101 protein-coding genes and 3 riboswitches (2 of these 104 cut by a window edge) are annotated in these 115343 nt (G+C 70.7%); of the genes, 58 read left to right on the forward strand and 43 right to left on the reverse strand.

The genetic code is table 11. The features are described from left to right. Positions 1 to 315, forward strand: partial view of an FAD-dependent oxidoreductase gene (locus tag HFP48_RS20875; RefSeq protein WP_050035686.1) — the 3' end only. The gene continues 1071 nt to the left of window position 1, outside the view; the window shows 315 of its 1386 coding nt (coding positions 1072-1386); its start codon lies off the left edge, out of view; it ends in the stop codon at positions 313 to 315. A gap of 98 nt (positions 316 to 413) precedes the next feature. On the opposite strand, the gene HFP48_RS20880 is transcribed toward HFP48_RS20875, so the two are convergent. Together HFP48_RS20880 and purT are read right to left on the reverse strand one after the other, a co-directional pair. Then, the gene (locus HFP48_RS20880) at positions 414 to 896 is read right to left on the reverse strand and encodes a DUF456 domain-containing protein (RefSeq protein ID WP_006945492.1); all 483 of its coding nucleotides are present in this window, start codon (positions 894 to 896) and stop codon (positions 414 to 416) included. After that, positions 893 to 2098: a formate-dependent phosphoribosylglycinamide formyltransferase gene (purT, locus tag HFP48_RS20885; protein ID WP_168579953.1), complete on the reverse strand. Its 1206-nt coding sequence runs from the start codon at positions 2096 to 2098 to the stop codon at positions 893 to 895. Before purT ends, HFP48_RS20880 begins: the two co-directional genes overlap by 4 nt. Positions 2099 to 2141: 43 nt before the next feature. Here purT and HFP48_RS20890 point away from each other — a divergent pair, with 43 nt between their 5' ends. Beyond that, entirely contained in the window at positions 2142 to 4781 is a 2640-nt protein-coding gene (locus HFP48_RS20890; protein WP_168579954.1) for a vitamin B12-dependent ribonucleotide reductase, read from the forward strand. A gap of 88 nt (positions 4782 to 4869) precedes the next feature. Here HFP48_RS20890 and HFP48_RS20895 read toward each other — a convergent pair whose 3' ends face one another. Then, positions 4870 to 5250: a VOC family protein gene (locus tag HFP48_RS20895; RefSeq protein WP_029545379.1), complete on the reverse strand. Its 381-nt coding sequence runs from the start codon at positions 5248 to 5250 to the stop codon at positions 4870 to 4872. A gap of 86 nt (positions 5251 to 5336) precedes the next feature. On the opposite strand from HFP48_RS20895, the gene HFP48_RS20900 reads away from it, so the two are divergent. Beyond that, positions 5337 to 5717: a nuclear transport factor 2 family protein gene (locus tag HFP48_RS20900; RefSeq protein WP_006945477.1), complete on the forward strand. Its 381-nt coding sequence runs from the start codon at positions 5337 to 5339 to the stop codon at positions 5715 to 5717. A 92-nt stretch (positions 5718 to 5809) separates the two neighbouring features. Further along, entirely contained in the window at positions 5810 to 6907 is a 1098-nt protein-coding gene (locus HFP48_RS20905) for a CaiB/BaiF CoA-transferase family protein (RefSeq protein ID WP_043802346.1), read from the forward strand. Between the two features lie 70 nt (positions 6908 to 6977). Here the strand turns inward: HFP48_RS20905 and HFP48_RS20910 are convergent, their stop codons facing one another. Together HFP48_RS20910 and HFP48_RS20915 are read right to left on the reverse strand one after the other, a co-directional pair. Then, positions 6978 to 10457, reverse strand: coding sequence for a serine/threonine-protein kinase (locus HFP48_RS20910; protein ID WP_006945466.1), 3480 nt, complete (start codon positions 10455 to 10457; stop codon positions 6978 to 6980). Positions 10458 to 10581: 124 nt separating this feature from the next. Continuing rightward, positions 10582 to 12045 (reverse strand): PLP-dependent aminotransferase family protein, encoded by a 1464-nt coding sequence (locus HFP48_RS20915; protein ID WP_006945460.1) that lies wholly within the window; start codon positions 12043 to 12045, stop codon positions 10582 to 10584. A gap of 66 nt (positions 12046 to 12111) precedes the next feature. Here HFP48_RS20915 and HFP48_RS20920 point away from each other — a divergent pair, with 66 nt between their 5' ends. Further along, entirely contained in the window at positions 12112 to 12651 is a 540-nt protein-coding gene (locus tag HFP48_RS20920; protein ID WP_006945458.1) for a methylated-DNA--[protein]-cysteine S-methyltransferase, read from the forward strand. A 19-nt stretch (positions 12652 to 12670) separates the two neighbouring features. On the opposite strand, the gene HFP48_RS20925 is transcribed toward HFP48_RS20920, so the two are convergent. Next, entirely contained in the window at positions 12671 to 13960 is a 1290-nt protein-coding gene (locus HFP48_RS20925) for an adenylosuccinate synthase (RefSeq protein WP_006945457.1), read from the reverse strand. A 264-nt stretch (positions 13961 to 14224) separates the two neighbouring features. Here HFP48_RS20925 and HFP48_RS20930 point away from each other — a divergent pair, with 264 nt between their 5' ends. Beyond that, a complete protein-coding gene (locus HFP48_RS20930) occupies positions 14225 to 14875 on the forward strand; it encodes a hypothetical protein (RefSeq protein ID WP_029545383.1) in 651 nt (216 codons plus the stop codon). A gap of 68 nt (positions 14876 to 14943) precedes the next feature. On the opposite strand, the gene HFP48_RS20935 is transcribed toward HFP48_RS20930, so the two are convergent. Continuing rightward, positions 14944 to 15894: a YafY family protein gene (locus HFP48_RS20935; protein WP_102800154.1), complete on the reverse strand. Its 951-nt coding sequence runs from the start codon at positions 15892 to 15894 to the stop codon at positions 14944 to 14946. Between the two features lie 63 nt (positions 15895 to 15957). Here HFP48_RS20935 and HFP48_RS20940 point away from each other — a divergent pair, with 63 nt between their 5' ends. Next, positions 15958 to 16425, forward strand: coding sequence for a pyridoxamine 5'-phosphate oxidase family protein (locus HFP48_RS20940; RefSeq protein WP_006945450.1), 468 nt, complete (start codon positions 15958 to 15960; stop codon positions 16423 to 16425). A gap of 423 nt (positions 16426 to 16848) precedes the next feature. Next, positions 16849 to 18993, forward strand: coding sequence for a catalase (locus HFP48_RS20945; RefSeq protein WP_168579955.1), 2145 nt, complete (start codon positions 16849 to 16851; stop codon positions 18991 to 18993). A 116-nt stretch (positions 18994 to 19109) separates the two neighbouring features. Here HFP48_RS20945 and HFP48_RS20950 read toward each other — a convergent pair whose 3' ends face one another. Continuing rightward, a complete protein-coding gene (locus HFP48_RS20950) occupies positions 19110 to 20006 on the reverse strand; it encodes an SDR family oxidoreductase (protein ID WP_168579956.1) in 897 nt (298 codons plus the stop codon). Between the two features lie 297 nt (positions 20007 to 20303). On the opposite strand from HFP48_RS20950, the gene HFP48_RS20955 reads away from it, so the two are divergent. The 4 genes from HFP48_RS20955 to HFP48_RS20970 all read left to right on the forward strand — a co-directional run bounded on the left by HFP48_RS20955 (position 20304) and on the right by HFP48_RS20970 (position 23287). Further along, positions 20304 to 20552, forward strand: coding sequence for a hypothetical protein (locus HFP48_RS20955; protein WP_230304583.1), 249 nt, complete (start codon positions 20304 to 20306; stop codon positions 20550 to 20552). An 88-nt stretch (positions 20553 to 20640) separates the two neighbouring features. After that, positions 20641 to 21165, forward strand: a complete 525-nt coding sequence (locus HFP48_RS20960) for a hypothetical protein (RefSeq protein ID WP_029545392.1) — start codon at positions 20641 to 20643, stop codon at positions 21163 to 21165. A gap of 132 nt (positions 21166 to 21297) precedes the next feature. Beyond that, a complete protein-coding gene (locus tag HFP48_RS20965) occupies positions 21298 to 22740 on the forward strand; it encodes a PepSY-associated TM helix domain-containing protein (protein ID WP_168579957.1) in 1443 nt (480 codons plus the stop codon). Positions 22741 to 22774: 34 nt separating this feature from the next. Next, positions 22775 to 23287: a hypothetical protein gene (locus HFP48_RS20970; RefSeq protein WP_168579958.1), complete on the forward strand. Its 513-nt coding sequence runs from the start codon at positions 22775 to 22777 to the stop codon at positions 23285 to 23287. 132 nt (positions 23288 to 23419) lie between these two features. On the opposite strand, the gene cobF is transcribed toward HFP48_RS20970, so the two are convergent. Next, a complete protein-coding gene (gene cobF, locus HFP48_RS20975; RefSeq protein WP_006945429.1) occupies positions 23420 to 24193 on the reverse strand; it encodes a precorrin-6A synthase (deacetylating) in 774 nt (257 codons plus the stop codon). Further along, positions 24190 to 27798: a cobaltochelatase subunit CobN gene (gene cobN / locus HFP48_RS20980; protein WP_168579959.1), complete on the reverse strand. Its 3609-nt coding sequence runs from the start codon at positions 27796 to 27798 to the stop codon at positions 24190 to 24192. Before cobN ends, cobF begins: the two co-directional genes overlap by 4 nt. Before the next feature lie 72 nt (positions 27799 to 27870). After that, positions 27871 to 28065, reverse strand: a riboswitch (cobalamin riboswitch). 37 nt (positions 28066 to 28102) lie between these two features. On the opposite strand from cobN, the gene HFP48_RS20985 reads away from it, so the two are divergent. The 3 genes from HFP48_RS20985 to HFP48_RS20995 are packed head-to-tail and all read left to right on the forward strand — an operon-like array spanning position 28103 to position 31334. After that, complete coding sequence (locus HFP48_RS20985; RefSeq protein WP_168579960.1) at positions 28103 to 29161, forward strand: cobalamin biosynthesis protein CobG; 1059 nt, start codon at positions 28103 to 28105, stop codon at positions 29159 to 29161. Next, positions 29158 to 29808, forward strand: a complete 651-nt coding sequence (locus HFP48_RS20990; RefSeq protein WP_168579961.1) for a precorrin-8X methylmutase — start codon at positions 29158 to 29160, stop codon at positions 29806 to 29808. The genes HFP48_RS20985 and HFP48_RS20990 overlap by 4 nt, the downstream gene beginning before the upstream one ends. Further along, the gene (locus tag HFP48_RS20995) at positions 29805 to 31334 is read left to right on the forward strand and encodes a precorrin-2 C(20)-methyltransferase (RefSeq protein ID WP_168579962.1); all 1530 of its coding nucleotides are present in this window, start codon (positions 29805 to 29807) and stop codon (positions 31332 to 31334) included. Before HFP48_RS20990 ends, HFP48_RS20995 begins: the two co-directional genes overlap by 4 nt. Positions 31335 to 31388: 54 nt before the next feature. On the opposite strand, the gene HFP48_RS21000 is transcribed toward HFP48_RS20995, so the two are convergent. Further along, positions 31389 to 32153, reverse strand: coding sequence for an SAM-dependent methyltransferase (locus HFP48_RS21000; protein WP_006945407.1), 765 nt, complete (start codon positions 32151 to 32153; stop codon positions 31389 to 31391). Next, the gene (gene cbiE / locus HFP48_RS21005; protein ID WP_168579963.1) at positions 32150 to 33352 is read right to left on the reverse strand and encodes a precorrin-6y C5,15-methyltransferase (decarboxylating) subunit CbiE; all 1203 of its coding nucleotides are present in this window, start codon (positions 33350 to 33352) and stop codon (positions 32150 to 32152) included. The genes HFP48_RS21000 and cbiE overlap by 4 nt, the downstream gene beginning before the upstream one ends. 34 nt (positions 33353 to 33386) lie before the next feature. After that, positions 33387 to 33584, forward strand: a riboswitch (cobalamin riboswitch). 33 nt (positions 33585 to 33617) lie between these two features. Between cbiE and HFP48_RS21010 the strand changes: the two genes are divergently transcribed. The 5 genes from HFP48_RS21010 (at position 33618) to HFP48_RS21030 (ending at position 40185) form a co-directional block, all read left to right on the forward strand. Beyond that, positions 33618 to 35558, forward strand: coding sequence for a magnesium chelatase subunit D family protein (locus tag HFP48_RS21010; protein ID WP_174824770.1), 1941 nt, complete (start codon positions 33618 to 33620; stop codon positions 35556 to 35558). Then, on the forward strand, positions 35558 to 36172 hold the full coding sequence (gene cobO / locus HFP48_RS21015; protein ID WP_006945402.1) for a cob(I)yrinic acid a,c-diamide adenosyltransferase: 615 nt from the start codon (positions 35558 to 35560) through the stop codon (positions 36170 to 36172). The genes HFP48_RS21010 and cobO overlap by 1 nt, the downstream gene beginning before the upstream one ends. 100 nt (positions 36173 to 36272) lie before the next feature. After that, positions 36273 to 38642: a cobyrinate a,c-diamide synthase gene (locus HFP48_RS21020; RefSeq protein ID WP_168579964.1), complete on the forward strand. Its 2370-nt coding sequence runs from the start codon at positions 36273 to 36275 to the stop codon at positions 38640 to 38642. Continuing rightward, positions 38624 to 39574, forward strand: coding sequence for a cobalamin biosynthesis protein (locus tag HFP48_RS21025; RefSeq protein WP_168579965.1), 951 nt, complete (start codon positions 38624 to 38626; stop codon positions 39572 to 39574). Before HFP48_RS21020 ends, HFP48_RS21025 begins: the two co-directional genes overlap by 19 nt. 53 nt (positions 39575 to 39627) lie before the next feature. After that, on the forward strand, positions 39628 to 40185 hold the full coding sequence (locus tag HFP48_RS21030) for a hypothetical protein (protein ID WP_168579966.1): 558 nt from the start codon (positions 39628 to 39630) through the stop codon (positions 40183 to 40185). Between the two features lie 57 nt (positions 40186 to 40242). Here HFP48_RS21030 and HFP48_RS21035 read toward each other — a convergent pair whose 3' ends face one another. The 4 genes from HFP48_RS21035 to HFP48_RS21050 form a co-directional block, all read right to left on the reverse strand. Further along, a complete protein-coding gene (locus HFP48_RS21035) occupies positions 40243 to 40977 on the reverse strand; it encodes a cobalt-precorrin-6A reductase (protein WP_168579967.1) in 735 nt (244 codons plus the stop codon). Next, on the reverse strand, positions 40974 to 42467 hold the full coding sequence (locus HFP48_RS21040) for a cobyric acid synthase (protein WP_168579968.1): 1494 nt from the start codon (positions 42465 to 42467) through the stop codon (positions 40974 to 40976). Before HFP48_RS21040 ends, HFP48_RS21035 begins: the two co-directional genes overlap by 4 nt. A 5-nt stretch (positions 42468 to 42472) precedes the next feature. Next, entirely contained in the window at positions 42473 to 43264 is a 792-nt protein-coding gene (locus tag HFP48_RS21045) for a CbtA family protein (protein ID WP_050035707.1), read from the reverse strand. A gap of 86 nt (positions 43265 to 43350) precedes the next feature. Further along, a complete protein-coding gene (locus tag HFP48_RS21050) occupies positions 43351 to 43545 on the reverse strand; it encodes a CbtB domain-containing protein (protein ID WP_006945393.1) in 195 nt (64 codons plus the stop codon). Positions 43546 to 43596: 51 nt separating this feature from the next. Then, positions 43597 to 43661: riboswitch (cobalamin riboswitch) on the reverse strand. Positions 43662 to 43747: 86 nt separating this feature from the next. Between HFP48_RS21050 and HFP48_RS21055 the strand changes: the two genes are divergently transcribed. After that, complete coding sequence (locus HFP48_RS21055; RefSeq protein WP_168579969.1) at positions 43748 to 44287, forward strand: histidine phosphatase family protein; 540 nt, start codon at positions 43748 to 43750, stop codon at positions 44285 to 44287. A 6-nt stretch (positions 44288 to 44293) separates the two neighbouring features. Here the strand turns inward: HFP48_RS21055 and HFP48_RS21060 are convergent, their stop codons facing one another. From HFP48_RS21060 to HFP48_RS21070, 3 genes are all read right to left on the reverse strand, one after another. Beyond that, entirely contained in the window at positions 44294 to 45226 is a 933-nt protein-coding gene (locus HFP48_RS21060) for a cation diffusion facilitator family transporter (RefSeq protein WP_029545414.1), read from the reverse strand. A gap of 69 nt (positions 45227 to 45295) precedes the next feature. Next, on the reverse strand, positions 45296 to 46441 hold the full coding sequence (locus HFP48_RS21065; RefSeq protein WP_072635885.1) for an FUSC family protein: 1146 nt from the start codon (positions 46439 to 46441) through the stop codon (positions 45296 to 45298). Then, positions 46428 to 46844, reverse strand: coding sequence for a DUF3151 domain-containing protein (locus HFP48_RS21070; RefSeq protein ID WP_029545418.1), 417 nt, complete (start codon positions 46842 to 46844; stop codon positions 46428 to 46430). The genes HFP48_RS21065 and HFP48_RS21070 overlap by 14 nt, the downstream gene beginning before the upstream one ends. A 79-nt stretch (positions 46845 to 46923) precedes the next feature. On the opposite strand from HFP48_RS21070, the gene HFP48_RS21075 reads away from it, so the two are divergent. Continuing rightward, positions 46924 to 47895 (forward strand): hypothetical protein, encoded by a 972-nt coding sequence (locus HFP48_RS21075; protein WP_168579970.1) that lies wholly within the window; start codon positions 46924 to 46926, stop codon positions 47893 to 47895. 69 nt (positions 47896 to 47964) lie between these two features. Here HFP48_RS21075 and fbaA read toward each other — a convergent pair whose 3' ends face one another. Then, the gene (gene fbaA, locus HFP48_RS21080; protein ID WP_006945356.1) at positions 47965 to 49002 is read right to left on the reverse strand and encodes a class II fructose-bisphosphate aldolase; all 1038 of its coding nucleotides are present in this window, start codon (positions 49000 to 49002) and stop codon (positions 47965 to 47967) included. Positions 49003 to 49152: 150 nt separating this feature from the next. Here fbaA and HFP48_RS21085 point away from each other — a divergent pair, with 150 nt between their 5' ends. Then, positions 49153 to 49926: a VTT domain-containing protein gene (locus HFP48_RS21085; RefSeq protein ID WP_006945355.1), complete on the forward strand. Its 774-nt coding sequence runs from the start codon at positions 49153 to 49155 to the stop codon at positions 49924 to 49926. 23 nt (positions 49927 to 49949) lie between these two features. Beyond that, a complete protein-coding gene (locus HFP48_RS21090; RefSeq protein WP_006945353.1) occupies positions 49950 to 50615 on the forward strand; it encodes a DedA family protein in 666 nt (221 codons plus the stop codon). On the opposite strand, the gene HFP48_RS21095 is transcribed toward HFP48_RS21090, so the two are convergent. The 5 genes from HFP48_RS21095 to HFP48_RS21115 form a co-directional block, all read right to left on the reverse strand. Next, positions 50612 to 51676 (reverse strand): GTP-binding protein, encoded by a 1065-nt coding sequence (locus tag HFP48_RS21095; protein WP_161997175.1) that lies wholly within the window; start codon positions 51674 to 51676, stop codon positions 50612 to 50614. The genes HFP48_RS21090 and HFP48_RS21095 overlap by 4 nt on opposite strands. Before the next feature lie 17 nt (positions 51677 to 51693). Then, positions 51694 to 52854 (reverse strand): glycoside hydrolase family 76 protein, encoded by a 1161-nt coding sequence (locus HFP48_RS21100; RefSeq protein ID WP_168579971.1) that lies wholly within the window; start codon positions 52852 to 52854, stop codon positions 51694 to 51696. Positions 52855 to 52930: 76 nt separating this feature from the next. After that, on the reverse strand, positions 52931 to 53596 hold the full coding sequence (locus HFP48_RS21105; RefSeq protein WP_029545427.1) for a TrmH family RNA methyltransferase: 666 nt from the start codon (positions 53594 to 53596) through the stop codon (positions 52931 to 52933). Between the two features lie 2 nt (positions 53597 to 53598). Next, a complete protein-coding gene (locus HFP48_RS21110) occupies positions 53599 to 54219 on the reverse strand; it encodes a hypothetical protein (RefSeq protein ID WP_084648599.1) in 621 nt (206 codons plus the stop codon). 47 nt (positions 54220 to 54266) lie between these two features. Next, positions 54267 to 55034, reverse strand: coding sequence for an SDR family oxidoreductase (locus HFP48_RS21115; RefSeq protein WP_044476450.1), 768 nt, complete (start codon positions 55032 to 55034; stop codon positions 54267 to 54269). Positions 55035 to 55097: 63 nt separating this feature from the next. On the opposite strand from HFP48_RS21115, the gene HFP48_RS21120 reads away from it, so the two are divergent. Next, positions 55098 to 55544, forward strand: a complete 447-nt coding sequence (locus HFP48_RS21120) for a hypothetical protein (protein ID WP_006945336.1) — start codon at positions 55098 to 55100, stop codon at positions 55542 to 55544. 52 nt (positions 55545 to 55596) lie between these two features. Here HFP48_RS21120 and HFP48_RS21125 read toward each other — a convergent pair whose 3' ends face one another. The 9 genes from HFP48_RS21125 to clpB all read right to left on the reverse strand — a co-directional run bounded on the left by HFP48_RS21125 (position 55597) and on the right by clpB (position 65118). After that, the gene (locus tag HFP48_RS21125; RefSeq protein ID WP_043796727.1) at positions 55597 to 56346 is read right to left on the reverse strand and encodes a lysoplasmalogenase; all 750 of its coding nucleotides are present in this window, start codon (positions 56344 to 56346) and stop codon (positions 55597 to 55599) included. A gap of 47 nt (positions 56347 to 56393) precedes the next feature. Continuing rightward, on the reverse strand, positions 56394 to 57536 hold the full coding sequence (gene galK / locus HFP48_RS21130; RefSeq protein WP_168579972.1) for a galactokinase: 1143 nt from the start codon (positions 57534 to 57536) through the stop codon (positions 56394 to 56396). After that, entirely contained in the window at positions 57533 to 58639 is a 1107-nt protein-coding gene (gene galT / locus HFP48_RS21135; RefSeq protein WP_043796725.1) for a galactose-1-phosphate uridylyltransferase, read from the reverse strand. Before galT ends, galK begins: the two co-directional genes overlap by 4 nt. A gap of 19 nt (positions 58640 to 58658) precedes the next feature. Beyond that, on the reverse strand, positions 58659 to 59198 hold the full coding sequence (gene pyrE / locus HFP48_RS21140) for an orotate phosphoribosyltransferase (RefSeq protein WP_006945331.1): 540 nt from the start codon (positions 59196 to 59198) through the stop codon (positions 58659 to 58661). A 78-nt stretch (positions 59199 to 59276) separates the two neighbouring features. Next, positions 59277 to 59930 carry a LemA family protein gene (locus HFP48_RS21145; protein ID WP_051445969.1) on the reverse strand — a complete coding sequence of 218 codons (654 nt, stop codon included), beginning with the start codon at positions 59928 to 59930 and terminating at the stop codon, positions 59277 to 59279. 108 nt (positions 59931 to 60038) lie between these two features. Next, positions 60039 to 60827, reverse strand: a complete 789-nt coding sequence (locus tag HFP48_RS21150; RefSeq protein WP_006931242.1) for an SDR family oxidoreductase — start codon at positions 60825 to 60827, stop codon at positions 60039 to 60041. Positions 60828 to 60877: 50 nt separating this feature from the next. After that, complete coding sequence (locus HFP48_RS21155) at positions 60878 to 61537, reverse strand: hypothetical protein (protein WP_006931240.1); 660 nt, start codon at positions 61535 to 61537, stop codon at positions 60878 to 60880. Positions 61538 to 61567: 30 nt separating this feature from the next. Continuing rightward, positions 61568 to 62485 (reverse strand): DUF5666 domain-containing protein, encoded by a 918-nt coding sequence (locus HFP48_RS21160; protein WP_168579973.1) that lies wholly within the window; start codon positions 62483 to 62485, stop codon positions 61568 to 61570. Positions 62486 to 62562: 77 nt separating this feature from the next. Then, complete coding sequence (gene clpB, locus HFP48_RS21165) at positions 62563 to 65118, reverse strand: ATP-dependent chaperone ClpB (protein ID WP_050035718.1); 2556 nt, start codon at positions 65116 to 65118, stop codon at positions 62563 to 62565. 242 nt (positions 65119 to 65360) lie between these two features. Between clpB and HFP48_RS21170 the strand changes: the two genes are divergently transcribed. The 4 genes from HFP48_RS21170 (at position 65361) to HFP48_RS21185 (ending at position 70161) form a co-directional block, all read left to right on the forward strand. Beyond that, positions 65361 to 66521 carry an FAD-binding oxidoreductase gene (locus HFP48_RS21170; protein ID WP_006931236.1) on the forward strand — a complete coding sequence of 387 codons (1161 nt, stop codon included), beginning with the start codon at positions 65361 to 65363 and terminating at the stop codon, positions 66519 to 66521. Between the two features lie 243 nt (positions 66522 to 66764). Then, on the forward strand, positions 66765 to 67388 hold the full coding sequence (locus HFP48_RS21175) for a response regulator transcription factor (RefSeq protein ID WP_050035720.1): 624 nt from the start codon (positions 66765 to 66767) through the stop codon (positions 67386 to 67388). A gap of 14 nt (positions 67389 to 67402) precedes the next feature. Continuing rightward, the gene (locus tag HFP48_RS21180; RefSeq protein ID WP_072635971.1) at positions 67403 to 68140 is read left to right on the forward strand and encodes a DUF4255 domain-containing protein; all 738 of its coding nucleotides are present in this window, start codon (positions 67403 to 67405) and stop codon (positions 68138 to 68140) included. Beyond that, positions 68137 to 70161 (forward strand): ATP-binding protein, encoded by a 2025-nt coding sequence (locus HFP48_RS21185; protein ID WP_050035722.1) that lies wholly within the window; start codon positions 68137 to 68139, stop codon positions 70159 to 70161. Before HFP48_RS21180 ends, HFP48_RS21185 begins: the two co-directional genes overlap by 4 nt. 8 nt (positions 70162 to 70169) lie before the next feature. Here the strand turns inward: HFP48_RS21185 and HFP48_RS21190 are convergent, their stop codons facing one another. Beyond that, positions 70170 to 72161, reverse strand: coding sequence for a hypothetical protein (locus HFP48_RS21190; RefSeq protein WP_144415038.1), 1992 nt, complete (start codon positions 72159 to 72161; stop codon positions 70170 to 70172). 1849 nt (positions 72162 to 74010) lie between these two features. Here HFP48_RS21190 and HFP48_RS21195 point away from each other — a divergent pair. The 16 genes from HFP48_RS21195 to HFP48_RS21265 all read left to right on the forward strand — a co-directional run bounded on the left by HFP48_RS21195 (position 74011) and on the right by HFP48_RS21265 (position 92847). Then, positions 74011 to 75501: a peptidoglycan DD-metalloendopeptidase family protein gene (locus HFP48_RS21195; RefSeq protein WP_168579974.1), complete on the forward strand. Its 1491-nt coding sequence runs from the start codon at positions 74011 to 74013 to the stop codon at positions 75499 to 75501. Continuing rightward, a complete protein-coding gene (locus HFP48_RS21200) occupies positions 75498 to 75992 on the forward strand; it encodes a hypothetical protein (RefSeq protein ID WP_050035726.1) in 495 nt (164 codons plus the stop codon). The genes HFP48_RS21195 and HFP48_RS21200 overlap by 4 nt, the downstream gene beginning before the upstream one ends. Before the next feature lie 89 nt (positions 75993 to 76081). Continuing rightward, positions 76082 to 76945, forward strand: coding sequence for an RsiV family protein (locus HFP48_RS21205; RefSeq protein ID WP_168579975.1), 864 nt, complete (start codon positions 76082 to 76084; stop codon positions 76943 to 76945). Between the two features lie 327 nt (positions 76946 to 77272). Beyond that, positions 77273 to 77797, forward strand: coding sequence for a DUF4157 domain-containing protein (locus tag HFP48_RS21210; RefSeq protein ID WP_246872444.1), 525 nt, complete (start codon positions 77273 to 77275; stop codon positions 77795 to 77797). Between the two features lie 103 nt (positions 77798 to 77900). Beyond that, positions 77901 to 81260 (forward strand): hypothetical protein, encoded by a 3360-nt coding sequence (locus HFP48_RS21215; protein WP_168579977.1) that lies wholly within the window; start codon positions 77901 to 77903, stop codon positions 81258 to 81260. 172 nt (positions 81261 to 81432) lie between these two features. After that, positions 81433 to 82968, forward strand: coding sequence for a phage tail sheath subtilisin-like domain-containing protein (locus HFP48_RS21220; protein WP_050035729.1), 1536 nt, complete (start codon positions 81433 to 81435; stop codon positions 82966 to 82968). Positions 82969 to 82996: 28 nt separating this feature from the next. Continuing rightward, positions 82997 to 83449, forward strand: coding sequence for a phage tail protein (locus HFP48_RS21225; protein ID WP_050035730.1), 453 nt, complete (start codon positions 82997 to 82999; stop codon positions 83447 to 83449). Next, positions 83442 to 83891 carry a hypothetical protein gene (locus tag HFP48_RS21230; RefSeq protein ID WP_231772565.1) on the forward strand — a complete coding sequence of 150 codons (450 nt, stop codon included), beginning with the start codon at positions 83442 to 83444 and terminating at the stop codon, positions 83889 to 83891. The genes HFP48_RS21225 and HFP48_RS21230 overlap by 8 nt, the downstream gene beginning before the upstream one ends. Next, positions 83888 to 84043 carry a DUF6760 family protein gene (locus HFP48_RS32175; protein WP_327204974.1) on the forward strand — a complete coding sequence of 52 codons (156 nt, stop codon included), beginning with the start codon at positions 83888 to 83890 and terminating at the stop codon, positions 84041 to 84043. Before HFP48_RS21230 ends, HFP48_RS32175 begins: the two co-directional genes overlap by 4 nt. A gap of 2521 nt (positions 84044 to 86564) precedes the next feature. Beyond that, a complete protein-coding gene (locus tag HFP48_RS21235) occupies positions 86565 to 87005 on the forward strand; it encodes a phage tail protein (protein ID WP_050035731.1) in 441 nt (146 codons plus the stop codon). A 10-nt stretch (positions 87006 to 87015) separates the two neighbouring features. Beyond that, positions 87016 to 87810, forward strand: a complete 795-nt coding sequence (locus HFP48_RS21240) for a LysM peptidoglycan-binding domain-containing protein (protein WP_065922222.1) — start codon at positions 87016 to 87018, stop codon at positions 87808 to 87810. Next, positions 87807 to 89618: a VgrG-related protein gene (locus HFP48_RS21245; RefSeq protein ID WP_168579978.1), complete on the forward strand. Its 1812-nt coding sequence runs from the start codon at positions 87807 to 87809 to the stop codon at positions 89616 to 89618. The genes HFP48_RS21240 and HFP48_RS21245 overlap by 4 nt, the downstream gene beginning before the upstream one ends. 10 nt (positions 89619 to 89628) lie before the next feature. Further along, positions 89629 to 89910 (forward strand): PAAR domain-containing protein, encoded by a 282-nt coding sequence (locus HFP48_RS21250; protein ID WP_082120329.1) that lies wholly within the window; start codon positions 89629 to 89631, stop codon positions 89908 to 89910. Positions 89911 to 89913: 3 nt separating this feature from the next. After that, the gene (locus HFP48_RS21255) at positions 89914 to 90351 is read left to right on the forward strand and encodes a GPW/gp25 family protein (protein WP_050035735.1); all 438 of its coding nucleotides are present in this window, start codon (positions 89914 to 89916) and stop codon (positions 90349 to 90351) included. A gap of 4 nt (positions 90352 to 90355) precedes the next feature. Further along, entirely contained in the window at positions 90356 to 92305 is a 1950-nt protein-coding gene (locus HFP48_RS21260; protein ID WP_168579979.1) for a putative baseplate assembly protein, read from the forward strand. After that, on the forward strand, positions 92302 to 92847 hold the full coding sequence (locus HFP48_RS21265; protein WP_168579980.1) for a phage tail protein: 546 nt from the start codon (positions 92302 to 92304) through the stop codon (positions 92845 to 92847). Before HFP48_RS21260 ends, HFP48_RS21265 begins: the two co-directional genes overlap by 4 nt. Here the strand turns inward: HFP48_RS21265 and HFP48_RS21270 are convergent, their stop codons facing one another. The 3 genes from HFP48_RS21270 to HFP48_RS21280 form a co-directional block, all read right to left on the reverse strand. Beyond that, positions 92848 to 95961, reverse strand: a complete 3114-nt coding sequence (locus tag HFP48_RS21270; protein ID WP_348983351.1) for a BTAD domain-containing putative transcriptional regulator — start codon at positions 95959 to 95961, stop codon at positions 92848 to 92850. Continuing rightward, the gene (locus tag HFP48_RS21275) at positions 95897 to 97450 is read right to left on the reverse strand and encodes an AMP-binding protein (RefSeq protein WP_006931227.1); all 1554 of its coding nucleotides are present in this window, start codon (positions 97448 to 97450) and stop codon (positions 95897 to 95899) included. The genes HFP48_RS21270 and HFP48_RS21275 overlap by 65 nt, the downstream gene beginning before the upstream one ends. Positions 97451 to 98003: 553 nt before the next feature. Next, the gene (locus HFP48_RS21280) at positions 98004 to 99050 is read right to left on the reverse strand and encodes a LacI family DNA-binding transcriptional regulator (RefSeq protein WP_168579982.1); all 1047 of its coding nucleotides are present in this window, start codon (positions 99048 to 99050) and stop codon (positions 98004 to 98006) included. A gap of 177 nt (positions 99051 to 99227) precedes the next feature. Between HFP48_RS21280 and HFP48_RS21285 the strand changes: the two genes are divergently transcribed. The 10 genes from HFP48_RS21285 (at position 99228) to HFP48_RS21330 (ending at position 108270) form a co-directional block, all read left to right on the forward strand. Continuing rightward, the gene (locus HFP48_RS21285) at positions 99228 to 100166 is read left to right on the forward strand and encodes a dihydrodipicolinate synthase family protein (RefSeq protein WP_006931219.1); all 939 of its coding nucleotides are present in this window, start codon (positions 99228 to 99230) and stop codon (positions 100164 to 100166) included. Between the two features lie 383 nt (positions 100167 to 100549). After that, entirely contained in the window at positions 100550 to 101725 is a 1176-nt protein-coding gene (locus HFP48_RS21290) for an Nramp family divalent metal transporter (RefSeq protein WP_043796689.1), read from the forward strand. Positions 101726 to 101844: 119 nt separating this feature from the next. Further along, entirely contained in the window at positions 101845 to 102168 is a 324-nt protein-coding gene (locus tag HFP48_RS21295) for a YciI family protein (RefSeq protein WP_168579983.1), read from the forward strand. A 219-nt stretch (positions 102169 to 102387) separates the two neighbouring features. Then, positions 102388 to 103179 carry an FAD-binding oxidoreductase gene (locus HFP48_RS21300; RefSeq protein WP_168579984.1) on the forward strand — a complete coding sequence of 264 codons (792 nt, stop codon included), beginning with the start codon at positions 102388 to 102390 and terminating at the stop codon, positions 103177 to 103179. Positions 103180 to 103300: 121 nt separating this feature from the next. After that, complete coding sequence (locus HFP48_RS21305) at positions 103301 to 104461, forward strand: 4Fe-4S dicluster domain-containing protein (protein WP_006945151.1); 1161 nt, start codon at positions 103301 to 103303, stop codon at positions 104459 to 104461. Further along, the gene (locus HFP48_RS21310) at positions 104458 to 104919 is read left to right on the forward strand and encodes a cyclic nucleotide-binding domain-containing protein (RefSeq protein ID WP_168579985.1); all 462 of its coding nucleotides are present in this window, start codon (positions 104458 to 104460) and stop codon (positions 104917 to 104919) included. Before HFP48_RS21305 ends, HFP48_RS21310 begins: the two co-directional genes overlap by 4 nt. Next, entirely contained in the window at positions 104909 to 105769 is an 861-nt protein-coding gene (locus HFP48_RS21315; RefSeq protein WP_006945147.1) for an FAD/NAD(P)-binding protein, read from the forward strand. The genes HFP48_RS21310 and HFP48_RS21315 overlap by 11 nt, the downstream gene beginning before the upstream one ends. Next, a complete protein-coding gene (locus HFP48_RS21320) occupies positions 105769 to 106542 on the forward strand; it encodes an oxidoreductase (RefSeq protein ID WP_029545468.1) in 774 nt (257 codons plus the stop codon). The genes HFP48_RS21315 and HFP48_RS21320 overlap by 1 nt, the downstream gene beginning before the upstream one ends. Further along, the gene (locus HFP48_RS21325) at positions 106526 to 107818 is read left to right on the forward strand and encodes a Ni/Fe hydrogenase subunit alpha (protein ID WP_006945144.1); all 1293 of its coding nucleotides are present in this window, start codon (positions 106526 to 106528) and stop codon (positions 107816 to 107818) included. Before HFP48_RS21320 ends, HFP48_RS21325 begins: the two co-directional genes overlap by 17 nt. Then, complete coding sequence (locus tag HFP48_RS21330; RefSeq protein ID WP_006945142.1) at positions 107815 to 108270, forward strand: hydrogenase maturation protease; 456 nt, start codon at positions 107815 to 107817, stop codon at positions 108268 to 108270. The genes HFP48_RS21325 and HFP48_RS21330 overlap by 4 nt, the downstream gene beginning before the upstream one ends. 13 nt (positions 108271 to 108283) lie before the next feature. On the opposite strand, the gene HFP48_RS21335 is transcribed toward HFP48_RS21330, so the two are convergent. After that, positions 108284 to 109999: a 3-ketosteroid-delta-1-dehydrogenase gene (locus HFP48_RS21335; protein WP_168579986.1), complete on the reverse strand. Its 1716-nt coding sequence runs from the start codon at positions 109997 to 109999 to the stop codon at positions 108284 to 108286. Positions 110000 to 110292: 293 nt separating this feature from the next. Between HFP48_RS21335 and HFP48_RS21340 the strand changes: the two genes are divergently transcribed. The 3 genes from HFP48_RS21340 to HFP48_RS21350 all read left to right on the forward strand — a co-directional run bounded on the left by HFP48_RS21340 (position 110293) and on the right by HFP48_RS21350 (position 112402). After that, entirely contained in the window at positions 110293 to 110682 is a 390-nt protein-coding gene (locus HFP48_RS21340) for a nuclear transport factor 2 family protein (RefSeq protein ID WP_043796674.1), read from the forward strand. Positions 110683 to 110771: 89 nt separating this feature from the next. Beyond that, on the forward strand, positions 110772 to 111311 hold the full coding sequence (locus HFP48_RS21345; protein ID WP_006945120.1) for a flavin reductase family protein: 540 nt from the start codon (positions 110772 to 110774) through the stop codon (positions 111309 to 111311). 101 nt (positions 111312 to 111412) lie between these two features. Then, complete coding sequence (locus HFP48_RS21350; RefSeq protein ID WP_168579987.1) at positions 111413 to 112402, forward strand: LLM class flavin-dependent oxidoreductase; 990 nt, start codon at positions 111413 to 111415, stop codon at positions 112400 to 112402. Positions 112403 to 112535: 133 nt separating this feature from the next. Here the strand turns inward: HFP48_RS21350 and HFP48_RS21355 are convergent, their stop codons facing one another. The 4 genes in view from HFP48_RS21355 to dnaK are tightly spaced (at most 33 nt apart) and all read right to left on the reverse strand, a layout consistent with a single transcriptional unit that may run on beyond the window. Continuing rightward, positions 112536 to 112943, reverse strand: coding sequence for a helix-turn-helix domain-containing protein (locus HFP48_RS21355; RefSeq protein WP_006945118.1), 408 nt, complete (start codon positions 112941 to 112943; stop codon positions 112536 to 112538). After that, entirely contained in the window at positions 112943 to 114121 is a 1179-nt protein-coding gene (gene dnaJ / locus HFP48_RS21360; protein ID WP_168579988.1) for a molecular chaperone DnaJ, read from the reverse strand. Before dnaJ ends, HFP48_RS21355 begins: the two co-directional genes overlap by 1 nt. A 33-nt stretch (positions 114122 to 114154) precedes the next feature. Further along, a complete protein-coding gene (gene grpE, locus HFP48_RS21365; RefSeq protein ID WP_168579989.1) occupies positions 114155 to 114790 on the reverse strand; it encodes a nucleotide exchange factor GrpE in 636 nt (211 codons plus the stop codon). Then, on the reverse strand, positions 114787 to 115343 hold the 3' end of the coding sequence (dnaK, locus tag HFP48_RS21370; RefSeq protein WP_006945114.1) for a molecular chaperone DnaK. Its footprint extends 1288 nt past the window's final position; 557 of the gene's 1845 nt are visible here — the last part of the coding sequence; its start codon lies beyond the right edge, outside the window — the gene reads right to left on this strand; its stop codon occupies positions 114787 to 114789. Before dnaK ends, grpE begins: the two co-directional genes overlap by 4 nt.

Consider the following 115343-nt stretch of genomic DNA (forward strand, 5'->3'; position numbering starts at 1 on the left):
CAGGCGACCTACGTCACCGGCTGGATCAAGCGCGGCCCCGTCGGCCTGATCGGCCACACCAAGGGCGATGCGAACGAGACCGTCGCGAACCTGCTCGCCGACCGGGCGCAGGGGCTGCTCAATACCCCCGAGGACCCGTCCGAGGACGCGATCGTCGCCTTCCTCGAGGACAAGCAGCTGCCCTACACCACCTGGCAGGGCTGGTACCGCCTCGACGCGCACGAGCGCAGCCTCGGCGAGGCCGAGGGCCGCGAGCGCGTCAAGGTCGTCGAGCGCGAGGACATGTTCCGCGCCTCGGAGCCGCACAAGGCCTGACGCCACCCGCTCCCCCGCCGTGGCCGAATGTCACATCGCCTCGTTTGGATCGACACGATGTGACATTCGGCCACAGCCGTATCCGGAGGCTGCGACGGTCAGGTGAGCAGCACCGCGCCGAGCCACACACCGGCGGCGACGAGACCGCCGAGCAGCTCGACGAGGATCGACAGCGCCACCGCCTTCGTCGCGTGCACGGTCGAGAGCCAGGCGTCGCGGTGGGTGCGGTGCCGCTGCACCTCGGACAGGTACGTGCCGAGCAGAAAACCGAGCAGCAGACCGATCACCGGGACGACGAAGAAGCCGACGATGCCGAGCAGACCGCCGGCGACGATCGAGCGGGTCGGCACCCCGGCGCGGCGCATCCGTCCTCCCGGCCACGTGTACTTCACGATGCCGGTGACCAGCAGGGCCGTCGTCGCGACGGCGAAGACCGTCCACGCGACGGTGCCGCCGGTGAGGACGGCCCACACCGCGATCGCCCCGAAGATCAGCAGGGTGCCCGGCAGGATCGGCACGACGATGCCGACGAGGCCGACGAGGATCGCGAGCCCGACGAGGACCTCCGCGCCGGCGGTCACGGCGCCACCGGCCGCACGCGCGACGCCGCCTCGACCGCGCGGGCCCGCGCGGTCTCGACGTCCGGGCCGGTGGACACCGCCACACCCATGCGACGACGGACGAACGACTCAGGCTTGCCGAACAGCCGCAGGTCGGTTTCGGGCACCGACAGCGCGTCGGCGACGCCCTCGAACGCGATGCCGGCGGCGTCGATGCCGCCGTAGATCACCGCCGACGCCCCGGGCGCGAGGAGCGCGGTGTCGACCGGCAGGCCCAGGATCGCGCGGGCGTGCAGCTCGAATTCGGAGAAGCGCTGCGAGCGCAGGGTTACCAGGCCGGTGTCGTGCGGGCGGGGGCTCACCTCGGAGAAGAACACGTCGTCGCCCGCGACGAACAGTTCGACGCCGAAGACGCCGCGGCCGCCGAGCGCGCCGGTCACCGTCGCCGCAATCTCCCGGGACCGGGCCAGGGCCCGCTCGCTCATCGGCTGGGGCTGCCAGGACTCGACGTAGTCGCCGGCGCGCTGCAGGTGCCCGATCGGTTCGCAGAAGAACGTCTCGACCTCCCCGGCCGGCCCGACGGCGCGGACGGTGAGCTGGGTGATCTCGTACTCGAAGTCGACGAAGCCCTCGACGATGACCCGGCCGAGGTCGACGCGCCCGCCGGCGAGCGCATAGTCCCAGGCGGCGGCGATCTCGTCGGGGGTGCGGACCGTGGACTGGCCCTTGCCGGACGAGGACATCACCGGCTTGATCACGCACGGAAAGCCGACCTCGGCCGCGGCGGCGCGGACCTCGTCGAGGGATTCGGCGAAGCGGTACGGGGAGGTGGGCAACCCGAGCTCCTCGGCGGCGAGGCGGCGGATGCCCTCCCGGTTCATGGTCAGCCGGGTGGCGCGCGCGGTCGGGATCACCTCGGCGAGACCGCGTTCCTCGACGATCGCGAGCGCGTCGGTGGCGATCGCCTCGATCTCGGGCACGACCAGGTGGGGTCGTTCGGCCTCGACGAGCGCGAGCAGGGCCTGCGGGTCGCTCATGTCGACGGTGTGCGCGCGGTGCGCCACCTGGTGCCCCGGCGCGTTCGGGTACCGGTCCACCGCGATCACCTCGACACCGAGCCGTTGCAGCGCGACGACCACCTCCTTGCCGAGCTCACCTGCGCCGAGCAGCATGACGCGCAGGGCGCCGGGAGTGAGCGGGGTGCCGATTCGGGGTGAGACCATGAGGGGACTATATGTGCCCCGCAGGTCGCACCTGGAGGACGCGATGGACGTCGCAGAACCGAACCTCGAGTCGGACACCGGACGGTTCTTCACCACGGCCGGCGTCGACCCGGCCGACGAGGTGGACTGGCAGCGGCGCGACGCCCGCATCGTCCACCACGGCACCGGCGCGGTCGTATTCGAGCAGCGCGACGTCGAGTTTCCCGCCGCCTGGTCGCAGATCGCCACCGACATCGTCACGCAGAAGTACTTCCGCGGCACCCTCGGCACCGAGGCGCGGGAACGCTCGCTGCGCGACGTCGTCGCCCGCATCGTGGACACCGTCACCGCGTGGGGTGCGGCCGACGGTCATCTCGACGACCCGGAGGCGTTCGCCGCCGAGCTGACGTACCTGATCCTCACGCAGCGGGCGTCGTTCAACAGCCCCGTGTGGTTCAACATCGGGGTGCCCGACACCCCGCAGCAGGCCAGCGCGTGCTTCATCCTGTCGGTCGAGGACAGCATCGACTCGATCCTCGAGTGGTACCGCCAGGAGGCGGTGATCTTCAAGGGCGGGTCCGGGGCGGGCGTGAACCTGTCGCGCATCCGGTCGTCGGCCGAACCGCTGGCGGGCGGGGGTACCGCGTCGGGTCCGGTGAGTTTCATGCGCGGCGCGGACGCGTCGGCGGGCACCATCAAGTCCGGCGGCAAGACGCGCCGGGCCGCGAAGATGGTGATCCTCGACGTCGACCATCCCGATATCGAGGAGTTCGTCGACTGCAAGGCGATCGAGGAACGCAAGGCGCGGGTGCTGGCCGCGGCCGGCTTCGACATGGGACTCGACGGTCGCGACATCCATTCGGTGCAGTACCAGAACGCCAACAACTCGGTGCGGGTGACCGACGAGTTCATGCAGGCCGTCGCCGACGGCGCCGAGTGGCCGCTGCGCGCGGTGACCACCGGGGCGACGGTGCGCACGGTGCCGGCCCGCGAACTGCTGCACCGCATCGCGGCCGCCGCGTGGGAGTGCGCCGATCCGGGCCTGCAGTTCGACACCACCATCAACCGCTGGCACACCGCGGCCGCGACGGGCCGGATCAACGGCTCGAATCCGTGCTCGGAGTACATGCATCTGGACGACTCGGCGTGCAACCTGGCGAGCCTGAACCTGCTGACGTTCCTGCGCGACGACGGCACGTTCGACGTCGCCGGGTTCCGGCACGCCGTCGCGGTCGTGCTCACCGGCCAGGAGATCCTCGTCGGCCGCGCCGACTATCCCACCGACCGCATCGCGCGGACCTCGCGCCGGTTCCGGCAACTCGGTCTCGGCTACGCCAATCTCGGGGCGTTGCTGATGGCCCTGGGGCTGCCGTACGACAGCGACGCCGGACGGGCGTACGCCGCGGCGCTCACCGCGCTCATGACCGGGCACGCGTACGCGGTGTCGGCACGGCTCGCGCGCCGGCTCGGGCCGTTCGACGGATTCGCCGAGAACCGGGAGCACACCCTCGCGGTGCTGGCCCGTCATCGCGGTGCCGTCGACGACATCGACGAGCAGGTCGCGCCCGCCGACGTTCTCGCCGCGGCGCGGGAGGACTGGGACACCGCGTGCGCCCTCGCCGCCGAACACGGGGTACGCAACAGCCAGGTGACGGTCCTCGCGCCGACCGGCACGATCGGCCTGGCCATGGACTGCGACACCACCGGTATCGAACCCGATCTGGCCCTGGTGAAGACGAAGAAGCTGGTGGGCGGCGGGACGCTGTCCATCGTCAATCGCACGGTGCCCCGGGCATTGTCGCGGCTCGGTTATCCCCCGGACAAGGTGGCCGAGCTGATCACCCACATCGACACGCACCGCACCGTCGTCGGCGCGCCGCAGTTGCGGCCCGAGCATCTGCCGGTGTTCGCGACGTCGATGGGAGACAACGTGATCGAGCCGCGCGGCCACGTCCTGATGATGGCCGCGGTGCAGCCGTTCCTGTCCGGCGCGATCTCGAAGACGGTCAACCTGCCGGAGTCGGCGACGGCGGCCGACATCGAGGAACTGTTTCTCGACGCGTGGCGGCTCGGGCTCAAGGCGATCGCGGTGTACCGCGACAACTGCAAACTGGGACAACCGTTGTCGGCCACGGCGGCCCCGGCCGCGACGGCCCCGGCGCCGCGGCGGGAACGGCTGCCCCGGCTGCGCCGGTCGCGCACCTTCGAGTTCCGCGTCGCGGACTGCAAGGGCTTCGTCACCGTCGGCCAGTACGACGACGGCCGTCCGGGCGAGATGTTCCTGCGGGTGGCCAAGCAGGGCTCGACCCTGGCCGGAATCATGGACGCGTTCTCGATGGCGGTCAGTTACGGCCTGCAGTACGGGGTTCCGTTGCGCACGTTCGTCAACGCGTTCACCAGCACGCGGTTCGAGCCGGCGGGCATCACCGACGATCCGGACCTCCGGATCGCGACGTCGATCCTGGACTACATCTTCCGGCGCCTGGCGGTGGAGTACCTCGACGCGGACGAGCGGGCCGAACTCGGCATCCGCACCGGTGCCGAGCGCAGCGCGCCCGTCCTCGACGACGCGGTGGCCGACACCCGGCAGGGTCGTGCGCGCCGCAGCGACGCGCCGTACTGCATGCAGTGCGGGGTGCAGATGCAGCGCTCGGGTTCCTGCCACGCCTGTCCGTCGTGCGGCAGCACCAGCGGGTGCAGCTGACGCGGTCGCGGTTGCGCCGAGGGGGACGTGGTCGCGGCATCACGCGAGTGGCGTCGACGAGAACCGCCCCCTCGCGGCCACGTCGGCCCTAGCCGGTGGCCTCCATCAGCGACAGCACGTTTCCGTGGGGGTCGCGGAACCACGCGACCCGCATGCCCTCGGGCGACGTCCACGCGTCGTGTTCGTCCTGGGCCATGCCGTTGTACCGGACGAATTCGACGCCCTTGGCGCGCAGCGCTTCGACGGTCTCGTTCAGGTTCGGTACCCGCCACCCCAGGGCGGTGTAACCGGTATCGGCGCGGGACTGCACCAGCGTCACCCGCACGGGCGAGCCGCCGCCCGCGTCCAGAATCAGCGTGAAGTGGTCCCGGGACAGCTTCTCGAAGCCGAGGGTGTCGACGTAGAACATCTCCGAGATGTCGAGATCGGTACTGGGCAGGAAGCTCACGAGCTGACCGCGGATCGTCATGGGAACCACTGTGCGCCTCACCCCGCGGCCAGGCAAGGTTGCGGCAACCCGTGCGTGGCGGGTCCGGGGTACTAGCATCTGCTCGTATGAGCACCTCCGAGATCGCGACCGTCCTGGCCTGGCACGACGCTGTCAATTCCAACGACATCGAGACCCTGCTGGCGTTGTCGAGCGACGACATCGTGCTCCCCACCGGGGACGACGACGAGGATCAGGGCCTCGACGAGCTGCGGGAGTGGGCGACGACGGCGGGCGTGACGTTCCGGCCCGGCCGGATGTTCGTGCACGAGGGGATCGTCGTGGTCGAGGAGACCGCCACGTGGGCGGCCGATCCGGAGCACCCGCGCAGTGAGGCGATCGCATTCCGGGTGGTGGGCGACCATGTCGTCTCGGTGTACCGGCACGACACCCTCGAGGAGGCGTTCGAGGCCACCCGGCTGAACGAGGGGGATCTCTACGAGGGATAGGCGACGTGCCGTGACCCCCGGCACATTCTAGCGATCGCTAAGGTAGCCTCCTCGTGGAATGGTCCCAACGCACCCCGAGTGAGGTTCGACGAGTGTCCGCTGAAGCTGTTGAGAAGAAGGGTCCGCTCGCGGGTATCCGCGTCGTCGAGTTCGCGGGACTCGGCCCCGGCCCGCACGCCGCCACCCTGCTCGCCGATCTCGGCGCCGACGTCGTGTGCGTGCAGCGGCCGGGCCTGATCCCGCCCGCCGGTCACCGCGACCAGATCCAGCGCGGCCGCCGCGTCGTCGAGGCCAACCTGAAGGATCCCGAGCAGGTCGAGAAGGTCCTCGGGCTGATCGAGCGCGCCGACGTCCTCATCGAGGGCTTCCGCCCGGGCGTGACCGAGCGCATGGGGCTCGGCCCGGACGTCGCGCTGGCCCGCAACCCGCGCCTGGTCTACGGGCGGATGACCGGCTGGGGCCAGGAGGGCCCGCTCGCCCACGCCGCCGGCCACGACATCAACTACATCTCCCTGACGGGCGTGCTGCACGCCATCGGGCGCAAGGGTGAGCGGCCGGTGCCGCCGCTGAACATGGTCGGCGACTTCGGCGGCGGCTCGATGTTCCTGATCTTCGGCATCCTCTCCGCCCTCGTCGAGCGTCAGAGTTCCGGCAAGGGGCAGGTCGTCGACGCCGCGATGGTCGACGGCGCGCTGGCGCTCTCGCACATGATGTGGGCGTTCCGCGGCCGCGGCGTGTGGTCGGACGAGCGCGGCGTGAACCTCCTCGACACCGGCGCGCCGTTCTACGACGTGTACGAGACCGCCGACGGCAGGTACATGGCCGTCGGTTCCATCGAGCCGCAGTTCTACGCGCTGCTGCTGCAGGGCCTCGAGCTCGATCCGGCCGATCTGCCGCAGCAGCTCGACACCTCGGCGTGGCCGCAGATGAAGAAGCTGTTCACCGAGAAGTTCCTGTCCAAGACCCGCGACGAATGGGCCGCGATCTTCGACGGCACCGACGCGTGCGTCTCCCCCGTGCTCACGTTCGGCGAGGCCCCGGCCAACCCGCACATCGCGGCCCGCGGCTCGCTGATCGAGCTCGACGGCGTCACCCAGCACGCCCCCGCGCCCCGGTTCTCCCGTACCCCGGCGGGCCCGCCGGCCCCGCCGGCCGGCGAGGCCACCGACGTCGACTCCGTCTGGCGCTAGGCAGCAGAGCTGCCGGTGTGTCCTTTGGGCTGCCCTGGCGACCCGAAGGACACACCGGCGCCGCAGGCGTCTACAGGAGGTGCACGGCGCCCGTGTCGACCGCGTCCAGCAGGAACGCCGGGGACACGTCCGGGCGACCGGCGCGGCCCCTGCCCGCGGTGAGCTCGTCCGCGAGCCGGCGCGCGACGTCGAGCACGAGCGGGCCGCCGTCGGGCAGGAACCGGAGCAGACCCGCCTGTTCGCACCGCGCGGCGACGGAGGCCAGCAGGGTCGCCGCTTCCTCGTCGTGCCCGGCCGCGGCCAGGCAGGCCACCTCGAGCCGCTCCGCGCGCAGCAGCCTGCGCGCCCGGCGGCTGCCGCGCAGCAGTTGCACCCACTCGCCGGCCCACCGGCACGCCAGCTCGGTGTTCTCCGGCGTCGGATCGGCGAGCAGCCCCCGGATGGCCGTGGCCTCCTCGAGCTGCGCGGTCCACGCCGCCGTGCCGTGGTCGGGGCGCGGCCGCGTCCCGTAGGCGACCGGCTGCTGCCGCGGCGCCGACGGCAGCGGCCCGAGACCGAGCCGGACGCGTTCGTTCTCGACGGCCGCCGCGAGCCGCTCCAGGTTCATGGCGGCGGCCGCACGGGCGCCGTCCGCCAGTCGCGACACCACCGCCTCGCGGTCGCCGCGCACGGCCTTGAGCCGGGCACCGACGACGTACCGCGAGATCTTGAAATCCACGACCCCGCCCTCCGAGCCGAGGGCGAAGCCGTCGTCGAGCAGCCGCTCGGCCTCGTCGAGCTCGCCCCGCTCGTAGAGCAGCTCACCGAGGATCGACCCGGCCAGCACCGCGGCCGACGAGTGCCGGCCGCTGCCGCGCCGCGCCGCGCGCAGTCCCGCGCGGAAATGCTCCTCGGCCCCGGCGACGTCGAGCTGTTCGACCGCGGCCAGCCCCAGCAGGGCGCGGGCGTGCATGGTGTTGTAGGGGCCCTCGTTGAGTTCGTGGTACGGCTGCGCCACCTGCTGCAGCCGAACCACCTCGTCGTAGTCGGCCCGGTAGACCGCGGCGAACGTGGCGACGTTGAGCCCGGACGAGATCACCAGTGGCGGCAGGGTGGCGGCGCGGGCCAGGCAGTGCTCGACGAGATCGTCGGCGCGTTCCAGGCGGTCGCAGCGCAGGGCGACGATGCTGCGCACGACCTCCACCTCGACGGCGATGTCGGCCGCCTCCTCGGCATTCACACCGTCGGCCGCGACCGCCGCCTCGACCACGTCCAGCGCGTGCAGCGCCGGCGCCGAGCGGTGCAGCAGGATGTTCCCCCAGGCGATCGACAGCTGCAGGCGGATCCGGCCCGCCACGGCGCGGCGCGGCAGCTTGGCGACGAGCCCGAGCAGCGTGGTGGCGTGCCCGTGCTCGATCATCCGGCGCCCGTTCTTCTCGACGAGGTCGACGGCGCGGTCCTCGTCGCCCGCGGCGAGGGCGTGGTCGACCGCCTCGCCGACCATCGCATGGCCCTCGTACCACTCGGACGCGGTCCGGTGCAGGGCCGGGACGCGCTCCGGGTGCTCGCGTTCGAGCCGCTGCCGGAGGAACTCGGCGAACAACGGCTGATATCCGAACCAGCGGCCGTCCTCGTCGATCCGGTGCAGGAACAGGTCCCGGTCCTCGAGGTCCTCGAGCAGGGCCTGACCACGTTCGTGCCCGGTGAGCGCGGTGGCGAGGCTGCCGCAGATGCGTTCGGTCACCGCGGTGGTGAGCAGGAACTCGACGTCGTCCGGGGGCAGCGACTCGAGCACGTTCTCGGCGAGGAAGTCGCCGATCGCCCGGTGCCGGCCGGACAGGTGGGAGATCAGTTCCCCGGGGTCCTCGCGTCCGCGCAGCGACACCGCCGCGAGCTGCAACGCGGCCGCCCACCCGTCGGTGGCGGCGGTCAGGTCGGCGACCTCGTCGTCGTCGAGGTCCAGCCCGGCGAGGTCGACGAGGAAGGTCCGCGCCTCGGACTCGTCGAATCGCAATGCCTCGTAGTCTATTTCGACGAGCTCGTCGCGCACCCGCATCCGGCTCGTCGGCAGTCCCGCGCGGGTCCGGCCGACCACCACGAGCTGCATGTGGTGGCAGCCGTTGTCGAGCAGGAAGGCCATCGCGGCGATCGTCGCGGGGTCGTCGACCCGATGCCAGTCGTCGATGATGACGACGAGTCGTTCACCGGCCCTGTGGATCTCGTCGATGAGTGAGGTGAGCACGTAACGTTCGGCCTCGTCGCCGTGTTCGTCGAGCACCTGGCCGAGCTCGCGGGCCAGCGAGGGCCGCACCTGCCGGATCGACTCGACGAGGTGGGCCAGGAACCACACCACGTTGTTGTCGTCGTGGTCGACGTTGAGCCAGGCGACGGGCACGTTCCTCTCGGTGAGCGCGTAGCGCCACTGCAGGGCCAGCATGGTCTTGCCGAATCCCGGCGGGGAGTGGATGACGGTCAGTTTCCGGCGCTGCTCCGTGTCGAGGACGGCGAGCAGGCGCCGTCGCGGCACGAGCCGGCGTGTGGTCGACGGCGGACGGAACCGGGTCGCCGGCACCGGCGGGGTGGTGGCGCGCACGCCGGACCGGTAGGTGCTCCGCCGCTCCGACACGGACGGCGACGGAGGGTGACCGGGCTCCGAGCCCGGCTCGAGTTCCCCGGCTACCGGCAGCTCGTCCACCGGCAGACCCTCGTCGGCCTGCACCTCGCGCAGCAGCTCCCCGAACTCGGCGGCGGTCGCGGGCCGGACCTGCGGGTCCACCGACATGGAACGCTCGATCGCCGAGGACAATCCGTCCGGGACGCCCTGCTCGCGCAGGTCCGGAACGGGCTGGGTGGTCACCCGCACGAACTGCGCCACGACCCGCTCGCCGCTGCGCCGTTCGAATGCCGCGTGCCCGGTCAGCGCGCAGAACAGCGTGGCGCCGAGGCTGTAGACGTCCGATGCGGGGGTGGGCACGCGGCCGCTGAGCACCTCCGGGGCCGTGAACGCCGGCGACCCGGTCACCTCACCCGTCACCGTCTCGAAGCCCCCGCTGATGCGGGCGATCCCGAAGTCCGTGAGCTGCGGCTCGCCGAACTCGGTGAGCAGGATGTTGGCCGGCTTGACGTCGCGGTGCAGGATGCCGACGCGGTGGCCGGTCTCGAGGGCGCCGGCCAGCTTGATGCCGATCCGCACCACCTCGGCCCACGGGATGGGCCCGGAGCGGCGCAGTTGCGCGTCGAGCGAGTCGCGCGGGTGGTACTGCATCACGAGGTACGGGCGCCCGGATTCGGTGGTGCCGACCTGCAGGACGTTGACGATGTTGGGATGCCCGGACAGCCGTCCCATGGCGCGCTGCTCACGCAGGAAACGCTCGAGGTTGTCTGTGTCCATGTGGGAGGTGAGGACCTTCACCGCGACCGGGCGATCGAGTGCGGTCTCGTAGCAGCGGTAGACGACACCGAATCCGCCGCGCCCGATCTCCCGCGCGTCGTCGAACCCGGCGGCGGCGAGTTCGGCAGCGAGGTCGAACCCGATGTCGCGCTGCGTCGCGTACGGATCCTTTTCGGCCACAGTCGTTCTCGCATCCGTCCGAAGTGGCGGCTCGCGGACGGCCACAACGGCGTGACCGCCCGTGCGTACCCCTCGAGCATAACGCCGCGGACCGGTTCCCGGGCCCCGTCCGGCCACCTCCGAATCAGACCACGAGGTGTGGTTCCGCGAGGTCCCGGCCGCGGGCGAGCGCGTCGTACGCCGACGCCACGGACGCCACCGCCCGGCGCACCTCGTCGACCTCCCGCGCGTACGGCAGCCGGAGGAAGCGCTCGAACGCGCCTTCCACGCCGAACCGCGGTCCGGCGGCGAGGACCACACCGTGATTCGGGGCGGTCGCCGCGAGGGCCGTCGACACCGGCGTGGGCATCCGCACCCACAGCGACATCCCGCCCGGCCCCACCGTGTACTTCCAGTCGGGCAGGTGCTCGCCGAGCGCGCCGAGCATCGCCGCCCGGCGGCGGCGCAGCTGTCCACGCCGCCGCTCGAGCAGGTCTTCGACGTCGCCGAGCAGGTGCGCCGCGGCGAGCTGCTCCATCACCGGCGTGCCGAGGTCGACGGCGGAGCGTGCCCCCACGAGCCGCGTGATCAGGGACCGGTCGGCACGGATCCAGCCCACCCGGAGCCCGCCCCACAGGGACTTCCCGGTGGATCCCACCGTCACTACGGACCGGTCCGCGCCGTACGAGGCGACCGCGGGGGGCGGTGGGGTGTCCAGCCACAGGTCCACCATCGTCTCGTCCACGACGAGCGTCATGCGGGTCTCCTGGGCGATCCGGACGAGTTCGGCCCGGCCCTGTGCGCCCATGCACAGCCCGGTGGGGCTGTGGAAGTCCGGGATCAGGAACGCCATTCGCGCCGCCGTCTGCCGCGCGGCGCTGCGCAGGCCCTCGAGGTCCCAGCCGGCGTCGGCGCCGCCCTCGGGCCGCACCGGCACCACGACCGGCCGCGCCCCGTGCCGCCGGATCGCCTCGAGCGCATTGGGATACGTGGGATGGTCGACGATCACGCGGTCGCCGGCGTCGGTGAGCACGCCGAGCAGCAGGCGCAGCGCGTGCTGCGCGCCGGAGGTGACCATGATCTGGTCGGCGTCCGTGGGCAGCCCCCGCTCCCGGTAGCGCCGCGCGATGACCTCCCGCAGCGGGGCCACGCCGATCGGCTCCATGCCGTGCGAGTCGAGGTAGGCCGGCACCGAGCGCAACGCGGCCGCGTAGGCGGACTCGATCTCGGCGGCGGGCGCGGGCATGGACGCGTAGCTCAGATCCACGGTCTCGGGCGCCCGGGCGGGACCGGGACCGCCCGCCCGCGCCGGGGCGGCGGTCCGGCCCGACGGCAGCGCGACGGTGCTGCGCGCGCCCTGCCGGCTGCGCAGGTAGCCGGCCTCGCGCAGCGCCGTGTACGCGGAGGTGATGGTGGTGCGGCTCAGGGCCAGCGCGGCGGCGAGCTCGCGTTCGCTGGGCAGCGCCACCCCCAGGGGGACGCGGCCGTCGTGCACCAGCAGGCGGATTCCGTCCGCGAGGGCCCGGTACGCGGGCCGCCGATCGGCGGTGTCCTGCCAGTTGCCGAGGTCGCGGGCCAGGGAGCCGGCGCCGATCGCACGCGTGATCACCGGTCCAGTATCGCAGTCCAGTCGGTGAAGTGGTCGCCTGTCCCCGGGCCAGTCCATACTGACGACGTGACCACCCTCGGCTACACCCTCTTCGACACCGCCGTCGGCACATGCGGGCTCGTGTGGTCCGCAGCCGGCATCGTCGGCCTGCAACTGCCCGAGACCGCACCCGAGCCGACGCGCGACGAACTGCTCGAGCGGTTCCCGGACGCGGTCGAGCGCCCGGCCCCGGCCGCGGTGCAGCCCGTGATCGAGGCCGTCACCGCGCATCTCGCCGGCGCCCCGGACGACCTGCGCTGGGTTCCGGTCGACTACCAGAACGTGTCCGAATTCGACACCGCGGTCTACGAGTTCGCGCGCACGATCGGCCCCGGGACGGTGGCGACCTACGGCGAGGTCGCCACCCGGATCGGCCGGCCGGCCGGAGCGCAGGCCGTCGGACAGGCCTTGGGACGCAACCCCGTTCCGCTCGTCGTGCCGTGCCACCGGATCCTCGCCGCGGGCGGCGGCATCGGCGGCTTCTCCGCACCCGGAAGCACCGTCACGAAGCGGGAGCTGCTCGCGCTCGAGCACGCCCCCGGCTTCGACGATCCGACCCTGTTCTGACGGGCAGCCGCAGCGGGTTTCAGCCCAGGATGTCGCGCCGCACGATCGTCTGGTCGCGGCCCGGGCCGACGCCGATGCACGACATGCGCGCGCCCGAAAGCTCCTCGAGCCGCAGCACGTAGTTCTGTGCGTTCTTCGGCAGGTCCTCGAAGGTGCGGGCGTCGGAGATGTCCTCCCACCAGCCGGGCATCTCCTCGTAGATCGGCGTGGCGTGGTGGATGTCGGTCTGTGTCATCGGCATTTCGTCGACGCGGACCCCGTCCACCTCGTAGCCGACGCAGATCGGCACGGTCTCGAGGCTCGACAGCACGTCGAGCTTGGTGAGGAAGAAGTCGGTGATGCCGTTGACGCGGGTCGCGTAGCGGGCGATCACGGCGTCGAACCAGCCGCAGCGCCGGGCCCGGCCGGTGGTGACGCCGACCTCGCCGCCGGTCTTGGCCAGGTAGGCGCCGTGCTCGTCGAACAGTTCGGTCGGGAACGGGCCCGAACCGACGCGGGTGGTGTAGGCCTTGAGAATGCCGAGCACCGTACCGATCCGGTTGGGGCCGATGCCCGACCCGACCGCCGCGCCGCCGGCCGTGGGGTTCGACGACGTCACGTACGGGTAGGTGCCGTGGTCGACGTCGAGCAGCGTGCCCTGCGAGCCCTCGAGCAGCACCGTCTCGCCGGCCTCGAGGGCCAGGTTCAGGCGCAGCCGGGTGTCGGCGATGCGATGCTTGAAGCCCTCCGCCTGACCGAGCACCTCGTCGACGACCTGCTGCGGGTCGAGGGCCTTGCGGTTGTAGATCTTCGACAGCACCTGGTTCTTGAACTCCAGGGCGGCCTCGACCTTGTGGGTGAGGATCTTCTCGTCGAGGACGTCGGCGACGCGGACGCCCACGCGGGCGATCTTGTCCTGGTAGCACGGGCCGATGCCGCGGCCGGTGGTGCCGATCTTCTTGGCGCCGAGGAAGCGTTCGGTGACCTTGTCGATGGCCACGTGGTACGGCATGATCAGGTGCGCGTCGGCGCTGAGCAGCAGGTTCGTGGTGTCGACCCCGCGGTTCTCGAGACCGGCCAGCTCGTCGAGCAGCACGCCCGGGTCCACGACCACTCCGTTGCCGATCACGTTGGTGACGCCGGGAGTGAGGATGCCGGAAGGGATCAGGTGCAGCGCGAAATTCTCCCCGTTGGGGAGGACGACGGTATGGCCGGCGTTGTTGCCCCCCTGGTAGCGCACCACCCACTGCACCCGGCCACCGAGCAGATCGGTGGCCTTGCCCTTGCCCTCGTCGCCCCACTGGGCGCCGATCAGGACGATTGCCGGCATTTCGCTGTCTCCTAGGGTGTCGACGTGCGGGCGCCCTCCGCCTGCAGGGTTCTGCCGTCACAGAACAGAAGCCGGGGGGACAGTCTAGCGGACCACGTCCGCGGCGCTGCCTCCGGCGTCCGCCGGTCGCCGCCCCGCCTGTGGCGGGGACCGAGAATCCGCCCGACTCACCGTGCCACGTTCGGGCGCCCGGCGGCGGGGCCCGTCGTGACTAGAGTGAACGGAGCATCGTCGGCCGCGAGAGGAGTGCTCTTGACCCCCGTTGTGCTCAAGTGCGGTGACGCCCCGCTGCCGTTGACATTGACGTCCCTGACCACGTTGACCGCCCCCGTGCTTCCCGGCAAGGACGACTTCGAGGACGTGTTCGCGCATCTCGAGTCGGTCGAGGATCCCCGGCTCGTGGTGGTGGGCGGGGATGCCGCCTTCGCCGCGGCGCTGACCCGGATGATGCGCACGGAGCGGCTCGGCATCGAACTGGCCTACGTGCCCGAGCGGCGCACCCCGGCCGCCGAGGCCTACGGGCTGCGGTTCGGGTCCAAGGCCGCGACCGTCGCCCTGCAGGGCGTGGCCCGGCCGGTGCCGCTCATCCGCGACGACGCCGGCATCGCCCTCGTCGGGCGTGCCCTCGTCGAGGGTGAGGTCGGCGAGCTCGTCGGCGAGGCGTACGTGGACGACACCCGCCTGTTCAGCGGGGTCGCCCCGGGCGTGCGGATCGAGCCGATCCCCGACATGCCGGGACTGCGGGCCGCGATCGACCGGCCGCGCTGGTTCGGCGGCTACCGCTGGGTGACCGGACGCGCCGTCCAGCTCGGCTCGCCCGGCGCCCTGCTCACCCGCGACGGGGTGGCCAATCCCCGGGCGGTGAAGCGGTCCACGTTCTACCGGCACGAGCACAAGTGGAAGCTGGTGCGCTGAGCCGTCCGCTCACACCGCTGCACCACGAGAGCCGTTCGCGCAGAACGACTGTCGCTTTCGATCCGACGTCACGAGTTGCACCGGGCCAGCGTCTCGCCGGCGCCGCGGAGGGCGGCCCGCAACGACCGCGGGGCCACGACCTCGACCCCGCCGCCGAGGGCGAGGAGCTGGTCGAGCGCCACCTCCTCGGCCTCGAGCAGCAGGTCCACCCGAACCCGCCCGTCCGCGTCCGGCGGGCCCGGCTCGACGGCGGCGGCGTCGGCGCCCACCACGCGGGGCAGGCGCCGCCACGCGGCCGGGGTGAGGCGGACCGTGCAGGCGAACGTGCGCAGGGCCCGGTCGAACTCCGCCGCGGACGCCGCCCAGTAGGCGGGCAGGTCGAATCCGCCGGGGCGGTGCGCGGGAGCGTCGAGCACGTCGGCGGACGCGATGCGCCCGACGCGGTAGGTGCGGACGTGACCGGTGTGGGCGGCGACGAGGTACCAGACCCCGGCCTTGGCGACGAGCCCGAGCGGGTCGAGGGTGCGGGCCACGGTCCGGGCACCGCGCCGGTAGCGGATGTGCAGGCGGCGCTCGTCGAACACGGCGGACGCGACCGCCGGCAGGTGCGTGTTGTCGCCCGGTGCGGCGAACCAGCCTGGGACGTCGACGTGTACCCGGTCGCGCCACGCCTGGGCGGCGCTGCGCAGGGTGACCGGCATGGATCCGAGCAGCTTGCCGCGTGCCGCCTCGAGCTCCACCCCGAGGTCGGCGGCGAGGGTGGGCACCCCCAGCAGCATCAGCGCGGCGCTCTCGTCGCTGGTGAGCCCGCTCAGCCGGGACTGCCACCCGTCGAGCAGGCGGATGCCGCCACCCGGTCCGCTCTCGGTCCACACCGGGACCCCCGCGGCGGACAGGGCACCGACGTCGCGGTACACGGTGCGCACCGACACGCCGAGGTCGTCCGCGAGTTGCCGCGCGGTCAGGCCCGCGCTGCCCTGGAGCCGGAGCATCATCGCGAGCAGACGTGCCGATCGCATGTCCGCAGCCTACGCGGAAAACACTGACATCGGATGTCAGTGATACGGGGGCATGCTGGGTCCATGACCACATGGGACGAGTTCTCCGAGCAGGCACCGGATCTGGCGAAGGCGATCGCCGCACGACTGCAGGCGCACAAGCATCACGTCCTGGCGACGGTGCGACGGGACGGGTCGCCCCGCGTCAGCGGGACGGAGGTCGAGATCGTCGGCGGCCGGCTGGTGCTCGGCTCGATGCCCGGCGCGCGGAAAGCGCGCGATCTGCAGCGCGATCCGCGCTACGCCCTGCATTCGAATCCCGGGCACCACTCGATGACAGGGGGCGACGCGAAGGTCGCCGGCCGGGCCCGGGAGCTGCACGACGAGGAGAAGGCAGCCGTGCTCGCCGCCTACCCGGAGGAGGTGCCGCCGGGACCGATGCACGTGTTCGAACTCGGCCTGGCCGAGGCGGTGCTCACGTCGGTGGACGGGGAGCACCTGTACGTGGACCTGTGGCGGCCCGGTGCCGCGGTCGAGCGCTTCACCCGCTGACCGGCCGGAACTGCCGTTCGACCCGCCGGTCGGCCCGGCATGCCGAGGGAGTTCGGCGCCCCGGGCTGTCGAGTTCAACCCGGGGCACCTTGGCCGGCCCGCATCCGGACTACGAGACGGCCCTGAACCGTTGTGCCCACTGACGCGCGGTCGAAACCTCCGGCCCCGAATACGTCCGCCCGCCGGGCATCCGTTCTCGTCGCCCCGTCGGGGGAAGTGTGGGATCCCCGCCGAACGAGTACCCGCCCGTGGTGGTCGGCCACCGCGCGTGGCCGGGCCACAGACGTTGTCACGGGCGGGGCGGGTCGCCACCCCGGCGCACGCCGAGACCCCACGCGCCCCGGCCGATGTTTGGAAACGGGCGTGCGGGGCAACTCGGCCGAGACGTGAACGTCACCCGTCTCGACCGAACGGAGCATCGCAGTGTTCGAGAAGAATCCGCCGGTTCCCGGCTCACCCGCCGGTTTCGAGGTCCCGGTCGAGGAACCCACCACCCCGACGGACCCGCCACCGGCCAAGCCCGACCAGCGTGAACCCATCCCGGTCACTGCCACCGGCACCCCCGAAGACCTGCCCGACGGCGCGCGCGGGCCCCAGGGCCGGTACCTCACCACCGCGCAGGGTGCGCGGCTGACGGACACCGACCACTCCCTCAAGGCCGGTCGTCGCGGCCCCACCCTGCTGCAGGACCACCACTTCCGCGAGAAGATCACCCACTTCGACCACGAGCGCATCCCCGAGCGGGCGGTGCACGCCCGCGGCGCCGCGGCCCACGGCGTCTTCCGGGCCAACGGCGCCGCCTCGAAGATCACCCGTGCCGGGTTCCTGCAGAAGGGCGCCGAGACGCCCGTGTTCGTCCGCTTCTCGACCGTGCTCGGCTCGCGCGGCTCCGCCGACACCGTCCGCGACACGCGTGGCTTCGCGACGAAGTTCTACACCGAGGAGGGCACGTTCGACCTGGTGGGGAACAACATCCCGGTGTTCTTCATCCAGGACGCGATCAAGTTCCCCGACGTCGTCCACGCGGCCAAGCCGCACCCGGACCGGGAGATCCCGCAGGCGCAGAGCGCACACGACACGTTCTGGGACTTCGTCTCGCTCCACACCGAGGCCACCGCCCACACCCTGTGGAACATGTCCGACCGCGGCATCCCCCGCTCCTACCGGATGATGGAGGGCTTCGGCGTCCACACCTTCCGCATGGTCAACGCCGACGGTGAGACGTCGCTGGTGAAGCTCCACTGGAAGCCGCGCCTGGGGGTGCACTCGCTGGTGTGGGAGGAGGCGCAGCTGCTCGGCGGCATCGACCCGGACTTCCACCGCCGCGACCTCGCCGACGCGATCGAGGCCGGGGCCTATCCGGAGTGGGATCTGGGCGTGCAGGTCTTCCCCGACACCCCGGAGCAGACGTTCGAGGGCATCGACCTGCTCGATCCCACCAAGATCGTCCCCGAGGAGCTCGCGCCGGTCCAGCTGATCGGGACGATGCAACTCAACGCCAACCCGACCAACTTCTTCGCCGAGACCGAACAGGTGGCCTTCCACCCCGGGCACCTCGTGCCGGGTATCGACGTCACCGACGACCCGCTGCTGCAGGGCCGGCTGTTCTCCTACCTCGACACCCAGATCAGCCGGCTCGGCGGGCCCAACTTCGGTCAGCTGCCCATCAACCGGCCGCATGCGCCCGTCAACGACATGCTGCGCGACGGCATGCACCAGACCGGTATTCATCCCGGGGCGGCCCCGTACCGGCCCAACTCGCTCGGGGCCGGCTGCCCGTTCCTGGCCGGCGCCGAGGAGGCTGCGTTCATCGACGTGCCGGCACCCATCGCCGCCGGGGTCAAGGAACGCGCACAGCCGAGTTCGTACGACGACCACTTCTCGCAGGCGCGACTGTTCTACACCAGTCTGTCCGAGGTCGAGAAGCAGCACGTGGCCGACGCCTACACCTTCGAACTCGGCAAGTGCTTCGAGCAGGCGATCAAGGAGCGGGCCCTGCGCGTGCTCGCGAACATCGATGCCGGACTGTGCGCCACCGTCGCGGCCGGCCTGGGGCTGCCGGCACCGGAGCCGACGGTGGCCCTCGCCGGTGAGCCGCTGCGCAGCGAGGCGCTGTCCCAGGTCGGTGCGACCTGGCCGATCGAGGGCCGGATGGTCGGCATCGTCGCGGACGACAGCGCCGACGTCGCCGAGGTCGCCAAGGCCGTCGCCGCGGTGGCCGCCGCGAAGGCCGTGCCGCTGGTGATCGGCCCGCACGGCGGCAAGCTCGACGGCGGCCGCAAGGAGGTGCCGATCTCGCGGACCTTCGCCACGGCCCGGTCCGTCGAGTACGACGCGCTGCTGCTCGCGAGCGCCCCGGCCGATCCGCGCGTGCGCGTCCTGGTCGACGAGACGTTCCGGCACTGCAAGGCGATCGGCACGTGGGGCGCCGGCACCGAGGCGCTCGAGCACGCGGCCGTCCACCCCGAGGCCCCGGGTGTGGTCACCGCCGACGATCCGGAAGCGGTGGTCACCGGGATCGTCGACCTGCTCGGCGCCCACCGCGTGTGGGAGCGGGCCCAGGCCTGACCCCCCGCGCGTCCCCCGCCTGGGATGGTGGCCGAATGTCACACCGCTTCGATTGGATTGAGCGCGTGTGACATTCGGCCGCCACCCGCGTGTGACATTCGGCCACCACGGGTGTGTCAGGAGAAGGGCTTGCCGCCGGTGACAGCGATGACCTCGCCGGTGATGTAGCTCGACTCCTGCGAGGCGAGGAAGACGTACGCCGGCGCCAGTTCGGCCGGTTGCCCGGGGCGGCCGAGCGGGACGTCGTCACCGAAGGACTCGAACTTCTCCCGCGGCATGGTGGCCGGGATCAGCGGCGTCCAGATCGGGCCCGGGGCAACGGCATTGACCCGGATTCCCCGCTTCGCGACGGCCGCCGCCAGCCCCTTGGTGAAGTCGACGATGCCGGCCTTGGTCGTGGCATAGTCGAGCAGTTCCGGCGACGGGCTCGTCCCCTGGATCGACGACGTGTTGATGATCGTCGAGCCCGGCTCCATCACCCCGACCCCGAACTTGCACAACCAGAACAACGCGTACAGGTTCGTCTTCAGCACGCGATCGAACTGCTCGGTCGTGATGTCGGCGATCCCGTTCATCTGCACCATCTGGAACGCCGCGTTGTTCACCAGGATGTCCAGGCCGCCGAGTTCGCGCACCGCCGTGTCGACCAGGTGCCGGCAGTGTTCCTCGGCGCGGATGTCACCCGGCACCGCGACGGCGCGCCGGCCCGCGTCCTCGATCCACCGCACGGTGTCGCGGGCGTCGTCCTCCTCGGACTCGAGATAGCTGAGGACGACGTCGGCGCCCTCGCGGGCGAAGGCGATCGCGACGGCCCGGCCGATCCCGGAGTCGGCACCGGTGATCAGCGCCCGCCGTCCCTCGAGCCTGCCGCTGCCGCGATAGGTCTGCTCGCCGTGGTCGGGTGCCGACACCATGTCGGACGTGAGGCCCGGATATTCGAGCTCGGGTTGCCGCTCGCGATCCGGTGCCGGGTACTGCTCGACCGGATTGCGGGGCCGGTGCTGGTCGGTCATGGTTCCTCCCTCGAGGTCTGCGGGCGAGTGCCGGCGCCCCCGGACGGGGACCGCCGGGTCCGGCCGGTGCATACCCGGACCCGGGAGCGGGTACACGGGGGACACGGTCGGCGAATCCGAGCGCCGCAGCGCTCTCCCGGCCCGACTTCTGGAAAGGATGCGGCTGTGACGGAACACGAGAACGAGTTTCGGAGAAGCGACGAGACCCGGGCGGGTGCCGATCCGGTGCACGGCAGGCAGACGTACAACAGGGATCTGACGACCGACAGCGACTTCCCGGCCGACGACGCCCGCACGATGCGCAGCCACGCCGGCGAGGCCCTGACCGACTCCAAGGGCTGGCCCGGCTACTTCTTCCTGGGCCTCGGGCTGCTCCTGCTCGGGCTGACGCTGGTGGCCGCCGGGTACGGATTCGAGGGCTGGGCGTGGATCGCCGGCCCGGCGTGCATCGTGTCCTTCGCGGTGGGCGCCGTGCTGGTCATGCTGGAGCGCAAGCGGGTCCGCGACGTCGAGGGAACGAGCCTGCGCGAGCCGCGCGGTCACTGACGCCCACCGGCCCGCCCGGCCCGGGGTGCTGCGGCTGCGCACCCCGGGCCGGCCCGGTCCGTCGTCACGACGGGTAGTGTGCCCAACCGTGAATCCACGCCCGCAGACGTCCGCGCCGATGCGTGGCGCGTTCGTGGGTTCGACCTCCGCCGCGGTGTCCGTCGCGGCCCACGGCCTGGCGGGCGGCGAAATTCCGTCCCAGTCGTCGGTGGTGCTGCTGATCGCCGCCTGCGCCGCGTTCGGCGCCGCAGTGTCCGCCATCCGGCCGTCCCGGCTGCTGCCCGCCCTGGTGCTCACCCTGGGGGCGGGACAGATCGTCGGTCACACCGTCCTCACCCTCACCGCCGAGCACGCCCACGGCCCCGGGCTCTCGCCCGCGATGCTCGGCGCCCACGCCGCGGCCCTCGTCGTCTCCGCCGCCCTGATCCGGGCGGCCGAGCAGGGCTGTGCCGCGGCGCTCGGCGTGTTGCGGCGCATCGTCGCCGCGGTGCTCACCCCGCCCCCGGCGCATGCGCCGCTGTGGGTGGCCACGCCGTCGCACCGGGCACGTCTCGTGCTGCGGGTGCTCGTTTCCGCGCAGGCCGGCACCCGGGGTCCGCCCCGCACCGCCTGACCCGATCCCGTTCCGCCGTGGCCCGTACGCCGCGGCGGCCTTCCCCGTGTGCCGACGCCCGGCGCGGTGCGCCGCCCCTCGATACGGCGCTGCGCGCTGCCGTCGCCACCGACGATCGAAACGAGCATTCGCATGTCCACGACCGACCTCGGGACGGATCGTCCCGTCCCACCCCGTTCCCGCCCGGACCGTTCCGCGGCGCCCGCGCTGCACCCGCTGATGCTGCGGCTGCACTTCTACGCCGGCATCCTCGTCGCCCCGTTCATCCTGATCGCCGCGGTCAGCGGCGGCCTCTACGCCCTGGCCCCGACGATCGAGCAGCTCGTCTACCGCGACCAGCTGCACACCGACGCCACCGGTCCGGCCGTGCCGGTGGCGGAGCAGATCCGGGTGGCCGCCGGGCAGCGCCCCGATCTCACCGTCACCGCGGTGCGGCCGGCCGCGGCCCCCGGCGAGACCACCCGGGTCCTGTTCGCCGACCCGAGCCTCGGCGAGTCGCAGCGGCGCGCCGTCTTCGTCGACCCGGTCACCGCGCGGCCGCTCGGTGAGCTGACCGTCTACGGCAGCAGCAGCGCGCTGCCGGTCCGGACCTGGATCTCGCAGCTGCACCGGCACCTGCATCTCGGCGAGCCCGGCCGCCTCTACAGCGAGCTGGCCGCGTCCTGGATGTGGGTGATCGCGCTCGGCGGCGTGTACCTGTGGGTGCGCCGCTACCGCACGGTGCGTGCCCGCCACGCCCAGGCACGCCTGCTCACCGTCGACCGCACCGCCACCGGCCGGTCCCGCACCCTCGGCTGGCACGGCGTGGTGGGCGTGTGGATCGCGGTGGGCCTGGTGTTCCTGTCCGCGACCGGCCTGACCTGGTCCCGGTTCGCCGGCGACAACATCGCCGAGCTGCGGGCCGCGCTGCACTGGAAGACGCCGACCGTCGACGCGACCCTGACCGGGGGCGGCGCCGCGGCCGCGACGGGCCACGAGGGGCACGGCGGCCACGCCGGGCACGCCGCCGACCCGGGACTGCTCGACGCGAACATCGCCCGGATCGACTCGGTGCTGGACACGGCCGCCGCCGCGGGACTGACCGGGGTCGTCGAGGCCTCGATCCCGGCGCGCCCCGGCACCGCGTTCACCGTCGCCGAAACCCGCCAGCCCTGGGTGTACGGCATCGACTCGGTCGCCGTCGACGGCGCGACCGGCGAGGTCGTCGACGTGTCGCGGTTCGCGGACTGGCCGCTCGCCGCGCAGCTGACGTGGTGGTCGATCACTCTCCACATGGGCATCATGTTCGGGCTCGTCACGCAGGTCGCCCTGGCGCTGCTGGCGGTGGCGTTGATCACGGTCGTGCTGCGCGGCTACGTGATGTGGTGGCGGCGACGGCCCACGCGAGGGTCGGCGTGGGCCGTCGGCCGGGCCCCGGCACGCGGCGCGCTGCGCCGCATCGGCGCAGGTCCGGCGGTCGCGATCGGTGTCGCGGCCGCGGTCGTGGGCTGGTTCGCCCCGGTGCTCGGGCTGAGCCTGCTGGCGTTCCTCGTCGTCGACACCGCCGTCGGGTGGCGCATGCGGGGGCGCGCATAATGGTCCCTCGTGTGCCGATCGACGAGGAGTGCCGGTGAGCGACGATCTGTCCGCGTACCGTAAGGAGTTCGCCCGCATCGAACGAAAGGTCGCCGGCGAGTTCGACGCCGGCCGGCGGCACCGTGTCCTCGTCGCCTGCATCGTCGCGGTGGTGCTGGGTCTGCTTCTGCCGCAGTCGGATACGGAATGGTCGTGGACGGTGCTCGGCACGTGGTTCGGGCACGACGCCACGACGACGGTGCCGATGCGGATCTTCGTGAGCCTCGCCCTGGTGTTCGGCGTGGTGTCGTCCACCGCGGCGCTGTGCATGCACCGCTGGCGGCTCGCGTCGGCGTCGATGCTCGGCTCCGGACTGGCGTCCCTGTTCGGGCTGCTCGGCTACTGGTCGCAGAACGGCATGCCGGTCGAGACCCCGCACGCCCCCGGCGCCGGGATGGTGCTGTCCTGGCTCGGCATGGTGGCGCTGACCTCGCAGTGGCTGCCCGTTGTGCTCAGCCGCTCCCCCACGGACCGGCACCCGCATCCGGTGACCACGCCCGTGCTCTGACGGGGCATCCGCGCGCCGTTCCTCGGCGCGCGGATGTCCCGTGTGCACGGATCCACTGCGCGCCGGGGGGACGCGGCGTACATTTCCCCGGCGAATCGGCCGCACCGGGTCGGCGCATTCCTCGGCGTGCGGTCAGGAGACGACGCCGTCGCCGTCCGCGCGACGTAGCAGGTAGGTGTCCATCACCCAGCCGCGCGCGGCCTTCGCGCGGGCGCGGGCCCGCTCGATGTCCGGCAGCACCTCCCGCAGCGGGCCGGCGACGAGTTCCTCGTCGGACGTGCCGAGGTCGGCGCCCCACCAGATGCGCCAATCACCTTCGAGCCGGGCGCATTCCAGCGCACCGTCGAGCATGACGACGAGGTTGTCACCGCCGGCCGCCACCTCCTGCGCGAGCCGGCGGCCCGTGGTGACGACGATCGGGCCGCCGATCCGGTTGAGCACCAGCCGGTGCCGCGCCGCGAGCAGCGACACGCTGCTCACCCCGGGGATCACGTCGTAGTCGACGTCGAGCACGCCCCGGTCACGGATGCGCTCGACGACGCGAATCGTGCTGTCGTACAGGCTCGGATCGCCCCACACGAGGAATCCGGCGGTCTCGTGCTCGGCGACCTGCTCGCGCAGCACCGTCTCGTATGCGGCGGCCCGGGCGGCGTGCCAGTCCCGCACCTCGGTGCCGTAGGCGGACGGGGCGCGGTCCCGCGGCGGGTCCGGCACCGGGATCGTCCGGTAGTCGCCGGCGATGTGGCGACGGCAGATCTCCTCCCGCACGGCGACGAGGTCGTCGACGCCGCGCTGCTTGTCGGCGACGAGGAAGACGTCGACGTCGTTCAGCGCCCGGACCGCGGCCACGGTGAGGTCGTCGGGCCCGCCCGGCCCGATCCCGATCAGCCGCAGCCGCCTCCTCACGCGCGGTCCTCGAGGTCGCCCTCCACGTCGAGGTAGGCCTGCTGCAGTTCCGCGAGCGTCGCCGGATCCGGTTCGGCCCACAGGCCGCGGTCGGCGGCCTCGGTGAGCCGTTCGACGATGCCGCGCAGCGCCCACGGGTTGGCCTCGCGCAGGAACCGCTGGTTCTCGGAGTCGAGGGCGTAGGTGCGGGCGAGGGTTTCGTACATCCAGTCGGCGACGACCCCGGCGGTGGCGTCGTAGCCGAACAGGTAGTCGACGGTGGCGGCGAGCTCGAACGCGCCCTTGTAGCCGTGCCGGCGCATCGCCGCGAGCCAGCGCGGGTTGACGACCCGGGCCCGGAACACACGGGCGGTCTCCTCCGCCAGCGAGCGGGTGCGGACCTGGTCGGGGGTGGTCGAGTCGCCGATGTAGGCCTTCGGATCCGCACCGGTGAGCGCCCGGACGGTGGCGACCATGCCGCCGTGGTACTGGAAGTAGTCGTCCGAGTCGGCGATGTCGTGCTCGCGGGTGTCGGTGTTCTTCGCCGCCACCGCGATCCGCCGGTAGTTGGCGCGCATGTCGTCCGCGGCCGGGACGCCGTGCAGGTGCCGCCCGTACGCGAAGCCGCCCCACGCGGTGTACACCTCGGCGAGATCGGCGTCGCTGCGCCAGTTTCCGGAGTCGATGAGCGGCAGGATGCCGGCGCCGTAGGAGCCGGGCCTGGACCCGAAGATGCGGCGCACCGCGCGCTCGGGGTCGCCGTGCTCGGCCTCGTCGCGGCGGGCGTGCGCGCGCACGTAGTTCAGCTCGTCGGGTTCGTCGAGGGCCGCGACGGTGCGGATCGCGTCGTCGAGCATCGCGACGACGTGCGGGAAGGCGTCGCGGAAGAACCCGGAGATGCGGACGGTGACGTCGATGCGCGGCCGGCCGAGCTCGTCGAGCGGGATCACGGTCAGCTCGCGCACCCGCCGGGACTCGGCGTCCCATTCCGGGCGCATGCCGATCAGGGCGAGGACCTCGGCGATGTCGTCGCCGGAGGTGCGCATCGCGGAGGTCCCCCACACCGACAGGCCGACCGAGGGCGGATAGCCGCCGGTGTCGGCGCGGTACCGGTCGAGCAGGTTGTTCGCGAGCGCCACGCCCGTGTCGTAGGCGAGCCGGCTCGGCACCGCCTTCGGGTCGACGGTGTAGAAGTTGCGGCCGGTGGGCAGCACGTTGACCAGGCCGCGCAGCGGCGATCCGGACGGGCCGGCGGGCACGTAGCCGCCGTCGAGGGCGTGCAGCACCGCGTCGAGCTCGTCGGTGGTGCGTGCCAGGCGCGGCACGACCTGCTCGGCGGCGAAGGCAAGCACCCGCTCGACCTCCGGGTCCGCCCCGCCCAGCACGGACTGCACGACCGTGGCGGCGCTGCCGGCCTGCCAGCCGGCGTCCTCCATGCCCTGCACCAGTGCCCGGGCCTGCGCCTCGACCGCGTCGGTCTCGGTGAGCGGCGCGTCCGGCTTCAGGCCGAGGGCGGTGCGCAGACCGGGCACGGCGTGGGCCCGCCCGCCCCACACCTGGGCGGCCCGCAGCACCGACAGCACCAGGTTCACGCGGGCCTCGCCGACGGGTGCCGTGCCGAGCACGTGCAGGCCGTCGCGGATCTGCGCGTCCTTCACCTCGCACAGCCAGCCGTCGACGTGCAGCAGGAAGTCGTCGAACTCGGCGTCGTGCGGGCGGTCCTCGAGCCCGAGGTCGTGGTCGAGCTTGGCGGCCTGGATCAGCGTCCAGATCTGGGCGCGGATCGCCGGCAGCTTGGCCGGGTCCATCGCCGCGATGTTCGAGTACTCGTCGAGCAACTGCTCGAGACGGGCGATGTCGCCGTACGACTCGGCGCGCGCCATCGGCGGGATGAGGTGGTCGACGATGGTGGCGTGGGCGCGGCGCTTCGCCTGGGCCCCCTCCCCCGGGTCGTTGACCAGGAACGGATAGATCAGCGGGAGATTGCCGATGGCGGCGTCGGTCGCGCAGGCCGCGGACAGGCCGGCGTTCTTGCCGGGCAGCCACTCCATCGAGCCGTGCTTGCCGAGGTGGACGACGGCGTCGGCGCCGAAGCCGTTCTCCACCCACCGGTACGCGGCGAGGTAGTGGTGCGACGGCGCCATGTCCGGATCGTGGTAGATCGCCACGGGGTTCTCCCCGAACCCCCGGGGCGGCTGGATCATCAGCACCACGTTGCCGGCCTGCAGGGTGGCCAGGACGATCTCGCCCTCGGGAGCGGACTGCCGGTCCACGAACAGCTCGCCGGGGGCCGCGCCCCACGCCTCGGTCATCGCGTCGGTCAGTTCCGCGGGCAGGTCCGCCGTCCACTCGCGGTACTGCGCCGCGCTCACGCGGACCGGGTTGCCCGCCATCTGCTCGGCGCTGAGCCATTCCTCGTCCTGCCCGCCCGCGGCGATCAGGGCATGGATCAGCGCGTTGCCCGCCTCGGCGTCGTCCACGGTGTCGAGGCCCGGGAAGCCGTCGCCGAGGTCGTAGCCGCGCTCCCGCAGCGCGCGCAGCAGCCGGATCGCGGACACCGGGGTGTCCAGGCCGACGGCGTTGCCGACCCGGGAGTGCTTCGTCGGATACGCCGAGAGCATGATCGCCAGGCGCCGCCGCGCGGGCGGGATGCGCCGCAGGCGGGCGTGCGCGACGGCGATGCCGGCGACGCGGCGGCAGCGTTCGGGGTCGGTGACGTAGCGCGGCAGGCCGTCGGCGCCGAATTCCTTGAACGAGAACGGCACGGTGATGATGCGGCCGTCGAACTCGGGGACGGCGATCTGCGTCGCGGAATCGAGCGGGGAGACACCCTCGTCGGAGTCGGCCCACGCGTCGCGTCCCCAGGTCAGGCACAGCGCCTGCAGGATCGGGACATCCAGGGCGGCGAGCGCTTCGACGTCCCAGGCATCGTCGTCGCCGCCGGCGGAGACGGTGGCGGGGCGGGTGCCGCCGGCGGCGAGGACCGTGACGATCAGGGCGTCGAGGGTGCCGAGCTCGGCCAGCAGGTCCGCGGGGGCACCGCGCAGCGTGGAACAGAAGATCGGCACGGCCACGGCGCGGCCGGTGGCGTCGACCGCCTGCGCGAGATCGCGGACGAAACGGGTGTTTCCGCTGGTCTCGTGGGCGCGGTAGTAGAGGATGCCCACCCGCGGCAGGCCGGGATCGGTCGCGGCGGGCGCGTGGCTGCCCCACGCGGGCAGCGCGGCCGGCGGCTCGAAGCCCTCGCCGGTGAGCAGGACGGTGTCGGACAGGAAGGCATGCAGCTGGGCGAGGTTCGCGGGCCCGCCCTGCGCGAGGTAGGCGTGCGCCTCGGTGGCGATGCCGACGGGGACCGTCGAGTGGCTCATCAGCTCGGCGTCGGGCAGCTGCTCGCCGCCGAGCACGACGACGGGTGCGCCGTGCGCCAGGACCGCGTCGATACCGTTCTGCCAGGACCGGACGGAGCCCAGGATGCGGACGATCACCAGGTCGGCGCCGTCGAGGAGGCGGGGAAGCTCGGTCCCGACGTCGAGGCGCGACGGGTTGCCCAGCGCGTACTCGGCGTCCGAGCTCAGCGCCGACAGCAGGTCGGTGTCCGACGTGGACAGCAGCGCGAGCCGCGTCACGACCGGGCCCCGCGCAGTTCCCGATCGCCCCTGCGCAGCACGAAATCAGCCATGTTCAGTCTCCAAACCCTCGTGGACTTCCCGCGCCGTGGCCGGTCTCCTGGCTGACGGATCATCGCTGCCGCGCCGACCTTCCCGGACTTCCGTCCAGTGGTCTCCGGACCGGCGGACCGGTCCGGACGAGGGCGAGCACCTACCCGCTCACAGTGGCGAGGGCCGCGCCGGTCTCACACCGGCTTCCCGAGCACCACGGCAGGTGGAGCGTAACGCACCGCTTCCTCGTCGTGTGCAACCATGTGCCCCCATGGTCGACCTTCCCCCGGACCGGTGCCCCGGTCTGCTGCGCCCCCACCTCGCCGCCGACGGCGCGCTGGTGCGGCTGCGCGCGCCCGGCGGCAGGCTCCCGGACGGTGGACTGCGGGCGCTGTCGGCGTCGTCGACCGCCTTCGCGGACGGCGATATCCACCTCACCTCGCGCGGAAACCTGCAGGTCAGGGGCGTTACGGTGGACGAGTGCGGCGGTGTGCCGGCCGGCCTCGTCGACGCGGTGGCGGCGGCCGGGTTCCTGCCGGCACCGTCGCACGAACGGGTCCGCAACGTCGTCGCGTCGCCGCTGTCCGGGATCGTCGGAGGACGCGCCGACCTCCGTCCGCTCATCGGCGCGCTCGACACCGCCCTGTGCGCCGAACTCGTACTCGCGCAGCTGCCGGGCCGGTTCCTGTTCGGCCTCGACGACGGTCGCGGCGACGTCGCGGCCCTGCGCTGCGACCTCGCCGCGGTGGCCGCCGACTCGGGGCTGTTCGAGATCGCGATCGGGAGGCTCTCCGGGCCGGTGGTCCCGGCCGACCGGGTCGTCGACACGCTGATCGACCTGGCGCGGCGGTTCGCGGCGGTGCGCGGCACCCGCTGGCACGTGCACCAGCTGCCCGAGGCGGGGGCCGAGCTCGGGGGCGGCGCGCCGCTGCCGCCGGCCGCCCGGTACACGATGCCGTACGGCCCCCTGCCGGGAGCGGTCTCGGCGCTGGTCCCGCTGGGCATCCTCTCGCCGGCGATGGTGGCGGCGCTGCCCGAGTCGGAGGTGATCGTCACGCCGTGGCGCGGCCTCGTCCTCGCCGGCGAACCCGATCCGCAGCCGCTGCGCGACGCCGGGTTCGTGCTCGACGGTGCGTCGCCGTGGACCCGCACCACCGCGTGCGCCGGCGCGCCGGGGTGTAGCCTCGCCGAGGGCGACACCCGTTCCGCGGCCCGGCGTGCCGTCGCCGGCGCGCCCCCGGCCGGGCACCTCCACGTCGTGGGATGCGAACGATCCTGTGGCGCCCCGAATTTCCCACATACCCTCCTGTTCGCGAGGACCCGCCCATGACGCCCACTCCCCCACCCCGGCGCTACGACTACGTCACCGACGGCGCCGACATCTACGTCCGGTCGTTCGCGACGATCCGTGCCGAGACGGACCTGTCCGCGATCCCTGCCGACGCCGAGAAGGTGGCGGTGCGGATGGTGCACGCGTGCGGCCAGACCAACCTGACCCGCGACCTCGCGATCCATCCGGCCCTGGTGTCGGCGGCGCGCGGGGCGCTGCGGGCGGGCGCGCCGATCCTCACCGACGCCCACATGGTCGCGTCCGGGGTGACGCGCACGCGGCTACCCGCGGACAACGAGGTGCTGTGCCTTCTGCGCGACCCGCGGGTGCCGGACCTCGCGGCGGCGTGGGGCACCACCCGCTCGGCCGCGGCGGTCTCGCTGTGGGAGGACCGGCTCGACGGCGCGGTCGTCGCGATCGGCAACGCCCCCACCGCGCTGTTCCACCTGCTCGAGCTGATCGACGCCGGCGGCCCCCGGCCCGCCGCGATCGTCGGGGTGCCGGTCGGGTTCATCGGCGCCGCCGAGTCCAAGGAGGCGCTCGTCACGCATCCGCTGCAGCTCCCCTACCTGGTGGTGCGGGGGCGCCGCGGGGGTTCGGCGATGGCGTCGTCCGCGATCAATGCCCTGGCCCAGGAGGCGGAGTGAACGACACCGGACGGTTCTACGGCGTGGGGCTCGGCCCCGGCGATCCCGAGCTGATCACCCGCAAGGCGGCTCGGCTGATCGAGCAGGCCGACGTGATCGCCTACCACTCGGGCACCCACGGCCGCTCCATCGCGAGGGGCATTGCGGCCGAGCTGATCCGGGAGGGGGTGATCGAGGAGGCGTTGATCTACCCGGTCACCACCGGCACCACCGACCATCCCGGCGGCTACGACGGCGCCATCGCCGACTTCTACGACGAGTGCGCGGCGCGCCTGGCCGCCCACCTCGACGCCGGCCGCACCGTCGTCGTGCTGTGCGAGGGCGATCCGCTGTTCTACGGCTCCTACATGTATCTGCACGACCGGCTCGCGGATCGCTATGCGACCGAGGTGGTTCCGGGCGTGACGTCGGTGTCCGCGGCCGCCGCGGCCGCGGCGGAACCGCTGGTGCGGCGCACCGACGTGCTCACGGTGCTGCCCGGCACGCTGCCCGAGCCGGAGCTGGCCCGCCGTCTCGCCGACACGGACGGCGCCGCGATCATGAAGCTGGGCCGTACCTTCCCCGCGGTCCGCAGCGCGCTCGCCCAGGCGGGCCGGCTCGACGACGCGGTGTACGTCGAGCGCGCGTCGATGGGCGGGCAGCGCATCGTCCCCGTCGCCGAGGTCGACGCCGACGCGGTGCCGTACTTCTCGGTGATCCTCACCCCCGGCGACCGGGCGCCGCGCAACCGGAATATCACCGACCGGTCCCGGCCCGTCGTCGCCGATGCTCCCGAGGCGGTCGCTGCCCGGGAGCTCCTCGTCGTCGGTCTCGGCCCCGCGGATGAGAAGTGGCTCACCCCCGAGGCCGCCGCCGCGCTGGCATCCGCCGACCACATCGTCGGCTACGGGCCCTACGTCGACCGCGTGCCGGTCCGCCCGGGCCAGCGGCGGCACGCGAGCGGGAACACCGTCGAGGTGGACCGGGCCCGGTTCGCGCTCGAGCTGGCGCTGTCCGGGGAACGGGTGGCCGTCGTCTCGGGCGGCGACGCCGGGGTGTTCGGGATGGCGTCGGCCGTGTTCGAGGCCGCGCAGGATCCGCGGTTCGCCGAGCTGCCGGTGCGCGTGCTACCCGGGGTGTCGGCGATCCAGGCGGTGGCCGCGCGGGCGGGCGCCCCGATCGGCGGGGACTTCGCCGTGATGAGCCTGTCCGACCGGCTCAAGCCGTGGGAGGTGATCGAGCGGCGGCTCGCGGCCGTCGCGCAGGCGGACCTGGTGCTGGGTCTGTACAACCCGGCGTCGCGGTCGCGGACCACGCAGGTCGCGCAGGCCCAGGCCGTGCTGCTGCGGCACCGGCCGGCCGACACCGTCGTCGTGGTCGGCCGCGACGCCGGCCGCCCCGGCGAGTCGCTCGAGGTGACCACGCTCGAGAAGCTCGACCCGGCCACGATCGACATGAAGTGCCTGCTCATCGTGGGATCGTCCGGGACCACGGTCACCGACGCCGGCGCGGTGTGGACGGCGCGGTCGGTGCGCTCCGACTCCTGACATCCGTGCGGTACACCGGAATCCGCGCCCACCGCGGCGGGCGCGGATTCCGGGTCAGCGCGTGAATTCCGTGCGATCCCGCGCCGGGTCGTAGAGATGCGAGCACGCGACGTCCGGCTGTGCCCGCACGCCCAGGGCCCGGCCGACGACGATCACCGCGGTGTGCTTCAGTCCCGCCGCCTCGGCCCGGTCGGCGATGTCGGCGAGGGTGCCGCGCAGCACCAGCTCGTTCGGGCGGGACGCGAACGCCACCACCGCGGCCGGGCAGTCGGCGCCGTACTCGCCGCTCAGTTCCTCGGCGAGGGCGCGGATGCGGGTGATCGCCAGGTGCAGCACCAGGCTGGCGCGCAGTCCCGCGACGCGCGCCAGGGACTCGGTGTCGGGCATCGCCGTGGATCGCGCCCGGGTACGGGTGAGGACCACGGTCTGCACCAGTTCGGGCACGGTCAGCTCCGCGCCGAGGGTCGCGGCGGCGGCCGCGTAGGCCGGCACGCCGGGGGTCACGTCCCAGGGCACCCCGGCCGCGTCGAGCCGGCGCGTCTGCTCGGTCAGGGCCGAATACAGCGACGGGTCACCGGAACACAACCGGACGACGTCGAGGCCGCGCCGGTGCGCGTCCACCAGGTGCGCGGTGATCTCGTCGAGGTCCAGGTGCTGGGTGTCGACGAGTTCCGTGTCGGGCCGGCAGTGCGCGAGCACCTCGGCGTCGAGGTAGGTGCCGGCATAGAGCACCACCGGTGCCTCGCTCAGCAGCCGCGCCGCCCGCAGCGTCAGCAGGTCGGCCGCACCCGGCCCGGATCCCACGAAGTGCACTGTCATTTCTCGCCTTTCGTCACCTGCCACTGCACCACCGGGCGCAGCGCCTGCCAGCCGCTGAACCCGCCGAGGGGTGCGGCCTGCTCCACGGTCAGCCGGGTCAGCTCCCCGCCGTGGGTCTTCCACCACTGCACCAGCGTCGCCTCGGTCTCGAGCGTCACCGCGTGCGCGACCAGCCGCCCTCCCGGACGCAGTTCCTCCCAGCACTTTTCGAGCACACCGGGAATCGATCCGCCGCCGCCGACGAAGACGGCGTCGGGGGTGTCGAGGCCGTCGAGCGCCGCCGGGGCGGGGCCGCGCACCACCGCGACCGACGGGACGCCGAGCCGCGCGGCGTTGCGCACGATCCGCTCCGCACGCCCCTCGTCGCGCTCGATCGCGACGGCGCGGCAGCGCGGATCGGTGCGCGCCCATTCGATCCCCACCGAACCGGCGCCGGCGCCGACGTCCCACAGCAACTGCCCCGGCCGGGGCGCGAGCGCGCACACCGCGGCGAGCCGGATCGGGCGCTTGGAGATCTGCCCGTCGTGCTCGAACGCGTCGTCGGGCAGGCCCGGCGCGGTGGAATAGCCCTCCGCGCCCCGGCATTCGACGCAGACCACGTTGAGGGCGGGGGCGTCGCCGGACCACTCGTCGGCGGTGGCGCTGCGGCGGGCCTCGGCGGGGGCTCCGAGGTCGGAGAGCACCGTCAGCACACTCGCCCCGAAGCCGTCGCGGCGCAGCAGGTCCGCGACCTGCGCGGGCGTGCCGCCGTCGGAGGAGAGCACGATCAGCCGCCGGCCCCGCCCGAATGCGCGGCGGACGGCGTGCACGTCGCGGCCCACCAGCGTCACCACGTCCACCGACTCGGCGCTCCACCCCATCCGCGCGCGGGCCAGGGCCACCGACGACACCGCGGGCAGCACCGTCACCGCGGCAGCGCCGAGGTGGGCGATCAGCGTGGAGCCGATGCCGGAGACGAGGGGGTCGCCCGAGGCGACCGCGACGATCCGCCGGTCACGATGGCGCTCGAGCAGCGCGCCGAGCCCGTCGCGCAGCGGGGAGGGCCACGGCTCCCGGACGGCGCCGGTCTCGGGCAGCAGCGCCAGGTGACGGCGCCCGCCCAGCAGGACCTGCGCGCCGAGCACCGCGTCGCGAGCGGGCGGCGGCAGGCCGTCCCAGCCGTCGGCGCCCATGCCGACGACGGTGATCTGTGAACCCATGGCGTCGAACCCTAGCCGGTGCGGTTAGACTCGGCGGCGGCAAGACAATCGAGGTGCCCCTCACGGGGATAATCGGGAAGCCGGTGCGAATCCGGCACAGGCCCGCTGCGGTGACCCGGGAGTCGTCGATCACGCGCAACACGCGCAGCCACTGGACCGGCCGGTCCGGGAAGGCGATCGCACGGCGTTCGACCGGGAAGTCCGAATACCGGCCTCGATTTCAGCTGCCGAGAAGACATCCCAGCGGGAGCCTGTGGAGGTTCGAGTGCACGTGTATCCGTTCAGTGCCGTCGTCGGCTCCGACGACCTGGCGCTGGCCCTGTCCCTGTGCGCGGTCTCGCCGTCGATCGGCGGGGTGCTCGTGCGCGGCGAGAAGGGCACCGCCAAGTCGACCACCGTACGCGCCCAGGCCGCGCTGTTGCCGCAGGTCACCGAGGTCACCGGCTGCCGCTTCGCGTGCGATCCCGCCGCCCCCGACCCGGCGTGCCCCGACGGGCCGCACCCGGGCGGTGCGGCGGCGCAGACCCGTCCGGCGCGGCTGGTGGAACTGCCGGTCGGTGCCACCGAGGACCGCGTCACCGGCTCCCTGCACCTGCAGAAGGCGCTGTCGGCGGGCACCGCCGAGTACGAGCCCGGCCTGCTCGCCCGGGCGCACCGCGGGGTGCTCTACGTCGACGAGGTCAATCTGCTGCACGACCACCTGGTGGACCTGTTGCTCGACGCCGCCGCGATGGGCCGCTGCTCCGTCGAGCGCGACGGGGTGTCGGTCTCGCACGCCGCCCGGTTCGTGCTGGTCGGCACGATGAACCCGGAGGAGGGTGAGCTGCGGCCGCAGCTGCTCGACCGCTTCGGCCTCACCGTCGAGGTGGCCGCGCCCCGCGATCCGCAGGTGCGGGCGGAGATCGTGCGGCGGCGCCTGGCGTTCGACGCCGACCCGGACGCGTTCGTCGCGCGGTGGGCCGACGCCGAGGCGGCGCTGACGCGGCGGTTGGCGCAGGCCCGCGACCGGCTGCCGCAGGTGCGGCTCGGCGACGACGCGCTCGTCGCGATCGCGGAGGTGTGCGCGGCGTTCGACGTCGACGGGATGCGCGCCGACCTGGTCACCGCGAAGACCGCCGTCGCGCATGCGGCGTGGGTGGGCCGCGACGAGGTGACGCGGGCGGACATCGCGGTGGCGGCGCGGCTGGCGTTGCCGCACCGTCGTCGCCGCAACCCGTTCGACGAGCCCGGCATGGACGAGTCGCTGCTCGACGAGCTGCTCGGCGAGCAGCCGCCCGAGCCCGATCCGGACGGCCCCGACGATTCCGGTCCCGACGATTCCGGTCCGGACGGCCCCGGCGCCGGCGAGGCGACGCCGGGCCGGGACGACCGGGGGCAGGGCTCCGGTGCGGCGACGTCCGTCGCGGCCCCCGCCGAGCCCTACCGGACCCGCCTGTTCACGGCCGACCGCACCGGCCGCGGTGCCGCGGGCCGCCGCTCCCGCGCCCGCACCACGGTCGGCCGGACCGTCGGCGAGCGTCGCGGCGACACCGGCCCGATCCATCTGCCCGCCACCATCCGCGCCACCGCCACCCACCCGTGCGTGGTTCCGGTAGCGGGGACTACCGAAACCACGCACGGGTGGCAGGTGCGGCGGAAGGTCGTCGAGGGCCGGGAGGCCAACCTGGTGCTGCTGTGCGTCGACGCGTCCGGCTCGATGGCGGCGCGGCAGCGGATGACGCAGGTGAAGACGGCGATCCTGTCGCTGCTGCTCGACGCCTACCGGCGTCGCGACACGGTGGGCCTGGTGACCTTCCGCGGGGATCGCGCCACGCTCGTGCTGCCGCCGACCAACTCGGTGGACGTGGCCGCGACGCGGCTGCGGGAGCTGCCGGCGGGCGGGCGCACCCCGCTCGCCGAGGGACTGCTCGAGGCGGCCGAGACGATCCGGCGGCACCGGCTGCGCGAACCCGACCGGCGGGCCCTGCTCGTCGTCGTCACCGACGGCCGCGCCACCGCCGGGCCGGACGCGGTGGCCCGGTCCCTCGCTGCCGCCGACCGGCTCGCCGCCGCCGGGATCGACGCGGTCGTCGTGGACTCCGAGACCGGCCGGTTCCGCATGGGCCTCGCGGCCCGGCTCGCCGAGCGGCTCGGCGCCGAACACGTCCCCGTCGGTGAGGTCCACGCCGACGCGCTCACCACCGTCGTGCGAGGAAGGGCCGCCTGATGCCGAAGGGACAACCGACCGCCGTGCCGGACGACGGTCTCACCACCCGCCAGCGCCGCAACCGGCCGCTGCTGATGGTCCACACCGGCGACGGCAAGGGCAAGTCGACCGCCGCGTTCGGTCTCGCGCTGCGCGGCTGGAACCAGGGCTGGTCCGTCGCGGTGTTCCAATTCGTCAAGTCCGCCAAGTGGCGCCTCGGCGAGCAGACCGCCTTCGAGACCCTCGGCGACCTGCACACCGAACGCGGCACCGGGGGCCCGATCGAGTGGCACAAGATGGGCTCCGGGTGGTCGTGGTCGCGCAAGGACGGCACCGAGGAGGACCATGCCGCCGCGGCGCTCGCCGGGTGGCGGGAGATCCAGCGCCGGCTCGCCGCCGAGCAGCACGGGCTGTACGTGCTCGACGAGTTCACCTACCCGATCGGCTGGGGATGGATCGACGCCGACGAGGTGGTGCAGACCCTGCGGACGCGCCCCGGCCACCAGCACGTCGTGATCACCGGCCGCCGGGCGCATCCGGCGCTGATCGAGGCCGCGGATCTCGTCACCGAGATGACGAAGATCAAGCACCCGATGGATGCGGGCCAGAAGGGCCAGAGGGGCATCGAGTGGTGACACTCGCGGGTGACGGCGTGGTGACACTCGCGGGTGACGGCGTGGTGACACTCGCGGGTGACGGCGTGGTGACACTCGCGGGTGACGGCGTGGTGACCGAATGACACCGCTGCCCCGGCTGGTGGTGGCCGCGCCGGCTTCCGGACACGGGAAGACCACGGTCGCGACGGGCCTCATGGCGGCCCTGCGGGCGGCCGGGCACACCGTGTCGGGACACAAGGTCGGCCCGGACTACATCGACCCGGGCTACCACGCCCTCGCGACGGGCCGGCCCGGCCGCAACCTGGACGCCCATCTCGTCGGCACCGACCTGCTCGCACCGCTGCTCGCGCACGGCGCCCGCGGTGCCGACATCGCGATCGTCGAGGGCGTGATGGGCCTGTACGACGGGATGCTCGGCACCGACGGGTTCGCCTCCACCGCCCACACGGCCGCCGTCCTCGGTGCCCCGGTGATCCTCGTCGTGGACGTCTCCCACGCCTCCCGCTCCGTCGCGGCCGTGGTGCACGGGATGGCCACGTTCGACCGCAGCGTCCGCATCGCCGGGGTGATCCTGAACAAGGCCGGCTCGGTGCGGCATTCCGACGAGGTGGTCGAGGCTCTGGCCGCGACGGGCGTCCCGGTGCTCGGCGTCCTGCAGCGCGACGACGGGATCTCGGCGCCGTCGCGACATCTGGGGCTGGTGCCGGCGCAGGAGCGGGCCGAGGCCGCCGCCCAGCTCGATCGCCTGGCCGCACAGATCGCCGCGCGGGTGGATCTCGCCGAGGTGATGCGGATCGCATGCGCCGCACCGGATCTTCCTGCGAGCCCGTGGGATCCGGGGGCGCCGGCCGACGACGGCCCGGTCGTCGCGATCGCCGGCGGCCGCGCCTTCACGTTCCGTTACGCCGAGACCGAGGAGATGCTGCGCGCCGCCGGGTGCCGCACCGTGGTGTTCGATCCGCTGCGCGACGAACGACTGCCCGACGGCACGGCCGGGATCTATCTCGGCGGCGGCTTCCCCGAGGTGCACGCGGCCGATCTGGCCGCGAACACCGCTCTGCGCGAACATCTCCGGGCCGCGATCACGGCCGGCACACCCACCGTCGCCGAGTGCGCCGGACTGTTGTACCTGTGCCGCGAGGTGGACGGGGCGCCGATGATCGGCGCGATCGACGCGGCCGCCCGGATGACGCCGCGCCTGACCCTCGGCTACCGCACGGTCGTCGCGCCGCGCGAGACCCTTCTCGCGCCGGCGGGCACGCGGGTGACCGGACACGAATTCCACCGCACCACGGTCGATTCCACCGACGAGCCGGCGTGGCTGCTGGGCGGGCGGCCCGACGGCTTCGCGTCCGCCACTGTGCACGCCTCCTACCTGCACACCCACTGGGCCGGGCATCCGGCGCTGGCGCAGCGGTTCGCCGACGCGGTGCGGGCCGCGACGCCGGTCCCCCCGCCGCCGCGCACGACCCGGGCCGCCGCACCGGACCTGCAGCACCACGGCGACCGGGAGGCCACGCCGGGACTGGTGGATCTGGCCGTCAACGTCTCGCGCCGGCCGCGCCCGGAGTGGCTCGACGCCGCGCTGGCCGGGTCGCTGGCCGAGCTGGATCGGTATCCGGACCCGCGCGCGGCGCGGGCCGCCCTGGCCGCCCGGCACGTCCGCGACCCGCTCGAGGTGCTGCCCACCGCCGGCGGCGCGGAGGCGTTCACCCTCGTCGCCCGTGCCCGTCGCTGGGCGCGACCGGCGGTGGTGCACCCGCAGTTCACCGAGCCGGAGGCGGCGCTGCGCGCCGCCGGGCACGAGGTGACCCGGGTGCTGCTGCGCCGCGAGGACGGCTTCGTCCTCGACCCGGCGCTGGTGCCCGACGACGCCGACCTCGTGATCGTCGGCAACCCCACGAACCCGACCGGCGCGCTGCACCCGGGTGCCGCGCTGCGGGCCCTGGCGCGGCCCGGCCGGGTGCTGGTGGTGGACGAGGCGTTCATGGATGCGGTACCGGGGGAACCGGAATCGCTTGCCGGCGTGTCGCTTCCGGGTGTCGTGGTGGTCCGCTCGCTCACCAAGACGTGGGCGATACCCGGTATCCGTGCCGGGTACGTGCTCGGCGACGAGTCGATCGTCGCCGAGCTCGCCGCGCACCAGCCACCGTGGTCGGTGTCCACACCGGCGGCGGCGGCGATGATCGCGTGCGCGTCGCCGGCGGCCACGGTCGAGGCGGAGCGCATCGCCGTGCAGGTCGCGGCCGACCGCGCCGTCCTCGTCGACGGCCTGACCGCGCTCGGCATCGAGGTGACCGGCCCGTCGGCGGCACCGTTCGTGCTGGCGCACGTCCCCGTGGGGACGCGGGAGCGCCTGCGGGGCAAGGGCTTCGCGGTGCGTCGCGGGGACAGCTTCCCCGGCCTCGGCGCCGACTGGGTGCGCATCGCGGTGCGCGATGCGCAGACCACCGAGGCGTTGCTCGGGGCATGGCGGGACCTGACGTGAACCCGCGCGCCGCCGGCCTCGTCCTCGGCTACCTCGCCGATCAGGCGTTCGGCGATCCCCGTCGCGGCCACCCGGTGAGCGGCTTCGGCCGGATCGCCCGGACCACCGAGCGCGCGCTGTACGCGGACCACCGGGCGGCCGGGACGCTGTTCACCGCGGTGCTGGTCGGCGGCGCGGCCGGCCTCGGCTACGGCGCGGACCGGCTCACCCGGCGTCGTCCGCTGGTGCGCACGGCGGTGACCGCGGCCGCGACGTGGACCGTGCTCGGCGGCCGGTCGCTGGCGCGGGAGGCGACGACGATCGACGGCCAGCTGCGCCGCGCGGATCTGCCCGCCGCGCGCCGTCAGGTCACCCACCTCGTCGGGCGCGACCCGTCGCGCCTCGACGCCGCCGGCGTCGCCCGCGCCACCCTGGAGTCCCTCGCGGAGAACACCTCCGACGCCGTCGTCGCCCCGCTGCTGTGGGGTGCGGTGGCGGGGCCGGCGGGCCTGCTCGGCTACCGGGCCGCGAACACCCTCGACGCCCGCGTCGGCCACCGCACGCCGCGGCACGAGCGGTTCGGCTGGGCGTCCGCCCGGTTCGACGACCTGCTCAACCTGGCGCCGGCGCGGCTGTCCGCGCTGCTCGCGGCGGGCCTGGGCGAGCGGCCCGGCGCGGCCCTGACGGCCTGGCGCCGCGACGCCCACCGGCATCCGAGCCCGAACGCCGGGCCGGTCGAGGCGGCGTTCGCGGGCGCGCTCGGGGTCACTCTGGGCGGGGTGAACGTCTACCACGGCGTGGTGGAGGACCGCGGCACCCTCGGCGACGGCCCGGCCCCGGAACCCGGGGACATCGCGCGGGGCGTGCGGCTCGCGGCCCGGGTCGGCGCGGGCGCGCTCGCGGTGTCCGCGGTCGTCGCGTCCGCGGGCACCGTTGTGGCGCGAATCACGTAAGCGGTGTAACACTGTAATCAGTGATATTGGCACTTCGTCCCGAGGAGGACGACATGCGACACCATCCGCACATGCACGGACCCCGCTTCGGACGCCCGGGCGGCTGGCAACAGGCCGACGTCCCCGATGCGAGCGACGCCGCCGAGTGGTTCGCCGGACGCCTGCCCGACGACTGGTTCACCGGCCCCGCCGACATCGAGGTCGACCGCGAGGAGATCGTGGTCGTCGGGGAACTGCCCCCGCCCGAGGACACCGGCCCGGCGTCCGTCGACGGGCGCATCGCCCGGTTCCGGGAGACCACCCGGCCGGACCGCATGCGCATCGCCGACGAGGCCGAGGCCCGCTACGGCCGGAAGGTCGCGTGGGGTGTCACGCTCGGCGATCGTCGAGTGCTGTTCACCCACTTGGCCGTTCCGGTGATGACCCGGTTGCGCCAGCCCGAGCGCAAGGTCCTCGACACCCTCGTCGACGCCGGCGTCGCCCGCTCGCGCTCCGACGCGCTCGCCTGGTGCGTCCAGCTCGTGGAGCAGCACAGCGAGCAGTGGCTCGCCGAGCTCCGCGAGGCGATGCGCAAGGTCGACGACCTGCGCACCGAGGGCCCGCAGGTCTGAGATCGCGGACCCGCGCGGTTCCCGGTCGTCTGCACACGACATTGCGTGCACGGACGACTAATTCGCGCAGGAATCCGTCGCCCACGCGACGGCGTCCGCGACCGTCGCCACCGTCGGCACGCCCGCCGGCGAGGGCGGGCGGCGCACGACGACCACCCGCACCCCGAGTTCGGCCGCCGCGTCGAGCTTGGCGCGCGTGAGGTCCCCGCCGGAGTCCTTGGTGACGAGCACGTCCACCCCGTGGCCGGCGAGCAGCGCACGCTCGCCGTCGACGGTGTAGGGGCCGCGGGCCAGCAGCACCGTCCAGGAGTCCGGCACGTCGAGGTCCAGCGGCTCGACCACCCGCACCAGGACGCGGTGCCGCGCGAGCGGCCCGAGGAAGCGATCGAGGGTCTGGCGGCCCGTGCTCAGGAACACGCTCGCCCCCCGGGCGGCCACCGCGGCGGCCGCATCGTGGTCGTCGACCCACGTCCAGTCGCCGGTGCCGGTCCAGCCCGGCCGCGCCAGACGCAGCAGCGGCACCCCGGCCGCCGCGCAGGCGGTCGCGGCGTTACCGCTGATCCGCGCGGCGAACGGGTGCGTGGCATCGACCACCCTGCGGATACCGTTGCCGCGCAGATACTCCCGCAGTCCGTCGATGCCGCCGAAACCGCCGATCCGCACGTCGCCGACCGGCAGGCGCGGGTTGCGCACCCGCCCCGCGAGCGACGACACGTACGCCACCCCCGCGGTGTCCAGGCCGGCGGCGAGCGCCCGCGCCTCGCCGGTGCCGCCGAGGATGAGGACGGTCACGCCAGGCCGCCCGTCAGTGTGGGCAGCACCGGCCGAGCCCCGAGCATCCCGAGCAGGGCGTCGACGTCGAGGTGCTCCTCGACCATGTCCGCGAGCACCTCGAGGCGCGCCTCGCGGGCGGCGTGGAAGCCGACGGTGCCGGTGGCGAGGTCGCGCCCGGTGAGGGCGGCCGCCTCGCGGAGCCACGCCGTGCGCAGGGCGTCGCCCTCGAGGCTGCCGTGCCACATGGTGCCGAACACCGTTCCCGCCCGGGCGCCGCCGAGGAACTCGTCGTCGCCGCCGCGGGAGATGCGGCCGTGGTGGATCTCGTACCCGGAGGCCGGCACCCCGAGCGCCGACCCGGCCGGCAGCCGCAGCACCTTCTCCGGTTCGAAACGGGTGTGCACGTCCAGCAGCCCGAGCCCGTCCACGCACGCCCCGGGGGTGCCCTCGACGCCGTGCGGATCGGAGATCCGCCGGCCGAGCATCTGGAAGCCGCCGCAGATCCCGAGCACCACGCCCCCGCGACGGGCGTGGTCGGCGACGGCGGTGTCGAGGCCACGGCCGCGCAGCCACGCGAGGTCCGCGAGGGTGGCGCGGGTGCCGGGCAGGATCACCACGTCGGCGCCGGAGAGGGCGCGCGGATCGTCGACGAACCGCAGCCGCACGTCCGGTTCGAGGCACAGCGCGTCGACGTCGGTGAAGTTGCTGATCCGCGGCAGCATCACCACCGCGACGGTGAGCGACCCGGCGTCGTCGTGGGCCGGGCGCGACGACAGGGCGAGCGAGTCCTCCGAGTCGAGCCACAGGCCGCGCTGCCAGGGCAGCACGCCGAGCACGGGCCGGCCCGTGAGCTTTTCGAGCGACTCGAGACCGGGACGCAACAGCCCGAGGTCTCCACGGAACTTGTTGATCACGAAGCCGCGGACGAGGGCCTGATCGGACGCATCCAGCAGGGCGAGCGTGCCGTACATGGCGGCGAACACCCCGCCGCGATCGATGTCGCCGACGAGCACGGTCGGCAGGTCGCCGTGCCGGGCCAGGCCCATGTTCACGTAGTCGTGGGCCCGCAGGTTGATCTCGGCGGCGCTGCCGGCACCCTCGCAGACCACCACGTCGAACCGGTCCCGCAGGTCGTCGAGCGCACCGAAGGCGGCCTCGGCGAGGTGCTTTCGGCCGCCGGCGAACTCGCCGGCCTCGAGGTGACCGGCGGGCCGGCCGAGCACCACGACGTGACTGCGGCGGTCGCTGCCGGGTTTGAGCAGCACCGGATTCATCGCGGCCTCGGGTACGGCGCGCGCCGCCATCGCCTGGATCCACTGCGCGCGGCCGATTTCCACGCCGTCGCCGGTGACCGGGTCGACGGCCACCATGGAGTTGTTGGACATGTTCTGCGCCTTGAACGGCGCGACCGACAACCCGCGGCGGGCCAGGGCCCGGCAGATCCCGGTGGTCACCACGGATTTCCCGGCGTCCGAGGTGGTTCCGGCGACGAGCAGGCCCTGTCCCACGACGGCTACGCCACGCGGACGGGCACGCGACGATCGGCGCGTTCGGTGAGGAACGCGAACGCCACGCCCAGGGCGAACCACAGGGTGGTCTGAACGATCACCGACGCAACGCGGAAGTCCCACAGCAGCGTGGCCGGAAAGTCCGTGCCGACCTCGTCGATCGTCGGCAGCACCGCATACCCGAGACCGACCACGACGAGGAACGCCAGGACCGGTCCGGCGAGCCGGACGGTACGCAGCTCCTGACGGGCGAGCGCCTTCGCGGCGGCCACCGCCACCGCGAGCGCGACGAGGCCGAGCACGACCGCCGCGACCCACAGGAGGGTGCGCTGGTCGATGGTGTCCGGGTCCCCCACCGCCGGCGGGTTGGCCGGGTACTTCAGGAACGGCACCGCTTCGATCGCGAGCCATCCCGCTCCGGCGCCGAGCAGTCCGAGAGCGGGACCCGACAGCGTGGTGTGGCGCCGGGCGAAGTGCAGCACCGACGCGAACAGCGCGCCGAGCGCCAGACCGGCGAGGGTGGTGGCGAGGATCAGGCCCACCTTCTGCCCGGTGCGGCTGACGAGGGCGTCCTCGCCGTGGCTGTGACCGGCGGACGCGGCCTCGTGCGTGTGGGAGTGCGCCTCGGTGGCCGCGTGCGTCGCGGCGGCCTCCTCCAGCGCGATCGCGGCCTCGATGTGCGGCTCGCCGACCACGAAGGCGACGGCGCCGGCGAGCAGGCCGGCAATCAGGCCGGCCAGCAGGCCGCGCAGCAGGATCCGGGTGTAGGGGCCGGTCAGCGGGACGCCTGCCGACACGGCAGCGTCCGGGTGCGACGAGACGCCGGCCCCCGGACTCGGTGACACGCCGGCCCCCGGACTCGGTGACACGCCGGCCCCCGGCCTCAGTGGCACGGCAGGCCGAGCAGGTGCCGGCCGTCGTGCATCAGCTCATGCATGAACATGCCGGTGCGCGAGATCGCGCCCTGATCGAAGCCGACCAGGTAGAGGGTGACGAAGGCGAGCAGCACGACGGCGGTGATCGCGGCGGCCAGCGCCGCGGAGCCCATCGTGGACTCGGGGGTGTGGACAGTAGCCATGGCATCCTCCTGGGATAACGCGTCCCGTCGAAAATCCATGCGCCGAGACAGTTTTCTGACTCCCGGGCGGGTCGCCCGGTCACAGTGGCGCGACCGCTCCGGACTTGCACCGGATTGCCTGCACCTCGGCACGTGTGACGCAGGAACAGTCGCACCGTGAGCCCGCCCCTGTCAAGGCGACACCCCCGGCGGTTGTGATTCGATGACCGCCGTGGTTCGCCTCGTCCTTCTGGCCCATGCCTCGACGGAGGCGCAGCGCGCCGTCCGGTTCCCCGCCGACGAGCCGCTGTCGCAACGCGGCCGACGAGAACTGGAGCGGGCGGTCGCGCCGGTGGCCGACCGCGTCGTCGCGGCGCCGGAGCGACGGGCCGTCGAGACCGCGGCCGCGCTGGGCACGACGGCCGCGGTCGATCGGGCGCTGCGGGACCTGGACTACGGCGACTGGGCGGGGCGGGCGATGGACGAGGTGCCGGCCGAGAGCCTGCAGCAGTGGCTCACCGACCCGCACGCGGCGCCGCACGGCGGCGAGTCGATCGCGGAGCTGACCGAACGGGTGGCGCGGTGGCTCGACGGGCTGGCGCCGGGCCGGATCGTCGCGGTGGCCCACCCGGCCGTGATCCGCGCCGCGACGGTGTACGCCCTCGGCGCGCCCCCGGCAGGATTCTGGCGGATCGACGTGCGCCCGCTCGCGCAGGTCCGGCTGCACGGACGCGGGGGCCGGTGGTCGCTGCGGCTGGGTTGAGCCGCCCTACCAGGTGACGTTCTCCTCGCAGCGCCGCCCGTTGACGGTCGTCTCCACCTGGACGGTGGCGTGCTCGAGCCCGTGGGAGGTGAGCACGGCGCGGGCCGACTCGAGCACCCACTGCCCGTCGTGGTCGCTGATCAGGTGCACGGTGGCGACGTCCATGCCGGTGGTCAGGGTCCACACGTGCAGGTCGTGGACGCCGGTGACGCCGGGCAGGGCGGACAGGTCGGCGCGCACCCCGTCGACGTCGAGGTGGGCCGGCGAAGCCTGGGTGAGGATGCGCAGCGACGCCGCGGCCAGGCGCACCGCCCGCGGCACCACCCACAGGGAGATGAGGACGCCGACGACGACGTCGGCGAGGCTCCAGTCGAACAGCAGCACGAGGGCACCGGCGACGAGCACCCCGACGCTGCCGACCGCGTCGGCGAGCACCTCGAGGTAGGCGCCGCGCACGGCGAGGCTGTCCTTGGCGTCGGCCCGCAGGAGCAGCATGACGACGAGGTTGGCGGCCAGGCCGGCCGCCGCGGTGACCACCAGCGCCGTCCCGGGGATCTCCGGGGCGTCACCGATGCGGCGGATCGCCTCGTAGAACACCCACACCGCCACCGCGAGCAGCAGCGCGGCGTTCGCCATGGCGGCGAGTACCTCGGCGCGGTGCCACCCGAAGGTGCGCGCGGCCGCCGTGCTGCCCCGCCGGGCCAGGATCAACGCGACCATGCCCATGGACATGCCCACCACGTCGGTGAGCATGTGGCCGGCGTCGGCGAGCAGGGCCAGCGAGTCGATCCACAGGGCGACCCCCGTCTCGAGGATCAGGAACGCGACCAGGACGACGAGGGCGATCGCCATCCGCCACAGCCGTCCCTTCGACGGGCCGGCCCCGCCGGGAGTGCTCGTCCCGGAATGGCCGTGCGAGTGGCCGTGTCCGACGCCCATGGTCCTCCCTCCGAAGTTTCGGCAATCATATGCAGACATACGCATATGTTCAACGGAGAGGGGAGCCGCTCAGGACTCGGGGGGATACGCCGGATGCTCCACCGTCGGGGGCAGCGTGGCGATCGCCGAGACCCGCTCGAGGCCGGCCACCTGCAGCAGGTCCACGATCAGCGAACGAATCTGCGCGAACACCACCGTCGAGGACAGGCCCGCCCCCGCCACGAGGTCCGGCTTCATCTCCCGGGCCACGCTGCGCAGCACCCGGGCCGCCTCCGCCTGATCGGGCTGCTCCCCCGGCTCGGCGAGGACCATCAGCCGCAGCACGTCCACCGCCCCGGCCAGCTCCTCGATGCGCCGCACCAGCCGCGGGTCGAGGATCTCGTCGTCGCGCACGAGCGAGAGCGACCGGCGCGCCAGCACCCGCGTGTTGCGCATGGCGTTGTCGATCGGGTCCGCCGCGGCCATGAGGCGCTCGAGCCGGGGCCGGCTGTTCCAGTACAGAGGCGAGATGCGGCTCACCTCCTTGCCGCCGGAGATGTTGGCGCGCATCGCGTCGATCGCCGACTGCGTGGCCCGGGCCTCCCTGAGGGCCGCCTCGATGGGTTTCGGGTTGTTCTCGACCAGGCCGGCCTCGACCTTGCGCAGCACGTCCGCCGTGGTGGACAGCACATTCGCCGCCTCCCGCCGCGCCCGGCGCACCGGGTGGGTGGGGATGACGGCGACGACGGCGATGCCGACCAGCCCGCCGATGAGGGCGTCGACCATTCGGTCGATACCCCCGGACCCGCCGGGCGGGATCAGGGTCGCCACCAGCACCGCCGAGTTCCCGGCCTGCATGGAGAAGATCGGGCCGCTGTTGAGCGCGACCGCCGTGCCCATCGCCATCGCGACGACTAGCGCGATCTGCCACGGGCCGCTGCCGATGAACGAGATGATCAGGTCGCCGACACCGATGCCCACGGTGACACCGCAGACGAGTTCGACCGACCGTCGCATCCGCGCACCCAGTGACAGCCCGAGCGACACCACCGCCGCGATGGGCGCGAAGAACGGCTGCTCGTGCCCGACCGGCCCCGTGGCGACCCACCAGGCGATGCCCGCTGCCAGCGCGCACTGCAGGATCGGCAGCGCCGAGGAACGCAGGCGGCGCCCCGACGTGCGCAGCCGCCGGCGCGTGCCCACCCTGGTGGGTAACCGGGGACTAATCGACGCCAAGTGCTTCGGCGGCGCGCGGGTCGCAGTCCTCGAGCAGGTCGAGGCAGCGGGCATGCTCGTCGGCCTCGCCGATCTCCTTCGCCGCGCGGGCCAGCGTCGCGACGCACCGCAGGAAGCCCCGGTTCGGTTCGTGGTCGAACGGCACGGGACCGAAGCCCTTCCAGCCGTTGCGGCGCAACTGGTCGAGACCGCGGTGGTAGCCGGTGCGGGCGTAGGCGTAGGCCGCGATCGTCTCGCCGCGCCCGAGGGCGGCTTCGGCCAGGTAGGCCCAGGCGATCGACGCGGTCGGGTGGTCGGCGGCCACCTTCGCCGGGTCCTCGTGGTTCAGCAGCGCCGACTCCGCCTCGTCGTCGCCGGGCAGCAGGGTGGGTTGGGGTCCGAGAAGGTCACCGAAAGACGTCATGGCCACCATTGTGCCCACCGCCCGAGGACGGTCGATAGGCTGCCCGGAGAACAGCCGTCCGTCCAGCAAGGGGGATCGCGTGCCGGATCCGAAGAACGAAGACACCACCACGTCTCCCCGTCCGGCGACGGACACCCCCCGGTCCTCCGCGGAGCACGACGACGCCGAGGACCCGGCGCCGCGCGCGGGCTCGGAGCGCGACACCCCCGGCGACGACGCGCCGGCCCCGGCCGGTGCCGCGGATCCCGCCGCCGCCCCGGACACGCCGGCCGCACAGCCCGGGCCGGCCGCGGCGAGCGAGGCGGAGACCGTGGCCATCCCGGCCACGCGCCGCGCCGAGCCCGCGCCCTCCCCCGCCGACGCACCCACCGCACGCATCCCCGTCACCACGCACACCCCCAAGCAGGCGCCGCAGCGGATCGAGCCCGATCGGGCGGCCGGACGCGCGGAACCGCAGCGGGTCGCCCCCCAGCGCGCCGAACCGCCGCGCGTCCAGCCGACGCGGGTCCCGCCGCCCCGGCCGGAGGCGCGGCGTGTCGAACCCCAGCGCATCGAACCCCAGCGCGTCCAGCCGGTCCCGGGGCCGCAGCGCATCGACCCGGTGGCACCCGCCCGGCGCAGCCGCCGGGGCTGGGCGATCGCGGCCCTCGTCGCGGGCCTGCTCGTCGTCGCCGCGGTGGCGGCCGCGGCCGTGAAGGTCTACCTGGACGACCGGGCGGCGAACTCGCCGGAGGCTCGGATCCGGACCACCGTCGAGACCTTCGTCCGGGCGCTCGCCGCCGGCGACCTGACGACGCTGCGCACCACGACGTGCGGCGGCCTGCAGGAGTTCTACGCCTCGGTGCCGCCCGAGCAGTTCGCCGACATCCACCGCACCGCCGTCGACCAGGGCACCGTGCCCGTCGTCACGGGCATCGACAAGGTGCAGATCACCGACGGCCAGGCCATCGCGCAGGTGACGGCGCACCCGGCCGGCACCCCGACCGACGTCACCCAGCGCACCTTCGACCTGGCCCGGGAGGGCGAGGACTGGAAGGTCTGCGGGGAGTGAAACGACGCGAGCGGTGACGCGGGCCGGGCCCGCGTCACCGCTCGTGTGGGATGACCGCGCAGGGACGGATCAGCCGGCGGACACCGAGCGGCCCGCGGACTTGAGGTCGTTGCAGGCCTCGACGACCCGAGCGGTCATCGACGCCTCGGCCTTCTTCAGGTAGCTGCGCGGGTCGTAGGTCTTCTTGTTGCCGACCTCGCCGTCGATCTTCAGCACACCGTCGTAGTTGGCGAACATGTGGCCCGCGATCGGGCGGGTGAACGCGTACTGGGTGTCGGTGTCGACGTTCATCTTCACCACGCCGTAGCTCAGCGCCTCGTCGATCTCCGACTTCAGCGAGCCGGAACCGCCGTGGAAGACCAGGTCGAACGGCTTCGAGCCGGCGGGCAGGCCCAGCTTCTTCGAAGCGGCGGCCTGGCCGTCGGCCAGCACGGACGGCTCGAGCTTGACGTTGCCCGGCTTGTAGACGCCGTGGACGTTGCCGAACGTCGCGGCGAGCAGGTACTTGCCCTTCTCACCGGCGCCGAGCGCGTCGACCGTCTTCTCGAAGTCCTCGATCGAGGTGTAGAGCTTCTCGTTGATGGCGTTCTCGACGCCGTCCTCTTCACCGCCGACGACGCCGATCTCGACCTCGAGGATGATGTTCGCGTCCTTCGACAGGGCCAGCAGCTCCTGGGCGATCTGCAGGTTCTCGTCGATCGGGATGGCCGAGCCGTCCCACATGTGCGACTGGAACAGCGGGTTCTCGCCGTTCTTCACCCGCTCCTGCGAGATGGCGAGCAGCGGGCGCACGAAGCCGTCCAGCTTGTCCTTCGGGCAGTGGTCGGTGTGCAGCGCGATGGTGACGTCGTACTTCGCGGCGATGACGTGCGCGAACTCGGCGAGCGCGACGGCGCCGGTCACCATGTCCTTGACACCGAGGCCGGAGCCGAACTCGGCGCCACCCGTCGAGAACTGGATGATGCCGTCGCTGCCGGCGTCCGCGAAGCCCTTGATGGCGGCGTTGATGGTTTCGGACGAGGTGCAGTTGATGGCCGGGAACGCGAAGGAGTGATCCTTGGCGCGGGCGATCATCTCGGCGTAGACCTCGGGAGTCGCGATTGGCACGGCGGCTGTCCTCCAGATGAGAGTCGATGGGTGCCTCCCCGGGGGTGCGGGAGGCGCCAGGGTTGTCCCTGCAGTATGTCAACTGCCGGCGCGGGGACACAGTCGGGTGCCCGCCGTGATTCGGGCCACCGGCATCCCACCGGTACTCTGGTGGCCGTGAGTGTGCTCGGAGGCCTGGAGTCCGTGACCGTCGTCCCGGAGAGCGTGACGAATCTGGCGTTGCTGCCGGGATTCCTGGACCCGGTGAACCTGCTCAACTCCTTCGGCACCTGGGTGCTCATCGGCCTGCTGCTCGTGGTGTTCATCGAGTCGGGTCTGCTGTTCCCCCTGCTGCCGGGCGACTCGCTGCTCTTCACGGCGGGCCTGATCGCCGCCTCGAAGTCCGAGGAGATCCCGCCGTTCGCGCCGCTGTGGGTGCTGATGGTGACGATCCCGATCGCGGCGATCCTGGGCGACCAGGTGGGCTACTGGATCGGCGCCAAGGGCGGCACCCGCCTGTTCAAGAGCTACGACGCGAAGATCCTCAACAAGCAGTACATCGACCAGTCCGAGGACTTCTTCCAGCGGCACGGTCCGATCACGATCGTCCTCGCCCGGTTCGTGCCCATCGTGCGCACCTTCGCGCCGGTCGTCGCGGGCGCCTCCCGCATGCGGTATCCGGTGTTCCTCACCTACAACATCGTCGGTGGCGTGCTGTGGGGCGCGGGCGTGACGCTGCTGGGCTACCTGCTCGGTCAGATCGCCTTCATCCGCGACAACATCGACATCATCTTCCTGCTCATCGTGTTCGTCTCCGTCGTCCCGATCCTGCTCGAGATCGGCAAGCACCTGATCGCCAAGCGCAGGGCCGCGGCCGTCACGGAGGCCGAGGCCACGGCCGACACGGTGCCGGTGCCGACGACCCGTCGCGACACCACGCCCTGAGCACGCGCGCGAACGCGTCCTCCATGATTCTCGCCGCGGAAACCTTCGGTCCTCTCGAAACCGCCGGGCCCGCCCTGGTGTGGCTCGTCGTCGTGACGTTCGTGTTCGTCGAGTGCGCGATCATCCTCGGACTGTTCCTGCCCGGGGACTCCATGCTGCTGACCGCCGGCGTCGTGCTGGCCGCCCACCATTCCGGTGCGGCGCAGGTGTGGGCCCTGGCGGTCGGCGCGATGGTGGCCGCGATCGCCGGGAACCAGGTGGGGTACGTGATCGGCCACCGTCGCGGCCACCACCTCATCGCCCGCCGCAACGGCCGATACCTCAACGCGGCCAACCTGCGGAAGGTCAATGTTCTGCTCGACCGGTACGGGTTCTGGGCGGTGCTGATCGCCCGCTGGATCCCGTGGGTGCGCACGCTGTCGCCGCTGGTGGCCGGGGCCGCCCGGATGAACCACACCCGGTACACGATCGCGTCCACGATCGGCGCGATCCTGTGGGCGCCCGTCCTGCTGCTCGTCGGGTTCTACTTCGGCGAATACCTCGAGCGGGTCTCGTGGCTGCTGCCGACGGTCCTCGCCGTGATGGCCGCCGTCCTCGTGGTGGGCACCGTGCTCGGCGTCCGGCAGTACCGGATCGAGATGGCGCGGCCCGCGGTGGACGTGGAGATCGCGGACGTCGACCCCGACTAGGAGGGCCCGGCCGCGAGAGCCGGATCCAGGAGGCGGCGCGGGGTGTCCGGGTCCAGGCGCACCCCGATGAAGACGATCTCCTGGCCCGGCGTCTCGCCGGTCAGAGACCACGGCTGCGCCGGTTCGAGCATCAGGTTGGGGCCGGCCTGCGACCAGATCGCCGCGGTGTCCGGGTCGTCGGCGAACCAGCAGAAGCCCTTGCTGCGCAGCACCCCGTGCAGGTTCTCCACCGCCGCCTCGAGCCGGGCCCGGTCGAAGGGGCGGTCGGCGCGGTAGACGACGCTGCGGATGCCGTACTCCTCGGTCTCCGGGGTGTGACCGCCGGCGAGTTCCTCGGCCCAGCCCGGGGCGAGCGCGGCCGCCTCCGGGTCGTAGCGGCCGGTGCCGAGGACCTCGTCGATCGGGACGGCGCCGTGGACGGTGCGCAGCAGCCGCGCCGTCGGGTTGAGCCGGCGCAGCGTGGCCTCGACGGCCCCGGCGACGGCGTCGCTCACCAGATCGGTCTTGTTGACCAGCAGCACGTCGGCGAACTCGACCTGCTCGACGAGCAGGTCGGAGATGCTGCGCTCGTCGCCTGCGCCGGCCTCGAGCGCGCGGTCGTCGAGGCGGTCGCCGCGCGCGAGCTCGGCGAGGAATGTGGCGGCGTCGACGACGGTGACCATCGTGTCGAGGCGCGCGAGCCGGCTGAGGCGGAAGCCGTCGTCGAACTCCCAGTCGAACGTCGCGGCGACGGGCATCGGCTCGGAGATGCCGGTCGACTCGATGACGAGATGGTCGAACCGGTTCTCCCGGGCGAGCCGCGCGACCGTCTCGATCAGGTCCTCGCGCAGCGTGCAGCAGATGCAGCCGTTGGTGAGCTCGACGAGCTTCTCGGTGGTGCGGTCGAGGCTGCCCTGGCCGGCGACGAGCGCGGCGTCGATGTTGATCTCGCTCATGTCGTTGACGACGACCGCGACGCGCGCGCCGTCGCGGTTGGCGAGGATGTGGTTGAGCAGTGTGGTCTTGCCCGCGCCGAGGAAGCCGGAGAGCACGGTGACGGGCAGGGGCGTCGCGACGGTCATGCCGTCGACGATAGCCGTTATCGATAACCGTTTTCAAAACGGGTGCCGTCGGGCCGCGCGGCGCTCGGCCCGGGCGCCCGCTCGGCGGCCACGGCGTAGGCCGACTCCATCAGCATCCACCCGCTCAGCTGCACCGACAGATCCCGCTCGGCCACCCCCGAGCTGCGCACCGTGCCGCCGGAGAAGCGCGCGATCCCGGGGGCCGTTCCCGGCAGCCGCGCCTGGACGGACCAGTCCCGCCCGAACAGGGGCAGCCCCTCGATCTGCAGGCGGTTCGCCCACGCGGCCTGCGCGGACGCGAGCACGATCCGCGCCGCGACCCGGCGCGCCCGTTCGTCCTCGGGATCGACCACCGGCAGCGTCGTCGCGACCATCGCCAGGTACCGGACGAGGATGCCGTTGAACAACCCACCGTCCCCACCGCCGCCGCCGGTGATCACCCCCCGTTCGGTCAGCTCGTTGTCGACGGCGTCGACGAGGGCGTGCACCCGCTCCCGGTGCCGCGGATCGCCCATCTGCACCGCCAGCTCCGTCTCCAGGCCGAGCACGACGCCCTGGCAGTACGTGTAGACGGCGCGCTCGACCCGGTCGCGCCGGATCCCGTCGAAGATCAGGCCGGTCTCCGCGTCGCGCAGCGTCTCGTGGATCCAGTCCGCCATCTCCTGGGCCCGCAGCAGCTTTCCGGTGCGGGCGAGCAACAGGCCCGCCGGGCCGTTGGCCGGCGTGTTGTAGAAGTCGTCGCGGCGCCGCCAGGGGATGCCGCCGCCCCGCTCGGGCGCCCACGCCGCGAACAACTCGTTCTCGAGGACGGCGATGGCGTCGCGGCGGTCGACGTAGAGGTGCCGCTGCGCCCGCTCGAGCGCCAGGCCGAGCCAGGCCATATCGTCGAAGTAGTTGTTGGTCCAGCCGGCGAGGTTGCGGATCCGGTGCGAGCGCGTCAGCCGCAGCACCCGGCGCCGGCGCCGCGGCGTCGCCTCCCGCTCGGCGGCGTCGACCGCGAGATCGATCAGGTGGGCCTGCCACCAGTAGTGCCAGGTGAGGAAGAGCCGTTCGCGGCGCACCGCCGGCCAGCCGACGACCCCGAGCGCGGTGCCGGGCAGCGCCCACAGCCGCCGCACGTGCCGCGACATGACTGCAGCCTCCGCGAGATCCGCCCGCTCGGCCCACACATCCGACATGTCGTCGCCAACCTCGTCTCACCGTCGCTACCGATACCAGCTTTCCCCTATCGGCCGCTCCCCGTCGAACGTTTCTTCACCAGGCCCGGTCGAGATCGGCGTGCTGCCGGATCCAGGCGTGCATCGCGATCCCGGCGGCGACGCCGGCGTTGATGCTGCGGGTCGAGCCGAACTGGGCGATGGACACGGTCGTCGCCGCGACCTCCCGCGCCCGCGCCGTGACACCGGGCCCTTCCTGGCCGAACAGCAGCATGCACGCGCGGGGCAGCTGCGCGGTCTCGAGCGGCACCGATCCGGGTGTGTTGTCCACCGCGACGATCGTCAGTCCCCGTCCGGCTGCCCAGTCGATCAGGGAGTCGACGTCGGGGTGGTGCACGAGATGCTGGTACCGGTCGGTCACCATGGCCCCGCGACGGTTCCAGCGCCGACGGCCGACGATGTGCACGGCGGCCGCCGCGAACGCGTTGGCGGTGCGCACCACCGTGCCGATGTTCGCGTCGTGCCCGAAGTTCTCGATCGCCACGTGCAGCGGATGACGGCGGTTGTCGATGTCGGCGACGATCGCCTCGCGCGTCCAGTAGCGGTAGGCGTCGACGACGTTGCGGCGGTCGCCGCGGGCGAGCAGCTCCGGATCGTAGCGCGGATCCTGCGGCGGTTCGGTGCCGAACTCCTCGGCCCACGGGCCGCACCCGTGCGGGTGCTCGCCCCACTCGGTGGGGCCGGGAGCGTCGTCGAGTTGCACGGTCAGAAGGTCGTGTTGGAGCCGGCGGCGATCGTGAAGCCGTGACCGGTGGCGTCGTTGGCGCAGGTGACGTCGGCGTCGGTGGTCTCGCACGTGTAGCCGAGCTTGCTCAGCCGCGATCCGCTCGGCAGCACCGGGTCGTCGCCGCCGGAGGTGTAGACCGAGCCGCCCGAGCACATGAACTCCGCCGGGCCCGCGTCCTGTACGCGAATACCGTTGCCCCAGTTGACCATACAATTCTCGGGACGCGGGGGGACCGGATCGGTGGCACCCTCGCAGCCGGCCTCGGTGCGCGAGGGGAGTCTGACGATGCCGCAGCGGAACCCGCCGTCGGGGCTGGTGAAGTAGTACGACTCGTTGCGCTCGTACTGCACGTCCGCCAGCGTCGTCGGCGCACTGTCGGGGGCCGGTGCCGGCGGCGTGGTCGTCGTGGCCCCGGTGGCCGTCGTGGTCCCGGGGGCCGTCGGCGCGGGTGCCGCGGTCGTGGTGGTGGTCGTGGCGGCCGCGCTCGCCGACGACGCGGCGGCCGGCTGCTCCCCGCCGTCCGCGGTCCCTCCGCAGCCGGCCAGTGCCAGCACCGCCACCGCGGCCGCACCGATCGACGACATCCGACGCACGTTCACCCGACTCCTTCCGTCGCTGATCCGACCGCCACTCTAGCGAGACCGCCTCAGCTGCCGGTCACCCACCGGTTGACCAGGCGATTGAGCCGGGTGGGCGTAACCTGCGCGAGTGCGGCGAACGCCTTGGCCTGCCAGCCCACCGCGTGGTGCACACCCGACGGCCGCCGCCCGGGGCGGGTCAGGTCGTAGAGATCCCGGGCGACGTCGTCGGCGGTGAGCCGGATCCCCAGCCGCCGCGCGGCGCCGACGTTCAGGTCCCGGGTCATCGCCGTCTCGACGAACAGCGGCCACAACGCGATCACCCGGACGCCGTGCGGGGCCCATTCCAGATCGAGCGCCTCGGTCAGCCCGCGCACGGCGAACTTGGTGGCGCTGTAGGTCGCGAGCTCCGGCTGGCCATAGAGCGCCGACGCCGAGCAGAGGTTGACCACCTGGGCGCCGGGCGTGCGGCGCAGGTACTCGAACGCGCTGTGGCAGCCCGTGATCGTGCCGGTGACGTTGACGTCGACCATCTGCCGGTGCCGTTCGAGCGCGGTCGTCTCGAACGGTCCCGACGCCAGGAGGCCGGCGTTGTTGACGAGCAGGTCGAGGGTGCCGTCGGTGCAGAACCCCTTCAGCGCCCGCTCCCAGCCCAGCGCGTCGGTGACGTCGAGAACGCCGGTGACGATGCCGGGCTGCTCCGCGGCGAGCACCTCGAGGCCCGCCGCGTCGACGTCGACGGCCGCGACCCGGTAACCGCGGCGGGCGAAGAGCAGTGCGGTGGCGCGGCCGATCCCCGAGGCGGCGCCGGTGACGAACACACTGGGTGAATTCATGGATGCAGCGTAGCGACGACGGACGTGGCGCAGGTCACGGACTATCCTGGCATCGGAGGAGCAATGAACCACGTTCGAGTCGTTCGTGCCGTCGCATTCGTCACCGCCGGGTACATCGTCGTCCTGGCGCTGTGGCTGGGCCTGTTCGTCGCCAACTCCCCCGAGGGCACCGTCCCCTACCAGATCATGTTCCTGCTGGCCGCGTACGGCTCGGCGCTGGGCATCGCCATGATCCTCGCCGGGCGGCCGCCGCGCGCCGACCGCCGCCTCGCCCGCCGCGGCCTCGAGGGCTGGGCCACCATCACCTCGGCCCGGCAACTCGGCCACACCGTCGACAACGGCGAGCTGACCGAACTGGACCTCGACCTGACGGTGCCGGGCTCCGAGCCGTACCACGGACGGGTGCTCTACGAGGTTGCCCGCGAGGATCTCGCCCGGTTCGAGCCCGGCCGGGTCGTCGGCATCCGGGTCGACCCCCGCGACCGCGACCGGATCGTCCTCTGCCCGTAGGCGACGCGCACGAAAGTGGACGCACGCACGAAAGTGCCTGTCGCGCCCGTCGTTACCCGCGCAGGTAGCCCCGGCGCGCGCGAGTGCCGTCCCGGCCGAGGGCGAGCTTGCCCTCGACGAGGAGCAACTGCGCGAGCGCGTACGTCGCGAGCACGAATCCCTCTGCCGCGGCCCGGGTCCGCTGCGACCGCAGCAGCACCCGCCGCACGACGATGGTGCCGTCGGACAGGGTGAAGACCAGGCCGCCGGCGCCGAGCCAGCTGCGCCGGTCCTCGTTCGGGATCGGCAGTCCGGCCACCCGCCGGGCCCCGGGCGCGAGCGCCGGATCGGCGGCGAGGGTCGCGGTGGTGCCCAGCAGGGCGCCGTACCCGGTCAGCGGCGCCGCCACCTCCGGGGACCGTGCGCCGAGCAGACCGGCGGCCCCGAGCGCCGCGACCGCCCGCGGCACCGCCGCCGACCGCGTCGGACGGGCACCGCGACGCACCAGCAGGGCCGAGTAGCAGGCCTGCATCACGGCGAACGACGACGCACCGCGCAGCAGCCGGGCGTCGTCGTCCGGGTCGATCATGAACACGTCGCCGACGGTCGCGCCGGTCAGCCCGAGCAGCAACAGGGCGGTGTCGAGCCGGTCGGTGTGCGGGGCGTGCCGCAGCACCCGCACCGCCAGCGACGGGCCGATCAGCGGCTTGGCCACCCGCTGCAACCGCTCGTTGCCGAGCACCCCGCCCACGACCGTCGCCGCCGCGGCCGCGGCGAACACCGCATGCTCGGCGTTCCACTTGTCCCGGCTGAACCATCCCATGGCCGGCAGCGTACCGACCCGCACCACGTCACCCGGCCGCCTTTCCCTCAGGAGCAGCGCCGCGCGCCCGCCGCCGCCACCGCACGCAGGAACTTCGGCCGCGGCAGGTCCCGCTCGCGGGCGGCCGCCGTCACAGCCTCCGCCACCGCGGCGACGTCCGTCGCCCGGCACAGCGCGATCGCGGATCCGCCGAATCCGCCGCCGACCATCCGGGCCCCGAGCGCCCCGGCGGCGCGGGCGGCGTCGACGGCGCTGTCGAGTTCGACGGAGCTGACCTCGAAGTCGTCGCGCAGCGACCGGTGCGCGGCGTCGAGCAGCGGCCCGAGCCGGTCCGGGGCGTCGTCCCGCAGCGCGGCGACGGCGGCGCGCACCCGGGCGATCTCCGTGACGACGTGCCCGGCCCGGCGCCGCAGCACCGGATCGGTCAGCGCGTCGAGCGCAGCCACGGTGTCGACCTCGCGCAGACTCGTCACGCCGAGCCGGCGCGCGGCCTCCTCGACGTCGCGGCGCCGCTGCCCGTACGGCCCGTCGACGAGGCGGTGCGGCGCGTCCGTGTCGACGACGAGCAGCGCCAGGCCGTGCGATTCCAGGTCGATCGGGATGTGCTCGACCGCTCCGGTCGCGCAGTCCAGCAGCAGTGCACGACCGGCCCGGCCGCGCAGCGCGATCTGCTGGTCCATGCCGCCGGTGGGGGCGCCGACACAGTCGTTCTCGGCCCGCGTGCAGGCGGCGGCGAGGGCGGCCCGGCCGGCATCGTCGACCGGCAGCCCGTACAGCTCGGCCAGGGCGAGGGCGACGGCCGCCTCGAGTGCCGCCGAGCTGGACAGGCCCGCCCCCACCGGCACGTCGGAGGCGATCGCGACGTCGACGCCCGCGAACCCGGGCGGGTCGAGCGTGTGAATCACCCCGGCGACGTAGGCGGCCCAGCCGCCGGTGCGTCCTTTGGGCGGCTGGAGCAGCCCAAAGGACGCACCGGCGAAGCCCTCGCTGACGAGCCGCACCGTCCCGTCGTCGCGGCGACGCACCGCCGCCGCCGTGACCTGCGGCAGCGCCAGGGGCAGGCACAGCCCGCCGGCGTAGTCGACGTGCTCACCGATCAGGTTGACCCGGCCCGGCGCGCACCACACCCCCTCCGGTACCCCACCGAACTCCCGGGCGAACTCGGCCGCCGCGGCCGCGCACACCTTCATCCGGCGAGCTCCCGCAGTCGCGCCGCGATGCGTTCGGCGGAGGTGTCGCTGATCCATACACCCATCGCGGACTCCGAGCCGGCCAGGTACTTGAGCTTGTCGGCGGCGCGGCGCAGCGAGAAGATCTGGCAGAACAGACGACCGTACGGTCGCTCGTCGCCGACCGGCGCCTGGTGCCAGGCCGCGATGTAGGGGACGCGGTCCACGCCGTCGAAGAACAGGTCCACGCGGCGCAGCAACTCCCGGTAGGCCACCGCCAGCTCGTCGCGCTCGGGGTCGTCGAGGGCGGCGAGGTCCGGCACGTCGCGATGCGGGGCGAGGTGCACCTCGATCGGCCACCGCGCCGCGGCCGGCACGTAGGCGGTCCACCGCCGCCCGGACCACACGATGCGCGTGCCCGCCCGGCGTTCGGCCTCGAGCACGTCGCGTTGCAGCAGCCGGCCCGTCGCGGCGTGGTGCGCGCGGGCCCGCTGCACCAGCCCCTGCGACCGCGCCGGCAGGAACGGGTAAGCATAGATCTGCCCGTGCGGATGTTGAAGCGTCACACCGATTTCCGCGCCCCGGTTCTCGAAGCAGAACACCTGCCGCACGTCGGGGGCGGCCGAGAGTTCGGCGGTGCGGTCGGCCAGCGCATCGAACACCGTGCGGACCCGCGCGACGCTCAGGTCGGCGAACCGGGCGTCGTGGTCGGCGGTGAACGCGACCACCTCGCAGCGGCCCGTCGCGGGTCGTCGCGGCCACAGCGGGTCGCCGTCCACCGGACCGGCGACGGCGCCACCCGGCCCGAGGGCCGGGAAGCGGTTCTCGAACACCACCACGTCGTAGTCGTCGGCGGGGATCTCGGTGGCGGCCCGGCCCGGACGGGTGGGGCACAGCGGGCAGTCCGCGGGGTCCGGCAGGAAGGTGCGGTCCATGCGGTGCGACGCGGAGACCACCCACTCCCCCGTCAGCGGGTCGAAGCGGAGTTCGGACGCGGCCCCGGCCGACGGTAGCCGCCGCGTGTCGTGCCGCTCCCGCACCGCGCCACCACCGACGTACGGCTCGGTGTCGTCGAAATAGAACAGTTCCCGGCCGTCCGCGAGGCGCGTCGCGGTCCGTCGCACCCGCCCGGCCACGGAAAACCTAGGCGTCCTGCAGTCCCAGGTCCTGCAGGCCCAGCAGGTAGCGGTACTCGACGCCCTCCGCGGCGATCACCTCGCCGGCACCGGTGGCCCGGTCGACGACGGTGGCGACACCCACGACCGTCGCGCCGGCGTCGCGCAGGGCCTTGACCGCGGTGAGCGGAGAGTTGCCCGTGGTGGTCGTGTCCTCGACCACCAGGACGCGCTTGCCGAGCACGTCGGGACCCTCGATCTGCCGCTGCATGCCGTGCGCCTTGGCGGCCTTGCGGACGACGAACGCGTCGATCGGGCGGCCGGCGGCGTGCATGACCGCGAGCGCCACCGGATCGGCACCCATGGTGAGGCCGCCCACGGCGTCGAAGTCCCAGTCGGCGACCAGTTCCCGGATGAGCTTGCCGATCAGCGGGCCGGCCCGGTGGTGCAGGGTGGCGCGGCGGAGATCCACGTAGTAGTCGGCCTCTTTGCCGGACGACAAGGTCACCTTGCCGTGCACCACCGCCAGTTCGCGAACCAGCGCAGCCAACTCCTCGCGATCACTCATCGCAACCCCTCACCGTCTCTCGTTCCACGCCGCGCCCCGAGGGCGCCGGCGACGACGAGCCTAGTCGGGGTCCGACGGTCAGGCCGCGACGGTGTCCGATCCGCCGGTCGGCGCGTCCGATCCGCCGGTCGGCGCGTCCGATCCGCCGGTCGGCGCGTCGCCTCCGGGGGCGGAGGCGGGAGCCGTCGCGACGGGCTCAGGCGGGGCCACGGCGGTGGGGGCGGGCGGGGCGGCGACCTCGAACAGCGGGACGGGTCCGACCGCGGCGAGGCGCGCGAACACCGAGGCCGGGAAGGTGGTGGTCGCGGTGTTGATGGCGCGGCCGAGGTCGTTGTGGACGCGGGCGGCCCCGGCGATGCGCTGCTCGCGGGTCTGCAACTCGCGGGCGACGCGGATGAACGGCCAGTGGTTGACGCCGTCGAGGACGCCGATCAGGTCGTGCAGGGCCGCCGACAGGGTGTTCTCGGCCGCGGCCCGCTCGCCCAGGGGCAGCCGCTGGTCGCGCATGGCGATTGCCAGGGAGCGGGCTCCGACGACGGGGCTGAGCCGGCTGCGGTCCATGCCGGCGCCGGCGGAGGCCGCGACGAGGGCGGGCACCTGGTCGTAGCGGTCGTCGAGTTCGTTGGTCAGCAGCCGCAGGCTGTCGCGGTGGCGCATCTTCAGCACCCGGAGGCGGCGGACGGCGGCGCGCGTCCACAGCAGCAGTACCACCACGACCGCAACGACAATCACAAGAGCCACAGACGTCACAGGGCGAAATCTACCGCGGGCCCGCGGGGGCGCCCGAGTCGCGACGCGCCGTGTCGGCGCGCCGTGTCCGGACCGTTACCTGCGCTGGGCCTACGTCCGTCCCCGGCCGCGGCCGACCAGGTTGGTCGCCCTGCGCACCAGGTTCTTCGGGACGAGCCGGCCCACCGTCGTGAGCACCTTGTACTGCAGGCCCGGAATGCTGATCACCTTGCCGGCCTCGAGGTCGGCAAGGGACGTGCGCACCACCGTGTCCACGTCGAGCCACATCAGTTCCGGGATCGAGCTCATCTCGATCCCGGCCCGCTCGTGGAACTCGGTGTGCACGAAGCCGGGGCACAGCGCCTGCACCCGCACCCCGGTGCCGGCGAGGCCGCCGGCCAGTCCCTCGGTGAACGAGACGACGTAGGCCTTGCTCGCCGAGTACGTCGAACCCCGCCCGGAGAGCAACCCGGCGACGCTGGCGACGTTGACGATGCTGCCCCTGCCTGCCGCGATCATCGGCGGCAGCGCGGCCCGGGTCAGCTGCATCACGGCGGTGACGTTGACGTCGAGCTGCGACTGCAGCAGAGCGGGGTCGGCGGTCCAGAATTCGCCGGACGTACCGAACCCGGCGTTGTTGACGAGCATCTCCACGCCCTCGGCGAGGCGCCGCGCGACGGAGGCGCGGCCGTCCTCGGTGGCCAGGTCTGCGGCGAGGATCTCCGAGGTGGTGCCGAAACGCGACGTCAGTTCGTCGGCGAGGGACCGCAGGCTCTCCTCGCGACGGGCGACGAGCACGAGGTCGTACCCCTTGCCGGCGAGCGCGCGCGCGAAGCCTGCGCCGATGCCGGACGTGGGGCCGGTGATCAGGGCGACGGGCCGGGTGGCAGCGGAAGTCATGGGCTAAAGCTAGCGCAGCGCGCCGGACCGCTTCCGGTGACGCGGTGGGCTCAGCGCCGCGCGGAGGGGCGGCCGGGGTCGTGCGCCACCCGGTCGAGTTCCTGCGGCTCCACGATCGGGGGCAGCACGTGCAGGATCCCGGAGAGCCGGGCGACGGTCTCGATGGCCGAGTCCCATTCCCGGCCGGTGCTGCCCACGGGGATCGAGCCGAGGGTCCATTCGCCCTCGCTCCACAGCATCTGCACGTGCGGCGGGATCGACTCGGTGTAGGCGACCATGCGCTGGTCACAGATGCGGCGGGCGATCTCGAGGTCGGTGGCGAACACGATGCGCGGCCCGATGGCGCCCAGCAGGTTCATGTCCGAGTCCTTCGGCGGCGGCGTCGACTTCAGGCGCAGGTCGATGTCGACGTCGGAGCCGACCTTGCGGCGCACCGCGACGATCGTCGCGGTCTCCTCGATGTCGAAGAGGATGAACTCCTCGCCGCGGCGGATGCCGTGGACCACGTCCACCGCGCCGAGATACTCCTGCTTGGCCAGGGCCGCCCGGTGCCAGTGCCCGGGCAGGGTGTCGTCGGCGGCGCTGTACTTGTAGCCCTGGGCGCGCGCCCAGATCTCGCGCACGCGGCCGGACTGTTCGCGGCGCGTGCGGTCGATGTAGAGCAGCACCAGCGCACCCGCGAGTGCGATCGCCGCCAGTCCGAACCACATAACCGTCATCGAGGGTCAGCCTATCGCGTTCTAGTTGCCCGGACCGCCGAAGGACGGCAGGGACGCGCTGACCACAGTGTCGGCGATCATCTCTCCGTTCCGCAACGGCGAGCCCTGCGCGACGACCGAGTCGCCAACCCGCAGCGCCGACGGATCGGAGCCCGCGAGCGACATGATCTGCGTCTCGGGCGTGAGCCGCACGGTGACGCTCGAGCCGCCCATGCCGCTGAGCGTGAGGGAGGTGCCGTCGTTGGCGGTGATCGTGCCGACGACGGTGCCGGCCGCGCCGATGACGTCGCCGAGCCCGCCGGGCAGCTGCTCGAACGGCAGGCCGGGCACGGCCGGGTCGGTGGTGGGCGCGGGCGTCGTGGGCGCGGGCCGGGGCACCGTGGTCGTGGTGGTCGGGGCCGCCGCGCTGCGCTGCTGCGGGTCGTCGCCGCTGCCGCCGCTGAGCAGATAGCCGCCGAAGCCGGCCAGCACGATCAGCGCCACCGCGGCGAGCAGGATCAGGCCCCAACGGCGCCGCCGGGGCGGCTTCGCGTCGAGCGCCGGGTACTCGCCGGTGTGCGGCGGGGTGGGTGGCGCCGCCCCGTACTGCTGGGTGTGCGGGTACTGCTGCGCCGACGTGTACTGCTGGGTCGGCGCGTACTGCTGGGTCGGCGTGTACTGCGGCTGGGGCCCGTAGGAGCCGGGCTGCTCGAACGCCTGCGTCGGGTTGGGTGGCGCCGCCGTCGGATCGAACCGGGGGTCGTACGCCGGGTAGACCAGGGTGGGGTTGGCGGGCGGACGGCCGTACGCCTCGGTCGGGTCGGCGGTGTGCAGGACCCGGGTGTCGTCGGCGTCCGGGTCGGTGCGGCCGGTGCCCGTCGCGCGCGCGTCGTCCGCACGCCCCTCGTCGAGCGAGTAGGCGCGCTCCTGGGGGGTGCGCGGATCGTGCGGGTTCGTCATGGTCCCTCCAGGTTAGGCGCTGCGCGCCGGTGCGTCCTTCGGGCTGGCACAGCAGCCCAAAGGACGCACCGGCGCCGTCAGGCGCCTATCACGAGGTGGTCGCCGTCGTCGCTGACGCCCACCGAGACGGTGTCGCCGTCCTTGATGTCCCCGGCCAGCAGCTTCTTGGCGAGCTGGTCGCCGATCGACTGCTGGATGAGCCGGCGCAGCGGACGCGCACCGTACTGCGGGTCGTAGCCCCGCACGGCGAGCCAGAACCGGGCCGAGGACGACACGTCGAGGGCGAGCCGCCGGGCCGCCAGACGCCCGGCCAGCTGCTCGAGCTGGATGTCGACGATCTGCTCGAGCTGCTCCTCGGTCAGCGAGTGGAAGATCACCACGTCGTCGAGCCGGTTGATGAACTCCGGCTTGAACGCCGCCCGCACCGCCGCCATGATGTGCTCCCGGTCGCCACCCGCACCGAGGTTCGAGGTGAGGATCAGGATCGTGTTGCGGAAGTCGACGGTGCGTCCCTGCCCGTCGGTGAGCCGACCGTCGTCGAGCACCTGCAGCAGCGTGTCGAACACGTCCGGGTGGGCCTTTTCGACCTCGTCGAACAGCACCACCGAGTAGGGGCGGCGACGCACCGCCTCGGTGAGCTGGCCACCCGACTCGTAGCCGACGTAGCCCGGAGGGGCGCCGACGAGCCGCGCGACGGAGTGCTTCTCGCTGTACTCGGACATGTCGATCCGCACCATGGCGCGTTCGTCGTCGAACAGGAAGTCCGCCAGCGCCTTCGCCAGCTCGGTCTTGCCGACGCCGGTGGGGCCGAGGAACAGGAACGAGCCGGTGGGCCGGTTCGGGTCGGCGACGCCCGCCCGCGAGCGGCGCACCGCGTCCGACACGGCCTGTACGGCCTCGTCCTGGCCGACGACCCGCTTGCCGAGCTCGGACTCCATGCGCAGCAGCTTGGCGGTCTCGCCCTCCATCATGCGGCCGGCGGGGATGCCGGTCCAGGCGGCGACGACGTCGGCGACGTCGTCCGGGCCGACCTCCTCCTTGAGCATGACGTCGCCGTCGGAGGCGGCTCCGGACGCGGCGGCGGCCTTCTCCAGTTCCTTCTCCAGCTGCGGGATCCGGCCGTAGCGCAGCTCCGCGGCCTTGCCGAGGTCACCGTCGCGTTCGGCGCGTTCCTCCTCGCCGCGCAGCGCCTCGAGCTGCTCCTTGATCCCCCGCACCGAATCGATGGCGGTCTTTTCGTTCTGCCAGCGGGTGGTGAGCTGGTTCAGCTTCTCGCGTTCGTCGGCGAGTTCGGCGCGCAGCTTCTCGAGCCGGTCCTTGGAGGCCTCGTCGGTCTCCTTCTGCAGCGCCATCTCCTCGATCTCGAGGCGACGGACGATGCGCTCGACCGAGTCGATCTCCTCGGGGCGCGAGTCGATCTCCATGCGCAGCCGGGACGCGGCCTCGTCGACGAGGTCGATGGCCTTGTCCGGCAGGAACCGGGAGGTGATGTACCGGTCGGAGAGGGTGGCGGCGGCGACGAGCGCGGAGTCGGTGATGCGCACGCCGTGGTGCACCTCGTACCGCTCCTTGAGCCCGCGCAGGATGCCGACGGTGTCCTCCACGCTGGGTTCGCCGACGAGCACCTGCTGGAAGCGGCGTTCGAGGGCGGCGTCCTTCTCGATGTACTTGCGGTACTCGTCGAGGGTGGTGGCGCCGACGAGGCGCAGCTCGCCGCGGGCGAGCATGGGCTTGATCATGTTGCCGGCGTCCATCGCCGATTCGCCGGTCGCGCCGGCGCCGACGATGGTGTGCAGCTCGTCGATGAAGGTGATGATCTGCCCGGCCGATTCCTTGATCTCGTCGAGCACGGCCTTGAGGCGTTCCTCGAACTCGCCGCGGTACTTGGCGCCGGCGACCATCGACCCGAGGTCGAGCGCGATGACGGTCTTGCCGCGCAGCGACTCGGGGACGTCGCCGGCGACGATGCGCTGGGCGAGGCCCTCGACGATGGCGGTCTTGCCGACGCCGGGCTCGCCGATGAGCACGGGGTTGTTCTTGGTGCGCCGGCTCAGCACCTGGACGACGCGACGGATCTCGTTGTCGCGGCCGATGACCGGGTCGAGCTTGCCCTCCCGGGCGCGGGCGGTGAGGTCGGTCGAGTACTTCTCGAGCGCCTGGTAGGTGCCCTCGGGGTCCGGGCTGGTCACGCGGGCGCTGCCGCGGACTGTGGTGAACGCGTCGCGCAGCGCGGCGGGGGTGGCGCCGTGCCCGACGAGGAGCTTGGCGACGTCGGAATCGCCGCCGGCCAGGCCGACGAGCACGTGCTCGGTCGAGACGTACTCGTCGTCGAGTTCGGTGGCGAGGTGCTGCGCGGCGGTCAGGGCGGCGACGGCCTCCCGGCCGAGTTGCGGCGTGGTGGTGGCGCCGGTGGCGCTGGGCAGCCGGTCGACGAGTGTCTGCGCCTCCCGGTGCACGACGGTCGGGTCCACGCCGACGGCCTTGAGCAGCGGCGCGGCGATGCCGTCGGTCTGGTCGAGCAGCGCGACGAGCAGGTGGGCCGGACGGATCTCCGGATTGCCCGCAGCGGACGCGGACTGCATGGCAGCCGTCATCGCCGCCTGGGTCTTGGTGGTGGGATTGAACGAGTCCACTGCGAACCCCTTCCCTTCATTGAGCGAGCCGGTATCAATTCTGCACCCGCCAGCCTCCCGCCGCGGGCGTTCGCATGCTTCAACGGCCCCAAAGTTGAGTTTGTTCCGCTCAACTTTATCGAGTCGTGTGACCTGCGGCACATCGCGGGGGTCATCGAGCCGCTCGACGTCGATTGTGGCCGAAACACCGCCGCGGGACTACAGTGGCGGCCGACCAGCAGAGACGGCGAGCGGGAGGGTGCGTGGAGGCCTTCGCCGTCGCCCGTGTCCAGCTCAGCTTCGCATCGATCGTCGCGACTCCCGGCGGCGCCGAGCGCTTCGCCACGGCCTTCTACACCGCCCTGTGGAGCGACACCGTCGGCATCCGCGAGCTGTTCCCCGCGGGAATGGAGACGATGCGGCAGCGATTCGCGACCGCCGTCGGCTGGGCGATCAACCGGCTCGGCGACCCCGACACCGTCACCGCCTTCCTCACCCAGCTCGGCCGCGACCACCGCAAGTACGGCGTCCGGCCCGACCACTTCCATGCCGCCGGCCGGGCCCTGCACACCGCCGTGCGCGAGTGCACCCCGCCCATCCTGTGGACCGACGCCCTCGACCGCACGTGGTCCGGGGTCATCACCCACGTCGTCGACACCATGGCCGCCGCCGCCGCCGAGGACGACCTGCCCGCCGCGTGGGGCGCCACCGTCGTCGGCCACGAACGGGTGCTGCCCGACCTGGCGATCATCCGGCTCGAGACGGACTCGCCCATCCCGTACCACGCCGGGCAGTACATGAGCGTGCAGATCCCGCAGCGGCCGCACATGTGGCGGTACCTGTCGGCGGCAATCCCCCCGAACCCGTACGGCCAGATCGAGTTCCACGTCCGTCGCGTGTCCGGCGGCTGGGTCAGCCCGGCACTGGTCGGCGACACCTCCGTCGGCGACCGCTGGGTGATCGGGCCGCCGCTCGGCGGCCTGCACGTCGACCGCGACAGCGGTGAGGACGTGCTGATGATCGCCTCCGGCACAGGCCTCGCGCCGCTGCGGGCGCAACTGATGGAGATGGGCATGCGGGGCGACAACCCGCGCGTGCACCTGTTCTTCGGCGGCAAGTACCCCTGCGACCTCTACGACCTGCAGACGCTGTGGCAGCTGGCCACCACCAATCCGTGGCTCACGGTCGTGCCCGTCGTGGAGGAGACCGAGAACCCGTGGTGGCACCCGGTTCCCGTGGAAGATCCGCCGCCGGGCCTGCACCGGACCCTGCACGGCAAGCTGGGAAAGGTGGTCTCACAGTTCGGCTCCTGGGCCGATCGGCAGATCCAGATCGCCGGGTCCCCGTCGATGATCAAGACCACCCTCTACGCACTGTCCGCCGGCGGCACGCCGCGGCAGAACATCAGCTTCGACCCGCTGTAGATCCGCATCTGCCGCACATTGTGTGCCGGTGAGCCTACGCACCGCACCGGCGGTGACCGCAATTCGTTCCCCTTCGAGCCGCCCCACGGGTAATTCGACCTCCGAAGCGATTCGTGGGGATCTCGTTCGGTCCGGGCAATGGACGTCCACCGTGTTGAGCGTTCCGATTCGCCCGTTGAGCCGTTGTTGAGCACCGTCCGGACACTTGTTGTTGCCCATTCACACCTCCCCCGGGAGCAAGAGATGCAACCCCGAGTGCCTGTTTACGTATACGCCGACGACTCGATACTCCGGGCCGGAGTAGTCAGTCAGCTGCGCATGCGGAGCGAGGTGGCCGTCGTCGACACCGATCCGGAATCCGCGGAGGTCGCCATCCTCGCCGCTGACGTTCTCGACGACGCCGCCATGCGGACCCTCCACGCCCTCCAGCGCGGCTTCTCGCCGCGAGTGATCCTCGTCCTGCGTGTCATCGACGACTCCACGCTCGTCGCCGCGGCAGAGGGCGGGATCAGCGGCCTGCTCCGCCGTAGTGACGCGACACCCGACCTGCTGGTCCGCACCGTCCAGCGCGTCATCGCCGGGGACGGGGTCGTTCCTCCTGACCTTCTCGGCCGCCTGCTCGGCCAGGTCGGTGCCCTGCAGCGACAGGTACTGACGCCGCGCGGATTGCGATTCTCGGGACTCTCCGAACGCGAGGTCCAGGTTCTGCGTCTGGTGGCCGACGGACACGACACCTCTGAGATCGCGCAGAAGCTCTGCTACAGCCAGCGCACGGTCAAGAACGTCCTGCACGACATCACCACCCGGCTGCAGCTCCGCAACAGATCGCACGCCGTGGCATATGCCGTCCGCGAGGGACTGATCTGAGGCCGGTGGTCGCCGTGATATCCGATGTCGATGCAGCTCTCCGCCAGCTGATCGAGCACGAGGCGATCGATGACGCGGAGGTGGATGTCGTCTTCGACGCACCGACCAAGGACTGGGCGGCCCGCCGCACCGGTCCGACGGTCGACGTCTACCTGTACGACATCAGGGAAGACCTGCGCCGACGCCAGCGTGGCCTCGTGAACGAATACGACAACGGGCTCGTGCGCGCCCGGCATCTACCTCCCCGCTACTTCAAGCTCTCCTATCTCGTGGCCGCCTGGACCCAACGTCCCGAGGACGAACATCACCTGTTGGGTCGGTTGCTGACCTGCTTCCTGCGGCACGATGCACTGCCGGGGAGCCTGTTGTCCGGTTCGCTGGCCGACCTCGGGATGCCTGTTCCGGTCGCCGTCGCGCTGCCACCGCCCGAAGACCGATCGTTCGCGGACGTCTGGACAGCGCTCGGCGGTGAACTCAAACCGTCCCTCGACCTCGTCGTCAGCATGCCCACACCTACCGGTCGTGTGCACCCGGCCGCTCCACCTGCCCTTCGCACTCCGCGCCTGTCCGCTGAAGGGAAACACGGCTCGGTTCCTGGTGAGCAGAAGCGCAGACGCACGCCGGCGCCGGACGGCTCCGATCCCGTCCCGTCCGGCCTCGAGACCTTGCCGGAGGACGCACCTCCGGCGGACGGCGAGAGTCCGTCGATCACCATGCGCAAGGCTCGCCGCAAGCAGGGACGCAACGAATGAACTCGGACGCCAACCTGCGGGATCTGCTCGACCGGTGCGCCCTGATCGAGGCACGCGTCCGCATGGTCGTGACCCATCGGCGCAGTTACGATCCCACCCCCGACGACCCCTTCCGAGGCCTGTATCTGAGCGACGAATCCGCAGTGGCGTTGCTCGACGTGGTTCCACCCCCGCCGGAGTCCGACCGCGTGGCTCGCATCGCACTGGATCGCCGGGCCGACGCGGCAGAAGCGGCGGGCGGCGACCTGCGGCTGCGTCGGCTTGCCCGGTCCGCCGGGCTGTCCGACATCGATGTCGACGCGTTGCTGATGTGCATGCTGCCGGACTTGAATTCGCGGTTCGAACGTCTCTACGGCTACCTCAACGACGACGTCACGCGGCGGAGGGCGACGATCGGCCTGGTCCTCGAACTACTCGAGCTGTCCCCCGTGACGGCCGAGCACCGCGCACGATTGGCGGCAGGGGCGCCGCTGATCGAAACCGGCCTCGTACTGGTGGAGGACGAGGAGCGCCCGTTTCTCACCCGGGGCCTGCGAGTTCCGGATCGTGTGACCCAGCATCTGCTCGGCGACGATCGCTGCGACCCGGAGATCGCCGATCTGCCTTTCGATGCAGGGCATTTCGAGTCTCCCGTGTCCGGCCGGATCGCGCGGACGATACGAACAGGCCAGCACTGCACCTACATCCGGGAGTCCATCGGGTCCGGCGCTCCTGCTGTTGCCGTTGCAGCCCTGGAGGCAGCAGGTCGCTCCGCCCTGTGTGTGGACGCCAACCGGCTGCTCGAGCACCCCGACCCGGCCCGCGCGGTGGTTGGGCTGGGCCGAGAAGCGATGCTACGCGGAGCCGGGATAGTCGTGACACCCATGGACGCGCTGGCCACAGACACGGCGATCATCCGGGCGTTGTGCGAACTGACAGCACCCGTCGTTGCGATCGGAACCGTCACCTGGGATCCGCGCTGGTCGGACAGCGTGCCGCTCCAGGTCGATGCGGAGCGCCTGTCGACGGAGGACCGAGCACACCTCTGGGCCGTCGCAGCCGGGGACAGCGTCGTCGACGGCTCCCTCACCGAGGTCGCGAACCAGTTCGTGCTGGGTCCGGCACAGATCGAACGTGCGGTTCGTTCGGCGCGTATATCGGCGAGCCTGACCGGCAGCACCCTCACCGGACGAGACCTGTGCCAGGGAGCGCGGGCGCAGAACGCGGCTGGGCTGGAGCGACTCGCCCGGCGCATCGAACCCTCGGTCGGCTGGGATGATCTCGTACTCCCCCACCGCGTCGTCGACCAGTTGCACGAGCTCACCGCTCGTGCTCGCTATCGGGAACGAGTCCTCACCGACTGGCGGATGCGGCCCGGTGGCGGACGAGGGCGTGGAGTCACCGCCCTCCTCGCAGGTGAATCGGGCACCGGCAAGACCATGGCCGCCGAGGTCATAGCCGGGGATCTCGGTCTCGACCTGTACTCGGTGGACCTGGCCGCGGTGGTGGACAAGTATGTCGGCGAAACGGAGAAGAACCTCGAACGCATCTTCGCGGAAGCGAGTGGCGTCAATGCCGTGCTGCTGTTCGACGAGGCCGATGCCGTCTTCGGCAAGAGGAGCGAAGTACGCGACGCGCACGATCGCTACGCGAACATCGAGAGTGCTTATCTGCTGCAACGCATGGAGAACTTCGACGGACTCGCCGTTCTCGCAACCAATCTGCGCGCCAACCTCGACGAGGCATTCGTCCGCCGGCTCGACGCCATCGTGGACTTTCCGACGCCCGACGAGGACGCACGGCGGGCGTTGTGGCGGCATTGTTTCGACTCACCGGTACCGTGCAGCGACGATCTCGATATGGACTACTTGGCCCGATCGTTCACGTTGTCGGGCGGCAACATTCGTTCCGCAGCCATCACCGCCGCCTACCTGGCGGCGGCGAGCAACAGCGCGATCGGCATGGAACATGTCATACCCGCGGTGCGTCAGGAATACCGCAAGCTCGGCCGACTCGTGCCGGAATCCGTCGCCGCCGGGTGATCCGATCGTCACGATTCGCTACTTCGGATGCACAATCCGCCGACGCATCCGAGGAGGCACCCCACCACCACGAGCGGCAAACCGGTTCCTCCGGGCGCCGCAGAGAACTGCGCATCCGCGTAGACCGCGAATCCGATCGTGACAGCGATGGCAGCGAGGCCGGCAATGATGGTCATGCCACCCTTCGGACGCAGGATGCCGATCAGCATGAGCGCGATGAGCACGATCACGACCGCCCGAGCGATGGGTTGAGTCACGTAGGTGTAGTCGTCTCCGGTAGCGACGCTCATGATGTCGCCGATACCGGGGAACCGCCGCACGGTCAGCAGCGGAACCTGCTGTGCATCACCCGTCCACGGGAGAAACGCGCCGATCAGCGCGATCAGGCCTCCGAGGAGGGTCGCGGCGATCCGGATCAGCGGAAGCAGGTCGTCCGAGGTCTGGGTGAGCACGGCGCCGGCATCCACGACGATTCCGCCGTCCTCGGCACCCACCTCGAGGTTTCGGACCTTGGCATGCCCCATTCGCGGACGCGGCGCCCGGACGGTGACCTTCGCCCAACCGGCTTGCCCCGGGGGAATGTTCAACGTCGGCGGGTCGAAGGAGAACTGGACGGCGTTTTCGGGGTCGCGGCCCACCAGTCGCGCCCGGAGAGGCAAGGCCCTGCTCCTGTTGTCGACCACGACACGCAGCTGTCCACGCGAACTATTGTGCACGGTGAACTGTTCCGGCTCGAGCCGTATCCGAGCGAGGGTGATCGGCGCCGGGGACGCTGTCTGCACGAAGGCGCCCTGGGTCTTGACGGAACCGTCCTCGTTGCTTGCCACGACCCGGATCTCCCGGGAGACCGTCTCTCCGCCCGGCGGTGGTGGAGCGGAGACCGTCATCGCGACCCGCGACACCTCGCCCGGCGGCACTTCGAGTGCCCACGCCTCGAATTCGAATCCGACGGCGCGTTCCGGATCGGAACCGTTCAGCCGCACTTTCAGTGGTTGCGATCCACGGGTGTTGTCCACCGCTACACGGCAGCGACCGTGTGTGCGGTCCTTGACCGTGATCTGCTCGGGTTCGAGTCGGATTTCGGCTGTGGCGATCGGATTCGGCGAGGTCGTGTGTATCAGGGTTCCGTCTACGGTTGCCTCACTGGTGCCGTCGGTCGCGACGACCGTGAAGGGTTTGCTGGTTTCGGCTTCCTTCCGGGGAGCAACGAGTTGGGCGCGGATGCCGACCCGGCTCTCGGATCCGGCGCGGACATCGATCTTTGCTACATAGAACAAAACCCGGACCGATCCTTCCGGGTCTCGACCGGAGAGCCGGACATGTCGGTCGACGCTACCTTTGCGGTTGTCGATGATCAGCCATCCCTGCCCGTAGGGCGCGTCGGCGGCCTTGAGGGTGCTCGGTTCGAGCCGCAGCTGCAGTGCCGACACCTCTTGTTCGATCGTCAGATGCGTCTCGATCTCGGCCTGATCGTTCGCACCGCGGATCGTGGCGCGATACGACCGTGCCGAACCGGCCTCCGGTGGTGGCACGAGGACGGCGAGTCCGATCGGAACCGTCTCCCCCGGAGGAACTTCGATGACGTCGGCGGAGAACTCGAATTCGAGGAGATCCTCGGCGTCCGAACCGCTCAACTCGAAACGTTGAGGATAGTTGCTGCTTCGATTGTCGACCTTCAGCTCGACCTTCGCCGATGTCCCGTCCCGGAGCCTGACCCGCTCCGGTTCGACGTGGAGCTGAGCGGGGTCGCCGATCGGTGGCACCGTCAACGCCAGAGCGACGTCGATGGCGGCGTCAGGATCCTCGTCCGAATGTACTCGGATCGGCAGCGTGAATCTCTGAGCGGCAGGCCATCTGGGTGCATCGATCACGACGCTGATCGTGGCCGGCTTCTCCTCGTCGGGATAGAGGGCGATCGCGGGATGCGTCAGCTTCAACCAGCCCGGAGCATCGAGCGGCACCGCCCGGAAGCGATCGACGATCGTGGAGGTGTTGTGCACCCGCAGATCGAACGTGCCACCCCCTTCCGGATCGATCGTCAGCTCCGGAGTGACGATCTCGACGCGGGGAGGACGCGCCTCACCGTGACCGCCGGCGGAGCTCCGGCTCGGGGCGGAGGGGGCAGCACTTCGAACGTCCGAACCGGTAGCCCGATCCGGTGGACTCCAGGACGTCACCACCGGGATCTGGGACGTAAGTGTGCGCCCCTCATGGGTGCCCGATCCCGACTCGAACCCGACGAACCGTCCGCAGCGAACACAGAATTCGGCATTCGCCGCGTTGACGGTGCCGCAGTTGCCGCAGATGGGTGCGACATCCGCGTTCGAGATCCGTCCTGAATCGTCCATGTCAGCCGGCTTCTTACTCGACCTACCCGTCCCCCTACACACATCGATCTGCGGCGATCATCTTCGACCTGGTCCGCCTTCGGTCTGGCTTAGGCCGTCTACAGCGTTCCCGATCAATCGTTCCAGGGGGACAAATATAGGAGGAATCATCGTCCTCGGGCGTATAGCAGGTCCCATCAGGCAAGGGAATGCTTCCCAGCGGGCAGTCGGGAGGCTCGTAACATGTTCCGTCCGCTAGGGGATAGCTTCCCGGAGGGCAGTCAGGAGGCTCGTAACACGTCCCATCCGGCAACCGAGGACTACCATCCGGACACGGCTCCGGAGGCTCGTAACACGTCCCATCCGGCAACCGAGGACTACCATCCGGACACGGCTCCGGAGGCTCGTAACACGTCCCATCCGGCAACCGAGGACTACCATCCGGACACGGCTCCGGAGGCTCGTAACACGTCCCATCCGGCAACCGAGGACTACCATCCGGACACGGCTCCGGAGGATCCACAATCGGCGGACAGGTCTGCCCCGCCTGCACCGTAGTTCCATCCGGGCACGTGGTTCCTGTAGTTCCGGGATTCGGTGTTCCCGGTCCGGGGCTTGGTCCGGGGCTTCCCGGCTTGTGAGGCTGAGTCCCCGACCCCGGCGGTACCTGCGGAATCGGGACGCATGGGCCGGTCGGGTGCTGCAGACGCTGCTCTCCCTCAGCGCATTCCGGCGGTGGTGGCGCCTGGGTCGGAATTTCTGGGAAGAAGGAGATGAGGCTGACGCGCCAGTCGTTCCCTTGTTTGACAGCAGCGACACGGTCCACGCGCATGTCGCTCTCCTCGAGAACCGCCCCGTCCGACGCCGTCACCTTCTGGTTCAGCATCACTGCACGCTCGACGGCGTTTTCGGAGTCCTTCGGGTGCTCTCCGAAGATCACCAGGGCATCGGCGATCACCGAAGCATCCGCGGCTTTCCATTCGTCCCACCACACGCTGGTTCCGCGTTCACTGGAGTGATTCGCTGCCGCGAGCTCGGGAGTCAGATACTTCGATGCCCGCTCGTAGGCGTCGCGTGTCGAGGCGTCCGTCGTCGGATACCACGTGAACATGGTTTCGAGGGCACCTTCGATGGCGTTTCGGGCTCCGTCCGGAAGTGAGTCTTCGTCGGTCCCCGTCCATGCCGACTGCGGATCCGGTTCTCCGCCTCCGCACGCCACGACGAACCCCAGCGCTGCGATCAGCGCTACGAATGCCGAGAGGAAGCGCAGCGATCTCATCAACCCTCCTGGGAGTCGATCGTCGCACGCTCCATGGTCGAAGAGCGCTGGCAAGCAACAGAATGCCCGATCGGGAACGGCAGTCGGAACGTTCGAGCAGGCATACCGGACAGCGGGGGCACGGATCCTCGACGAAAGGGCCGAACCGGCCGGCAACCCTGCCGTTGTAGAACAGGTCTGGTGATAGTTGAAGCCGTACAACGGATGCGATCGAGTCCACAAAATGCCGGCGGGATCCATGCCATGAGAATGCGTCGTGCACTCGGACGGCTCGCGGGCCTGCTCGTGGTCGTCCTGACAGTTGCATTGGGTCAACCGGGACCGGCGTTCGCCGACACCGGGGCGGGTGTCCCGTGCCCCATGAACCGGAAACCGGTCGCGGACGGCACGTTCGTCGTCTCGTCCCCGTTTGGTGCCCGAAGTGGGGGTTTCCACCAGGGCGTCGACATGGCCGGGGATGCCGGAACCGACATCTACGCAGCTCTCGACGGCACCGTCTCGGCGGCCGGGCCTGCCAGTGGCTTCGGGCAATGGATCGTGATCGACACACCGACACGTACCGGGGTCGTCTCCACCGTCTACGGGCACATGTACCCCGACGGCGTGCTGGTGCGCACCGGTGATCCGGTGAGGACCGGGCAGCACATCGCCGACATCGGATCCAACGGCCAATCCAGCGGACCGCACCTGCACTTCGAACTGTGGGAGGGCGGGCGCTTCAACGGTCGAGCCGTCGACCCCGCTCCCCTGCTCGACGAGGGCGCATCGTCGGGTTCCTCCGTGGTGGAACTGGTGGCCGCCACCACCGACTGCTCCGTCGGTGTTCTCACCCCCGGACTCGTCCCGCCCGAGTTCGTACCGTGGCTGCTGAAGGCCGGCGTGATGTGTTCGGGTATTACCGCACCGCTCCTGGCGGCGCAACTGGAGGCGGAGAACGGATTCCGGCACGGCCCTTCGGCCCCCGTCTCGTCGACGGGAGCCCGCGGCCCGGCACAGTTCATGCCTGCCACGTGGACGACCTGGGGCAAGGACTACGACGGCAGCGGACCTCCCCCGGACGTCAACAGCATCGCTGACGCTGTGATGGCCCAGGGCGCGCTGATGTGCGAGAACCACCGATCAAGCGCCGACGCCATCTCCACGGGCCGTGTGGTCGGCGATCCGGTGGCCCTGGCGCTCGCCGCCTACAACGCCGGATTCGGTGCGGTGCTGGAGGCGGGAGGCATGCCCTTCGGTGGGGAGTACACCACCCAGACACAGCCCTACGTGAAGAAGATCCTCGAGCGCGCCAAGGCGTTCGCGGCCGCGCCCTGGGCGACGGGGACGACCCCACCGCCGCCGACCGAGGCGCCGCAGCCCGATGTCGGCGACCGGATCGTCGAGGTGGCCCGGACCCTCGAGGGGACATCGTGGGTCTGGGGCGGCGGCAACATCGACGGCCCGACCAGGGGTGGTATCGACAGTCCCGGCCTCACCCGGCATGCGGTGGCGCAGGCAACGGACGGCAAGGTCGTGTTGCCACGTTCGACTCAGGAACAGTGGGAGATCGGCGACCCCATTCCGGTCAACGAACTCGACCCCGGGGACCTGGTCTTCTCAGGGTGGAACGAGTTCGACATTCCCACCCACGTCGGGATCGCGGTTGGCGGCGGCAAGATGGTGCACGCGTCGACCGACAGTGGCGTGACCGTCTCGAACTTCGACCCCGAGTCGGAGGGGCGGCGAGTGACATGAACCTCGGGAAGTGCTCCGGATCGCTGCTCGCGTCGTGCGCAGTGGTGCTCATCGCGTCCGGATGCGGGGAGAGTGTCCAGGGAACGGCCACTCCGGACATCGACCGGGAGGATCCGCTCGTCGTCATCGAGACCGCACTGGAGACGATGTTCACATGGAGGCCGGCAGAGGACGAATCGGGAGCAGCCGCACTGGAGCGGGCCGCACCGTACCTCGGTCCCGAACTCGGGTCCCAAACCGTCGTCTCTCAACCAGGACCCGGATCACAGTGGGAGCAGTGGAAACGCGACCAGGCGACCGTCCGCGCGGACGCCGCCTTCCTCGCCGACGAGCATCCCCCCGACAGCGACGACACCGTCCACCGTGTCGTCTCGATCAGACAATCGGCAACGACACCGAACGACCTGCTCATCGACGAGAACGAACACGTCGCATGGGCGATTGCGACCAGAGGTGACGACGGATGGCGGCTGACGTCGCTGCAGTTCTGATCTTCCTGTAGAGATGGGATCCCGGCATGCTCGAGAACGGCGGACGGATCTTCACCGCTGCGGTCGGTGTGGTCGCTCTCGTGGTGGCAGTGATCTTCGTCGGCCACGGTCTCCTTACCGGCCCTACTACACCTTCGGCAGTCTCCGACACGTCCATCGCCGCGAACGCACCGCCGGGTGAAGCCGACTCCAGCGCAGCGACGGGTGGCCCCGACCACCCACCTGAGGGAGGCGGAGCGCCCGACTCCGCACCAGCACCGGAGCCCAGCACCGTACCGGGACCGTACGGGAACGGCGGCGCAGGCGGAGGTGGCGCTGGCGGAGGCGGCGGAGGTGGCTCCGGCACCGCCACCCCGGAGCCCTACACCGACGCCTCGACCGAAGTCGTCACGCCGAATCCCGTACCTGTCGATGTCGTCCTCCCCCAGATCACCGGGGGCGACCCCGCCGTCACCGATACCTTCAATGCAGCGATGCGCGCCGCTCTGGACGACCGCATCGCGGAGGTACGGGCAGGTGGTCGATTGACCGGCTCGGACGGCGAGGTCGCCCATATCGGCGAACGCGTCACTAGTGGCGTGCTACTGGTGACAGCCGAATACGAGGAGTCCGCAGAGGACTTCGCAGACACCGTCGTGGTCGGCATCGACTCCGGTGACGTGCTCACGCTCGACGAGATTTTCACCGACACCGCTGACGGCCTCGATCGTCTTGTTGCCGTCTCCCGCGAACTCGGCCCGAGCACCGACGCGGGCGCCTCGTTCGACCTGAATGCCGTCAGCGCCGACCCGGCATTGTTCTCTCGCTGGCTTGCGACCCCCGACGGGATGCGGATCTACTTCGCCGAGGGATCCGTCGCACCGACCTACTCCGATCTTGTGGAACTCACCGTGCCGTGGGAGGAACTGAGTACTGTGCTCGACCCGGACATGCATGCAGTCCTCACCAGCTGAGAATCCTGCCCGATCAGATGCACGTTCGGGCAGTCATCGTTGCCCGAACGGCCACGCCTTCGCATCTTTCGTACAGCTGGAGAACGGTGGATGTTCGGTGCGTACCGACGGAAGCGAGAGACCATGCGCACGCACGAGACAGATCACGACGGCGATGCGGAGCTGCGTCCCAAGGCTTCGCGACTCGACGAACCGAACTCGGCTCTCGCTCTGAGAGCGGCGTTGTCCGGACGTCTGGACGTCGCCGGACCCGAAGGCATGGCCGGGTTGCAGCGTGTCGTCGGCAATGCCGGAGCGTCGGCACTCCTCGACGAGGACCGTTCGCCCGTGCACGACGTCGTCGCCTCTGCGGGAACACCGCTGCCCACCGACTTGCGCACTGATATGGAGGGCCGGTTCGGTCAGGACTTCGGAGACGTGCGCGTCCACAGCGACGGAACAGCGCACGAATCCGCGAAATCCGTCAATGCACAGGCGTACACGGTGGGTTCGGACATCGTCTTCCAGAACGACAGGTACGACCCCGGATCGGACACCGGCAAGCACATGATCGCTCACGAACTGACGCATGTCGTGCAGCAGCGCAATGGCCCTGTCGACGGCACCGACGCCGGCGGTGGGGTACGGATCAGCGATCCCTCGGATCGGTTCGAACGCGACGCCGTCGCGAATGCCGACCACGTCATGGCCGCACCCGCTCCCACGACCGCGCCCTCCGGCGCACTCCAGCGAACCACGGAAGAGGGATCCGCTGCCGTGCAGCGTGAGGAGGCCGCGGGGGAAAAGGAAGACGAAACCGCCCAGACCTTCGTGCAGCGTCAGGAGGAGGAGTCCGAGGAAGAATCGGCGTGATGCCATGACTGCACCCACTCGAGTCACGAGATCCGTTGCCCCGGAACGCACTCCTGCGCGATCGGCTGCTGCTGTGCGGTCGGATTCCAACTCACTACGCCGCTTGCAGTCCGCCGCGGGCAACCACGCCGTTGCGTCTCTCGTCACCCAGCGTCTCGACGCCGGACCCGTCCAGAGCGGTTGCGTTGCGCCACCCGTAGAACCGACACCGGCTGATCCGCAGAAGGATCCGCAATGGGCCCACGCGAAACATGAGATCGAGACCAAAGCCGATGCAACCAAAGCGCATCCCCCTGCCTCGAAGGAAGTGGGCGAGGCACAGAACGCGGCCGTCGCGCCACCCGACGACAAGGAAGCCCAGGCCAAGGCCGCTCACACCGGCAAGATGGACGCCGCGAAGCCAGGAGGCTTCGACAAGGCGGGCTTCATCGCCGCGGTGAAGGCCGCGATCGCGGCGAAGGCTCCGAAGAACCTGGACGAGGCGGACAAGTTCGCGCAATCCGGCAAGGCGGATCAGGTCAAGAACGAGGTGATGAGCAAGGTCACCGGAGGGAAGCAGGCGTCCGCCCGAGAAATCAAGGATTCGACCGAGGCGACACCGGATACCTCCACTGCGAAGGACAAGCCGGTCACACCGCTTCAGCCACCCCCGTCGCCGTCCGCGCCTCCACCACCGGATCCGAAACTGTTGGCACCGAAACCTGCACCCGACGACCAGACGAGACTGGGTGCGGACAGCTGCGCCACCGACCACAAGATGGCGGAAGCCGGGGTCACCAAGGAACAACTCGCCAAATCGAACGAGCCCGAGTTCACCGGTGCACTCGAGGCGAAGAAGACTGCCGAGGAGCACGACGCGAATGCGCCCGCTGCTGTGCGCGAGAAGGAAGCTCAGGTCATCGCCGGCGCCACTGCGGATGCCGATGCCACGGCGAAGACCGGATTGAGTTCGATTACCGCCTCGAAAGGCAGTGCGCTGCAAGCCGCCGGTGCGGGCAAACAGGCCACAAAGTCCGCCGACGAAGGGGAACGAAGCCGGATCACCGGCGAGATCAAGAAGATCTTCGACAAGACAAAGGCCGACGTCGAGGGGATCTTGACCGGTCTCGACAAGACCGTGTCCGAGCGGTTCGAGGAAGGTGAAAGGAAGGCCAAGGAAGCGTTCGTCGCCGACCACCAGGCCCGCATGGCTGCGTACAAGGCGAAGCGATACGGCGGTCCTGGTGGGTCCGCGTTGTGGTTGAAGGACCTGCTCCTGGACATGCCGCCCGAGGCGAACGCGCTGTTCCTGGAATCGAAGAAGCTGTACGAGTCGCGGATGGAGGACGTCATCGGCGGCATCGCCGATCTCGTGGGCTCCGAACTCGCACGTGCGAAGGCCCGGGTGTCCGAGGGGCGCGCACAGGTCCAGAAGTTCGTCGCGGAGCAACCCAAGAACCTTCAGAAGCTGGCCGGTGATGCCGCCAAGGAAATTGGTTCGCAATTCGAAGATTTGGAGAAGTCCGTCGACGAGAAGCAGGAGTCGCTCGTCGACGATCTGGCGGACAAGTACATCGAGGCACGCAATGCGGTCGACGAGGAGATCAAGAAGCTTCAGGCGGAGAACAAGGGATTCGCAGGCCAGGCCGCCGAGGCGATCGGCGGCGCTATCGACACGGTGAAGAAACTCAAGGACATGCTGCTCGGCGTCTTCACCCGAGCCGCAAACGCCGTCGAGAAGATCATCAAGGACCCGATGGACTTCCTCGGGAAGTTCGTCAACGCGGTCAAGACCGGCATCCAGAACTTCATGTCGAACATACTCACGCACTTGAAGAAGGGTCTGCAGGGCTGGTTGTTCGGTACCCTCGCCAAAGCCGGCATCGAGATCCCCGAGAAGTTCGACCTGAAGGGCATCATCGGTCTGCTGCTGTCCCTTCTCGGCCTCACGTGGACGTCGATCAGAACCCGGATCGTCAACGTGGTCGGCGAGAAGGCGATGAGCGCGATCGAGAAGGGTGTCGATTTCGTCAAGATGATCCTCACCGAGGGCGTCCCGGGATTGTGGAAGTTCATCGCGCAGAAGATCTCGGACCTGAAAGAACAGGTGATGAGTCGCATCCGCGACTTCGTCATCACCAAGGTGATCACGGCCGGCGTGACGTGGCTGATCTCGCTTCTCAATCCTGCGGCGGCGTTCATCAAGGCCTGCAAGATGATCTACGACGCCGTGATGTGGTTCGTGGACAATGCACAGCGATTGAAGGACTTCGTCGACTCCGTCCTCGACTCGGTCGAGTCGATCGCGGCCGGCGGGGTCGGCAAGGTGGCGGCTCTGATCGAGGGCACGCTGTCGAAGACCGTCCCGATGTTGATCAGCGGTCTCGCCAGCCTGCTGGGGCTGGGCGGGATCGCCGACAAGATCAAGAGCATCCTCGAGAAGGTGCAGACTCCCGTCGGCAAGGCCGTGGACTGGCTGATCGCCAAGGCGGTCAAGTACGGCAGGAAGTTCCTCGACAGGCTGAAGAAGTCCAAGCTCGGCAAGGCTGCGGCAAATATCAAGGCGAAGGCGAAGGCCGCCTACGCCACGGGTAAGGCTTGGGCGAAAAAGAAGTATGAGGCCGGCAAGGCATGGGTGAAGAAGAAGTACGAGGGCGCGAAGTCTTGGGTGAAAGGGAAGATCTACGACGACAGTCCGGAAGGAAGGCAGAAGCGACTCGACAAGGGGCTCGCGGCCGGAGTCGCAGCGGCGGACAAGTACGCAGGTAAACCTGTGGGCGAGAGCATCCTGCGACCGTCCCTCGGTTTCATCAAACTCAAGCATGGCCTCCAAGTCCTCGAACCTATTAAGGAAGGAGAAAATTGGGCGATCCACGCGGAGGTACAACGGGCAACCGCCAAGTCGAAGGCTCTCGTAGAATCCAAGAACGAAAAGGCCCGGACCGGTCTCACCAGAGAAGATGCGATCTTCATGGAATGGCATAAGCCTGCCGAATGGTACCCAGATTGCCTCTACCGACCTAATTCGAGAACCGGAAAAGGTCGTGGGGAAAAGATCTGGAAATTCCCGAACAAGACGTACGACAACGGCTTTACTGCAGGCGTCACGTTCTGGCCGCACGAGGGGGTGACCCTGACATGCAGAAGCGGCGAGGAACCGCGCGGTAACGGTGTCAAGAAGTTCAGGGAGGAGCTCCTGGAAGAAGGCATCGAGCTGGACGGCGACCTGGCTTACGAGGTCGACATTGATCATGTTATCGACTGGTCGTTCAATGGGATAGATGGAGGGGAAGACAACGAGAACCTCTGGCCCCTTTACCGGTCGGCGAACAGGAGTGCCGGAACCACTCAGAATAGGCTCCAGAAGGTCTGGTGGGCCGAGTCCAAGGGAGCCCCGCCGAAGCAAACTCCGATAGAAGATGTCCCGCACGGACGATGGTTCGTGATCAAGAGAATGAGGGGATCGGGTGGCAAGCGGGGCTAAGAGCTGCCTACTGGTGGCGCCGGCATTGGACAGCACCGAAGTTTACTGATCGAGTTGTCAGTGCCCTATCGCGCACTCCGCGATGCCTACTCGGCCGTCCCGCAATGTCTGGTTCCCGGTCGAAATGCAGGTCAATATCAACTCATCCACCGAATCCATCCGAGGAGGCGCCATGCCGACCTACCTGTCGCCCGGGGTCTACGTCGAAGAGGTTGACTCCGGATCCCGGCCGATCGAAGGCGTCGGGACCGCCGTCGCCGCCTTTGTCGGGTTGTCGGAGAAAGGGCAGTTCAACGAACCGACCCTCGTCAGTAACTGGACCCAGTTCACCGGTCTCTTCGGTGGTTTCGTCGATGGCGCATGCCTCGCGCGGTCGGTCTATGCGTACTTCCAGAACGGTGGCGGCAACGCGTACATCGTTCGCATCGGCGACAGCAACGGCAGCAGTGGTTCGAAGCCGGTTCCCAAGCCCGTCGAGGCTGCCCCGCAAGGCATTCTCGGCAACTTCCGTGTGCTCGCAATCGATCCGGCCGCAGCCGAATCCGGCATCGAGGTAGAAGTCGCACCGAGTGACGCAGAGCCCGCAGACGGGACCTTCAAGCTCGTCGTCCGCAGGGGCGGTGAAACCGTCGAGGAGCATTCGGGTGTCACGCCCGGACGGGGCAAGGCGAATGCCGCGACCGTCGTCAACGGCCAATCCCGGACGATCAAGCTCGAACAGATCCCCAACGCCCAGGCCTCCGACGAACTCGCCGTCGGCAAGAAGGTGACGCTGGCGGCACCCGCACAACCGGCGCTGCTGCCGTCCGCTCAACTCACGACCGACGACTACGTCGGTGACGTCTCGGAACGCACCGGTTTTTCCGGTCTCGAGGCGATCGACGAGATCACCGTGATCTGCGTGCCAGATCTGGTCACCGCCTACCAACGCAGCGCGATCGACCTCGACACCGTCATCTCCGTCCAGCAGGCCATGATCGCGCACTGCGAGCTGATGGGTGACCGGATGGCGATCCTCGACCCGCCGCCCGGCCTCAACGCGCAACAGATCAAGGAATGGAAGAGCGACAAGGCCAACTACGACTCCAAGTACGCAACCCTGTACTGGCCGTGGGTGAGCACGGACGGTGGAACCTACCTTCCGCCTTCCGGTTTCATCGCGGGTGTCTGGGCGCGCAACGACGACACGCGAGGTGTCCACAAGGCCCCCGCGAACGAGGTGCTGCGCGGTGTCGTCTCTCTGCAGACACAGATCACCCGCAACGAGCACGACCTGCTCAATCCTGTCGGCATCAACTGCATCCGTTCGTTCCCCGGCCGTGGGATCCGCGTGTGGGGTGCCCGTACGCTGTCGTCCGATCCGGCGTGGCGGTATCTCAACATCCGCAGGCTCTTCAACTACCTCGAGGAGTCCATCCTCAACGGGACGGACTGGGTGGTCTTCGAGCCGAACGATCAAGCACTGTGGGCGAAGCTGCGCCGGACGATCAGCGCGTTCCTCGTCAATGAATGGCGGAAGGGCGCTCTGTTCGGCAGCACGCCCGACGAGGCGTTCTACGTCAAGTGCGACGACGAGACGAACCCGTCCGAAGGAATCGACGCGGGCGAAGTGGTCTGCCTGATCGGTGTGGCGCCCGTGAAGCCAGCCGAGTTCGTGATCTTCCGACTGTCCCAGTTCTCCGGCGGCACCAGCCTGGTCGCCGAGTGATCGACGTATCGAACAGTGAGGAACTGTAATGCCTCTACCGGAATTCGACAGCTCGGTAGGCCACTCGTTCGGACTCGAGTTCGACGGGCTTCAGATCAAGGCCATCACCGAGGTGACCGGCCTGAAAATGGAACAGGACGTCATCGAGTACAAGTCCAACGAAGCGAAGGACGGAAAGTACCTCGTCAAGAAGCTTCCCGGACGTTGGAAGGCCGGTGAGGTCACTCTCACCCGGCCGCTCACCGAGGACCACGGATTCGACAAGTGGATCAAGGACTCTCAGCTGGGAAAGATGAAGGACGTTCGCAAGGGGGGCGCCATCGTGGTGTACGACTACGAAGGACAGCCCGTCAAGCGATACACACTCACCAATGCCTGGCCGAAGAGCCTCGAGGTCAGCTCGATGAAGGCAGGCGACACCAGCGTCATGACGGAGAAACTGGTACTGACCTTCGAACGCGTCGAGGTGGACGGTGCGTAGAACCAGCACCTCCACCCTGACAGTGGAGCACGAGCCGGACCGTTCGGCAGAAACTTCGGGTACCCGAGAAGCGCTGCGCACGGAATTCGGTTTCCTGTTGCCCCGTGGCTACATCGATTCGGCAGGCACCGTCCACCGCGACGGTGTCATGCGCCTCGCGACGGCCCGCGACGAACTCGTCTCCCAACGCGACGACCGGGTGCGGGAGGATCCGTCGTATCTGACGGTGGTGCTGATCAGTCGGGTCGTGTCCCGGCTCGGCGGCATCGAGGACGTGCACGCCGGAGTCGTGGAGAACATGTTCGCGTCCGACCTCGCCTTCCTCCAGGATCTGTATCGGCGGATCAATCAGGACGGGCACACCCGGGCGGGCGTCACCTGTCCGGAGTGCGGATGCGACTTCGCCGTCGACATCGCCGGGGGCCGCCTGGGGGAATCATGACGTACGGGACCGAACGTCTGCACGCCGAGGTCGCGTACATCGCCTATCACCTGCATTGGTCGTTCGACACGATCCTCGACCTCGAACACGCAGATCGGCAACGGTATGTGCGCTTGAGCCGGAACTTGGCGCCGGAATCCGCGAGGAGGTGAGCGATGACCATCCGATGGCCGTGGCAGCGCCGGTCGGCCGAACCCGCCCGGACACCGACCGAACGTCCGGACGTTCTCCCCTCGCGGACCTCTCGCGAACGGCTGTCGTTGCCCCCGGTGCAGCGGGTGGTCGAACCGATCGAGTCGACCACACAGTTCGACGGATTCACTCGAACGCTAACAACCTCCCGATCGCCGGCTCTCGTCGAACCGCTCCCGACGGTCGGCGCCGGTGTGCCGTGGTTGTCGCTGACCGCGGCCCCTACGTCTACGCCGGTGTCCCGGCACGACGGTCCACCCCCCCACACCGTCGCACAGCGGCACCACCGGCCACCGGGCTCCCTCCAGCGAGCAAGGGTCGGTGCCGTGCCGTCCACCCCCACCGACACGGCTCCCCCGCCCGCTCCCGTTCGTTACCTCGAGTCGTCGCCCGTATCGAACGAGGTACCCGGTGCACATACCGAGATCGACGAGATGGTCACTGCGTCGCCACCGGACGACGAACGGGCACTCCCTACTGTTCCGACGCCCCCGGTCGAAGAGCTTCCGGTGGGGCAGATCTTGCCTCTCCCTGCCGACGCCGGCCACGAGAGTTCGGACCCCGCGGAGGGTGTGCCGGACCAGCCCGTCGATCCACCGTCGGTGCCGCAGCCGGAAGTCGCACAGCGAACATCCACTGACCCACGCCCCCAAACCCGATTCGAATCCCAACCACAACCGACGCGGGCGCTTCCCACGCATCACAATTCACCGCACGTGCAACGGCAGAGCATCGATCCGCCTCCTCCCCCGCGCGAGCAACTACTCCGTCTTCCCGTTCAACGATCGGCGGCGGAGACATCGACGCCACACCTCGAACGTTCGCCATCGCTCCCGGCCCCGGCCGAGCATTCCGCCACGCCCGAATCTACCCATCGCCCCACTCGCCTCGACATCCGAGCCGACGACACCGCGGTCGAGACGGCGCAGCCCACACTCGACCTACCGTCGGTGCAGACACCCCCGCCTGAAGTACCTCGCCCCGCGAGCACACCGATCCCCGAATCGCCACGTGCACCTCGTTCGAAGTCCACTCCGCCGACCCTCGACGAGCGAGACGTCCAACGGATCATCCCGTCCCCCGAAGCTGCCGCTACACACGAGTCCGTCGCCCCGCCCGAGCTCACTCCGGCGCTCGCTGAAGTTCCGATGAGGACATCACCGTCGCTCCCGGTCTCGGAACCTCCGACAGTGCAGCGCCATATTCTTTGGGTTCCGGAGCACGGAGGCGGTCCGGAACCCGACCCGAGTCCGACCGTCACGGGACCGATCCTCGAGGCGAGTGAACCCTCCCCGGTTGTCCCCGTGGTCGCTCGTCACACCACCGCCCCCGCCCGAGTCGAACATCGATCACGTGGAGAAGAAACTCCGCTGCAGATCGCCCAGAGTGTCCAACGAGTCGACGCCGCTCCCACGATCGCAGCGTCGAGTCGTTCGCGAACGTCCGAACCCGTTCCGAACAGAGCAACAGCGGTCGATCTCCCACCTGCCCGAACCGTCCCCACCGTCTCGAGAAGTCCCGGACCGCCGATCGACGAAATCAGCCCTACAAGCCCTCCGGTGCAGCGGATTTCGACGGACGAAGTAGATCCGATCGAGGCATCCGAGAGCCCGATCGGTACTCCGACAATCGCAGATGACATGTCACCGGTGCCGGACGAGGTCGCGCCCCGGCCGGTCGTGACGACGCACCCTCTACCGCCGACACGGACAACGGACCCGGAGGCGGTCCGCTCCAGCTCTCCCGACCGAAGAGAACTACTCGTCCCACCGCGTCGGATCCCGTTGCAGCCGAACCCCACATCCGAAACCGTCACCGCTCCTGCTACGCCGCAACCCCACCCGACAACGTCGGTGCAATTCGCCCCGGATCCTCCTAACACTGCGGCACAGGATGAGCCGGTTCTGCTCATGCGAGTAGCGGCCGTTCCTGCCGATCCGCCCGGGACGCCCGGCGCCCCGCCCCCACCCCACCGCAACGCGGCCCATGACGTAGACCCAAGCCCCTCCGCACCCATGGTCACCCTTCGCGGTGCACCGAAACCACCGATCACAGCCCAACGACACACCGGAACTTCGCAACCCGCAGGTATCGGATCGCCGATCACAGCTCCGGCGCCGGGACCGATCTCCGGCGGAATCGACCGACCGGTGTCGCTTCGGGAGATGTTCGCCCACGTCGCACGTGAGGTCGACGACGACGACGCCGAGCCGTCCCGGCAAGCCCCCGTCGCTCAGCGCCTGGAGGAGCCTTCCCCTCCATCCGAGCCGGCTTCGACCACGGAACCACAACCTCCGACCACGGCAACTCCGACCGCCGGTACCGCTCCCCCGACCGGCCCCTTAGCGGGCATGAACATCGACGATCTCGCCAACCGCCTCTACGAACCGATCGTCACCCGCATCAAGACGGAACTGTGGCTCGACCGGGAACGCGCCGGTCTGCTCGCCGATCCACGAATCTGAACCGAAGGAGGGTCTGATGCCGACCTCGGACGATGACCCTGCCGTGAGCGTGTGTTTCACGGTGGAGGTGGACGGCACGGACCTGGGCTCCTTCAACAGCTGCGAAGGACTCGGGGTGGAGATCGTCATGGAGCAGCGCGAAGAGGGCGGCAACAACACCATGGTGTGGCAGCTTCCCACTCGCATGAAGTTCACCAACGTCAAACTTACTCGACCGGTCGGCCCGAACAGCCGCAAACTGACCGAATGGCTCAGCCAGGCCCTCGAGGATCTCCAACCCACCACGGCTGGCATCACTGCTCGTACGGCGGACGGAACGGTCATCGCCGGCTGGTCGTTGCGCGGCGTCGTGCCGGTCCGATGGACCGGACCGAGCCTGAACGTCGACACCGCGAAGGTCGCCACCGAGACCCTCGAGATCGCACACCACGGCATCCTGCCGGGACCTACGAAGTGAAGGCCGACGAATGTCCGATCCGATCGCACTGGCCAATACCCCCGGCACGGCCCCGGCAAAGAAGGCCGGAAAGGCTGCCGCGAAGAAACCGTCGCCACCACCCGAGGCGCAGAGCCACGCGGAGTTGCTCCTCTACAAGGCGGAGAAGGCCGTGGGTGGAAGCAAGCGAGGCAGTTCGCTGGGGACGATCGCGTTCCAGTTCAATCCCAAGGAGATCACCATCTCCAAGTCCGCGAAGTGGGACCGGAGCCCGGCCAAAGGAACGAAGAAGGCAGGCCCACCGGAATACTCCGGGCCCGAGCCGTGCAAGCTCACCCTGGAGATGTTCTTCGACGCGACCTTCAAACAGGACACCGACGTCGCGAAGTGCGTCGACAAGCTCTTCTCGTGTTGCGTCCCGGTCGACGAGAAGGACAAGAAGCCCATGCCGCCGCTGGTGGTGCTGAAGTGGGGTGGAACCACGAGTTTCAATGCCTTCGTCACCCAGGTGAGCGCGAAGTACACCCTCTTCTCGGCGTCCGGCAAACCGATCCGCGCTGTGTGCAGCGTGAGCCTGGAGGAGATGCCGGGCGAGACGAGCCGGCAGAATCCGTCGTCGGGTTCGGTCACCCACTCCCGGGTCCACGAGGTGATCGAGGGCGACACGCTGCACCTGCTGGCCTATCGCGAATACGGAGATCCAGCCATGTGGCGAGCGGTGGCCGCCTACAACGGAATCGACGACCCGACGCGCCTCCCGCCCGGACGATCGCTCGTGCTGCCGAATGTGACGGACCTGCTCACGAAGATCGGATCGCTGCGATGACATCGGCATCCGGACTGGAGATCGAGGTCGACGGCGATCGTCTGGCCGACGATCTCGTGGCCGTGCTCGCAACGGCATTCGTGGATTCGAGCCTGCAGGTGCCCGACATGTTTGCCCTGCGCTTCCGCGACACCGACCGGACCCTGCTCGCCAAATCGAAGATCAAGATCGGCTCCGAGCTGAGGATCGCCGTCGTCACCGACGCGGTCGCCGTTCCGGAACCGTTGGTGACAGGCGAGGTCACCGCCGTCGAACTCGAATTCGACGGTACGGGAACGTTCACGACCGTGCGCGGCTACGACGCGTCCCACCGGCTCTTCCGCGGCCGGCACACCCGGGCCTTCACCCAGACGACGGCGTCGGACGCGGCGGTCGGCGTTGCACGTGACGCCGGCATCGAACTGGGCAACATCACGTCCACCGGAACCGTCTTCGATCACTTGTCCCAGTGCGGCCGAACCGACTGGGAATTCCTCGTCGGCCTCGCGCGACGGGTCGGTTTCGAGGTCGCCGTGCGCGAGAACAAACTCGACTTCGGTCCCCGGAAACCCGCCGAGGAGGCCCCGCAGGCCGAGGGCACCTCCAGCCGGGATCCGCTCGTGCTGACCTTCGGAACCGATCTGCTGCGGGTGCGTTCGGTGGTGACCGCCGCCGAGCAGGTCGCCAAGGTTCAGGTACGGGGGTGGGACATCGCGCAGAAGCAGGCGATCGTGGCCGAAGCGCCCGCGGAGACGAAGAGCGCGGTGCTGCCGACGATCACCCCGGCGGAGGTCGCGGCGACCTTCGGGGACCCCACCTACGTCGCCTCCGACGTCGCCTACCGCACCCAGCCCGAAGCCGACTCGGCGGCGACCGCTCTCGCCGAGGTGATCGGCGGGTCGTTCGCTCAGGTCGAGGCCCTCGTCCGTGGGAACCCGAAACTGCGGGCGGACACCCCGATCTGCCTGGCGAACATGGGTGAACCGTTCGACGGGAAGTACCTCGTGACCGCAGCCCGCCATCGGTACGTGCCCGGCGCCGGGGGCTACACCACGTCGCTGTCCGTCACCGGCAGGGAGGAACGCAGCCTGTTCGGGCTGTCGTCCGGCACCGGTGGCGAGGCGGACTACGGAGTGGTCGTGGCCGTCGTCAGCGACGCCCGCGACCCGGAACAGCTCGGCCGGGTCCGTCTGACCTTCCCGTGGTTGTCCGAGGACTACGTCAGCGACTGGGCGCGCGTCGTGCAGCCGGGCGCCGGGAAGGATCGCGGCGCACTCGTCGTCCCCGAGGTCGGAGACGAAGTGCTCGTCGCTTTCGAACAGAACGACCCGAATCGACCCTATGTCCTCGCCGGGCTGCACAACGGAATCGACACACCGGACACGAAGGGACCGGATCTCGTCGACGCCGGATCGGGAGCGGTCAATCGTCGTTCGTTCGTCTCCCGCAACGGACACCGGATCGATCTGCTCGACGAGGACGGGAAGACCGAAGGCATCCTGGCCGAGACCGGTGACGGACGACTGCGTCTGTCGCTGGACAAGATCGGCACCAAGATCGAGATACACAGTGACGGACGGATTCTCGTCGAGGGAACTCAGGGCGTGGTGATCGACGGCGCAGACTCGAAGATCGAGCTCACGTCGGGTGAGATCGTCCTGAAGGGCAAGCGTTCGGTCAAGATCTCGGGCGCCCGGGGAACGGTCGAGGCGGACACCACCGGCGTGAAGGTCGACGGCCCGAGCGTGAAGGTGGCCGCGAGCGCGACCGCCGAGTTCAAGTCCGGCGGACCGGCAATCGTCTCCGGTGCACTCGTCAAGATCAACTGAGGAGGTGGTCGTGCCCCCTGCCGCGCGCGTCGGTGATCCCACAGGCCACCCCGGAGTCATCGGCCCTCCGGGAGTCCCCACCGTCCTCATCGCCGGTCAACCGGCGGCGACGGTGGGAACCCCGCACATCTGCAGCTTCCCGCCTCCCCCACCGCATCCACCCTCGGTGATCGCCGGACCCGGCTCGGCCACCGTTTTCATCGGCGGAATGCCCGCCGCACGGATCGGAGACATGGCTGCCTGCGGAGCTCCGATCGTCTCCGGTGCGCCCACCGTCCTGATCGGAGGTTGACCCATGTCCACCGATTTCATCGGGCGCGGCTGGAACTATCCCGTCGGATTCGACGCCGCGGGCGCGGTGGCACTGGCGTCGGGGCCCCGCGACATCGAGCAGGCGATCGAGCTGATCCTGCGAACCACACCGGGTGAGCGGCCGATGCGACCCGAATTCGGCTGCCGCGTACAGGATCACGTCTTCTCACCCGCCGACGACGGGACCGCCGCCGCGATCGCGGCCGACGTCCACGACGCCCTCACCCGCTGGGAGCCCCGCATCGACGTGGTCGACGTGGCGGTCCGGTTCGATCCGGAAATACCGACGACCTGCTACATCGACATCTCCTACTCGCTCCGCGAGCGCAACGACATCCGCAATCTCGTCTTCCCGTTCTATCTGATCGTCGACGAACCCGTCGAGTCGTTCACGGCCGTCGAACCACCGCAGAGGAAGTGACACCGTGCTCCCCGCCCCGAACCTCGACGACCGAACCTTCCAGCAACTGGTGGATGATGCACGTCGACTGGTTCAGGACAGATGCCCCGAATGGAGCGACCACAACATTTCCGATCCCGGCATCACGCTCATCGAGACGTTCGCGATGATGGTCGATCAACTCATCTACCGGCTCAATCGCGTCCCCGACCGGAACTACCTCAAGTTCCTGGAACTGATCGGCGTGGAGCAGCGACCACCGGGAGTTGCTCAGGGAGCGGTCACCTTCTGGCTCTCCGCACCGCAACCGCAGACGGTCGTCGTGCGCGCGGAGACCGAGGTGGCGACGGATCGCACGGACGTCACCGAACCGGTCGTGTTCTCGACGGTAGAGCGCCTCGACATCGTTCCCTGCAGCGCCGCCTGGGTGGGCGTCCAGCTGGTCGGCTCGGAACCGGTCGAACGCACCAACGAGATGCGCGGCTCGGCCGGGTTCACATGCTTCTCACCGGTCCCCCGCCCCGGGGACTCCCTGGTGATCGGCTTGTCGAACGCCGTTCCGCGCTGCGCGGTACTGCTCCGGATCGACTGCGAGGTCTCCGGCATCGGTGTCGATCCACGACGACCACCGCGGGTCTGGGAGGCCAGGACCCCCACCGGCTGGCAGCGCTGCGAAGTCGACCGCGACCAGACGGGAGGCCTGAACAAGCCCGGCGACGTGGTCCTGCACATCCCCCCGGAGCACACGGAATCGGTGTTCGCCGGCGTGCGCCGGGCGTGGATCCGCTGTCGGCTGCGGGAAACCGAGAGCGGCGAACGCACCTACTCCGAACCTCCCCGCATCCGGAAGATCACCGCCCGGACGATCGGCGGCACCACTCCGGTCATCCACGCCCGTGTGGTGCACGACGAGTTCCTCGGGGTCTCCGACGGTGCTGCCGACCAGCACCTTCGGGTGCGGCACACGCCGGTCCTGCGGTGGCCGGGATGCAGCATGGTGGTCGTCGACGCCGGTCAGGAGTCGCGGTGGCATTACGTGGAACACTTCGCCGAGTCGACCGCGCAGGACAAGGTGTTCCACGTCGACGCCGTCACCGGCGAGGTGTCCTTCGGTCCCGCCCTGCGTCAGGCCGACGGGACCCTGCGGCGGTACGGTGCGGTGCCGGCGAAATCGTCGGCGATACGCATGGCCGCATATCGGACGGGCGGCGGCGCCGAAGGGAATGTCGCGACCGGACGGATCCGGGTGCTGAAGACGAGCGTGCCCTATATCTCCCGAATCGAGAATCGCGGCCCGGCGATCGGCGGTGCACCCCCGGAAACCCTGGAGGAACTCAAGATCCGCGGACCGTTGCTGTTGCGCTCCCGCGGGCGCGCGGTGACCGCCCGCGACTTCGAGGAGTTGACACGCGAGGTCGCGCCGGAGACCGCGCGTGTGCACTGTCTTCCGTCCAACGACGCGTCCGAGGCGGGCGTGGTCCGGGTCCTCCTGGTTCCCCACGTCCGTCCGGACGATGCGGGACACATCGCCCTGGCCGATCTCGAACCCCCGGACGACACCGTCCAGCGAATCCGGCGGTATCTCGACGAACGCCGGCTCGTGGGCACCCGTCTGATCATCGAACCACCGGTCTATCGGGCCGTGACGGTCGTCGTGGTGAACGTGCGTCCGGGACCCGGATTCACTGCCGCCCAGGTCGAATCGGGCCTGCTCGATGTCCTGTACCGCTATCTCGACCCCGTGCGTGGCGGACGGGACGGCCGAGGCTGGCCGCTGGGCCGCGCGGTGCGCGACGGTGAGATCGCGGCGGCGATCAGTGCGGTGCCCGGCTTCGAGATGTCGAGCAGCACGTCGATCCGGTTGTACCCCGCGGATCCCGTCACGGGCAGTCGCGGGGAACGCGCATCGGTCCTGCCGCTGGCCGCGGACACGCTCGTTTACTCGTACGACCACCAGGTGGTGATGACGGCATGAGAGGCACCCTCGCAGCGCTGTCGTCCCCGCGACCACTCGTCGAGACAATGCCCGCGGTGTATCGACAGGATGCGCGCACACAACAGCTCTGCGACGCATTCGACGAGGTCCTCGCGCCGATACTGGCGACCCTCGATTCGTTCTGTGCCTACCTGGACCCACACACCACGCCGGAGGACATGCTCGGCTGGCTCGCCGGCTGGATCGGACTCGCCTTCGACGGCCACGAATCCGAATCCCGCCGACGCGACCTCATCGCCGCAGGAGTCCGGACGATGGCGGTTCTCGGAACCGTGCATGGGATCAGGGAGGCCGTAGCGTCCGTGTTCGACCTCGAGCCCGAGATCGAGGAGTCCGGAGGGACCGTGGGTTCCACGACGGCCGGTGTCGCACCACCGGGAAGTCCCCATCCCCATCTTGTCGTCCGCCTGACCGTCACCGACCCGAGGATGGTCGACGAACGCCGATTCGACGCCTTGGTCGAGGCGGTCAAGCCTGCACATATTCCGCACCGAGTCGAGATTTCCGGAGGCGCCGTTTGATCAACTCTCGACGAGACCGAGTTCTTCCTGCACCCGTCGATGGTCGAGTCGTACCCGTTCGGCGGCGCTCATGTCGCCGGCCTTCTCGCGGATGTCGACCATGATCCGCCAGGGCCGATCCTGGTAAGGGTCCAGATCCACCGCCCGGTGGGCAGCGATGTCGGCGTTCATGCTGTCGCCGAGCGCAACATAGTCTTCGGCGAGTGCCACGGCTGCGCTCGCAGCAGCACTGCGCAGCCGTTGCCGCTCGGAGGCCACGAACTCCGCGGGACCGTCCTCCTGCAGCAGGTCGCCGGTGTAGAGAGTGAGCGCGTATTCGAGGGATGCCACCCGGTCACGTGCCGCCTCCGGGTCGGTTCGGGCGGCGGCATTCGACAACGCGCGTTCGAATTCGACCACGTCCGAGAAGATATACCCGGGCGCCGCCAATCGATACGACTCGTCACTGCGCTGCAGCGTCAGCCCGTACTCACCGAGCAGTCCTCGCACGCTCGAGACCGCGACCTGCAAGCGGTGGCATGCCACCTCGTGCGCGGCACCGGGCCACAGTGCGTCTTCGAGGACCTCCCGGTGGTACTCGAGGTCCGGGGTCATCGACAGGAGGTGCAGCAGTATCCGTGCCTGGGGCCGGAGACCTGTGAGGTCGACGATTTGTCCGAAGGCCTCCAGTCGGTATCCGCCGAAGCAGAAGATCCCGATCGCGGGAAGCACCGCATCGCTGATCGGGTCCGTCTGATTCGCCGTCATTGGCGCAAGTTCTCCGAGAGTGGGAGAGCGACTCTTGTCGGAGCCTGTTGCATACGACAGGGCCATTATCTCGGCTCGGTGTAGTCCGACGTCGTGCGCGGCGGCGGCTGCCAGTTTCGACCGGGCGACGATGTCGGGGGCGGCCGGGTTCAGCCCCAGGACGCGACTCCACACCACGAGAACCGGCGCATCCAGGCGCTCGAAGCGGCGTGCCGCATCCTCGAACCGCTCGAACGCCGTCGGGTCACGTCGGTGCAGCGCTACGAGCGCGAGCCCGAATGTCAGCAGCCCAGCGCCCCAGTGATCGTCGACCTTCTCGCACTCGGCCAGCATTTCCTCGCAGATGTCGGCGCGCCACTCGGCGGGAAGATCCCGCATGAGCACCAATTCCTGCAGGCCGCGGCAAACTCTCTCCAGCCACAGAAGGCCCTCCCGATAGCATCTCGACGCCAGATCGTTCACTACCGCAGGATCTGGCATCGCTCCGCGGAGCGCATCGACGATCGTGACCACCAACCGTGACGAGATCGCGGCAATCGGCTCGTCCGCGGCTTGCGCCTCGACCATTGCCTCTCTGGCCGAGTCGACGTCGCCCACGCTGAGGGCGCACATCCCCTCCACGAATCGCGCCTTCGGCGCTCTTGGTTCGGTTGCGGCGTGCCCAGTGGTAGGGGCCCGCAATGCGGCTCGCAGGGGCCCGAGCCAGTGTTGCAGGAGTCGCGCGTCGACCGACGCTCCCGGCAACCACGCCAGCAGTTCGCGCCGCTCGGATTCGCACCGTGCGACGAACTCCGGGTCGTCGAGCAACTCGCGCGCCGCTCGATAGGTTTGTTCGGCTTCGGCGATGGCCCCCTCCCGCACGCGCAAGCGCGCCAACGCGAGTGCCAGCCACGGATCGGTATGCCACTCGCTGCAAGTAATGAGGGGATCGTCGTTCCCTATCGGCACGGTGCAGCTGGCTGCGTGTCGGACCAGTCGCGAGACCGCCGCCCAGTCCGATGCCTTGGCATAGGCGTGGGCGGCATGTCGGTGCTCGCCGGCCTCTTCCAACACCCGGGCTGTCCGTAGGTACCACGCCTTGGTTTCCCTCTCCCCGTTGGCTTCCAGCAATGCGAGCTCGAGGTATGTCCGGAGCACCTCGTGATACCGGAAGGCCCGACCCACGTCATCGCACTCGGTGAACAGCTGACGTTCGGTCAACTGTTGAAGAATGCGCCCGCTGTCGCTGATTCCCAGCAGAGTATCGCAGAGGGCAGGTGTCATGAGCTCGAGCGAGGCGGTGTGCGTCATGAACCATCGCTGATCGGCCGGCAGTTCCGCCAGAACGTTACGGGCGAGGTACGCCCGGACGAGTCTGGAGTGCCCCGTGAGGTGGCCGACGGCACGCTGCCGGTCGCAGTCCGCGAGTTTGGACGTGGCGAGATGGAACAGCTGCAAGCCTGCTGCCCATCCTCCTGTTCGGCGCGTCAGTCTGGCTGCCGGCTCAGGCGAGAGTGGCTCGCCGTAGAAGGTCGCGAACAGCTCTTCCACTTCCCACGACCGGAATCGCAACTGGTCCTGATCGATCACGCGAGCCTCGCCCGACACGACGAGTCGCGGTAGGTTGATATCCAGAGTGCGCCGCGTTCCGAGGATGATGCGTAGACGAGGAGGGCGCAATGCGACGAAACGACCCAGTGCCGTTTCGGCGCCACTATCGGCGATCTCGTGAGCATCGTCGATGATCAACAAGGCATCGACATCGCCGATTCTGTCCAATTCGCCGAGAACAGCGTCGATCGAATTCGTTTCCGGTTCGAGAGAAAAGCCCATTTCCCGAGCAGCAGCGCAGAGATATCTACCGAGGGTATGTTCGGTCGAGTCGTCCTCGGTCACCCGATACCACCCGACCGGGGAGTCAGTCGACGCGGCGACCTGGGACAACAATGTCGACTTCCCCGATCCCGCCGGCCCGACGACGACGACCACGGGGGTCAACTCGTCGTAGCATTGTTTCAACAACCTTTCTCGCCGCAACCCACGTGGAGCGGGCGCTCGAAGTTTTGCCCTCAAAATTTCCGACGTTGACATTTCGGATCCACCCCTGGCACCGGACTGCAATCCCCCACCGTTCGAATATCCTCCCGAACGAAACCGAACGCCAGTGTTCGGTGGGCCAATTTCCGAACTCATTGCAGCTCCGAGGGACGCAACACTTACGGATACCGCGAACAGTAGAGCCTCGACGGCCGTGTTCGTGAGGATCCGACGCCGGTGCCTACCCGCCGCACAACCTGCCTCGGTCGCGAAACGAATGTTCCGCCTATCTGTACGACGCGCGCAGAGTCTTCTTGTCCAGCTTGCCCAGCGGGGTGAGTGGCAGGGCATCGAGGAAGTCCACCGACTTCGGGGCGTGAACAGAGCCTTTGGCGGCGCGGACTCTCTCGATCAGCTCCTCCGCGCGGACCGACCGGCCGTCGCGCAGCACCACGCAGGCCTTGACGGCCTCACCCCACTTGGCGTCGGGCACGCCGACGACCGCGACGGACGCGACCGCCGGATGCGCGGAGATGACGTCCTCGATCTCGCGGGGGAAGACGTTGAATCCGCCGGTGACGATCATGTCCTTCTTGCGGTCGACGATGGTGAGGAAACCGTTCTTGTCGGCCCGGGCGACGTCGCCGGTGTGCAGCCAGCCGCCCCGCAGCGCCTCGGCGGTCTCTGCGGGCTTGCCGAGGTATCCCTTCATCACCAGCGGCCCGCGTACGCAGATCTCCCCCAGCTCCCCGCGCGGCACCTCGTTCAGGTCGTCGTCGAGCAGTCGCACGTCGAGCCACGGGACCGGCCGCCCGCACGTGGCGAGGCGTTCCGGATCGTCGGCGAGGTGGTCCTCCTTGCGCAGCACGGAGATGGTCATGCCGCATTCGCTCTGCCCGTAGAACTGGAAGAACACCGGGCCCAGCCGCTCGATGCCCTCCCGCAGCCGCGCCGGGGACATCGCCGACGCGCCGTAGAACAGGGTCTCGAGGCTGGACAGGTCGCGGCGGTCGAAATCGGGGTGGTCGAGCAGCAGGTAGATCATCGTGGGCACCAGCATGGTGGCGTTGATGCGGTGCTTCTCGATCGTCTCGAGTACCAGGCCCGGCTCGAAATACGGCAGCACGTAGAGGGATCCGCCGCGCAGCAGCGTCGGGACGAAGAACGCGGCGCCGGCGTGCGAGAGCGGCGTGCAGATCAGGAAGCGCGGCTCGTCGGGCCACTGCCATTCGGCCATCTGGATCTGGGTGAGCGTCGCGCCGGAGCGGAACGAGCCCATGACGCCCTTGGGTTTGCCGGTGGTGCCGCCGGTGTAGACGATGCTCGACGTGTCCTCGGCCGCCACCGGCGCGGCGACGAGCCGCTGCGGAGTGAACTGTGCGGCCAGGGCGAGGATGTCGGTGCCGACCTCCGACGGGCCGAGGGAGAAGACGTTCTTCAGCGTCGGCACCTGTGCCCTCAGTTCGGCGGCGCGTTCCTCGAAGTGGTTCGGATCGAAGATGAGGGTCTCGATGGCGGCGTCGTCGACGATGTAGAGGTGGTCCGACAGCGAACCCATGGGATTGAGCGCGCTGTTGCGGCAGCCGGCGACCATCGTCGCGCCCATCGAGATGAGAACCTCGGGGCGGTTCTTCGACAGCATCGCCACCGACGATCCCTGCCCCACCCCGACCGAGGCGAGTGCCTGCCCGAACCGGCTGATCTCGTCGCGCATCTCCCCGCCGGTGAGCACGACGTCGCCGAGGTACAGGGCCGGCTTCTCGGCGCTGCGCTCGAGGGCGGTGATGAGCAGGTCCGCGGTGAACACGGGCCGATGCAGGTCGGCGTACTCCTCGGTCATTGAGCGTCCTTCCGGTCGTGGGCGGCGTGACGGCAGCTGGGCGCGACGGGGCCGCCGCCTTCGTCACCATAACCACATCGACACCGAAATTGGAACATGTTTCATTCCGGACGCGGTCCGGTCGCATCCCGATGGTCCTCGTCGACGGATACCACTCGCTACGCCGACGTCGAGATCCTCATCCGGAGATCGAATGTCTCGGCGTAGCAGTTGCCGGGTCGCGCTGAGCCGCGCTGCCGACGCGCATCGCCTCGGCGAACGTTCACCGATCGCGACCCGGTCGATCTCACGCAGCGTGGGTAGCGCCTGATGCTCACCCGTTTCGGGGGCGAGCGGTTGCCCTGCAACGCCGCCGGGCGGGTGGCGGCACACCGCCGGGCCCGAAGACAGGGCAGCATCTGCATCGTCGGGGCGAGCACACCGGCGAATGTTCGAAGGTGTATACCCTGCTGCGGCGGGTCCACTCCGCTGATCGCCGCGGCTGCGCCTTGCCGTCGCCTCGCCCCCTGGCGGCTCTGTCGCACGATGCGCTCGGGTGCCGCAGGTGTCCGGATCAGAGCGCGGATGCGGCGCTTCTGTGCGGGCCGGACGACTGTCTCGGAATCAGCGTGGGCAGCGCTCGGCGGATCGGAGTGCCGACAGGGCCGGCGGCGAGCATCAAATCCAGTGCGGTAGCCGCGATCTGATCGAACGGCGTCCGTACCGATGTCAGCGGAACCGGGAGGCGCTGCGACAACGGGATGTCGTTGTAGCCCACCAGGGCCACGTCGTCGCCTATAGCCAGCGACCTCTGGTGGGCCGCCGCCATGACCCCCAGGGCAAGATTGTCGTTGGCGGCGAAGACGGCCGTTGGGCGCACGGAGGAAGCGAAGAGCCGCCGTCCGGCTTCCTCCCCACTTTCGATGCCGAATCCCGTTTCGACGATCCAGCCCGGATCGACCTCGATCCCGGCTTCCCGCAGGGCCTTCTGTGCACCGGCAAGGCGGCCGGCGGCGGTGGAGGTGAACAACGGTCCCGACAGCACGGCAATGTCGGTGTGCCCGAGGTCGATCAAGTGCCGGGTGGCGAGGTATCCGCCGGCTTCGTCGTCGCCGATCGAGGACGGGCTGATGCCGTCGGTGCGCAACACGAGGGCATGGGGCACGCTCTGCTCGCGAAGCTGGCGGGGTAACGGATCGTCGCGGCGGCTCGAGGCGATGATCAGCCCGTCGACGTTGCGGCCGAGGAGGGAATGCGCCGCGTCCTGCTCGTCGGCGGGGTCGTCGCCGGTGGTGGCAACCATGGTGAAGTAGCCGAGTCGCTTCGCGGCCCGCCCGACCGCCTCGTACATCAGGGCCATAACGGTATCGCTGAGCCGGGGGACGAGCACACCGATCGTGGCGGTCTGGCCACGGCGCAGGCTGGAGGCGAAGGTGTTGCGCCGGTAGCCGAGGGCGGCGGCGACCTCGCGGACGCGTTGGGCCGTCGGTGAGTGCGAAGGGGGAATCCGATCGTCGAGCACCCGGCTCACCGTCGAGGTGCTCACGCCGGCAGCCTCGGCCACCTCGCGCAGCGTGACGACCTTGTGCCTGCTCTCTGCCGCGTTCCCGTTCGTCTTCATGATCGTCCCTGTCTACCGCGTTGGCCCTCGTCTGCCCGGCCAAGGCCGGCTGATCACATCCCGAGTCGAGAGTGACCCTTGACACAGAGACCGATCGTACCGCACGATGAAATCGTTCACGGGAACGTTCCCGGGAACGTTTGCACAGAAGCGTCATACTTCCAGGAAAGAGCGATCATGAGCACACTCGACCTCCGCGGCCTCACCCCTGCACCGGTCACCCCGTTCACCCGTGACGGCGACGTCGACTACGCCGCCATCCAGCGCCTCGGCTCGTGGCTCGGCAGCGTCGACGGTGTCAAGGGCCTGGTGGTCCTGGGCCACGCCGGCGAGGGCACGTTCCTCACCCAGGACGAGCAGGTGCGCGTCATCGCCGCGTTCAAAGACTCCGTCGACGGCCGTCTGCCCATCATCGCCGGCATCACGGGCGAGGGCACCGCAGTCTCGGTGGAGGAGGCCAAGCGTGCCGTCGATGCCGGCGCCTCGGCCGGACTGGTCTATCCCTCTCACGGGTGGCTGCGCTTCGGTTACCAGGACGGCGCTCCGCAGGACCGCTACAAGGCCATCTACGAAGGATCGGGGCTTCCGCTGATCCTGTTCCAGTACCCGGATGCCACCAAGGCCACGTACAACCTGGACACCCAGCTCGAGATCGCCGCCCAAGAAGGAGTGTTCGCCACCAAGAACGGCGTGCGCAACATGCGCCGCTGGGACCGCGAGATCCCGGTGCTGCGCAAGGAGAACCCGGACCTGCAGATCCTCAGCTGCCACGACGAGTACCTGCTGCACACCGTGTTCGACGTCGACGGCCTGCTCGTCGGCTACGGCGGACTTGCTCCCGAGCCGCTGGTCGAGCTCATCGCCGCCGGCAAGGCCAAGGACTACCCCGCCGCCCGCGCCCTCCACGACCGCCTGCTGCCGGTGACCGCCAACGTCTACCACCGCGGCTCCCACATGGAAGGCACCGTCGCCCTGAAGGAAGGCCTCGTCGCCCGCGGCATCCTCGAGCACGCCACCGTCCGCTCTCCGCTGCTGCCGCTGGCCGCCGGCGCCGGCGCCGAGATCGCGGCCGCGCTGCAGTCGGCCGGCCTCGGGTCGGTCGCCGCCTTCGCCTGACCCTCATCGCTGCGCCCGTCAGCATCCGACGGACCATCCGCATTCCGCGTTCCCGGCCGTCACCGCTTGTGCGTGACGCACAGGTTCGGCCGGCCCGCCGCTCACATGGCCCGGCGGGCCGGCCGACCTCCACCACATGCCACCGGCACCACACTCGTGCATCCGTGGTCACCTTCCCGTCGAACCGTCAGCGCCCGCACGACCTCCTCGTCGTCCACGCAGCCGTTCGCCCGCGGTTCGAGCACCAGAAAGTAGGCTCGTCGATGAGTCAGCACACTTCTCTCTCCACCGAGGCCCCCGGAGGCGAACCAGTGGTCGCGGGCAGCCCCTCACCGCAACAGAGCCGGCCCCGACCCCGACGGAGCTGGGTTCGCACCCTGGCAATGGCCGGACCGGCATTCATCGCGGGAGCATGGCAGTTCGGCCCCGGCAACCTCGCCAGCGCCGTACAGGCCGGCAGCGCATACAGCTACTCCCTGATCTGGGTCATCGCACTGTCGACGACCTTCATGCTCGTCTATGCCGACATGAGCGTGCGCCTCGGTATCCGCACCCCGGTATCGATGATCAGCTCGGTCAAGGACGTCCTGGGCCGTCGTGTCGGCGTGGCGGCCGGTGCGGGCGTCTTCCTTATTACCTTGTGTTTCTCCGTCGGCAATGCCGTCGGGTCCGGCCTCGGGCTGTCCATGGTCTTCGGGGGCTCCCCACTGCTGTGGTCGGCGATCTGCACAGCCTTCGTCGGGCTGATCCTGCTGTTCCGCAACGTCTATCGCACCGTCGAACGGGTGCTGCTGGTGATCGTCGCCCTGATGGCGGCGACGTTCGTCCTCAGCGCCGTCATCGCCGAGCCGGACTGGTATCAGGCCCTCAGCGGCGCCGTCCCCACCATCCCTGCCGGCGGACAACTACTCATCGTCGCCCTCGTCGGCACCAACTTTTCCCTCAACGCTGCCTTCTTCACCGCCTACGGCACCCACGAACGCGAGCGCTCCGCCGCCGACTACCGGCGGACCACCATCGCCGACACCATCCCCGGCATCGTGGCACCTGGCATCATGACCTGCCTCGTCATCATCGTCGCCGCCGCAGTCCTCGGCCGTACCGGCACCGAAGCCACCACCCTCACCGGCCTGGCCAAAGTCTTCGAACCCATCGCCGGCCCCGTCGGATCCACCATCTTCGCCCTCGGCCTGTCCGGCGCCGCGTTCTCCTCGATGGTCGCCAACGCCACCGCCGGCGGCACTATGCTCTCCGACGCCCTGGACAAGGGCCCCTCGCCCAGCACCCCGACAGCAAAACTCACCAGTGCGGCAATCCTCACCTTCGGCCTGGCCATCACGCTGCTGTTCACCAAGTCCCCGGTCCAACTCATCATCGTTGCCCAAGCCCTGACAGTTCTCATTGCGCCTCTCCTGGGCGTTCTGCTGCTGGTGATGAGCAACAACCGCGATCTGATGGGCACCCTGCGCAACACCTGGTGGAAGAACGCCATCGCCGCGGCCGGCCTCGTCGCCATCCTGTCGCTCTCCGCGCTGCTGCTCTACGAACTGCTCAGCTGAAGCACTTCACGCACACATGGCAGGCAGTGTGGCGGACACCGGGACTCGGTGTCCGCCCCACTGCTTGCCACACGAAAACCACTCGCCACCACCTCCGGCCCGACAAGGAACCCGAGAACATGCCGCTCTTCGTCGTCGACTACACCTACACCGCCGAGACCGCCGCCGGCCGGGACACCTATCGAGCCGCACACCGAACATGGCTCGCCGCCTTGGTCGACCGCGGCACCGTCATTGCCTGCGGCCCCTACGCCGACGACTCCGGCGCCCTCATCCTCCTCGAGTCGGACACCGTCGACACCGTCGACTCCCTCTTGACCCACGATCCCTTTGTCGTCCACGGCCTCGTTCCCCACTACCGAATCGACGAATGGACTCCCGTCCTCGGCCGCCTTCCCGCATTCGACGCGCGTCCTCCAGCACGTCAGGGACTCCCGGGATAACGGCCGATCCGGCTTCGGCCGACGCGCCGAGCTTGTTTCGCGAGAACTCACGATCGTGACCGAAACACTCGATCCCCCACAGTTGGCGCAGCAGCTGCTCGCGCTGGACGCACGAGTCGCTGATCGTCTGTGGCGAGGTCGCGGTGGGCGCGTGCAAGCCGCGTTGGAGCGGTCCCTAGAGTGGGGCCACCTTCACGCTCGAGCACCGGGAGTCACACCATGCAGCCGGCCGGACAGACCCTGCACACCACCGACACGGTGTGGTCGGCGACCGTCGTCGAGCACCACCGGCTCCGCCACGACGTCGCGGTGGTACGCCTCGAATGCGACGACGCGATGGTGCCGTTCGCGCCCGGGCAGTACGTCGACGTCACCGTGCCGCAGCACCCCCGGCTGCCGCGCCGCCTCTCCCCCGCACTGCCCCCGTCGCTCGACGGCAAGCTCGAGTTCCACGTCCGTACCGTCCCCGGCGGCTGGGTCAGCGGCAGCATCGTCACCGCCACCCGGCCCGGCGACGTGTGGACGATCGGCGCGCCGCAGGGCGGCAACCTGCACGTCGACGACTCCGGCCGCATCGTGATCATGGTGGCCGGCGGCACCGGCCTGGCCCCGCTGAGGGCGCTGATCCTCGACGTCGCGCGCCGGCCGGACCCGCCCCAGACCTTCCTGTTCGTCGGCGGCCGCACGCCCCGCGACCTGTACGCCGCCGACATGCTGATCCTGCTCGCCGAGACGCTGCCGTGGCTGACCGTGGTGCCGGTGGTCGAGTCGGTCGACGACCCCGGGATCCCCGACGAGTGGTACGACCGCATCGTCGCCCACGTCGGCGATCCCGGGTTCCACCCCGACGAGCTGCTCGAGGGCAGCCTCGACGAGGTGGTCACCTCCTACGGGGCGTTCGGCGACCACCAGGTGCTCGTGTGCGGGTCCGCGGCGATGGTCCGCGCGACCCTGCACACGCTCGTCGAGACCGGGACCCCCGCCGAGAACGTCCGGTTCGACCCGTACTGACCGGGCCGCGACGGCCGGCCGGTTGACCGGGCGGTACGCCCGCGACGATACTCGAGGGGGCCACCAGCGCGACGAGTGAGGGCTGCGCCGGGTCGTGACCGTTCGAATCACGGGAGCTGCCATGGGTATTGCGGATTCGCACGCCGACCCCCCGACGCCGGCAATCCTGTCCCGCGCCCACCTCGACCGGCTGATCGAGGTGCTGCAGGCCGAGGGATATCGCGTCGTCGGCCCCACCGTCCGCGACGACGCCATCGTGCTCGACGAGCTCGGGTCGGGACGAGAGCTGCCCGACGGGTGGGGCGTGTCGACCGCACCCGGGCGGTATCGGCTCCGGCGACGCGACGACACCGCCGTGTTCGGCCATTCCGCGGGTCCGCAGTCGTGGAAGCAGTTCCTGCACCCCGCACGACAGCAACTGTGGTCGACCGCGCCGGACGGCAGTTACCGGCCCCCACCCGCGGACGAGACCCGGTACGCGTTCCTCGGCGTCCGCGGCTGCGACTTGGCCGCGATCGGCATCCTGGGCACGGTGCTGACCCGCGGCGCCCATCCCGACGGGGCCACCGCGCGACGGTTCCGCGGGCTGTTCGTCGTCGCGGTCAACTGCACCGAACCCGGCGAGGTCTGCTTCTGCGCCTCGATGGCCACCGGTCCCGCCGCGGGCCCGGGGTACGACCTGGGCCTGACCGAACGCGTCGACGAGCAGGGACACCGTTTTCTCGTGGACGTCGGGACCGACGAGGGCGCCCGCATCCTGGACCTGCTCCCCCACCGCGACGCCACCGCGGACGAGACCACCGGGGCCCGCAACGCGGTGGCGGCGGCCGGCGACCGGATGGGACGGAGCATGCCCGAGGTCGACCTGCGGGCGATGCTCCGCGACGCCCGCGAGGCGGACGTCTGGGAGGATGTCGCCGATCGCTGCCTGACGTGCGGAAACTGCACGATGGTGTGCCCCACCTGCTTCTGTACGTCGACGGAGGACGTCACCGACCTCGCCGACGGGCACGCCGGCAGGTGGCAGCACTGGGCGTCCTGTTTCGAACCGGACTTCTCCTACATCCACGGCGGTGACGTCCGGGCGTCCGGCCGGAGCCGGTACCGGCAGTGGATCTCGCACAAGCTCGGCACCTGGCACGACCAGTTCGGCAGCTCGGGATGTGTCGGCTGCGGCCGCTGCATCGACTGGTGCCCGGTCGGCATCGACATCACCGCGGAGGCGGCCCGCCTCACCGGCGCGCTCGCCACCCACGACGACGAACCGGACGGGCACCGATGACGACCCCACCGCTCGACGGCATCCGGGCTCTGGCGGGGCTGGGCCCGGAGGCGCGGGATCGGATCGCCGCGCTCGCCCACCCGGTCCGCTTCGCCGCCGGGGAGCACGTCTTCCACGAGGGCGGGGAGGCGCGCAGTTGCTGGCTGCTCCAGGAGGGCCGGGTGGATCTGTACACGGTGGTGCCCGGCCGCGGCCAGGTCACCCTCGACACGTTCGTCGACGGTGACGTCCTGGGATGGTCGTGGCTGACGCCGCCCTACCGCTGGCATTACGGGGCCGTCGCGGCCGCTGCGACCTCGGCTCTGGAGGTGGACGCCGCGGGACTGCAGGCGCTGAGCGAGGCCGACGCCGAGTTCGGATACACGGTGATGCGGGCCCTGTTCGGGGCCCTCCTGGAGCGGTTGCAGGCCACCCGGGCGCGACTGCTGGACCTGTATGCGGGTCCCGATGTTCGGTGACCTCGCGCACGACACCGCAGCGGCGCCGGGCGCGCCGATGCTGCCCAGCGCCCACCGGGTTCGCTCGCGGACCGTCGAGACCGCCGATGCGGTGACGCTGTCGCTGGCCCCGCTGGGGGCGCCGCGACCGCGGTTCCGGCCCGGGCAGTTCATGATGCTCTACGCCCCCGGGGTCGGCGAGATCGCGCTCTCGGTCAGCGGGGATCCCACCGACACGACCGGGGAGCTGGTCCACACCGTGCGGAAGGTGGGTGCGGTGAGCCGGGCCCTGCACGACGCCGAGCCCGGCGCGATCGTCGGCGTGCGCGGCCCGTTCGGGGTGGGCTGGGACCTCGAGTCGTGCACCGGCCGGGACCTGGTGATCGTCGCCGGCGGGGTGGGGTTGGCCGCGGTGCGGGCCGCCGTTCTCGGCGCGGTGGCCGCGCGCGGCGACTTCCGGCGCGTCGTGCTCGTGGTCGGAGCGCGCCGGCCGGCCGAGATCCTGTATCGGCGCGAGCTACAGGACTGGGCCGACGGCGGCGTGGAGGTCCGGCTGACGATCGACCAGCCGGTCCAGGGCTGGTCCGGGTCCGTCGGATTCGTCACGGAGCCGCTGAGCCGGCTCGACCTCGATCCCGCGCGGACGACGGCCCTGCTGTGCGGGCCGGAGGCGATGATGCGGTTCTCGGCCCGGGTGCTGCTGGGCAAGGGGATACGGCCCCCGGATATCCGGGTCTCGCTGGAACGGAACATGCAGTGCGGGATCGGGCTGTGCGGGCACTGCCAGCTCGGCGAGATCCTGCTCTGCCGGGACGGCCCGGTGCTGGATTACGCGGTGGCCGGACCGCTGCTGCACGTACGGGAGCTGTGATGGACAGGCCGAAGCTCGCGGTGTGGAAGTTCGCGTCGTGCGACGGATGTCAGCTGTCCGTGCTGGACTGCGAGGACGAACTGCTCGCGCTGTCGGGGGCGGTGCAGATCGCCCATTTCCTCGAACTGTCGAGCGCCGTCGACGACGGTCCGTACGACCTGTCGCTGGTCGAGGGCTCGATCACCACCGCCGCGGACGTCGCGCGCATCCACCGGGTCCGGGAGCGGTCCCGGACCCTCGTCACGATCGGCGCGTGCGCAACCGCCGGCGGCATCCAGGCGTTGCGCAACTTCGCCGACGTCGCCGAGTTCACCTCGATGGTCTACGCCCACCCGGAGTACATCGAGACCCTCGCGACGTCGACGGCGATCGCGGCGCACGTGCCGGTCGACTTCGAGTTGCGCGGTTGCCCGATCGACCGGCGCCAGTTGCTCGAGGTGATCACCGCGTTCCTGGCCGGCCGCCGGCCGAACATCCCGAACACCAGTGTGTGCACCGAGTGCAAGCGCCGGGGATTGACCTGCGTGATGGTCGCCGACGGCACGCCCTGCCTCGGCCCGGTGACCCACTCCGGCTGCGGCGCCCTGTGCCCGGCGCAGTCGCGCGGCTGCTACGGCTGTTTCGGGCCGACGACCGACCCCAACATCGCGTCGCTGGCCGGGTGGCTGCGCACGTGCGGCATGAGCGACGACGACATCGACCGCGCCTTCGCGACGTTCAACGTCGGCGCCCCCGTGCTCGCCGAGAGGCACCGCCGTGAGCGGGAGCCGTAGAGAGCTGACGGTCCGTGCTCTCGCCCGCGTCGAGGGCGAGGGCAGACTGAACGTGTCGGTGCGCGACGGGCGGGTGCAGCGCGCGGAGCTGAACATCTACGAGCCGCCCCGGTTCTTCGAGTCGTTCCTGCGGGGAAGGGATTTCCGCGAGCCTCCGGACATCACCTCCCGGATCTGCGGGATCTGCCCCGTCGCCTACCAGGTCAGCGCCTGCAATGCGCTGGAGCAGGCCTGCGGGGTCGAGCTCGACGAGCCGGTGCTGAACCTGCGCCGCCTGCTCTACTGCGGCGAGTGGATCGCCAGCCACGTGCTGCACATCTACTTCCTGCACGCCCCCGACTTCCTCGGCCTTCCCGACGCGATCGCCCTCGCCGAGCGTCATCGGAGCGCGCTCGAACGCGGGCTGGCCCTGAAGAAGGCCGGCAACGCGATCCTCGAGCAGGTCGGCGGACGGCCCATCCACCCGGTCAACGTGCGGATCGGCGGCTTCTATCGCGCACCGAGCCGAACGGAACTCGCCCCGCTCGCCGAGCGGCTGCGCCGCGCCCTCGACGACGCGCTCGACACGGTCCGCTGGGTGGCCGGGTTCGACTTTCCCGATGTCGATCTCGATCACGACCTGCTCGCCCTGCACCGGCCGGACCGCTACGCCATCGAGGACGGGCAGATCCGGTCGTCGACCGGATCCTCCTTCGCCGCAGCACAGTTCCCGGACCATGTGGTCGAACACCAGGTCCCGCACTCGACGGCCCTGTACGCGCGGCTCGACGGGCGCCGGTACCTGACCGGACCCCTGGCCCGATACACCCTGAACTCCGCGCAGCTGTCGGAGACCGCACGACAGTCGGCACACGCGGCGGGACTGGGGACGCAGTGCCGTAACCCGTTTCGCAGCATCGTTGTTCGCGCCGTCGAAACCGTCTATGCGGTGGAGGAGGCGCTCCGCCTGATCGCCGGGTACGAGCGTCCGGGCCGGCCCGGCACCGAGGTCGCCGCCCGCGCCGCGACCGGGCACGGTGTCAGCGAGGCACCGCGGGGACTGCTGTACCACCGTTACGAGCTCGGCGACGACGGACTGATCCGCTCGGCCGTGATCGTCCCCCCGACCTCCCAGAACCAGGCTGCCGTCGAACACGATCTGCGCACGCTGATCGCCGGCCACCTGGAGCTGTCCGATGCCGATCTGACGTCGCTGTGCGAACGGGTGATCCGCAACTACGACCCGTGCATCTCGTGTGCCACACACTTCCTCGACCTCACGATCGACCGCGGGTGATCGCGACGAACTTCGTGGTGATCGGCGTCGGCAACGAGTACCGCCGCGACGACGGCGTCGGGCCCGCGGCGGCCCGGGAGGTCGGCCGGTCCCGGCCCGGATGGCGGGTCCTGATCTCCGACGGCGAGCCGACGGCGATGCTGGACGCGTGGGCCGGGACGCGGTTGGCGGTCGTCGTCGACGCCACCGTCGGCACCGGTCCGCCCGGCGCGATCCGGCGTCACGAGATCGGGGAGGCGAGTCTCGCCCGCCGCTCGCGGCACGCCGGCTCGCACAGCCTCGGTCCCGCCGAGGCGTGGGCGCTGAGCCGGATCCTGGGCGTCGACCCGGGTCGGGTCGTGGTCTACACCCTCGAGGTGACGGAGGTCGGTTACGGCGTCGGCCTGTCGCCCGCCACCGCCGCGGCACTGCCCGCCGTGGTGCGGGCAGTGATCGACGAATGCGAGCGGTAACGCCGCTACCGGGTCATCCGTTCGCGGGAACGGCTGCCTTCGCGGCGTCCTGCGCGGCGATGTACCCGAACACCAGGCCCTGACCGATCGTCGCCCCCGCACCCGGGTACGTGTTGCCGAACGCGTTCGCGGCGGTGTTGCCGATCGCATAGAGACCGTCGATCACACTGCCGTCCTCGCGCAGCACCCGCGCCCGCTCGTCGGCCTTCACGCCACCGCACGTGCCGAGGTCGCTCAGCGTCATCTTCACCGCGTAGAGCGGCCCTTCGGTCAGCGGCCGCAGGTTCGGGTTCGGCTCGACCGTCGGATCGCCGTAGTAGCGGTCGTATGCGCTTCCCCCACGACCGAATTCGGAGTCCGTTCCCGACGCGGCGTCGTCGTTGAACCGGCGGAAGGTCTCGGCGAACGCGTCCTCGGGTATCCCCATCGAGCGCGCCAGCTCGACCGGATCCGTGGCCCGGTGCGCGATGCCTGCCTTGTACCAGGAGCCCGGGATGGGCTGGCGCGGGAACAGCCCCGCCGCGAACAGGTAACTGTTGCGGTACTTCTGGTCGAAGACGATCCACATCGATTCGACCGGGTCGCCGGCCCGCTCGCGCTCGAGGACGACCTGACCGAACGACATGTAGTCCGAGGACTCGTTGGTGAACCGGCGGCCCGTGTGGTCCACGATGAACGACCCCGGCAGGGACCGTTCCGCCAGCATCACCAGCGGCGGCTTGCCCGGGGCCGTCGGCGCGACGGCGGGGAACCACCATGCCTGGTCCATCAGGTCGAGGCCGGCGCCCACCTCCTGGGCGACCTTGATCGCGTCGCCGGTGTTGCCTTCGGCGCCGAGGCTTTCGTTGTCGGCGAGCCTGTCGGACTGGAACTTCCGTCGCATGGCCATGTCGTGGTCGAACCCGCCGGCCGCGAGGACCACACCGCGACGGGCGGTCACGGTCACCTCACGGCCGTTCTGTTCGAGGACGGCACCGGTCACCCGCGCGCCCTCGGTGACCAGCCGCACCAGCGACGTCTCGGTCCAGACGGGGATCCCGGCCCGCAGCACCCCCGCGAACAGGCCCGCGGCGATCGCCTGCCCGCCGGCGACGTACTGCCGGCCGAGCGCGAGGCCGCCCACACCCTGCGCCAGCCGCCGGAAGATGCGCGGGAATCCCTTGAGGGGGACCCGCATCATGAGGTTCAGCCACTTGTAGTCGGCACCGGTGGTGGGCATCGGCAGCCCCGCCTCCATCAGACCGGGGCGCAACCGGCCGCGCTCGTCGCCGAGCACCGACGTGTCGAACGGCCGGCACTCACAGGTACGTCCGACGGCGGCGCCGCCCGGCTGCTCCGGGTGGTAGTCGGCGTAGCCCTTGGCCCAGAAGAACTTCATCGGCGTGGTGCGCCGGAGCATCTCGACGGTCGCGGCGCCGTGATCGACGAACGCCTCGCCGCGCTCGGCCGGCGCCGAGCCGTCGACCACCGACCGCACGTAGGTGTGGCCCCGCTCGGGGGTGTCGCCCGAACCGGCCTCGCGCAGCACCGGGTTGGCGGGCACCCAGAACGCGCCTCCCGAGCGGGCCGTGGAGCCACCCACGTACCGGGTCTTTTCCACGATCAGCGCCGACAGGCCGAGCTCGCGCGCGGTGAGCGCGGCGGCCATACCGGTGCCGGACCCGATCACCAGCAGATCCACGGTGGTGTCGTGGGCGGGGGTCACGGCCGGTGCGGGACTCGTCGCCATTTCGAATTCTCCTTCACATCGTCGCTGCCTGGTCGGGTCGCGCCTCGGACCCGAGACGACCCACTGCACGCATGCCCGACGACGCTAGGACAGTTCCACCACGCCGGCGGGCGGGTTCCCGGCCACCGGGACGCAGACCGGCGTCCGTGGGCGCGTTCGCCACCAGCTCACCGCAGCGCGCGCAAACGCGATCTCGCAACCTCCCGATACGTGGGACGACGACCCCGACCGGGTCCACGGTGCCGCTAGCGTCGACTCGTCTCGCGACGAACCGTCGACCCACAGGAGCAGCCATGACCACGTCCGGCACCGTCACGCACGCCGAACGTATCCGCGCCACCGTCGTCGAGTATCTGGCGGCCGTCGCCGACGGCAGCGGCGCCGACATCGCTGCGCTGTATGCGGAGGACGCCACCCTCGAGGACCCGGTCGGCTCCGCGCCGAGGACCGGACGGGCGGCGATCGCCGAGTTCTACCGCGCACTCGAGGGCTCCCGGCGCGCGACCGAACTGCTGGCGCTGCGGGTGACCGGGTCGTGCGCGGCGTTCCACTTCCGGGTCGTCACCGAGACCGGGGGCCGGGTGCACGAGGTCGAGCCGATCGACGTGATGACCTTCGACGACCAGGCCCGGATCACGAGCATGCGCGCCTACTGGGCGCCGTCGGACATGCGGCAGCGCTGAAAGCCCCGGAACGGTCCGCCGGACGCCGGTCGCAACCCGCCGCCGGAATGACGGACACTGGAGAGATACCGAACGGCGAGAGGAACCTTATGAGCGCGGAACACACGGTGCTCGATCCCCGGACGATGCGCGACGTGCTGGGCAACTTCTGCACCGGCGTCACTGTCGTGACCGGCCACGACGGCCGCGAACCGCTGGGTTTCGCGTGCCAGTCGTTCGCGTCGGTGTCCCTGGATCCGCCGCTCGTGTCGTTCTGCCCCGCCCGCACGTCGCGGACCTGGCCGAAGATCCGTGAGATCGGCACCCTCGCGATCAACGTCCTGGCCCACCACCAGCGCGACACGTGCATGGCGTTCGCCGTCAGCGGCGGCGACAAGTTCACCGGCGTGGACTGGACGCGCGGCGACAACGGCGCGCCCGCCATCGCGGGCGCGCTGGCCCGCATCGAGGCCACCGTCGAGGCCGAGCACGACGCCGGCGACCACACCATCGTCGTCGCGCGTGTGACGGGGCTGACCGCGCTGCACGACGACGGACCGCTGTTGTTCTACCGCGGCGGCTTCGGCAGGTATGCGGGCGAGACGCTCCTCGATCCCCGCACCGCCACCGACGTGAACCCGGTGCGGTGAGCGGCGAGGCGCACGTCACGGAATAGTGGACCGGCCGGTGTGGTTGGACCGATCGTGTGCCCGGATCCCGAACCCGGGCCCCGGACACGCGAAGGATCCAGGTGACCACACCACTATCGATTCTCGACCTGGCTCACATCGGCCGCGGCGAAACCGCGCGCGACAGCTTCGCCGCGAGCGTGGACATGGCGCAGCGCGCCGAGCGGTGGGGCTACCGCCGCATCTGGTACGCCGAACACCACAACATGCCGACCATCGCCTCGTCGGCCACCAGCGTGCTGATCGCGCACGTCGCCGCCCACACGTCCACGATCCGGCTCGGCGCCGGGGGCATCATGCTGCCCAACCACTCGCCGCTGACCATCGCCGAGCAGTTCGGCACCCTCGAGACGCTGCATCCCGGCCGCATCGACCTCGGTCTCGGCCGCGCCCCCGGCAGCGACCAGAACACCCTGCGGGCGCTGCGCCGCGACCCGGCGTCGGCCGACAGCTTCCCGCAGGACGTGCTCGAGCTGCAGGGCTACCTGCGCGGCACGTCGCGCATTCCGGGCGTCGACGCCGTCCCCGGCAAGGGCACCGACGTGCCGCTGTACATCCTCGGCTCGTCGCTGTTCGGGGCGAAACTCGCCGCGCTGCTCGGCCTTCCGTACGCGTTCGCGTCGCACTTCGCGCCGCAGGCGCTCGAGGACGCCGTCGCGCTGTACCGGCGCGAGTTCCAGCCGTCCGAGCAGCTCGCCGAGCCGTACGTCATCGCAGGCGTCGGCGTGATCGCCGCGGACACCACCGACGAGGCGAATGCACTGTTCGAGGCCACCAAGCGACAGCGCATCCGGCAGATGCTCGGCCGCGGCCGCACCTTCACCGACGACGAGGTCGAGATGCTGCTCGACGCCCCCGCCGGGCAGCAGGTGCTGCAGATGCTGCGGTACACCGCCGTCGGCACCCCGGCCGAGGCGCGTGCCTACCTCGACCGCTTCACCGAGCGCGCGCAGGCCGATGAGCTGATCGTGGTGTCGTCGGCGCCCGGGCGCAAGGCGTGGCTGCGTTCGCTCGAACTGCTCGCCGACGTCAGCGGGCTCGTCCCGGCCTGAACGGCCCGTGACCGCCCGTGACCGCCCGTGACCGCCCTGAACGGCCGAATGTCACATCGTGTCGATCTGATCGACGCGATGTGACATTCGGCCACAACGGTATTGGGTGACCGAGGCCGGAGGGGCCGAGCACCTACCTGTCGCGCTGGTGCTTCGGCTTCCAGACCACCAGCGCGTTGCTGCGCGGCACCGGCACCAGCGCGCGGCGCGACGCGTGCAGTTGCGCGATCTCGGCTGCCATCTCGGACAGCCGCTGCTGCAGGGCCTCGACCTGATTGGTCAGCTCGATGATCCGCTTGATGCCCGCGAGGTTCACGCCCTCGTCCTGCGACAGGCGCTGCACCTCACGCAGCAGCGCGACGTCGCGCGGGGAGTAGCGGCGCCCGCCGCCCCGCGTGCGGTGCGGGGTGACGAGGCCGAGCCGGTCGTAGTTGCGCAGCGTCTGCGCGTGCATGCCGGCCAGTTCCGCCGCCACCGAGATCACATAGACCCGGGCGTCCGGGTCCATCGGCGAATCGTGCCGGTTGCGGTTCTCGCTCATCATGCACCTGCCCAGCCCGCCCGCGGATCGAAGCCGCTCGCCTGCTCCGCGTGCATGTAGATCCGCAGTGCGTCGATCGCCTGGTCGTCGAGGTTCTGGGGCACGGCCACCTTGACGGTCACCAGCAGGTCGCCGGCGCCGCCCCCGCGCTTGGGGACGCCGCGCCCGCGTACCCGCAGCACGCGCCCGTCGGCCGTCCCGGCCGGGATCTTCAACCCGACCCGGCCCTCCAGGGTGGGGACCGAGACGGTGGTGCCGAGCACCAGCTCGCCGTAGCTGACCGGCAGCACCAGCGTCAGGTCGTCGCCGTCGCGGCCGAACACCCTGTCGGCGCGCACGTGCACGGTGACGAACAGGTCGCCGGGCGGGGCGCCGCGCAGTCCCGCCTCGCCCTGACCGGCCAGCCGGATGCGCTGGCCGTCCCGGACCCCGGGTGGGATCCGCACCGTGATGGTGCGGGTGCGGTTCTGGATGCCACTGCCGCGACAGTCCGTGCAGGGCTCGTCGATGATCGACCCGGTGCCCCGGCAGTCGTCGCACGGCTCGGAGAACCCGAACGCACCCTGGTTGCGCGAGACGATGCCACTTCCGTTGCAGCGCGGGCACACCCGCGGGCTGGTGCCGGGTCGGGCGCCACTGCCGTGGCAGGTGGTGCACGGCGCCGGGCTGGTCAGCCGCAGCGGGACGGTGACGCCGAGGGCCGCGTCGCGGAAGTCGAGCGTGGTCTCGGCGTCCACGTCGGACCCGCGCCGGGGCCGCGACGTGGTGCGCGCGTCACCGCCGCCGGTCCGGTTGAACAGGCCGCCGAACAGGTCGCCGAGACCGGCGTCACCGGCCCCGCCGCCGCCACCGAACAGGTCACCGAGATCGAAGGTGGTGGTGCCGCCGGAGAACCCGCCGCTGCCGGCGCCGGGACGGAACCCGCCGCCGAAGCCGCCGGAGGCGAACATCTGCCGGGTCTCGTCGTACTCCTTGCGCCTGGCCGGATCGGACAGCACGGCGTACGCCTCGCTGACCGCCTTGAAGCGCTCCTCCGTCCGGGTGTCGCCGGGGTTGGCGTCGGGATGCAGATCCCGCGCCAGCTTGCGGTAGGCCTTCTTGATGTCGTCGGCCGACGCGTCGGAGGAGACACCCAGCTCCTTGTAGAAGTCCTTCTCGATCCACTCCCTCTGGCTCACCGGGCGTCTCCTCCTCTCGCTGTTTCCCTGTACTTACTCGTTGTCCGCACCGGAGGCCGGCTTTTCCGCCGGTGCGGCGCCCGCGTCCGTCACGGTCACCATCGCGTGCCGCAGGATCCGCTCACCGAGCCGGTATCCCTTGCGCAGCACCGTGTCGAGCACCGGGTTCGCGCCGTCGCCCTCCATGTGCACGGCCTCGTGGATCTCCGGGTCGAAGGCGTCGCCCTCGTCGCCGAAGGGCTGGAGCCCCAGGCCCGACAGGACGCCGTTCAGCTTGTCCGCCACCGACTTCAGCGGCCCCTGCTCGAGGTCGCCGTGGGCGCGGGCCCGGTCGAGGTCGTCCACGACGTCGAGCAGCTGGGTGACCACCGAGGCCTTGGCCGCCTCGGTCGTGACCACCCGCTCGCGCTCCACGCGACGCCGGTAGTTGGCGTACTCCGCGGTGAGGCGCTGCAGGTCCGCCGTGCGCTCGGCCAGCTGAGCCGACTCGGGCGACGGTTCGGCCGCGAGCGCGGCCTCCTCGTGTTCTCCCGCAGCCGGAGCCTCGGTGTCCGCACCGCCGACGGGCTGCGACCCGGTCTCCGGGTCGCGAACCTCGAAGGTGTCGGGGTCGATCCGACGCTTGTCGGTGACGGTCACCGGCTCCTGCTCGGGCTTCTCCGCCGTCACTTCTTCTCCGAGTCGGTCGGCTCGTCGACGACCTCGGCGTCGACGACGTTGTCCGAGCCGGCAGCCGCGCCGTCACCGGCGGCAGCACCCGCGTCGGCGGCCTGCGACTCGTACAGGGACTGGCCGAGGGCCTGCGACTCCGTCGCGAGCTTCTCGACGGCGGTCTTCACCGCGGCGATGTCCGTGCCGGCGAGGGCGTCCTTGGTCTCCTTGATCGCGGCCTCGACCTTGCTCTTGGCGTCGGCGGCGACCTTGTCCCCGTTCTCCTGGAGGAACTTCTCGGTCTGGTGCACGAGCGACTCGGCCTGGTTGCGGACCTCGGCCTCCTCGCGACGCTTGCGGTCCTCCTCGGCGTGCGCCTCGGCGTCCTTGATCATCCGGTCGATCTCCTCCTTGGAGAGGCCGGAGCCCTCCTGGATCTTGATCGTGTTCTCCTTGCCGGTGCCCTTGTCCTTCGCGGTGACGTGCACGATGCCGTTGGCGTCGATGTCGAAGGTCACCTCGATCTGCGGGACGCCGCGCGGAGCCGGGGCGATGCCACCGAGCTCGAACG

It is taken from the genome of Rhodococcus sp. DMU1 (assembly GCF_012272955.1).
GTDB classification, from domain to species: Bacteria; Actinomycetota; Actinomycetes; order Mycobacteriales; family Mycobacteriaceae; genus Rhodococcus; species Rhodococcus aetherivorans.

Coding starts and splice junctions, on each gene's coding strand:
- purT (WP_168579953.1), bottom strand. CDS start 2,098: ATGGTCTCACCCCGAATCGGCACCCCGCTCACTCCCGGCGCCCTGCGC.
- HFP48_RS20890 (WP_168579954.1), top strand. CDS start 2,142: ATGGACGTCGCAGAACCGAACCTCGAGTCGGACACCGGACGGTTCTTC.
- HFP48_RS20895 (WP_029545379.1), bottom strand. CDS start 5,250: ATGACGATCCGCGGTCAGCTCGTGAGCTTCCTGCCCAGTACCGATCTC.
- HFP48_RS20900 (WP_006945477.1), top strand. CDS start 5,337: ATGAGCACCTCCGAGATCGCGACCGTCCTGGCCTGGCACGACGCTGTC.
- HFP48_RS20925 (WP_006945457.1), bottom strand. CDS start 13,960: ATGCCGGCAATCGTCCTGATCGGCGCCCAGTGGGGCGACGAGGGCAAG.
- HFP48_RS20935 (WP_102800154.1), bottom strand. CDS start 15,894: ATGCGATCGGCACGTCTGCTCGCGATGATGCTCCGGCTCCAGGGCAGC.
- HFP48_RS20940 (WP_006945450.1), top strand. CDS start 15,958: ATGACCACATGGGACGAGTTCTCCGAGCAGGCACCGGATCTGGCGAAG.
- HFP48_RS20950 (WP_168579956.1), bottom strand. CDS start 20,006: ATGACCGACCAGCACCGGCCCCGCAATCCGGTCGAGCAGTACCCGGCA.
- HFP48_RS20955 (WP_230304583.1), top strand. CDS start 20,304: ATGCGCAGCCACGCCGGCGAGGCCCTGACCGACTCCAAGGGCTGGCCC.
- HFP48_RS20965 (WP_168579957.1), top strand. CDS start 21,298: ATGTCCACGACCGACCTCGGGACGGATCGTCCCGTCCCACCCCGTTCC.
- HFP48_RS20985 (WP_168579960.1), top strand. CDS start 28,103: ATGGTCGACCTTCCCCCGGACCGGTGCCCCGGTCTGCTGCGCCCCCAC.
- HFP48_RS20990 (WP_168579961.1), top strand. CDS start 29,158: ATGACGCCCACTCCCCCACCCCGGCGCTACGACTACGTCACCGACGGC.
- HFP48_RS21000 (WP_006945407.1), bottom strand. CDS start 32,153: ATGACAGTGCACTTCGTGGGATCCGGGCCGGGTGCGGCCGACCTGCTG.
- cbiE (WP_168579963.1), bottom strand. CDS start 33,352: ATGGGTTCACAGATCACCGTCGTCGGCATGGGCGCCGACGGCTGGGAC.
- cobO (WP_006945402.1), top strand. CDS start 35,558: ATGCCGAAGGGACAACCGACCGCCGTGCCGGACGACGGTCTCACCACC.
- HFP48_RS21020 (WP_168579964.1), top strand. CDS start 36,273: ATGACACCGCTGCCCCGGCTGGTGGTGGCCGCGCCGGCTTCCGGACAC.
- HFP48_RS21025 (WP_168579965.1), top strand. CDS start 38,624: ATGGCGGGACCTGACGTGAACCCGCGCGCCGCCGGCCTCGTCCTCGGC.
- HFP48_RS21030 (WP_168579966.1), top strand. CDS start 39,628: ATGCGACACCATCCGCACATGCACGGACCCCGCTTCGGACGCCCGGGC.
- HFP48_RS21050 (WP_006945393.1), bottom strand. CDS start 43,545: ATGGCTACTGTCCACACCCCCGAGTCCACGATGGGCTCCGCGGCGCTG.
- HFP48_RS21055 (WP_168579969.1), top strand. CDS start 43,748: ATGACCGCCGTGGTTCGCCTCGTCCTTCTGGCCCATGCCTCGACGGAG.
- HFP48_RS21060 (WP_029545414.1), bottom strand. CDS start 45,226: ATGGGCGTCGGACACGGCCACTCGCACGGCCATTCCGGGACGAGCACT.
- HFP48_RS21070 (WP_029545418.1), bottom strand. CDS start 46,844: ATGACGTCTTTCGGTGACCTTCTCGGACCCCAACCCACCCTGCTGCCC.
- HFP48_RS21090 (WP_006945353.1), top strand. CDS start 49,950: ATGATTCTCGCCGCGGAAACCTTCGGTCCTCTCGAAACCGCCGGGCCC.
- HFP48_RS21095 (WP_161997175.1), bottom strand. CDS start 51,676: ATGACCGTCGCGACGCCCCTGCCCGTCACCGTGCTCTCCGGCTTCCTC.
- HFP48_RS21100 (WP_168579971.1), bottom strand. CDS start 52,854: ATGTCGGATGTGTGGGCCGAGCGGGCGGATCTCGCGGAGGCTGCAGTC.
- HFP48_RS21115 (WP_044476450.1), bottom strand. CDS start 55,034: ATGAATTCACCCAGTGTGTTCGTCACCGGCGCCGCCTCGGGGATCGGC.
- HFP48_RS21120 (WP_006945336.1), top strand. CDS start 55,098: ATGAACCACGTTCGAGTCGTTCGTGCCGTCGCATTCGTCACCGCCGGG.
- HFP48_RS21125 (WP_043796727.1), bottom strand. CDS start 56,346: ATGGGATGGTTCAGCCGGGACAAGTGGAACGCCGAGCATGCGGTGTTC.
- galK (WP_168579972.1), bottom strand. CDS start 57,536: ATGAAGGTGTGCGCGGCCGCGGCGGCCGAGTTCGCCCGGGAGTTCGGT.
- pyrE (WP_006945331.1), bottom strand. CDS start 59,198: ATGAGTGATCGCGAGGAGTTGGCTGCGCTGGTTCGCGAACTGGCGGTG.
- HFP48_RS21150 (WP_006931242.1), bottom strand. CDS start 60,827: ATGACTTCCGCTGCCACCCGGCCCGTCGCCCTGATCACCGGCCCCACG.
- HFP48_RS21155 (WP_006931240.1), bottom strand. CDS start 61,537: ATGTGGTTCGGACTGGCGGCGATCGCACTCGCGGGTGCGCTGGTGCTG.
- HFP48_RS21160 (WP_168579973.1), bottom strand. CDS start 62,485: ATGACGAACCCGCACGATCCGCGCACCCCCCAGGAGCGCGCCTACTCG.
- HFP48_RS21175 (WP_050035720.1), top strand. CDS start 66,765: ATGCAACCCCGAGTGCCTGTTTACGTATACGCCGACGACTCGATACTC.
- HFP48_RS21185 (WP_050035722.1), top strand. CDS start 68,137: ATGAACTCGGACGCCAACCTGCGGGATCTGCTCGACCGGTGCGCCCTG.
- HFP48_RS21195 (WP_168579974.1), top strand. CDS start 74,011: ATGAGAATGCGTCGTGCACTCGGACGGCTCGCGGGCCTGCTCGTGGTC.
- HFP48_RS21200 (WP_050035726.1), top strand. CDS start 75,498: ATGAACCTCGGGAAGTGCTCCGGATCGCTGCTCGCGTCGTGCGCAGTG.
- HFP48_RS21220 (WP_050035729.1), top strand. CDS start 81,433: ATGCCGACCTACCTGTCGCCCGGGGTCTACGTCGAAGAGGTTGACTCC.
- HFP48_RS21225 (WP_050035730.1), top strand. CDS start 82,997: ATGCCTCTACCGGAATTCGACAGCTCGGTAGGCCACTCGTTCGGACTC.
- HFP48_RS32175 (WP_327204974.1), top strand. CDS start 83,888: ATGACGTACGGGACCGAACGTCTGCACGCCGAGGTCGCGTACATCGCC.
- HFP48_RS21235 (WP_050035731.1), top strand. CDS start 86,565: ATGCCGACCTCGGACGATGACCCTGCCGTGAGCGTGTGTTTCACGGTG.
- HFP48_RS21240 (WP_065922222.1), top strand. CDS start 87,016: ATGTCCGATCCGATCGCACTGGCCAATACCCCCGGCACGGCCCCGGCA.
- HFP48_RS21245 (WP_168579978.1), top strand. CDS start 87,807: ATGACATCGGCATCCGGACTGGAGATCGAGGTCGACGGCGATCGTCTG.
- HFP48_RS21255 (WP_050035735.1), top strand. CDS start 89,914: ATGTCCACCGATTTCATCGGGCGCGGCTGGAACTATCCCGTCGGATTC.
- HFP48_RS21265 (WP_168579980.1), top strand. CDS start 92,302: ATGAGAGGCACCCTCGCAGCGCTGTCGTCCCCGCGACCACTCGTCGAG.
- HFP48_RS21270 (WP_348983351.1), bottom strand. CDS start 95,961: ATGCCCTGCCACTCACCCCGCTGGGCAAGCTGGACAAGAAGACTCTGC.
- HFP48_RS21275 (WP_006931227.1), bottom strand. CDS start 97,450: ATGACCGAGGAGTACGCCGACCTGCATCGGCCCGTGTTCACCGCGGAC.
- HFP48_RS21280 (WP_168579982.1), bottom strand. CDS start 99,050: ATGAAGACGAACGGGAACGCGGCAGAGAGCAGGCACAAGGTCGTCACG.
- HFP48_RS21285 (WP_006931219.1), top strand. CDS start 99,228: ATGAGCACACTCGACCTCCGCGGCCTCACCCCTGCACCGGTCACCCCG.
- HFP48_RS21290 (WP_043796689.1), top strand. CDS start 100,550: ATGGCCGGACCGGCATTCATCGCGGGAGCATGGCAGTTCGGCCCCGGC.
- HFP48_RS21295 (WP_168579983.1), top strand. CDS start 101,845: ATGCCGCTCTTCGTCGTCGACTACACCTACACCGCCGAGACCGCCGCC.
- HFP48_RS21300 (WP_168579984.1), top strand. CDS start 102,388: ATGCAGCCGGCCGGACAGACCCTGCACACCACCGACACGGTGTGGTCG.
- HFP48_RS21305 (WP_006945151.1), top strand. CDS start 103,301: ATGGGTATTGCGGATTCGCACGCCGACCCCCCGACGCCGGCAATCCTG.
- HFP48_RS21310 (WP_168579985.1), top strand. CDS start 104,458: ATGACGACCCCACCGCTCGACGGCATCCGGGCTCTGGCGGGGCTGGGC.
- HFP48_RS21315 (WP_006945147.1), top strand. CDS start 104,909: ATGTTCGGTGACCTCGCGCACGACACCGCAGCGGCGCCGGGCGCGCCG.
- HFP48_RS21320 (WP_029545468.1), top strand. CDS start 105,769: ATGGACAGGCCGAAGCTCGCGGTGTGGAAGTTCGCGTCGTGCGACGGA.
- HFP48_RS21335 (WP_168579986.1), bottom strand. CDS start 109,999: ATGGCGACGAGTCCCGCACCGGCCGTGACCCCCGCCCACGACACCACC.
- HFP48_RS21340 (WP_043796674.1), top strand. CDS start 110,293: ATGACCACGTCCGGCACCGTCACGCACGCCGAACGTATCCGCGCCACC.
- HFP48_RS21345 (WP_006945120.1), top strand. CDS start 110,772: ATGAGCGCGGAACACACGGTGCTCGATCCCCGGACGATGCGCGACGTG.
- HFP48_RS21355 (WP_006945118.1), bottom strand. CDS start 112,943: ATGAGCGAGAACCGCAACCGGCACGATTCGCCGATGGACCCGGACGCC.